General features: G+C 66.4%; 90 protein-coding genes, 1 tRNA gene and 2 riboswitches (2 of these 93 only partly in view). Of the genes, 55 read left to right on the top strand and 36 right to left on the bottom strand.

Features of this window, described 5'->3' with window-relative positions; genetic code table 11:
- Positions 1-118: the 5' end (the start) of a Sir2 family NAD-dependent protein deacetylase gene (locus tag LQV39_RS05445; protein ID WP_230020993.1), read on the bottom strand. The gene continues 713 nt to the left of window position 1, outside the view; 118 of the gene's 831 nt are visible here — the first part of the coding sequence; it begins with the start codon at positions 116-118; its stop codon lies beyond the left edge, outside the window.
- Entirely contained in the window at positions 111-746 is a 636-nt protein-coding gene (locus LQV39_RS05440; RefSeq protein WP_230020992.1) for a phosphohydrolase, read from the bottom strand. The genes LQV39_RS05445 and LQV39_RS05440 overlap by 8 nt, the downstream gene beginning before the upstream one ends.
- 83 nt (positions 747-829) lie before the next feature.
- Here LQV39_RS05440 and glpD point away from each other — a divergent pair, with 83 nt between their 5' ends.
- Positions 830-2434 carry a glycerol-3-phosphate dehydrogenase gene (gene glpD, locus LQV39_RS05435; RefSeq protein ID WP_230020991.1) on the top strand — a complete coding sequence of 535 codons (1605 nt, stop codon included), beginning with the start codon at positions 830-832 and terminating at the stop codon, positions 2432-2434.
- Here the strand turns inward: glpD and LQV39_RS05430 are convergent, their stop codons facing one another.
- Positions 2435-5092: a M1 family metallopeptidase gene (locus LQV39_RS05430; RefSeq protein WP_230020990.1), complete on the bottom strand. Its 2658-nt coding sequence runs from the start codon at positions 5090-5092 to the stop codon at positions 2435-2437.
- 91 nt (positions 5093-5183) lie between these two features.
- On the opposite strand from LQV39_RS05430, the gene LQV39_RS05425 reads away from it, so the two are divergent.
- Positions 5184-5807 (top strand): glutathione S-transferase family protein, encoded by a 624-nt coding sequence (locus LQV39_RS05425; protein WP_230020988.1) that lies wholly within the window; start codon positions 5184-5186, stop codon positions 5805-5807.
- A gap of 120 nt (positions 5808-5927) precedes the next feature.
- On the opposite strand, the gene LQV39_RS05420 is transcribed toward LQV39_RS05425, so the two are convergent.
- Together LQV39_RS05420 and LQV39_RS05415 are read right to left on the bottom strand one after the other, a co-directional pair.
- Complete coding sequence (locus LQV39_RS05420) at positions 5928-6782, bottom strand: CheR family methyltransferase (protein WP_230020987.1); 855 nt, start codon at positions 6780-6782, stop codon at positions 5928-5930.
- 10 nt (positions 6783-6792) lie between these two features.
- Positions 6793-11721, bottom strand: coding sequence for a response regulator (locus tag LQV39_RS05415; RefSeq protein WP_230020984.1), 4929 nt, complete (start codon positions 11719-11721; stop codon positions 6793-6795).
- 378 nt (positions 11722-12099) lie between these two features.
- Here LQV39_RS05415 and LQV39_RS05410 point away from each other — a divergent pair, with 378 nt between their 5' ends.
- Positions 12100-12813 (top strand): LuxR family transcriptional regulator, encoded by a 714-nt coding sequence (locus tag LQV39_RS05410; RefSeq protein ID WP_230020982.1) that lies wholly within the window; start codon positions 12100-12102, stop codon positions 12811-12813.
- Here LQV39_RS05410 and LQV39_RS05405 read toward each other — a convergent pair.
- Both LQV39_RS05405 and LQV39_RS05400 read right to left on the bottom strand, forming a co-directional pair.
- The gene (locus LQV39_RS05405) at positions 12788-13111 is read right to left on the bottom strand and encodes a helix-turn-helix transcriptional regulator (protein ID WP_290368551.1); all 324 of its coding nucleotides are present in this window, start codon (positions 13109-13111) and stop codon (positions 12788-12790) included. The genes LQV39_RS05410 and LQV39_RS05405 overlap by 26 nt on opposite strands.
- A gap of 100 nt (positions 13112-13211) precedes the next feature.
- Positions 13212-15254: a prolyl oligopeptidase family protein gene (locus tag LQV39_RS05400; RefSeq protein ID WP_230020981.1), complete on the bottom strand. Its 2043-nt coding sequence runs from the start codon at positions 15252-15254 to the stop codon at positions 13212-13214.
- 86 nt (positions 15255-15340) lie between these two features.
- Here LQV39_RS05400 and LQV39_RS05395 point away from each other — a divergent pair, with 86 nt between their 5' ends.
- From LQV39_RS05395 to motA, 5 genes are all read left to right on the top strand, one after another.
- Positions 15341-18379, top strand: coding sequence for an ATP-binding protein (locus LQV39_RS05395; protein WP_230020978.1), 3039 nt, complete (start codon positions 15341-15343; stop codon positions 18377-18379).
- A 72-nt stretch (positions 18380-18451) separates the two neighbouring features.
- Complete coding sequence (gene recC, locus LQV39_RS05390) at positions 18452-21865, top strand: exodeoxyribonuclease V subunit gamma (RefSeq protein ID WP_230020975.1); 3414 nt, start codon at positions 18452-18454, stop codon at positions 21863-21865.
- The gene (recB, locus tag LQV39_RS05385; RefSeq protein WP_230020971.1) at positions 21862-25509 is read left to right on the top strand and encodes an exodeoxyribonuclease V subunit beta; all 3648 of its coding nucleotides are present in this window, start codon (positions 21862-21864) and stop codon (positions 25507-25509) included. The genes recC and recB overlap by 4 nt, the downstream gene beginning before the upstream one ends.
- On the top strand, positions 25502-27481 hold the full coding sequence (gene recD, locus LQV39_RS05380; protein ID WP_230020970.1) for an exodeoxyribonuclease V subunit alpha: 1980 nt from the start codon (positions 25502-25504) through the stop codon (positions 27479-27481). Before recB ends, recD begins: the two co-directional genes overlap by 8 nt.
- Before the next feature lie 214 nt (positions 27482-27695).
- The gene (motA, locus tag LQV39_RS05375) at positions 27696-28556 is read left to right on the top strand and encodes a flagellar motor stator protein MotA (RefSeq protein WP_230020968.1); all 861 of its coding nucleotides are present in this window, start codon (positions 27696-27698) and stop codon (positions 28554-28556) included.
- An 84-nt stretch (positions 28557-28640) separates the two neighbouring features.
- Here motA and LQV39_RS05370 read toward each other — a convergent pair whose 3' ends face one another.
- Both LQV39_RS05370 and LQV39_RS05365 read right to left on the bottom strand, forming a co-directional pair.
- Complete coding sequence (locus LQV39_RS05370; protein WP_230020965.1) at positions 28641-29600, bottom strand: serine hydrolase; 960 nt, start codon at positions 29598-29600, stop codon at positions 28641-28643.
- Positions 29601-29930: 330 nt separating this feature from the next.
- On the bottom strand, positions 29931-30947 hold the full coding sequence (locus tag LQV39_RS05365; RefSeq protein ID WP_290368550.1) for a sulfate ABC transporter substrate-binding protein: 1017 nt from the start codon (positions 30945-30947) through the stop codon (positions 29931-29933).
- Between the two features lie 185 nt (positions 30948-31132).
- Between LQV39_RS05365 and LQV39_RS05360 the strand changes: the two genes are divergently transcribed.
- The 8 genes from LQV39_RS05360 (at position 31133) to LQV39_RS05325 (ending at position 37513) form a co-directional block, all read left to right on the top strand.
- On the top strand, positions 31133-31651 hold the full coding sequence (locus tag LQV39_RS05360; protein ID WP_230020963.1) for a GNAT family N-acetyltransferase: 519 nt from the start codon (positions 31133-31135) through the stop codon (positions 31649-31651).
- 114 nt (positions 31652-31765) lie between these two features.
- A complete protein-coding gene (locus LQV39_RS05355; RefSeq protein WP_230020961.1) occupies positions 31766-32422 on the top strand; it encodes a DUF882 domain-containing protein in 657 nt (218 codons plus the stop codon).
- A gap of 91 nt (positions 32423-32513) precedes the next feature.
- The gene (locus LQV39_RS05350; protein ID WP_307727834.1) at positions 32514-32795 is read left to right on the top strand and encodes a DUF378 domain-containing protein; all 282 of its coding nucleotides are present in this window, start codon (positions 32514-32516) and stop codon (positions 32793-32795) included.
- 1 nt (position 32796) lies between these two features.
- Entirely contained in the window at positions 32797-33279 is a 483-nt protein-coding gene (locus LQV39_RS05345; protein WP_230020958.1) for a metallophosphoesterase family protein, read from the top strand.
- A 77-nt stretch (positions 33280-33356) separates the two neighbouring features.
- On the top strand, positions 33357-33770 hold the full coding sequence (locus LQV39_RS05340) for a hypothetical protein (RefSeq protein ID WP_230020957.1): 414 nt from the start codon (positions 33357-33359) through the stop codon (positions 33768-33770).
- A gap of 139 nt (positions 33771-33909) precedes the next feature.
- A complete protein-coding gene (locus tag LQV39_RS05335; RefSeq protein ID WP_230022222.1) occupies positions 33910-34650 on the top strand; it encodes a transporter substrate-binding domain-containing protein in 741 nt (246 codons plus the stop codon).
- 7 nt (positions 34651-34657) lie between these two features.
- The gene (locus tag LQV39_RS05330) at positions 34658-35329 is read left to right on the top strand and encodes an amino acid ABC transporter permease (protein ID WP_230020956.1); all 672 of its coding nucleotides are present in this window, start codon (positions 34658-34660) and stop codon (positions 35327-35329) included.
- Between the two features lie 99 nt (positions 35330-35428).
- Positions 35429-37513: a bifunctional diguanylate cyclase/phosphodiesterase gene (locus LQV39_RS05325; RefSeq protein ID WP_230020955.1), complete on the top strand. Its 2085-nt coding sequence runs from the start codon at positions 35429-35431 to the stop codon at positions 37511-37513.
- A 1-nt stretch (position 37514) separates the two neighbouring features.
- Here the strand turns inward: LQV39_RS05325 and LQV39_RS05320 are convergent, their stop codons facing one another.
- The gene (locus LQV39_RS05320) at positions 37515-39191 is read right to left on the bottom strand and encodes an electron transfer flavoprotein-ubiquinone oxidoreductase (protein WP_230020954.1); all 1677 of its coding nucleotides are present in this window, start codon (positions 39189-39191) and stop codon (positions 37515-37517) included.
- A gap of 180 nt (positions 39192-39371) precedes the next feature.
- Here LQV39_RS05320 and LQV39_RS05315 point away from each other — a divergent pair, with 180 nt between their 5' ends.
- The 3 genes from LQV39_RS05315 to LQV39_RS05305 all read left to right on the top strand — a co-directional run bounded on the left by LQV39_RS05315 (position 39372) and on the right by LQV39_RS05305 (position 41376).
- Complete coding sequence (locus LQV39_RS05315; protein WP_230020953.1) at positions 39372-40148, top strand: SDR family oxidoreductase; 777 nt, start codon at positions 39372-39374, stop codon at positions 40146-40148.
- The gene (locus LQV39_RS05310) at positions 40145-40903 is read left to right on the top strand and encodes an alpha/beta fold hydrolase (RefSeq protein WP_230020951.1); all 759 of its coding nucleotides are present in this window, start codon (positions 40145-40147) and stop codon (positions 40901-40903) included. Before LQV39_RS05315 ends, LQV39_RS05310 begins: the two co-directional genes overlap by 4 nt.
- A 71-nt stretch (positions 40904-40974) precedes the next feature.
- Positions 40975-41376 (top strand): thioesterase family protein, encoded by a 402-nt coding sequence (locus LQV39_RS05305; protein WP_230020949.1) that lies wholly within the window; start codon positions 40975-40977, stop codon positions 41374-41376.
- A gap of 74 nt (positions 41377-41450) precedes the next feature.
- Here LQV39_RS05305 and LQV39_RS05300 read toward each other — a convergent pair whose 3' ends face one another.
- The 3 genes from LQV39_RS05300 to LQV39_RS05290 form a co-directional block, all read right to left on the bottom strand.
- On the bottom strand, positions 41451-41624 hold the full coding sequence (locus LQV39_RS05300; protein WP_230020948.1) for a hypothetical protein: 174 nt from the start codon (positions 41622-41624) through the stop codon (positions 41451-41453).
- Between the two features lie 10 nt (positions 41625-41634).
- On the bottom strand, positions 41635-42138 hold the full coding sequence (locus LQV39_RS05295; RefSeq protein ID WP_230020947.1) for a hypothetical protein: 504 nt from the start codon (positions 42136-42138) through the stop codon (positions 41635-41637).
- Between the two features lie 230 nt (positions 42139-42368).
- Positions 42369-42929 (bottom strand): PAS and helix-turn-helix domain-containing protein, encoded by a 561-nt coding sequence (locus LQV39_RS05290; protein WP_230020943.1) that lies wholly within the window; start codon positions 42927-42929, stop codon positions 42369-42371.
- A gap of 97 nt (positions 42930-43026) precedes the next feature.
- Between LQV39_RS05290 and LQV39_RS05285 the strand changes: the two genes are divergently transcribed.
- On the top strand, positions 43027-43725 hold the full coding sequence (locus LQV39_RS05285; protein ID WP_230020940.1) for a CoA transferase subunit A: 699 nt from the start codon (positions 43027-43029) through the stop codon (positions 43723-43725).
- 18 nt (positions 43726-43743) lie between these two features.
- A complete protein-coding gene (locus LQV39_RS05280; RefSeq protein ID WP_230020936.1) occupies positions 43744-44394 on the top strand; it encodes a CoA transferase subunit B in 651 nt (216 codons plus the stop codon).
- A gap of 47 nt (positions 44395-44441) precedes the next feature.
- Here the strand turns inward: LQV39_RS05280 and LQV39_RS05275 are convergent, their stop codons facing one another.
- Together LQV39_RS05275 and LQV39_RS05270 are read right to left on the bottom strand one after the other, a co-directional pair.
- Positions 44442-45716, bottom strand: a complete 1275-nt coding sequence (locus tag LQV39_RS05275; protein WP_230020934.1) for a M56 family metallopeptidase — start codon at positions 45714-45716, stop codon at positions 44442-44444.
- Complete coding sequence (locus tag LQV39_RS05270) at positions 45713-46099, bottom strand: BlaI/MecI/CopY family transcriptional regulator (RefSeq protein WP_230020928.1); 387 nt, start codon at positions 46097-46099, stop codon at positions 45713-45715. Before LQV39_RS05270 ends, LQV39_RS05275 begins: the two co-directional genes overlap by 4 nt.
- Before the next feature lie 149 nt (positions 46100-46248).
- On the opposite strand from LQV39_RS05270, the gene LQV39_RS05265 reads away from it, so the two are divergent.
- The 3 genes from LQV39_RS05265 to LQV39_RS05255 are packed head-to-tail and all read left to right on the top strand — an operon-like array spanning position 46249 to position 51303.
- A complete protein-coding gene (locus LQV39_RS05265; protein ID WP_230020927.1) occupies positions 46249-48627 on the top strand; it encodes an ABC transporter permease in 2379 nt (792 codons plus the stop codon).
- Between the two features lie 21 nt (positions 48628-48648).
- Positions 48649-49452, top strand: coding sequence for an SIMPL domain-containing protein (locus tag LQV39_RS05260; RefSeq protein WP_230020923.1), 804 nt, complete (start codon positions 48649-48651; stop codon positions 49450-49452).
- Between the two features lie 60 nt (positions 49453-49512).
- Entirely contained in the window at positions 49513-51303 is a 1791-nt protein-coding gene (locus LQV39_RS05255) for an ABC transporter ATP-binding protein/permease (RefSeq protein WP_230020918.1), read from the top strand.
- Between the two features lie 127 nt (positions 51304-51430).
- On the opposite strand, the gene LQV39_RS05250 is transcribed toward LQV39_RS05255, so the two are convergent.
- The 6 genes from LQV39_RS05250 to LQV39_RS05225 all read right to left on the bottom strand — a co-directional run bounded on the left by LQV39_RS05250 (position 51431) and on the right by LQV39_RS05225 (position 59077).
- Positions 51431-52414, bottom strand: a complete 984-nt coding sequence (locus LQV39_RS05250) for an HDOD domain-containing protein (RefSeq protein ID WP_230020916.1) — start codon at positions 52412-52414, stop codon at positions 51431-51433.
- Positions 52415-52489: 75 nt separating this feature from the next.
- Positions 52490-53791: a dicarboxylate/amino acid:cation symporter gene (locus LQV39_RS05245; RefSeq protein WP_230020912.1), complete on the bottom strand. Its 1302-nt coding sequence runs from the start codon at positions 53789-53791 to the stop codon at positions 52490-52492.
- A gap of 115 nt (positions 53792-53906) precedes the next feature.
- On the bottom strand, positions 53907-55232 hold the full coding sequence (locus LQV39_RS05240) for an amidohydrolase family protein (RefSeq protein WP_230020910.1): 1326 nt from the start codon (positions 55230-55232) through the stop codon (positions 53907-53909).
- Between the two features lie 292 nt (positions 55233-55524).
- Positions 55525-55905 carry a hypothetical protein gene (locus LQV39_RS05235; RefSeq protein ID WP_230020906.1) on the bottom strand — a complete coding sequence of 127 codons (381 nt, stop codon included), beginning with the start codon at positions 55903-55905 and terminating at the stop codon, positions 55525-55527.
- A 70-nt stretch (positions 55906-55975) separates the two neighbouring features.
- Entirely contained in the window at positions 55976-58129 is a 2154-nt protein-coding gene (locus LQV39_RS05230; RefSeq protein WP_230020904.1) for a TonB-dependent siderophore receptor, read from the bottom strand.
- 153 nt (positions 58130-58282) lie between these two features.
- On the bottom strand, positions 58283-59077 hold the full coding sequence (locus LQV39_RS05225) for a 3-hydroxybutyrate dehydrogenase (RefSeq protein ID WP_230022218.1): 795 nt from the start codon (positions 59075-59077) through the stop codon (positions 58283-58285).
- 147 nt (positions 59078-59224) lie between these two features.
- Here LQV39_RS05225 and LQV39_RS05220 point away from each other — a divergent pair, with 147 nt between their 5' ends.
- From LQV39_RS05220 to LQV39_RS05195, 6 genes are all read left to right on the top strand, one after another.
- On the top strand, positions 59225-60103 hold the full coding sequence (locus LQV39_RS05220; protein WP_230020900.1) for an alpha/beta fold hydrolase: 879 nt from the start codon (positions 59225-59227) through the stop codon (positions 60101-60103).
- 67 nt (positions 60104-60170) lie between these two features.
- Positions 60171-60521: a RidA family protein gene (locus LQV39_RS05215; RefSeq protein ID WP_230020899.1), complete on the top strand. Its 351-nt coding sequence runs from the start codon at positions 60171-60173 to the stop codon at positions 60519-60521.
- 6 nt (positions 60522-60527) lie between these two features.
- A complete protein-coding gene (locus LQV39_RS05210) occupies positions 60528-62774 on the top strand; it encodes a bifunctional (p)ppGpp synthetase/guanosine-3',5'-bis(diphosphate) 3'-pyrophosphohydrolase (RefSeq protein ID WP_230020897.1) in 2247 nt (748 codons plus the stop codon).
- Positions 62775-62787: 13 nt separating this feature from the next.
- Positions 62788-63591 carry an ABC transporter permease gene (locus tag LQV39_RS05205; protein WP_230020893.1) on the top strand — a complete coding sequence of 268 codons (804 nt, stop codon included), beginning with the start codon at positions 62788-62790 and terminating at the stop codon, positions 63589-63591.
- Positions 63592-63604: 13 nt separating this feature from the next.
- The gene (locus LQV39_RS05200; RefSeq protein WP_230020888.1) at positions 63605-64546 is read left to right on the top strand and encodes an MlaD family protein; all 942 of its coding nucleotides are present in this window, start codon (positions 63605-63607) and stop codon (positions 64544-64546) included.
- Positions 64543-65175: a hypothetical protein gene (locus LQV39_RS05195; RefSeq protein WP_230020881.1), complete on the top strand. Its 633-nt coding sequence runs from the start codon at positions 64543-64545 to the stop codon at positions 65173-65175. The genes LQV39_RS05200 and LQV39_RS05195 overlap by 4 nt, the downstream gene beginning before the upstream one ends.
- A 16-nt stretch (positions 65176-65191) precedes the next feature.
- Here the strand turns inward: LQV39_RS05195 and LQV39_RS05190 are convergent, their stop codons facing one another.
- From LQV39_RS05190 to LQV39_RS05175, 4 genes are all read right to left on the bottom strand, one after another.
- A complete protein-coding gene (locus tag LQV39_RS05190; protein ID WP_230020879.1) occupies positions 65192-65509 on the bottom strand; it encodes a hypothetical protein in 318 nt (105 codons plus the stop codon).
- Positions 65510-65573: 64 nt separating this feature from the next.
- A complete protein-coding gene (locus tag LQV39_RS05185) occupies positions 65574-66065 on the bottom strand; it encodes a hypothetical protein (protein ID WP_230020877.1) in 492 nt (163 codons plus the stop codon).
- A 178-nt stretch (positions 66066-66243) separates the two neighbouring features.
- A complete protein-coding gene (locus LQV39_RS05180) occupies positions 66244-67224 on the bottom strand; it encodes an NAD(P)/FAD-dependent oxidoreductase (RefSeq protein ID WP_230020875.1) in 981 nt (326 codons plus the stop codon).
- A gap of 94 nt (positions 67225-67318) precedes the next feature.
- A complete protein-coding gene (locus LQV39_RS05175; protein ID WP_374199404.1) occupies positions 67319-68233 on the bottom strand; it encodes a cation diffusion facilitator family transporter in 915 nt (304 codons plus the stop codon).
- Between the two features lie 111 nt (positions 68234-68344).
- Between LQV39_RS05175 and LQV39_RS05170 the strand changes: the two genes are divergently transcribed.
- The 11 genes from LQV39_RS05170 (at position 68345) to LQV39_RS05120 (ending at position 79220) form a co-directional block, all read left to right on the top strand.
- A tRNA-Val gene (locus tag LQV39_RS05170) sits at positions 68345-68421 on the top strand.
- A 227-nt stretch (positions 68422-68648) separates the two neighbouring features.
- Entirely contained in the window at positions 68649-70559 is a 1911-nt protein-coding gene (thrS, locus tag LQV39_RS05165; RefSeq protein WP_230020871.1) for a threonine--tRNA ligase, read from the top strand.
- A gap of 24 nt (positions 70560-70583) precedes the next feature.
- Entirely contained in the window at positions 70584-71135 is a 552-nt protein-coding gene (infC, locus tag LQV39_RS05160; RefSeq protein WP_290368557.1) for a translation initiation factor IF-3, read from the top strand.
- 346 nt (positions 71136-71481) lie between these two features.
- Complete coding sequence (gene rpmI, locus LQV39_RS05155; protein ID WP_005667419.1) at positions 71482-71682, top strand: 50S ribosomal protein L35; 201 nt, start codon at positions 71482-71484, stop codon at positions 71680-71682.
- Between the two features lie 20 nt (positions 71683-71702).
- Positions 71703-72062 carry a 50S ribosomal protein L20 gene (rplT, locus tag LQV39_RS05150; RefSeq protein ID WP_047826396.1) on the top strand — a complete coding sequence of 120 codons (360 nt, stop codon included), beginning with the start codon at positions 71703-71705 and terminating at the stop codon, positions 72060-72062.
- A gap of 136 nt (positions 72063-72198) precedes the next feature.
- On the top strand, positions 72199-73218 hold the full coding sequence (pheS, locus tag LQV39_RS05145; RefSeq protein WP_230020867.1) for a phenylalanine--tRNA ligase subunit alpha: 1020 nt from the start codon (positions 72199-72201) through the stop codon (positions 73216-73218).
- Between the two features lie 157 nt (positions 73219-73375).
- On the top strand, positions 73376-75802 hold the full coding sequence (pheT, locus tag LQV39_RS05140; protein ID WP_230020861.1) for a phenylalanine--tRNA ligase subunit beta: 2427 nt from the start codon (positions 73376-73378) through the stop codon (positions 75800-75802).
- Between the two features lie 144 nt (positions 75803-75946).
- Entirely contained in the window at positions 75947-76315 is a 369-nt protein-coding gene (locus tag LQV39_RS05135) for an integration host factor subunit alpha (RefSeq protein ID WP_230020858.1), read from the top strand.
- A gap of 19 nt (positions 76316-76334) precedes the next feature.
- Positions 76335-76748, top strand: a complete 414-nt coding sequence (locus LQV39_RS05130; protein ID WP_230020852.1) for a MerR family transcriptional regulator — start codon at positions 76335-76337, stop codon at positions 76746-76748.
- Positions 76749-76930: 182 nt separating this feature from the next.
- Positions 76931-77563, top strand: a complete 633-nt coding sequence (locus LQV39_RS05125) for a response regulator transcription factor (RefSeq protein ID WP_141837548.1) — start codon at positions 76931-76933, stop codon at positions 77561-77563.
- Positions 77564-77726: 163 nt separating this feature from the next.
- Positions 77727-79220, top strand: a complete 1494-nt coding sequence (locus tag LQV39_RS05120) for a CHASE3 domain-containing protein (RefSeq protein ID WP_230020849.1) — start codon at positions 77727-77729, stop codon at positions 79218-79220.
- Here LQV39_RS05120 and LQV39_RS05115 read toward each other — a convergent pair.
- Entirely contained in the window at positions 79174-79986 is an 813-nt protein-coding gene (locus LQV39_RS05115; RefSeq protein WP_230020847.1) for a Crp/Fnr family transcriptional regulator, read from the bottom strand. The genes LQV39_RS05120 and LQV39_RS05115 overlap by 47 nt on opposite strands.
- Positions 79987-80440: 454 nt before the next feature.
- On the opposite strand from LQV39_RS05115, the gene LQV39_RS05110 reads away from it, so the two are divergent.
- Positions 80441-82108 carry a peptide chain release factor 3 gene (locus tag LQV39_RS05110; protein WP_230020846.1) on the top strand — a complete coding sequence of 556 codons (1668 nt, stop codon included), beginning with the start codon at positions 80441-80443 and terminating at the stop codon, positions 82106-82108.
- 79 nt (positions 82109-82187) lie between these two features.
- Here LQV39_RS05110 and LQV39_RS05105 read toward each other — a convergent pair whose 3' ends face one another.
- On the bottom strand, positions 82188-82517 hold the full coding sequence (locus LQV39_RS05105) for a hypothetical protein (RefSeq protein WP_230020844.1): 330 nt from the start codon (positions 82515-82517) through the stop codon (positions 82188-82190).
- Positions 82518-82634: 117 nt separating this feature from the next.
- On the opposite strand from LQV39_RS05105, the gene LQV39_RS05100 reads away from it, so the two are divergent.
- Positions 82635-84338, top strand: a complete 1704-nt coding sequence (locus LQV39_RS05100; protein WP_230020843.1) for a methyl-accepting chemotaxis protein — start codon at positions 82635-82637, stop codon at positions 84336-84338.
- On the opposite strand, the gene gcvP is transcribed toward LQV39_RS05100, so the two are convergent.
- The 3 genes from gcvP to gcvT all read right to left on the bottom strand — a co-directional run bounded on the left by gcvP (position 84339) and on the right by gcvT (position 88967).
- Positions 84339-87233, bottom strand: a complete 2895-nt coding sequence (gene gcvP, locus LQV39_RS05095) for an aminomethyl-transferring glycine dehydrogenase (protein WP_230020838.1) — start codon at positions 87231-87233, stop codon at positions 84339-84341.
- Positions 87234-87399: 166 nt separating this feature from the next.
- Positions 87400-87780, bottom strand: coding sequence for a glycine cleavage system protein GcvH (gene gcvH, locus LQV39_RS05090; RefSeq protein ID WP_230020835.1), 381 nt, complete (start codon positions 87778-87780; stop codon positions 87400-87402).
- 62 nt (positions 87781-87842) lie between these two features.
- Positions 87843-88967, bottom strand: coding sequence for a glycine cleavage system aminomethyltransferase GcvT (gene gcvT, locus LQV39_RS05085; protein ID WP_230020834.1), 1125 nt, complete (start codon positions 88965-88967; stop codon positions 87843-87845).
- A gap of 61 nt (positions 88968-89028) precedes the next feature.
- Positions 89029-89124: riboswitch (glycine riboswitch) on the bottom strand.
- Positions 89125-89149: 25 nt separating this feature from the next.
- A riboswitch (glycine riboswitch) is annotated at positions 89150-89236 on the bottom strand.
- Positions 89237-89379: 143 nt separating this feature from the next.
- On the opposite strand from gcvT, the gene LQV39_RS05080 reads away from it, so the two are divergent.
- Positions 89380-89940, top strand: a complete 561-nt coding sequence (locus LQV39_RS05080) for an ATP-dependent Clp protease proteolytic subunit (protein ID WP_230020828.1) — start codon at positions 89380-89382, stop codon at positions 89938-89940.
- Between the two features lie 133 nt (positions 89941-90073).
- Here the strand turns inward: LQV39_RS05080 and LQV39_RS05075 are convergent, their stop codons facing one another.
- Positions 90074-90358 (bottom strand): hypothetical protein, encoded by a 285-nt coding sequence (locus LQV39_RS05075; RefSeq protein WP_230020826.1) that lies wholly within the window; start codon positions 90356-90358, stop codon positions 90074-90076.
- A 343-nt stretch (positions 90359-90701) separates the two neighbouring features.
- On the opposite strand from LQV39_RS05075, the gene LQV39_RS05070 reads away from it, so the two are divergent.
- Both LQV39_RS05070 and LQV39_RS05065 read left to right on the top strand, forming a co-directional pair.
- Complete coding sequence (locus LQV39_RS05070; RefSeq protein ID WP_230020822.1) at positions 90702-93224, top strand: DUF1631 family protein; 2523 nt, start codon at positions 90702-90704, stop codon at positions 93222-93224.
- 201 nt (positions 93225-93425) lie between these two features.
- Positions 93426-94151 carry a phosphatase PAP2 family protein gene (locus tag LQV39_RS05065; protein ID WP_230020821.1) on the top strand — a complete coding sequence of 242 codons (726 nt, stop codon included), beginning with the start codon at positions 93426-93428 and terminating at the stop codon, positions 94149-94151.
- A 1-nt stretch (position 94152) separates the two neighbouring features.
- Here LQV39_RS05065 and LQV39_RS05060 read toward each other — a convergent pair whose 3' ends face one another.
- The gene (locus LQV39_RS05060; RefSeq protein WP_230020812.1) at positions 94153-95226 is read right to left on the bottom strand and encodes a S41 family peptidase; all 1074 of its coding nucleotides are present in this window, start codon (positions 95224-95226) and stop codon (positions 94153-94155) included.
- Positions 95227-95526: 300 nt separating this feature from the next.
- On the opposite strand from LQV39_RS05060, the gene smc reads away from it, so the two are divergent.
- From smc to LQV39_RS05030, 6 genes are read left to right on the top strand one after another with little or no spacing between them, the layout of a single operon-like run.
- Positions 95527-99051 (top strand): chromosome segregation protein SMC, encoded by a 3525-nt coding sequence (smc, locus tag LQV39_RS05055; protein ID WP_230020809.1) that lies wholly within the window; start codon positions 95527-95529, stop codon positions 99049-99051.
- Positions 99048-100277: a cell division protein ZipA C-terminal FtsZ-binding domain-containing protein gene (locus LQV39_RS05050; RefSeq protein ID WP_230020801.1), complete on the top strand. Its 1230-nt coding sequence runs from the start codon at positions 99048-99050 to the stop codon at positions 100275-100277. The genes smc and LQV39_RS05050 overlap by 4 nt, the downstream gene beginning before the upstream one ends.
- Before the next feature lie 7 nt (positions 100278-100284).
- Positions 100285-102624, top strand: a complete 2340-nt coding sequence (ligA, locus tag LQV39_RS05045) for an NAD-dependent DNA ligase LigA (RefSeq protein WP_230020799.1) — start codon at positions 100285-100287, stop codon at positions 102622-102624.
- Between the two features lie 22 nt (positions 102625-102646).
- On the top strand, positions 102647-103534 hold the full coding sequence (galU, locus tag LQV39_RS05040) for a UTP--glucose-1-phosphate uridylyltransferase GalU (RefSeq protein WP_230020796.1): 888 nt from the start codon (positions 102647-102649) through the stop codon (positions 103532-103534).
- Between the two features lie 9 nt (positions 103535-103543).
- Positions 103544-104080, top strand: a complete 537-nt coding sequence (gene def / locus LQV39_RS05035; protein WP_230020794.1) for a peptide deformylase — start codon at positions 103544-103546, stop codon at positions 104078-104080.
- Positions 104077-104580, top strand: coding sequence for a hypothetical protein (locus LQV39_RS05030; RefSeq protein WP_374199403.1), 504 nt, complete (start codon positions 104077-104079; stop codon positions 104578-104580). Before def ends, LQV39_RS05030 begins: the two co-directional genes overlap by 4 nt.
- An 81-nt stretch (positions 104581-104661) precedes the next feature.
- On the opposite strand, the gene LQV39_RS05025 is transcribed toward LQV39_RS05030, so the two are convergent.
- Both LQV39_RS05025 and LQV39_RS05020 read right to left on the bottom strand, forming a co-directional pair.
- On the bottom strand, positions 104662-106413 hold the full coding sequence (locus LQV39_RS05025; RefSeq protein WP_230020791.1) for a DUF885 family protein: 1752 nt from the start codon (positions 106411-106413) through the stop codon (positions 104662-104664).
- Complete coding sequence (locus LQV39_RS05020; RefSeq protein ID WP_230020790.1) at positions 106410-108065, bottom strand: M28 family peptidase; 1656 nt, start codon at positions 108063-108065, stop codon at positions 106410-106412. The genes LQV39_RS05025 and LQV39_RS05020 overlap by 4 nt, the downstream gene beginning before the upstream one ends.
- Positions 108066-108243: 178 nt before the next feature.
- Between LQV39_RS05020 and LQV39_RS05015 the strand changes: the two genes are divergently transcribed.
- The 3 genes from LQV39_RS05015 to LQV39_RS05005 are packed head-to-tail and all read left to right on the top strand — an operon-like array spanning position 108244 to position 111474.
- Positions 108244-108678 carry a hypothetical protein gene (locus LQV39_RS05015; RefSeq protein WP_230020786.1) on the top strand — a complete coding sequence of 145 codons (435 nt, stop codon included), beginning with the start codon at positions 108244-108246 and terminating at the stop codon, positions 108676-108678.
- Positions 108679-110139 carry an ATPase domain-containing protein gene (locus tag LQV39_RS05010; protein WP_230020782.1) on the top strand — a complete coding sequence of 487 codons (1461 nt, stop codon included), beginning with the start codon at positions 108679-108681 and terminating at the stop codon, positions 110137-110139.
- 27 nt (positions 110140-110166) lie between these two features.
- Complete coding sequence (locus tag LQV39_RS05005; RefSeq protein WP_230020780.1) at positions 110167-111474, top strand: hybrid sensor histidine kinase/response regulator; 1308 nt, start codon at positions 110167-110169, stop codon at positions 111472-111474.
- Between the two features lie 31 nt (positions 111475-111505).
- On the opposite strand, the gene LQV39_RS05000 is transcribed toward LQV39_RS05005, so the two are convergent.
- Together LQV39_RS05000 and LQV39_RS04995 are read right to left on the bottom strand one after the other, a co-directional pair.
- The gene (locus LQV39_RS05000; RefSeq protein WP_230020778.1) at positions 111506-112693 is read right to left on the bottom strand and encodes a pyridoxal phosphate-dependent aminotransferase; all 1188 of its coding nucleotides are present in this window, start codon (positions 112691-112693) and stop codon (positions 111506-111508) included.
- A 14-nt stretch (positions 112694-112707) separates the two neighbouring features.
- Positions 112708-115343 carry the 3' portion of an EAL domain-containing protein gene (locus LQV39_RS04995; protein ID WP_230020774.1) on the bottom strand. Its footprint extends 250 nt past the window's final position, so only the last 2636 of its 2886 coding nucleotides appear in the window; its start codon lies off the right edge, out of view — the gene reads right to left on this strand; its stop codon occupies positions 112708-112710.

Raw genomic sequence — 115343 nt, 5'->3', positions numbered from 1 at the left:
AGTCGGGCAGGCCGGAATCGACGCCGATGCCGGCGCCGGCGCCGATCAGGAGCGCGTCGGCATCCCTGAGCAGGCGGGCGGCGCGCCCGATCGCAGCGTCCAGGCCAATGTCAGCCATGACCCTCTCCCGCCTCGATGCGCTGCTTCAAATGATCGAGCTCGATCAGGAAGCGCTCGGCCGCGATCACCGGCGGCCAGGGCTCCCAGGGCCGGCAGCGGTAGCGCTCGGCCAGCGGATCCTCTTCCAGCACGGCGGCGCGGATACGCAGGGTATTGCGCACTTCCTCCACCTTCCAGCCGACCACGTGCACGGCTTCGCTGGCGGCCGCCAGGCGGTCGGCCTGCTTGTGCTTTGCGTGTTCGGTGGGACTCCAGGCCGGAAGGCCGTAGCGCAGGAAGACCATCTGTTCCAGGCGCTGGGTCAATTCCTTGAACCCTTCCCCCAGGAAGGGCTTCAAAGGAGAGACGGCGTCGAAGCCGAGCAAGCCTTCCTCGGCGTCGTGCAGCAGTTCGCGCAATTCGACCACGGGCGCCAGCGGCGTTGGGGAAGCGGCGCGGCGCAGCAGCATCACGCAGATCGAATGCTGGGCCACGGACAGCGGCAGCGGCCAGGCCGAGTGCCCGCCCCAGCGGTAGGTGCGGGCCAGGCCCAGGGCCAGGTCGGCGTCGTCCCAGTCGAAAGGGGTAGGATTGAGCAGGTCAAGGCGCTTGCCGGAAGGCATGCGAACCCAGGCGCGTATCGTCATGCGGGAATTTTACATTGATATGGACGAACACCTGCCGCCCGGCAGACACTACACTTGAACGCTGCGCGGACATGGGAGGCGGGATGAGCGAGCATGCAAGAGGTAGGGCTGGCCGGCGCATCGATTGCGACGTACTGGTGGTGGGCGGCGGCATCAACGGCGCCGGCATCGCGCGCGACGCCAGCGGTCGCGGGCTGCGCGTGGTGCTCTGCGAAAAGGACGACCTGGCCCAGCACACCTCCTCGGCGTCGAGCAAGCTGATACACGGCGGCCTGCGCTACCTCGAGCAATATCACTTCGGCCTGGTGCGCAAGGCCCTGGCCGAGCGCGAAGTGCTGCTGAAGAGCGGCCCGCATATCATTCGCCCGCTGCGCTTCGTGATGCCGATTGCTCCCGGCGCCGGCATGCGGCCGGCCTGGATGATCCGCGCCGGCCTCTTCCTCTACGATCACCTGGCGCGCCGCGATTTCCTGCCCGGCTCCGAGGCGCTGTCGCTGCAGGAGCACCCGGCCGGCGCGCCGCTGCAGCCGCAGTTCAGGCGCGCCTTCGCTTATTCCGACGCATGGGTCGACGATGCCCGGCTGGTGGTGTTGGCCGCCATCGACGCCCGCGAGCGCGGCGCCACCATCCTGACGCGCACGCGCTGCACGCAACTGGAGCGCGAGGCCCAGCGCTGGACCGCCACCCTGCAGGGCGCCGGCGAGGAACTGCGGGTGCAGGCGCGCTGCGTGGTGAACGCGGCCGGTCCCTGGGCCGCCAGCTTCCTCGGCCTGGCGGCGGGCAGGACGGGGGCTCGCGCGCTGCGCCTGGTGAAGGGCAGCCACATCGTGGTGCCGCGCCTGTTCACCCACGACAGCGCCTATATCCTGCAGCAGCCGGACGGCCGCATCGTGTTCGCGATTCCCTACGAGGGGCAGTTCACCCTGGTCGGCACCACCGACGTCGACTACCAGGGCGACCTCGACCGGGTCGCGATCGGCGATGCGGAAGTCGATTACCTGTGCGATGCCGTCAACCGCGCCTTCACCCGGCGCATCGGGCCCGAGGACCTGGTGTGGAGCTATGCCGGCGTGCGTCCGCTGATCGGCGAGGAGGGTGGCAGCGCATCGAGCACTAGCCGCGACTACCGCCTGGAGACCGACCGCAACGGCGCGCCGCTATTGTCGGTCTTCGGCGGCAAGGTGACGACCTTCCGCAAGCTGGCCGAGCAGGCCGTGGACTGGATCGCGCCCGCGCTGGGACGGCGCGTGCCCGGCTGGACCGACCAGGCCTGCCTGCCCGGCGGCGACCTGTTCGGACGCCAGCCCAGCGCCCGCGCGGTGCGCGATTTCGAGGCCTGGACCCGCACCCGCCAGCAGCAGTACGCCGCGCTGCCGCCCGCGCTGGTGGCCCGCTACGCACGCGCCTACGGCAGCCGGCTGGGCGCGATGCTGGGCCATTACCGCAGCCGCGCGGACCTGGGCGAAGAGATCGTGCCGGGCCTGTTCGAGATCGAGGCCGACTGGCTGGCCAGGCACGAGTGGGCGCACACGGCGGAGGACATCCTGTGGCGCCGCACCAAGCTGGGACTCTTCGTATCGCCGGCGCGGCGGCCGGATGCCGCGCGCCGGCTGGAGGCGTGGCTGGCGGCGTGGGCGGCACGGCGCGGGACTTCCGCACCGGCCGCCTTCATGCGAGCGATTGATTGATCAGCCGCCGTTCTGCTTCAGCCACGCATCGATCTCAGGCAGCCGCGCCGCATTGGTCTTGATGCGGTCCTGGATCGCCGCGATCGCCGCATCGACGTCGCCGCGCGAGGTCGGCGCCAGGTTGGCCTGGCCGTAGCCTTGCAACTTGGCGATCGTCGCCGGATTCGAAGAACCCATGGCCAGGCGCGCGAAGTAGCGGCTGCGCGAGCTGGCGTCGACGCGCTGGTTGATCTTCTCCACATGCGCCAGCGCGAAGTCGAGCGCCATGTCCGGGTAGCGCTGGGCCACCGCCGAGATCATCGCGGCGCTGTTGGTCAGGCCCGGTTCGTCGGTCAGCGCCATGTCGAGGGCGCGCTGGGCCAGCGCCTTGTCTTCGGCGATGGCGAGCAGGGTGTACAGGCGGTCGCGCAGCAGCGGATTCGTCTCTGCGCGGGCGCGGGCGTGCAGGCCGTCCCAGGTGGCGGCGTCGGCGTGCTGGGCGACCACCGCCAGCACCGTCTTGCGCAGCGGGCCCGGCACCGCGGACGCATCCTTGTCCATCGCGGCGTAGCGGCGGCGCGCCTCGGCGATCACGGTCGGGTCACCGAGTTCGCTCAGGGTGTCGATCAGCTGTTCGCGCAGGTTGGCGATGGCCGGGGCCTCGCCGCTGCGGGCTTCCCAGCCGGTCTGCGCCATCACCGGCGCCAGGCGCCCGATCGCAAAGGCGTCCAGGCGCTGGCGGCGCGCCTTGTCGTCCCCATAGCGCCAGTGCAGGCCCTCGAACACGTGGCCGATGCGGCTCCAGACCTGCGGGTCGGCGCCCACCGGCGTGGCCTTGACCAGTTCCAGCGCGCTCGATGCCGGCTGCAGGCCGGCCAGGCCCAGCGCCGAGCTGTCCGACAGCAGGCCAAGCTGGTCGATCGGCGCCAGCGTCGCGAAAGCCTGCGCCAGCTGGGCGAATTCCTTCGGTGCGTAGAGGGTGCGGTAATAGCCGCTCTGGCCGGCGTTGACGATCACGGCGCCGCAGCCCGGCAGCACGATGCTGCCCTTGCCGCCGGCGACCAGGGTCGAGGCCTGCTTGCCGTTACCGGCGACTTGCGCGATCACCGGCACGCGCCAGGCCAGCGGCTTCTTCTCGGGCAGGTCGCGCGAGAACTCGCCCTGCACCAGCGGTACGGTGGTCGAACCGTTGCGGCAAACCGGCTCGCCGACGCGGATCAGCGGCACGCCAGGCTGCAGCGTGAAGTCGTGGGCGATCGCGGTCACCGGCTTGCGCGCCGCCTTCTCGATCTGCTTCCACAGGTCGTCGGACACGGTATTGCCGTAGGCGTGGGCCTTCATGTAGCTGCGCACGCCGCTGCGCCAGGCGTTCTCGCCCACATAGGCTTCGAGCATGTGGATGACGGCTTCGCCCTTCTGGTAGGTGATCTCGTCGAAGGCCTGGTTGGCCTGCTCGACGGTCTCGATGTGCTGCACCACCGGGTGGGTGGTGGCGACCGAGTCGCGCTGCATGGCGCCGTCGCGGCTGCCGACGGTGCCCAGGCGGGTATTCCATTCCGGGTGCAGGCGCTCGGTCATGCGGCTTTCCATCCACGAGGCGAAGCCTTCGTTCAGCCACAGGTCGTCCCACCAGCGCATCGTGACCAGGTCGCCGAACCACTGGTGCGCCATCTCGTGGGCCGCGGTGGAGAAGATCCCCTGGCGGTCGTGCTGGGTCGAGCTGGCCGGGTCGAACAGCAGCGCGTACTCGAAGGTGAAGATGGCGCCCCAGTTTTCCATCGCACCGAAGAACTGGCTGCGGCCTGGACCGGCGATGTTGTCCAGCTTGGGCAGCGGGTAGCGCACGCCGAAGTAGTCGTTGTACTCGCGCAGGATGTCCTTCGACGAGTCGAGCGCGAACTTCGCCTGGTCGATGGCGCCGCGGCGCGTCACTACGCCCAGCTCGGTGCCTTGCTCCTTCGCGGTGGCGCGCTCGAAGTCGCCTACACCGAGGAAGAGCAGGTAGGTCGACATCTTCGGCGACTTCGCGAAGCTCACCTTCTGACGGCCGTCCGGCAGCGTGGCCGTGTGCGCGGCCGGCATGTTACTGACCGCCATCTGGCCGGCAGGGACCGTGACGTCCAGCGTGAAGGTCGCCTTGTAGGCCGGCTCGTCCCAGGACGGGATCATGCGGCGCGCGTCTGAATTTTCAAATTGGGTGTACAGGGCGCGCTGCTGCTTGCCGTCCGCGCCGGGATAATCCAGCGAGAACAGGCCGACGGCCTGGGTGCCGATCACGCCGCTGTAATCCAGCGTCAGCTTGTACAGGCCGGGTGCGAGCGGCTTGTCGAAGGCGAAGCTGGCGGTCTGGGCGTCGGCGGCGATGCTGGTCTTCGCCGTCTGCGCGGCGCCGCCGGCGGCCGGCGCGATCGTCACTTCCTTGAAGCTCAGGTCGGCCGCGTTGAGCGTGACGCTATCGGTGGCCTTGGTGACGGTGAGCGTAATGACGGCTTTGGCGTCGAAGCGTCCCCTGGCGGCGTCGGGCGTCAGCGCGATGTCGTAATGGCTGGGGATCACGCCGCGCGGCAGCTGGGTGGTCGCTTCCTGGCTTGCCGCCGGCTTCGGGGCCGCGGTTGCGTATTGAACGGGAAGGGTGGCGAACGCGAGGGCGATGGCGGTGGAGAGCAGGCTGCGGTGCATGGTGTCTCGATAAAAGGGGAAGGTCAAGCTGCGAATCTACGTTCAAGATGCTACCCTGTCAATCTGTACAACCGTTACCTGGAGAAGACGCATGAAGCTGTACACCAGCCACCGCACCCCGAACCCGCGGCGCGTGCTCATGTTCATCGCCGAAAAGGGCATCACCGGCATCGAGCTGGTGCAGGTCGACCTGTTCAAGGGCGAGCACAGGAGCGAGGGCTTCACCGGCATGAACCCGATGGCGCAGATCCCGGTGCTGGAACTGGACGACGGCCGCGAGCTGGCCGAGACCCGCGCCATCTGCACCTATCTCGAGGGCCTCTACCCGCAGCACAACCTGATGGGTGAGGGCTTCGAAGAGCGCGCCTTCATCGAGATGGCGGACCGCCGCGCCGAGCTGCAGCTGTTCCTGAAAGCCGCCAACTGCATCCGCCACACGCATCCGGGCCTGGCGCCGCTGGAGCAGCCGCAGTTCGCCGACTTCGGCGCCTCGCAGGGACAGAAGATGCGCGATACCGCGCGCTGGCTGGACGGGGTGCTGGCGCGCCAGGCCTTCGTGGCGGGGGACCGGTTCACGATTGCCGATATCACGGCGTTCTGCGCGCTGGAGTTTGCGCGCGGGCTGATGAAGTTCAGGGCGGGGGAGGAGGGGTTTGGGAATTTGCAGGCCTGGCGGGATCGGGTGGCCGAGCGGCCGAGTGCGCAAGTGGTTTGATGAGGGAGCGGTAGCACGTCGTTCCCGCGAAGGCGGGAACCCAAGTTGTACGCGCTGACGTAACGCATGCAAACTTGGGTCCCCGCCTGCGCGGGGACGACGGTTTTAAGGCTAACGGTTTTACCCCACCCGCTTGTACCAGGGCCGGTCCCCCTCGATCGCCTGATACGTCCCCGCATACGCATCCGCCACCGACAGCGTGCGGTCCAGGCACAGCACCCCGAAGCGCGCCAGGCTGTCATGGAACAGCCGCAGCACGCGCTGGCGCAGCACCGGGCCGAAGTCGCCCAGCGCGTGGCAGCACAGAATCGCCTGGAACTCGTTGAAGGAGGCGTCCGTCACCAGGCTGTATTGCGACCAGGTGATGCGGCGGCGCAGGTCGGCGCGCAGGCGGGCGCATTTGCCGTCCGGGCCGTCCCCGATCTCGAAGAAGGACAGCAGGTCGCCGCGGCCGCCGCTGTCCAAGTGGCGCTGGCGCGCTTCTTCGAGCTCGGCCAGCGGCAGGCAGGCGTCGTGCATCTGTGCCACCAGTTCCTCGTTGGCGAGGGTGGCGTGGATGTCGAGCTTGCCCATCACGCCTTCCTCGGCCAGCACGATGGCCAGGGTCCACGCTTCGCCCACGCCGGCGCAGTCGGCCAGCCAGACCCGCGGCACCGGCCAGCCGCGCAGCGAAGGCGCCAGCACCCCGCGCAGGCGGGACGCGTGGCCGACGCAGTCGAACAGCGGGCTTGGTGCCACCGACAGCGCGCGCAGCAGGCTGGACGCGGCCCTGGGATCGTGCAGCGCCCGTTCCTGCAGGCCGGACAGGGTGGAAGCGCCGCCCTCGCGCATGGCCTGGTTCAGCTTCGCGCGCAGGGCCGCGCGGTCATAGGCGCGGAAGTCGTAGCCGAAGCGCTGGAAGATCGCTTCCAGCAGCAGCTCCGTTTCCAGCTCTTCGATCGCGAGTCCGGCCGCAAGGCCGGTCCACGCATTCATGGCGCGCCCTTCAATGCAACCACACCCGCATCATCGACAGCAGCTGGGCCACATCCACCGGCTTGGTGATGTAGTCCGAGGCGCCGGCGGCGATGCACTTGTCGCGGTCGCCCTTCATCGCTTTCGCGGTCAGGGTGATGATGGGCAGCGACTTGAACTTCGGGATGCGGCGGATGGCCCGCATCGTGTCGTAGCCGTCCATCTCCGGCATCATGATGTCCATCAGGACGATCTCGATGCTCGGGTCCTTCTCCAGCACCTCGATGCCGTCGCGGCCGTTCTCGGCGAAGAGCACCTGCATCTGCTGGCGCTCCAGCAGCGAGGACAGCGCGAAGATGTTGCGCAGGTCGTCGTCGACGATCAGCACCTTGCGGCCGGCCAGGCCGCCGTCGGCCGCGTGGATCTCTTCCAGGATCCGGCGCTGCAGGTCGGGCAGGCTGGCGTGCGAGCGGTGCAGGAACAGCGCGGTCTCGTCCAGCAGGCGCTCCGGCGAGCGGGCATCCTTGACCACGATGGTCTTGGCGTAGCGCTTGAGCTTCGTGACTTCCTTGCGGCCCAGTTCCGCGGCCGTGTAGATCACGATCGGCAGGTCGCGCAAGGCCGGCAGCTTGCCGATCTGGTCGAGCAGCTCGAAGCCCGAGATGTCCGGCAGGGTCAGGTCCAGCACCATGCAGTCGAAGTGCTGGCCGGACAGGGCTTCCAGCGCCGCGGCGCCGGTTTCCACCGTGACGATGCGCACGTCGGAATCGCCGATCAGGCCGACGATCGATTCGCGCTGGGCCATGTCGTCCTCGACCACCAGCAGCGAGCGCTTGCCGCCCATCAGGAACTTCTGGATGCGGGTGAATTCCTCATTCAGCATCTCGCGGCTGACCGGCTTGTTGATGTAGCTGATCGCGCCCTGGCGCAGCGCGCGCTCGCGCTCGCGCATCGCCGACAGCACGTGCACCGGGATGTGGCGGGTGCCCGGGTCGCGCTTCAGGCGCTCCAGCACCGTCAGGCCGTCGATGTCGGGCAAGTCGATGTCGAGCAGGATCGCGGCCGGCTGGAAGTCGCGCGCCAGCGACAGCGCGGAATCGCCGCGGTGGGTCACGATGCCCTTGAAGTTCTTCTCGCGGGCGAAGTCGAGCAGGGTCTTGGCGAAGCGCTCGTCATCCTCGACGATCAGCACCGAGGGGTCGCCCGGCACGATCAGGCCGCGGTCGTCCAGCATGCTGGCGTATTCGACCAGGCCGCTCGAGGGATCGGACACGGCGAGGGCCGTGCCGACCGCGGTCGCGGTGTCGGTTTCCACTTCCAGCAGCAGCGCCGGGGCCGGGGCGGCCAGCGTGACCGGCTGCTGCGGCGGGGCCAGGCGCGCCGGCTGCGGCTGGCGGGTCTGCTCGTAGTTGATGAAGCCGGCGCGGTTGTACGGCAGGTAAAGCGTGAAGGTCGAGCCGATGTTGACCGTCGATTCGACGCGGATCTCGCCGCCCAGCAGGCGCGCCAGTTCGCGCGAAATCGACAGGCCCAGGCCGGTGCCGCCGTATTTGCGCGCGGTCGAGCCGTCGGCCTGCTGGAAGGCTTCGAAGATCAGTTGCAGCTTGTCGGACGGGATGCCGACGCCGGTGTCGCTGACCGAGAAGGCCAGCACCGCATCGGCATGCAGCAGGTGCGGGTGGTCGGCGGTCCAGCCGCTGGTGACCAGGCTGATGTTCAGCGACACCTGGCCGTGGCTGGTGAACTTGAACGCGTTCGACAGCAGGTTTTTCAGGACCTGCTGCAGGCGCGTCGTATCCGTCATCAGCGCGGTCGGCAGGTTGTCCGCCAGCTCGACCCCGAAGCCGAGGTGCTTGGCTTCGGCCATGTGGCGGAAGGTGCGGTCCACGTAGTTGCGCAGGGCCGAGAAGCGGTACTCGGACACGTCCAGCGTGACGGTGCCGGACTCGATCTTCGACAGGTCGAGAATGTCGTTAATCAGGGTCAGCAGGTCGGAGCCGGAGCCGTGGATGGTCTTCGCGAATTCCACCTGCTTCATCGACAGGTTGCCCTCGGGGTTATCCGACAGCTGCTGCGCCAGGATCAGCAGCGAATTCAGGGGCGTACGCAGTTCGTGCGACATATTCGCCAGGAACTCGGACTTGTACTTCGAGGACAGGGCCAGCTGGGTCGCTTTTTCTTCCAGCGCCAGTTTCGCCTGTTCCACCTCGCGGTTCTTGCGTTCCACCTCGATGTTCTGCTCGGACAGCAGGCGCGCTTTCTCCGCCAGCTCCTGGTTGGTCTGCTGCAGTTCCTGCGCCAGCGACTGCGACTGGGTCAGCAGCGATTCGGTACGGCTGTTCGCCTCGATGGTGTTCAGCACCACGCCGATCGATTCCATCAGCTGGTCGAGGAAGGACAGGTGGGTCTCGGTAAATCGGTCCAGCGAGGCGATCTCGATGACCGCCTTGACCTGCTGTTCGAACAGGATAGGCAGCACCACGATGTTGGTCGGCGGCGCCGCGCCCAGGCCCGAGGAGACCTGGATGTAGTCGCGCGGGACGTCGGTCAGCCAGATGCGGGTCTTCTCCAGCGCGCACTGGCCCACCAGGCCTTCGCCCGGCAGGAAGGAGGTCGGCAGCTTGCGGCTGGAACGGTAGCCGTAGGAGGCGATCAGGCGCAGGCGCGCATCGTTGCCCTCCGAGTCCATCATGTAGAACACGCCGTGGTGGGCGGTAATCAAGGGCGCCAGTTCCGACAGGATCAGCTTGGTCACCGCGCCGAGGTCGCGCTGGCCCTGCAGCAGGCGGGTGAAGCGCGCCAGGTTGGTCTTCAGCCAGTCCTGCTGCGCGTTCTTCTGCGTGGTCTCCTTCAGGTTACGGATCATCTCGTTGATGTTGTCCTTCAGGTAGGACATCTCGCCGCGCGCTTCCACCTGAATCGAACGCGAAAGGTCGCCGCGGGTCACCGCCGTCGCGACTTCACCGATCGCACGCATCTGGTTGGTCAGGTTCGCCGCCAGCTGGTTCACGTTCTCGGTCAAGTCCTTCCAGGTACCCGCAACGCCGGACACGTTTGCCTGGCCGCCCAGCTTGCCCTCGGTACCCACCTCCCGCGCCACCCGGGTCACCTCGGAAGCGAAGGAGGACAGCTGGTCCACCATCACGTTGATGGTGTCCTTCAGTTCGAGAATCTCGCCCTTCACGTCCACGGTAATCTTCTTGGACAGGTCACCGCGCGCCACCGCGGTCGTCACCGCCGCGATGTTACGCACCTGGCCCGTCAGGTTGGAGGCCATGAAGTTCACGTTATCGGTCAAGTCCTTCCAGGTGCCGCCGACGCCCGGCACGTAGGCCTGGCCGCCCAGCTTGCCCTCGGTACCCACCTCACGCGCCACACGCGTCACCTCGGATGCGAAGGAGGACAACTGGTCCACCATCACGTTAATCGTGTTCTTCAGTTCGAGAATCTCGCCCTTCACGTCCACGGTAATCTTCTTGGACAGGTCGCCGTTCGCCACCGCGGTCGTCACGTCCGCGATGTTACGCACCTGGCCGGTCAGGTTACCCGCCATCGAGTTCACGCCGTCGGTCAAGTCCTTCCAGGTGCCGGCGACGCCAGGCACGTTCGCCTGGCCGCCCAGGCGGCCCTCGGTACCCACCTCTCGGGCGACTCGGGTCACCTCGGATGCGAAGGAGTTCAGCTGGTCCACCATCACGTTGATGGTGTTCTTCAGCTCCAGAATCTCGCCCTTCACGTCCACCGTAATCTTCTTGGACAAGTCGCCGTTCGCCACCGCGGTCGTCACGTCCGCGATGTTACGCACCTGGCCGGTCAGGTTACCCGCCATCGAGTTCACCGAGTCGGTCAAGTCCTTCCAGGTACCGGCGACGCCCTTCACCTGCGCCTGGCCGCCCAGCTTGCCCTCGGTACCCACCTCACGCGCCACACGCGTCACCTCGGATGCGAAGGAGGACAACTGGTCCACCATGACGTTAATCGTGTTCTTCAGTTCGAGAATCTCGCCCTTTACGTCCACGGTAATCTTCTTGGACAGGTCGCCGTTCGCCACCGCGGTCGTCACCGCCGCGATGTTACGGACCTGGCCCGTCAGGTTGGACGCCATGAAGTTCACGTTGTCCGTCAAGTCCTTCCAGGTGCCGCCGACGCCCGGCACGTAGGCCTGGCCGCCCAGCTTGCCTTCCGTACCCACCTCACGCGCCACGCGCGTCACCTCGGATGCGAAGGAACGCAGCTGGTCCACCATCACGTTGATGGTGTCCTTCAGCTGCAGGATCTCGCCGCGCACGTCCACGGTAATCTTCTTCGACAAGTCGCCGTTCGCCACCGCGGTGGTCACCTCCGCGATGTTACGCACCTGCGAGGTCAGGTTACCCGCCATCGAGTTCACCGAGTCGGTCAAGTCCTTCCAGGTACCCGCGACGCCCGGCACGTAGGCCTGGCCGCCCAGCTTGCCCTCGGTACCCACCTCGCGCGCCACGCGCGTCACCTCGGAGGAGAAGGAGGACAGCTGTTCCACCATCGTGTTGGCGGTGGTCGCCGCGCGCAGATACTGGCCCTTCAGCGGGTGCCCATCAACCTCCAGTGCCATCGTCTGCGACAGGTCGCCCTTCGCCACCGCGCCGATGACGCGCGCCATTTCGGTGGTCGGGCGCACCAGGTCGTCGATCAGGGTGTTGACCGAACTGATGATGGTTGACCAGCCGCCTACCACGCCCGGCACGTCCGCGCGCTGGGTCAGGTGGCCTTCGCGGCCCACGACGCGCGACACTTCCGTCACCGTCTCGACCATTTTCTGCTTGGTTTCGATGATGTCGTTCAGGGTGTCGGCAATCTTGCCGGACACGCCGGTCCAGTCGGAAGGCATGCGCACGGAGAAGTCGCCCTTTTTCAGCGCCATCAGCGTGGAAAGCAGCAGCTTGACATCCAGCTGTTCAGCCATGTCAGTCATGTTATTCATTGACTTGGGTTCCTCGAGGTAGAGAAGGAGTAGAGCGGGGCGGACATGTATTGTTAAATGTCAGAAACTCGTAAAGATACTCTTGTGTCTGATCAAGTCAAGCTAAGGCAAGTAAAAAATGGCAACACTGTTACGCGCCTGCCATAAACTTGCACATTTGCAATTTTCGATAGACAATCCGCGCGAGCTTAGCGAATTCTGAAAACGAGGGGCGCACGATTGACGAGGCCGCAACAGCCGTTGTTGTAGCAATCCGACAACTTCTGCACGGAGATTGCCGGCACGAAGATGATTAAAAGAATAATTTTTCGTGCTTTTCAGTTACAACTCATCTAGCATGGCGGGTATGTAACGAATATTGACAGCGCGGGGTAAGCCATGATGACCGTCGAACTTGACGAGCTGATGCATTGCGACACGGCGTCGAGCTGGGGAGAGGCGCTGTTTTCCCTGGGCCGGCACTACGGTTTCGAGAAAGTCCTGTTCGCGATGTCGGGTTCGCGCCATGCGCGCCTCGAACATGCGTTTTTCCAGACGAATTATCCAAGACCCTGGCGGGACCGCTACGAGGCCGAGCGCCTCGCCTACGTCGACCCGCTGGTCAGCCATTGCCTGGCGAGCACGCTGCCGCTGGTGTGGCAGGGCGACACCTTCCGCAGCCCGGCGCAGCGCGCCATGTATGAAGAGGGCTGCGCCTACGGCATCCGCGCCGGCGTCACCTTTCCCATCCACGGGCCGACCGGCGAGTTCGGCATGCTCAGCTTTGCTTGCGATTCACCACGCGAAGTAGCGAGCCTGCTGCCGGAACTGGCCCTGGTGCGCGACCACGCCTTCGCCTCCGGCGTGCGCTTTTGTCCGCCGGCCACGCACGAAGCCGCGCCAAGGCTTACGCCGCGCGAACTCGAGGTCCTGAACTGGGTAATGGTGGGGAAATCTTCGTGGGAGATTTCAAAGATTACCGGCTGCTCCGAGGCGACGGTGAATTTCCACATGGGCAATATTCGCCAGAAATTCAACGTCAACACCCGGCAGCAGGCGGTAGTGCGCGCGATCTCGCTGGGGCTGATTACCCCAGAAGATCACCATCGTTGAGTTTGCCGTTCACATACAGCTTCAGCAGCAGGGCGACCGGGGCCGGAATGGCCAGGCCCGTCTCGAAGCGGCTGCCGCTCGATTGCGTCACGCCGAAGCGCCCCCAGAATTTCTCCTGACTTTCCCGCTTGCTGATGCGGTACTTCTTCAGTTCGCTGACGGTTGGAGCCAGCGCTGCCTGGAATTTTGCATTGCCTGCTTCGGGCTCCCGCAGGCTTGCTTCGGTAACGAAATCATTAGCCATCGCCGCTCCTCCTTCGTAAAGGTTGTAAAGATGTGTGGAAGACAAGTATTCCATGCATCATTCATCCGGCGACCTAGCAATATTGATAGTTCCTGCAGGAACTCCCCCACAGGGAGGGGGAAGTGTTGTTCCGCTATTTGAGCTACCGCAAACCTTATGCTTTGGGGCTTGATTTTCGCGTCAATTCTTGCCACAGGAAAGTATAGGTCAGCGCCCACATGGTGGCGGTCTGCTCATTGTTCGCCGCGCCGGCATGCCCGCCCTCCGTGTTTTCCCAGTACAGCACATCGTGCGCCTGCTCCTGCATCAGCGCCGCCATCTTGCGCGCGTGGCCGGGATGGACGCGGTCGTCGCGGGTCGAGGTGGTGAACAGCACCCGCGGATAGCGCTTGTGCCGGGACACCTGGTGATAGGGCGAGTACTTGCCGATGTAGGCCCACTGCTCAGGATCGTCCGGGTCGCCGTACTCGCCCATCCAGGATGCGCCGGCCAGCAGCTGGTGATAGCGCCGCATGTCGAGCAGCGGCACCTGGCAGACCACGGCGCCGAACAGTTCCGGACGCTGGGTCAGCGCGGCGCCGACCAGCAGGCCGCCATTGCTGCCGCCCATGATGCCCAGGTGTTCCGGGCTGGTGAGCTTGCGCGCGGCGAGGTCTTCGGCCACCGCGAGGAAATCGTCGAAGGCCTGCTGGCGTCGATGTTGCAATGCGGCCTGGTGCCAGCGCGGTCCGAACTCGCCGCCGCCGCGGATATTCGCCAGCACATACACGCCGCCGCGCGCCAGCCAGGCCTCGCCGGTGACGCCGCTGTAGAAGGGCGTGAGCGAGACCTCGAAGCCGCCGTAGCCGTACAACAGGGTCGGATTGGCGCCATCCATCGGCGTGTCCTCCCGCATCACCACGAAATAGGGGATGCGCGCGCCGTCCGTGGACACCGCCTCGAACTGGGCGACCGTGCAGGGGCTGGCGTCGAAAAAGGCCGGCATGGCCTTCAGCAGCTCGCGCTCGTCGCTGCCGGCACGCGCCAGGTAGAGCGTGCTCGGGGTCAGGAAGTCGGTCACGGTCAGGAAGTATTCATCGGACGCGATCTCGTCGAGACCCGACACGCCGAGCGCACCCATGCCCGGCGCCGCGACTTCGCGCCGCTGCCAGGCGCCATCGGCATGGCGCAGCTCGACGATGCGGTTCTTGACCTTGTCCAGCACCGTCAGCAGGATGGCGCCGCGGGTCACGCCGATGCCGTCCAGCGAAGTCGTTGCGGTGGGCGTGAACAGCGGCTGGAAATCGCGCGCGCCGTTCAGGAAATCCTGGAAGCCGATCGCCAGCAATGCGCCCTGCGGCCAGGCCGCGCCGCCCACCTCCCAATCCGAGCGCAGCTGGACCAGCAGCTGGTCGCGCACCGTGAAGGCGTCGGCATCCTCGGGCTTGCCGACCTTCGTCAGTACACCGCTGTCGGCGTCGCGCACGAACAGTTCGCTGCTGTAGAAGCCGATCTGGCGCTGCACGAACTGGTGCTCGTGGCCGGGGGTGTAGTCGAACCAGGCGGAGGCGGACAGGTCGTCCTCTTGCGCTTCGTAGACCGGGCGGGCCTCCGCCAGCGGCGTGCCGCGCTTCCACGCCTTGACCACGCGCGGATAGCCCGAACTGGTCAGGGAGCCGGGACCGAAATCGGTGGCCACGAACACGGCGTCGCGATCGATCCAGCTGGCGCCGCCCTTGGCTTCCGGCAGATTGAAGCCGTCGGCGATGAAGGACATGCTTTCGAGGTCGAATTCGCGCAACACATGGGCGTCGCCGACGCCGCGCGACAGCGAGACCAGGCAGCGCCCGCCCTGCGGTTTCAGGAAGGAGGCGCCGGCCCAGACCCAGTTCTCGTTCTCGTCGCGCGCCAGCCGGTCGAGGTCGAGCACCGTCTCCCACTGTGGCGCCGGTTTGCGGTATTCGTCCATCGTGGTGCGGCGCCAGATGCCGCGCTCATGGTCGGCGTCGCGCCAGAAGTTGTAGCAGCGGCCTTCGTACAGGCTCACGTAGGGAATGCGGTCCTTCGAGTCGAGAATGGTTTTCAGGCGCGCGCGCAGGGGCGCATAGCCGGGCGCCGCGGCCAGTTCGGCTTCGGTGTCGGCATTGCGTGCGCCGACCCAGCCGAGCGCGCGTTCGGAGGCGACGTCCTCCAGCCAGAGATAGGGGTCTTGTGTCATTGGATCTGTCCTTATTGCCGGGCTCTCGCCAATTGGAGCCGATTGCGTAATACTAGCAATTATTAAAAATTCGACCACGACAGGACATGGCTGAAGCGAGCACGCGCAACATGGGGAAGACCGTCGGCGCCAGCGGCCCGGTGCGCATCGCTTTGTGGGGCGCGGGCCTGTGGCTGGCGCTGATGGTGGGCGCGGCACTGCACCTGGGCGCCACCCGCACCGTCGACGACGATGCGCGGCGCCGCTTCGACAGCATCGCCCAGGGCGCGCGCCAGCGCCTGGACGGCGCCGTGCAATCCTACGCCAGGGTCGTGCGCAACCTCGGCGCCCTGTTCGATGCGAACGGCGGCGAGGTCTCGCGCCTGCAGTTCCACCGCTATGTCGAATCGCTGGACGTACCCGCGAACTATCCGGCCATCGAATCGCTCAACTACGGCGTCCACCTCAAGGATGCGCAACGCGACGCCTTCGTGGCGGCGGTGCGCGCGGACCGCAGCCTGGACCCGCGCGGCTACCCGGACTTCGACATTCAGCCCCCGGGACGCCGTCCCGATTATCTGGTGCTGAGCTACCTGGAGCCGATGATGGCGTCCCGGCTCGGGATCGACATGATCGCCAACCGGCCGGGCGTGGCGCACGCACTGGAGGAAGCGCGCGACCGCGCGGAGCTGCTGGCCTCCGCCAGGCCGCTGAAGATCGCCGTGCCGCGCCCCGTCCTTGCCCTGACCTTGCGCTTTCCGGTCTACCGCGGAGGCGCCGTGCCGGACGGTGTCGAAGCGCGCCGCGCCGCCTATGCCGGCTCGGTCGGGATCGGCTTTTCGATTCCGACCCTGGTGCGGCAGGCGCTGGAAGGCATGGGCCATCATCCGGTGGCGCTGCAGCTCTACCTGGCGGCCGATCCCGAATCGGCGGTTGGACGCTCGCTGAACATCATGCCGGCCGATACCCTGCTGTACGACAGCGCCGCCGAGCGCCCGGCCGGCGCGGCCGGACAGGGTGAGGTATTCCAGTCCGTGCTGCCGGTCCGCTTCCAGGGCAAGCTGTGGAAGGCGCATTTCGTGGTCGGGCGGGCCGAGCTGGTCGACGGGTTCGGCGCCTGGTTCCCGCGCCTGGTCTTCTTCGCCGGCTTCGGCGCCACGCTGCTGATCTACGCGCTGTTCCTGAAGCTGTACTGGTCGCGGCGCCAGGCAGTGGAGCAGCGCGTGCTGCTCGACCTGGTGCTGGACAACGTCGACGCCTACGTCTACATGAAGGACAGCGAGCACCGCTTCAGCTACGTGAACGCCAAGACGGCGGAGGCGGCCGGCCTGCGCGCGGAGCAGATGATCGGCAAGCGCGACCGCGAAGTCATGCTGCCGGGCGCTAGCGAGGCAATCCGGGAGGTCGAGCACAGCGTGCTGGAAACGGGGCAGGGCCGCTCCGTGCAGAACGAGGTCCGGCTGGCCGACGGCAGCGTGCGCCAGCTGTGGAGCGTGAAGGTGCCGGTGCGCGCCGAAGGCGAGGTGACCGCGATGCTGTGCGTGTCCACCGACGTCACCGAGCTGCACCAGCTGAGGGCCAGGGCCGATGCCGCCAGCCAGGCCAAGACCGACTTCCTGTCCAACATGAGCCACGAGATCCGCACGCCGATGAACAGCATCATCGGCATGTCCTGGCTGGCGCTCAAGCAGGCCGCCGAGCCGCGCCAGCGCGATTACCTGCAGAAGATCCACCACTCGGCCCAGCACCTGCTCGGCATCATCAACCACATCCTCGACTTTTCCAAGATCGAGGCCGGGCGCATCGAGCTGGAGCTGCTCGACTTCACCTTGGAGGCCCTGATGCACAATCTCGCTAACCAGCTGGGCGAGGCCGCGCAAGCCAAGGGGCTGGCGCTCGAATTCGAGATCGCGCCCGAGTTGCGGCACCCGCTGCGCGGCGATCCGCTGCGGCTTGAACAGGTGCTGCTGAATTTCACCTCGAATGCGATCAAGTTTTCCGAGCACGGGACCATCCTGGTGCGAGCCGAAACGGTGCGCAGCGCGGGCGCGGACATGCTGGTGCGCTTCGAAGTGCGCGACAGCGGGATCGGCATCGCCGCGCAGGAGCTTCCGCATCTGTTCACGCCATTCCACCAGGCCGACCCCTCGACCACGCGGCGCTATGGCGGCACCGGCCTCGGACTGGTGATCAGCAAGCAGCTGGCCGAGCTGATGGGCGGCGACGTCGGGGTCGAGAGCACGCCGGGCAAAGGCAGCACCTTCTGGTTCACTGCGCGCCTGGCGGGCATCGCCGATGCGGCGGCGCCGCACGCGGCGCCGCCGGCCGGCGCCCCGGCGGTGCTCGCCGGTCCGGGCGCGCTGGCCGGCAGCAGCATCCTGCTGGTCGAAGACAACGCCTTCAACCAGCAGGTCGCGCGCGAGCTGCTGGAAGACGCCGGCGCCGGCGTGGTCGTGGCCGGCAACGGCAGCGAAGCGCTGGCACTGATGCGCGCGCCGGGCGCCGCTTTCGACTGCGTGCTGATGGACGTGCAGATGCCGGTGATGGACGGTTTCGAGGCTACCCGCCGCATCCGCGCCGACGCCGCCTTGAAGGACACCCGCGTGATCGCGATGACGGCCAACGCCGGCCTCGAAGACCAGGCGCGCTGCCAGGCCGCCGGCATGGACGAATTCGTGACCAAGCCGGTGGCGCCCGAGGCCCTGGTGGCGACCGTCGCCCGCGCGCTGGGGCGCAGCGTGCAGCATGCGCTGACCGCGGCCGTGCCGCCGGCGCCGGCGGCCGCGGCCGCGCTGCTGGACATGGCCGTGCTGTCCGAAACCTTTGGCGGCAATCCGGACAAGATGCGTAAATATGCCTTCATGTTCCTGGAGACCGCGCGCGAAGGCCTGCTGGAGATCGACCGCGCCCTCGCTTCCGGCGAGGTCGGTCGCGCCGCGGCGGTCGCGCACCGCATCAAGTCCTCGGCGCGCACGGTGGGTGCGCTGCGCTTCGGCGACGTCTGCGCCGACCTCGAATCCCAGCGCGAGCACGGCGCGATCGCGCAGGCGCGTTCGCTGGCCGCACGCCTGCGCGCGCTGCTGGCGCGGCTGGAACGCCACATTGCCGCGGAACTTGGCGCACGCCAGCAGGATCAGAAGGTATAAAACGCGGCAGTAATCTTGTTCGGCAGACCCCCTTGGTAGTATGCTGCGGGGGTCTACTTGAAGTCTCCCATCATGCGCTCCCCGATCTCTCCCGGCCTCCTCATCCTGCACGGCAACCAGATGGAATTGCTGCGCGCCGCCGTCTTCGACTGGCTGCGTGCGAACCCGCTCGGCCCGCTCGAGGAGGAAATCATCCTCGTACAGTCCAACGGCGTGGCCGAATGGCTGAAGATCGCGCTGGCCGAGGAGCTGGGCGTGTGCGCGGCCACCCGCGTGGCGCTGCCGGCGCGCTTCCAGTGGGAGGCCTACCGCGGCATGCTGGGGCCGGAGCGGGTGCCGCGCCGCTCGCCCTTCGACAAGGACGCGCTCACCTGGCGCCTGATGCGCCTGCTGCCCGAGCTGCTGGCCAAGGACAAGTTCGCGCCGCTGCGCCACTTCCTGTCCGACGGCGATCCCGAGCGCCGCCTGCAGCTGGCCGAGCGCCTGTCCGATCTGTATGACCAGTATCAGGTCTACCGCGCGGACTGGCTGACCGACTGGGCCCAGGGCGAGGACCAGCTGCGCCGTCCCGGCGGCGAACCGGTGCCCCTGGCGCCCGACCAGTGCTGGCAGGCCCAGCTCTGGCGCGAGATCCACGAGAGCCTGCCGCCCGAGCGCCGCTGGTCCGGCCGCGCCACCATCCACCAGCAGTTCATGGCCGCGGTCGAGGATGGGCGCCAGCCGGCCCAGCGCCTGCCGCGCCGCGTGGTGCTGTTCGGGATGTCGACCCTGCCTTACCAGACCATCGAGGCGATGGCAGGGCTGTCGCGCTACACCCAGGTGCTGCTGGCGGTGCCGAATCCCTGCCAGTACCACTGGGGCGACATCATCGAGGGCCGTGAGCTGCTGACGGCCGCCTACCGCCGCCACCAGTCGCGCAACGGCAGCAACCTGGCCGAAGTGCCGGTCGAGGAACTGCACGCGCACAGTCACCCGCTGCTGGCCAGCTGGGGGCGCCAGGGCCGCGACTTCGTGCGCATGCTGGACGAATTCGACGGCGGGCAGGGCGCCAAATTCGGCAATATGCGGGTCGACCTGTTCAACGAGGGCGACGAGGGCAGCTTGCTGTCGCAGGTGCAGGCGGCGGTGCGCGACCTGCTGCCGCTCAGCGAGCATCCGCATGTGCCGCCGGATCCCGAGGATCGTTCGATCGAATTCCACATCGCCCACAGCGCCCAGCGCGAGGTCGAGGTGCTGCACGACCAGCTGCTGTCCTGGTTCGCCAAGGATTCGGATTTGCGGCCGCGCGACATCGTGGTGATGGTGCCGGACATCGACACCTTCTCGGCGGCCGTGCACGCGGTGTTCGACCAGCACAAGCGCAGCGATCCGCGCTACATCCCCTTCGAGATCGGCGACGTCAAGGACCGTAGCGTGAACCCGCTGCTGGTGGCGATGGAATGGCTGCTGCGCCTGCCGCAGCAGCGCTGCCGCCAGAGCGAGGTGCGCGACCTGCTGGACGTGCCGGCGCTGGCCGCGCGCTTCGGCCTGGATGAGGATGACTTGCCGACCCTGGGGCGCTGGATCGAGGGCGCCAGCGTGCGCTGGGGCCTGGACCAGAAGCACCGCGCCGGCCTGGGCCTGGGCTCGGCGGGGGAGCAGAATTCCTGGCTGTTCGGCATCCGCCGCATGCTGCTGGGCTATGCCACCGGCGCCGGCCCCAGCTACGGCGAGATCGAGCCCTATGCCGAAGTCGGCGGGCTGGACGCGGCCCTGGCCGGCGCCCTGGCCGAACTGGTGGAAAGCCTGCTGGCCTGGCGCGAGCAGCTGGACGCGGTCCTGACGCCGGCCGAGTGGGGCCAGCGCGCGCGCGCCCTGATGGCGCGCTTCTTCCGCGCCCGCGACGACGAAGACCGCATGATGCTGAACCAGCTCGAGGAAGCGCTGCAGTGCTGGCTGGAGATCTGCGAGAACGCGCTGTTCGACGAAGCGGTGCCGCTGGGCGTGATGCGCGAGGCCTGGCTGGCGGAACTCGACCAGCCGGCGCTGAGCCACCAGTTCGTCTCTGGCGGCGTGACCTTCTGCACCCTGATGCCGATGCGCGCCGTGCCCTTCAAGGTGGTCTGCCTGCTGGGCATGAACGACGGCGACTTCCCGCGCCGCGGCCACCAGTCCGACTTCGATCTGCTGGCCTTGCCGGGCATGGGACGTCCGGGCGACCGCTCGCGCCGCGACGACGACCGCTACCTGATGCTGGAAGCGCTGCTGGCCGCGCGCGAAAAACTGTACGTCAGCTGGGTCGGCCGCAACGTGCGCGACAACACCGAGCAGCCGGCCTCGGTGCTGGTCTCGCAGCTGCGCGACTACCTCAAGAATGGCTGGGACCTCGATCTCGACGAGCGCACCACGGTGCACGCACTCCAGCCTTTCTCGCGCCGCTACTTCGAGGAAGGCGGCCTGCTGACCTATGCCGGCGAATGGCGCTCGGCGCACAAGCCGGGCGAGGAAGCGGGCGGTGACGACGCGAGCGAAGCCGATTCGCTGCCGCCCTATGAACTGGAAGAAGGCTTCCGCCTGAAGCTGGGCGAGCTGCTCTCCTTTTTGCGCCAGCCCGCGCGCTACTTCTTCCGGCGCCGCCTCGGCGTGAATTTCGGCAGCAACGAGGTAGTGGGCGAGGACGAGGAACCGTTCTCGCTGGACGCCCTCGAACGCTACTTCCTGGAAGACGCGCTGCTGGACGACAGCGGCAGCCCGGAAACGCAGAACGAGGTGCGCCAGGTGCTGGACGCGCGGGCCCAGCGCCTGGTGCGGGAGGGCAGGCTGCCGATCGGCCTGGTGGGCCGCCAGTGGCAGCAGCAGCTGGTCGAGGAACTGGTGCCGGTGCGGCGCAGCTGGCTGGCGCTGGGCGCGCGCTATCCGACCCCGGCGCCCAAGCAGGTGGTGAGCCTCGAATTGAGCGGGGTATTGCTCGACGACTGGATCGACAAGCTGCGCAGCAACGAGGGCGAAACCGTGTGGCTGCTGCAGATCTCCTCGAAAGTCCTTGACCGCAAAGGCGCGCCGCGCGGCGACAAGCTGATCGGACCCTGGCTGCGCCAGCTCGCCGCAGCCGCCATGGGCCAGCGCATCACCGGCTACCTGGTGGCGCGCGACGCCACGCTGCAACTGGATGCGATCGATCCGGGCATCGCGCACGCGGCGCTGGAAAATATCGTGGCGCTGTGGCGCGCCAACCTGGACCGTCCGCTGGCGGTGGCCTGCAAGACCGCGCTGGCCCACCTGGCCGACAAGGACAGCGCGCGCGAGGTCTACGACGGCGGCTTCGAAATCAATGGCGAAGTCGACGACCCCGTTCTTTCGCGCCTGTGGCCCGAATTCGCCGTGCTGCGCGCGGCCGGCGACTGGCCGCGCACCGCCGAGTCCCTGTACGGCCCGCTGGCCATCTGGCTGCGCGAGCGTGTCCATGTGACGAAATTCGGCAGCGAAGAAGGGGGCAAGGAAGCATGAGCCAACTCCTCCAGCCGCTCGAATTCCCGCTGCACGGCTCGCGCCTGATCGAGGCCAGCGCCGGCACCGGTAAAACCTGGACCATCGCCGCGCTGTATCTGCGCCTGGTGCTCGGTCACGGGGAGGAAAACGCCTTCGCCAGGCCGCTGCTGCCGCCCGAGATCCTGGTGATGACCTTCACCCGCGCCGCCACGCGCGAACTGTCGAACCGCGTGCGCGAGCGCCTGGTGCAGGCGGCCGCCTTCTTCCGCGGCGAAGAATACGTCGACGATCCCTACCTGGAAGCCCTGGCCGACAGCTACGACGACGAGGCCGCGCGCCTGGTCGCGGCCCACCGCCTGGTGCTGGCCGCCGAGACCATGGACGAGGCGGCGATCTTCACCATCGACGCCTGGTGCCAGCGCATGCTGCGCGAGCACGCCTTCGACAGCGGCAGCCTGTTCGACGAAGAGCTGGTCGGCGACGAGCGCGCCCTGTTCGAGGACGCCGCCAACGACTACTGGCGCCAGCACGTCTATCCGCTGGGCGGCCATGCGCTGAAATCGCTGCTCGCGGTCTGGAAAGACGTCGACGCCCTGAAAGCGGCGGCGCGCGAGCTGGTCAAGCGCGCCGAGCTGCTGGGACCGGACTGCGTGGACGAGGAGGGCAGGCCCAACGACATGGAAGCGCTGGGCGCCGTCATCGCCGGCGTCGAGCGGGCGCAGAAGGGCAAGCTGGCGCGCCTGAAGGAAGGCTGGCGCGAGCGCGCGGACGCAATGGAAAGCTGGATCGCCTCGCACCGCGCAGTGCAGCCGAAATGCTTCAGCGGCGTCAAGATGAAGCCGGATTCGCTGGTGAAGTGGTTCGAGGCCCTGCGGTCCTGGGCCGATGATCCGTCGCTGGTCATGCCGGACCTCGGCGATACGGCCTGGCGCCGCCTGACCCCGGCCGGCATCCTTGACGCCTTCGCCAAGGACTTCAGCGCCGCCGTGCCCGAATGCTTCGAGCATACCGGGGCGCTGAAGGAAGCGCTGGACGGGATCGAGCCGATGGCGCACGCGCTGCTGCGCCACGCCGCCTGCAATATCGCGCGCCGCATGATCGATTTGAAGCGCCGCAACCGCCAGTTCGGTTTCGCCGACATGCTGGCGCGCCTGAAGAACGCGCTCGAAGGCGCGAACGGCGAGGCGCTGCGCAAGCGTATCCTCGACCAGTTTCCGGTGGCGATGGTCGACGAATTCCAGGACACCTCGCCCGACCAGTACCGCATCTTCGACCTGCTGTACCGCGTGCTCGACAACGACCCCACGCACGGCCTGTTCCTGATCGGCGACCCCAAGCAGTCGATCTACGGCTTCCGCGGCGCGGACATCCACAGCTACCTGTCGGCGCGGCGCGACACCAGCGGGCGCCACTACCAGCTGGGCACCAACTACCGTTCGACCGAGCAGGTGGTGGCGGCCGTGAACCGCCTGTTCGAGTATGCCGAACAGGGTTACGCGGCGGGCGCCTTCCGCTTCAAGAAAGATGGCGAGAATCCGCTGCCCTTCGAGGCGGTGGACGCGAAAGGACGCAGGCAGGAGCTGGTCGGCGTCGACGGCCCCTTCCAGGCACTGGCGGTGGCGTCGACCCCGCGCGAAGACCTGCGCACCGACGACTACCGCGACTTCTTCGCCCACCACTGCGCCGAGCACATCGTCACGCTGCTGAACGACCCGCAGGCCGGCTTCCAGGACGACGAAGGCACCTTCAAGCGCCTGATGCCGGCCGATATCGCGGTGCTGGTGCGCGACCGCCGCGAAGCCTCGGCGATCCGGCGCGCGCTGGTGCAGCGCCGCGTCGCCAGCGTCTACCTGTCCGACCAGGACTCGGTGGTCGAGAGCCAGGAAGCGGTGGACGTGCTGCGCTGGCTGCAGGCGGTCGCGAGTCCGCTCGACGGCACCCTTGCGCGCACCGCCTTCGCCACCGCCACCTGCGCGCTGCCGCTGCCCGAGCTGGCCCGTTTGTCGAGCGACGAACTGGCCTGGGAAGAGCGGGTCGAACAGCTGAAGAACCTGCACCAGACCTGGCAGCGTCAGGGCGTGCTGGCGATGCTGCGCCGTTTCATCCACGAGCTGGGACTGCCGGCCAAGCTGCTGGGCGCCAGCGGCGGCGAGCGCCGCCTGACGAATTTGCTGCACCTGGCCGAGCTGCTGCAGGAAGCCAGCCGCGAGCTGGATGGCGAGCAGGCCCTGATCCGCTGGTTCGCCGAGCAGGTGGAAGGGCTGGGCGAGGGGGGCGACGAACGCGTGCTGCGCCTGGAAAGCGACGCCGAGCTGGTCAAGGTGGTCACGGTGCACAAGTCGAAGGGCCTGGAATACCCGCTGGTCTACCTGCCTTTCGCCGTCACCGCCCGCAAGACCGACCGCCGCAACCGCGCCTTCTTCGAGTACGTGCACGAGGATGGCGGCCGCCGCATCGACCTCGGGCTGAGCGAGGATGCCTTGAAGGCCGTCGACCGCGCGCGCATCGAGGAGGATTTGCGCCTGCTCTACGTGGCGCTGACGCGCGCCCGGCACTTCCTGTGGCTGGGCGTGGCCGCGGTGGCGGCCGGCCGCAAGGGCGAGAACCGCCTGCACGAATCGGCGCTGGGCTATCTGCTGACCGGCGGCGAGCCGGTGCAGGCCAGCGCCATGCAGGAACGCTGGGAGCTTCTCCGCGGCGGCCTCGACGCGATCGAGCTGCACACGCTGGACGCCCCGGAAGGCTGTACGCGGCTGGTCCGCACCGACGTGCGGCCCGAGCTGGTCGAGGCCCCGGCCTTTGCCGGCCAGTTCGAGCGCAACTGGGCGGTCGGCTCCTTCACCTCGCTGACCCGCCACACGGTGGCCGCGCCGACGCGGCCGCAGGAAGAGAATCTGCTGGAAGAGGAAGAGCCCGGCACGGTCGAAGTCCAGAAGGCGGACGACGCGCCCTGGCACCGCTTCCCGCGCGGCGCCACGCCCGGCAACTTCCTGCACGAGCAATTGGAGTGGATGGCGCAGGAAGGCTTCAGCCGCATCGACGAGGACGAGTTCATCAAGCGCCTGCACCAGCGCATCGTGCGCGCCGGCTGGGGCAACCGGGTCGATGACGCCATGGCCTGGCTCGACGCGCTGGTCACGCTGCCGTTGCCGCCGACCGGCTGCGCGCTGTCTGACCTCGAGGAAGTGCTGCCGGAGATGGAGTTCTGGTTCCCCAGCCACGGCCTGGACGTGGGCGCGCTGGACCGCCTGTGCCGCCGGCACCTGCTGGGCGCGACCCCGCGTCCGACCCTGCCGGAACGCCAGCTGCACGGCATGCTGAAGGGTTTTACGGACCTGGTGTTCGAATGCCAGGGCCGCTACTGGGTGCTGGACTACAAGTCGAACGCGCTGGGACATGGCGACGCCGCCTACACCGGGCCGGCGATGGCGGCGGCGATGGCCGAGCACCGCTACGACATCCAGGGCGCGATCTACCTGCTGGCCCTGCACCGCCTGCTGCGCGCGCGCCTGGGCGAGGCCTATGACCCGGCCGAACAGCTGGGCGGCGCCGTGTTCCTGTTCCTGCGCGGGATCGGCAACGAGTTCACGCGCGGCTGCTACCTGATCGAGCCGGACATGGCCCTGCTCGACGGACTCGATGGGCTGCTGGCAAATGAGTAAGAAAGACACCGATATGCTGGACCCCGACAGGATCGACATCTTCTGGTTCGAGGTGGAACGCCTCACCGAGGCCGGCGAATTGCGCCGCCTGTCCGGCGCCTTCGCCCGCTTCATGGCTTCGCTGGGACCGGCGCCGGCGCCGCTGCTGCTGGCCTCCCTGGTGCTGTCCGAGCTCGAAGGGCGCGGCCACAGCTGCCTGCTGCTGGCGGACCTGGCCAGCGACGCCGCCGGCCTGCTCGGCCTGCCGGCGGAAGAGTGGACCGAACTGGCCGCCGCCATCAAGCCGCTGCCGAAGAATGCGAAAGCCTGGATGACCCAGCTGAGCGGCTGCGAGCAGGTGTGGCGCGTCGGCGACCTCGATTACGGCCAGCCGCTGGTGCTGGATGGCGAGGGCGACGATGGCCGGCTCTACCTGCGCCGCTACTGGCGCGACGAGACGGTGATCGCGTCCAGCGTGCGCGAACGCGCCCGCGCGCAGCAGCCGGTCGATGTGCCCGTCGTCCGGGAATGGCTGGACCTGCTGTTCGCCTCCCAGCGCGCTGCCGAAAAGCCGGACTGGCAAAAGCTGGCCTGCGCCATCGCCCTGCGCGGCAGGATGGCCATCATCACCGGCGGCCCCGGCACCGGCAAGACCTACACGGTAGCGCGCCTGCTGGCGCTGCTGTTCGCGACCGCGCCGGACGCCGCCCGCCAGCGCATCGCCCTGGCCGCGCCCACTGGCAAGGCGGCCGCGCGCCTGAAGCAGTCGATCGACAAGGCCTTGAATGAACTGGCGGACAAGGTCGGCGGGCAGCTGCCGCTGCGCGAACTCACCGCCCGCATGGGCGCCGCCCGCACCCTCCACAGCCTGCTGGGCGCACGCCCGGACAGCCGCGCCTTTGCCCACCACCGCGGCAATCCACTCGACGTCGACGTGCTGATCGTCGACGAAGCCTCGATGGTCCACCTGGAGATGATGGCCTCGCTGCTGGACGCGCTGCCGCCAACGGCCACCCTGATCCTGCTGGGCGACAAGGACCAGCTGGCCTCGGTGGAAGCCGGCGCGGTGCTGGGCGACCTGTGCGCCGACGCCCAGGCCGGCAATTACGACGCCGCCACGGTGGACTACGTGCGCGAAGCCAGCGGCGAAGACATCCCGCCGGACTATGTGCACGAGGGCGGCGCGCTGGCCCAGCAGACCGTCATGCTGCGCCACAGCCGGCGCTTCGGCGGCCCGATCGGACAGCTGGCGCTGGCGGTCAACGCCGGCGACGCCGACGCTGCGGCCGCCGTGTTGCGCGAGCGCGGCGCACTCGAAGTCGAAGTCGCGCACGCGCTGCGCTGGATCGAGCACGCCCAGCAGCAGCACGCGATCGCGCTGGCGCTGGAAGGCTACCGGCCCTATCTGCGCCTGCTTGGCGAAGGGCCGCAGGGGGCTCACGAAGACTGGGTGCGCATGGTGCTGCAGCGCTTCGAAGCCTTCCGCATCCTGTGCGCGGTGCGCGAGGGCGAGTGGGGCGTCGAAGGCCTGAACACGGCGATCGAGCAGCGCCTCGACGGCGTCGGCCTGATCCGCCGCAGCGGCGACTGGTATGTCGGCCGTCCTGTCATGGTGACCCGCAACGATTACTCGACCAACGTCTTCAACGGCGACATCGGCCTGACCCTGGCCGACCCGGCCCGTCCCGGCTCCCTGCGCGTCTACTTCCTGGAGGGCGACAAGGTCCGCAGCGTCCTGGCCACCCGCCTGCGCCACGTGGAGACCGCCTACGCGATGACGGTCCACAAATCCCAGGGCTCGGAATTCGCGCACACGGTGCTAGCGCTGCCGAAAGAGGGCGGCGCGGTACTGGCGCGGGAGCTGGTGTACACGGGGATCACGCGGGCGAGCCGGGAGTTTACTTTGCTGACGCCGGTGCCATCCGTGCTGGGGGAGGCGATTCAGAAGCGGACGCATCGGGCTAGTGGGCTTCGAGGCATGATCGAACGCTAGGCCGCCTGAACACGTCGGCAGCGTGTAAACGTCGTCCCCGCGGAGGCGGGGACCCAAGTTCGGCGCGGGCCACGAGCATATTCCTTGGCCACTTACGCGAACTTGGATTCCCGCCTTCGCGGGAACGACGAGCTAGCGATTATTTGCGCCAGTCTTTGCTTTCCCGATAGCAACAATGTTAAAGTTGCCGTCTGGGAACTCTGGAGACTGCGCCATGTTGATCTTTGTCGGTTTTTTGGTCGTGATGCTGGCCGTGTTCGGCGGCTTCGTGCTGCAGGATGGGCATCTGGCCGCGCTGTTCCAGCCTTATGAACTGCTGATGATCTTCGGCGGCGCCATGGGCGCCTTCGTGATCGCCAACGACCGCAAGGCGATCTCCCTGACCTGGCACAGCATCCCGACCCTGTTCCACGGCTCGCGCTATACCCGCGAGCTCTACATGTCGCTGATGGCGCTGATGTTCGACGTGCTGACCAAGGTGCGGCGCGAAGGCCTGATGTCGCTCGAGGACGATATCGACGCGCCCTATGAAAGTCCGGTCTTCGGCAGGTATCGCCTGGTGCTGATGGACGACCACCTGCTCGACTTCATCACCGACTACCTGCGCCTGCTGGTGTCCGGCACCATGAATTCCTACCAGCTGGAAAACCTGATGGATTGCGAGATCGAGACCTACCAGGAAGACTCGGACATCCCGGTGCAGGCGATCCACAAGCTGGCCGACGGCATGCCGGCCTTCGGCATCGTCGCCGCAGTGATGGGCGTGGTCCATACCATGGGCTCGATCGGGCGTCCGCCGGCGGAGCTGGGCAGCCTGATCGCGGCGGCCCTGGTCGGCACCTTCCTCGGCATCCTGCTGTCCTATGGCCTGGTGGCGCCCTTGGCCAGCCTGCTGCACCGCCGCCACCAGGAAGTGGTCAAGGCCCTGCAGTGCGTGAAAGTGACCCTGCTGGCCAGCATGAACGGTTATGCGCCGACCATTGCGGTCGAGTTCGGGCGCAAGGTCATCTCGGCGACCGAAAGGCCGAGCTTTGCCGAGCTGGAAGGGCATGTGCGGCAGCTGAAGGCACGCTGATCCGCCGAGGCCCCGCCCTGGAATGCAAAAAGCCGCGACGGGTTGCCGTCGCGGCTTTTTTGTTTGAAGCGGATCGGCTGGCGATCAGCGATGACGGCGGTGACGCGTCACCGGCGCATGCTTGAAGCGGCTGGTGCGGCCGCTCGAGGCCTTGACGCGGCCGCCGGCGGATGCCTTGATGCGCGGACCGCCGACGGCGGCCTTGATGCGCGAGCTGACGCGTGCGCGCACCGGGCTGGTCGCGACCGGGGCGGCGTCGCCCAGCACGTGGCGGCGGATGTTCAGGGCGTCCAGGATGCGCACCGAGGAGGCGCCGGCGTTCAGCAGCACCAGGGTGGCGTTCTTGCCGGCCGCTTTGATGCGCATGATCAGGCAGCGGCCTGCTTCCTGGGTGTAGCCGGTCTTCGACAGGCCGATATCCCAGCCTTTGGCGCCGACCAGGCGGTTGGTGTTGTGGTACTCGACTTCGCGGCCCTTGATGTTGATCAGGTCCTTGGACGAGGTCGTAATGCGGGTGATCTCGGCATAGTTCGAGGCCGCGGTCGCCATCTTGACCAGGTCGGTCGCGGACGACTTGTTATGCGGGCTCAGGCCGGTCGGTTCTTCGATCACGGTCTGGGTCATGCCCAGCGCCGCGATCTTGCGCTTCACGGCGATGCGGAAAGCGTCCATGCCGCCCGGGTAGGTGCGGCCGAGGGCGGCGGCGGCGCGGTTGTCCGAGGACATCAGGGCCAGCTGCAGCACGTCGCGGCGCGGGATGGTCGCGCCGACCGGCACCCGCGAGCTGCTGTGCTTGAGCATGTCGACGTCCTGCTTTTCGATCTCGATCGGCTCGTTCATGTCCTGATGGGCATCGAGCACGACCATGGCGGTCATCAGCTTGGTCAGCGAGGCGATGGGCACGACGGCAGCCGAGTTCTTTTCGAACAGGACCTTGCCGGTGTCGTCTTCGACGACCAGTACCGACTGCGATCCGAAAGGCACGGCGAGGGCGGCCGCGCTGGAAATCGTCATCAGCACGGCAGCGAGGAATTTTTTGATCATGTGTATGTGTGGGTACGTTTAAATGGTCGGGCGCCGGACGGCGGCGGAGCATCAAATCGTTCAGTTAGACCAATAGCGGCCAGCTATATGGGAACTATTTATTGGCAGAATACCGATGCAATGACATAGATCAATGTCATCGGGGGAAAATCAAATACCAACGGAAAGATTCTACAAGAAAAAAAGGCCTCGCGTGATCGCAAGGCCTTATTTGTGAACGGATATTTGAAATTTGTCTAAAAGAAATCTCTAAAAAGCGACTCAGCTTTATTTTCCGTCGGTAAATCCTGTATATCCATACAGTCTTAATGCGTCAGGATTTACTATCCTTTATTTAGACTGGTAGATCTTGTCGAATTCGCCGCCGTCGTCGAAATGGCGTTTCTGCGCCGCGCGCCAGCCGCCGAATACATCGTCGACCGTGAACAGCTTGACCGGCTTGTAGTTGGCCGCGAACTGCTTCATGACTTTCTCGCTGCGCACACGCAGGTAGTGCCTGGCCCCGATCGCCTGGCCGGCTTCCGAGTACAGGAAGTTCAGGTAGCCGGTGGCCTGCTTGCGCGTACCCTTGCGGTCGACCACCTTGTCGATGATCGCCACCGGGGTTTCCGCCAGCACGGAAATCGACGGGTAGACCACCTCGAAGTTGTCGCCGAACTCGGCGCGCACCAGGTTGACCTCGTTCTCGAAGGTCACCAGGGCGTCGCCGATCTGGCGCTGGGTGAAGGTGGTGGTGGCGGCGCGTCCGCCGGCGTCCAGCACCGGCACGTTCTTGAAGATCTTGCCGACCAGCTCGCGCGCCTGGGCTTCGTTGCCGCCTTTCTTGAGCACCGAGCCCCAGGCCGCCAGGTAAGTGTAGCGGCCATTGCCCGCGGTTTTCGGGTTCGGGATCACGACCTTGACGCCGGACTTGGCCAGGTCGGTCCAGTCATGGATGCCTTTCGGGTTGCCCTTGCGGACCAGGAACACCATGGTCGAATAATAGGGCGAGGCATTGTTCGGGAATTTCTTGCTCCAGTCCTTGGCGACCAGGCCGCGGTCGGCCAGCATGTCGATGTCGTTGGCCTGGTTCAGGGTCACCACCGAGGCTTCCAGGCCATCGGCGACCGCGCGCGCCTGCTTGCTGGAGCCGCCGTGCGACTGCTTGATGACGACAGTCTCGCCGGTGTTCTTCTTCCAGTCGGCGATGAAGGCCGGGTTCACGTCCTTGTACAGTTCGCGCGCGACGTCGTAGGAAACGTTCAGCAGCTCGACTTCGGCGGCCTGTGCAGCGAAGGGGAGGGCGGCGCCCAGAGCCAGGGTAAGCGCCAGCAGGTGGCGGCGCAGCGGAGAGTGGGTTCGGACCATTGTTTGTTCTTCCTTGTAGAGACCTGTGGAAACCAGGGCCATCATCTACGAAGAAATATCGGAACAAAAGTACATTTTTATCATATGCTTAGAAGCTCTATGCCCGACGCATGGCTGGGCAGCACGATTGCACGCTTTGGGTTATAGTCCGGCCTGCCGAACCACCGCTTTTAGACCGACAGTACATGGGTATTGACATCCGCCAGGCAACACCGAACGACGCGCCGGAAGCATGCGCGCTGCTGCGCCGTTCGATCGAAGAAGGCTGCGCCGCCGATCACGGCGCGCGCGCGGAGATCCTCCAGGCCTGGCTGAGCAACAAGACGCTGCAGAATGTCACGGCCTGGTTTTCCTCGCCCAGCAATTTTGCCGTGGTCGCGGTCGACGGCCAGCAACTGGCCGGCATGGCGCTGCTGACCCAGGCCGGCAAGCTGGCCCTGTGCTACGTGATGCCGGGGCAACTGCACCAGGGTATAGGCCGCGCCATGGTGCAGGCCGTCGAAGCCCGCGCCCGCTGCTGGGACATCGCCAAGCTGCACATGCACAGCCCGGCGTCGAGCAGTGGCTTTTTCGAGCGGCTCGGCTATGTAAACGCCGGCAAGGATAAAGCCTGCTTCGGCCTCGAATGCGATTTCCTCTGGAAGCAGCTGAATGCCGTCGAAGCGCCTGCCAGCAAGCGTTATTGCAGCTGCAGCGGCAAATAATCCGGAATACGCATGAATTCCGCCGTGTTGCGTGAAACATTCGCTAACACGTGCTCATCTTCTTTCCTGGAATCTATTGAGATATAGTACGCGGGTTCCAATGATGAGTTTGTTATGGCTTCCCGCAGAGATTTCCTTCACCACGGCTTGCGCCTCACCGCACTCGGCCTGGTCGCAACGCCGCTGATCGACGCCGGCGCGGCTGCGCGCGGCGCTTCCAGCCAGGCGACACCCGACACCGACATTGCTCCGCCCCCCGACCTGTTCGATGCGCAGGTGGTCGACCTCGACTTCTGGGTCAAGCCGCGCACCCTGTCCGTGGTCCGTCCGGCCAGCGGCGAGCGCACCAGGGTCCTGTACTGGAAGGATGGCGAGGTCATCGACTCGGCCTACCAGGAACTGTGCCACATGCTGCGCGACGTGAACGGCAAGGCCAGCATGGCCATCGATCCCAAGCTGATCGAGACCCTGTGGGCGTCCCAGGCCTTCGTCGCGCGCTACGGCCTCGACAAGCCGCTGGAGATCCTGTCCGGCTACCGCACCCCGGACTCCAACAAGCGCCTGATCGAGCAGGGCGTGCCGGCCGCGCGCCAGTCCCTGCACATGTCCGGCAAGGCCGCCGACATCCGCATCGCCGGGCTGACCGAGGAAGTGCTGGGCGGCCTGGTGCGCAGCTTCCGGCAGGGCGGGGTCGGTTTCTATTACCGTTCCGGCCCTAAAGGCGGCTGGATTCATGCGGACACCGGCCTGAACCGTACCTGGAAAGGTTGATTCCTCAGAGGATAGGCGGCGCACCCCCGTCCGCATTTTTGCTATCTTGGCTTGCCTGTCAAACTTTCCGAAGGAGGACATGATGGCAACCATGAACGCACCCACCATGGAACGGCGGCACCTGCCCGAGCGGCGGGCGACCGTGCGCGAAGGGCATACGGCGATGTCCGCGGTCGACTACATTGCCATGGCCCTGCTGATCATCGGCGGCCTGAACTGGGCGATGGTCGGCCTGTTCGACGTCGACGTCGTCGCCAGCCTGTTCGGCGCCGGCAGCCCGGCCAGCCGCCTGGTCTATGTGCTGGTCGGCATCTCGGCGCTTTACTCGATCTGGACGGCCACCAAGATGGGCCGGCACCGGACGCCAGGCTGAGTTGGCGGCCACGGCGCCACAGCGGGCCCTGCGGATCGGACTGATCTCGGATACGCACGGCCTGCTGCGTCCGGAAGCCCTGGATTTCCTGGCGGGCAGCGACCACATCGTGCACGGCGGCGACATCGGCAATCCGGAGATTCTCGAGTGCCTGGCAGCGATCGCGCCCCTGACCGTGGTGCGCGGGAACAACGATACCGCTGCGTGGGCGAAGACCATCCCGGATACCGCCCGCATCGCGCCCGGCGGCGTGCCGGTCTACGTGATCCACGACCTCAAGGAACTGGACCTCGACCCGCTGGCGGCGGGCCTGCGCGTGGTGGTGTCCGGGCATTCGCACAAGCCCGCCTGCGTGGAGCGCGGCGGCGTGCTGTACGTGAACCCGGGCAGTGCCGGGCGGCGGCGCTTCAGCCTGCCGATCGCGGCGGGCGAACTGCTCATCGACAAGGGGCAGGTGGCGGCGCGGCTGGTAACGCTGGCATGAACGCCTTCTTGCGCCCACCGGCATCCATGGCTTAGCATGTGCGGCCTTGCCATCCCACTATCAGACACCAAGCCATCATGAGCCAAGATTCGACCAAGGACAGCGCCGAGCGCCCCCGTTTCCGTCCTGTGCCCTGGACCCCGCTGGAAACCCCGCAGGATGTCGAACTCTGGATCGATGCGCACAACCGCACCATGCAGGAAATGATCGGCCCGCAGGAGACCGGGGTCGGCGTGCGCTTCACGCTGGCGCCGGGCGGCGACGTCTACCTGCAGACCACGGGCGATGCCGTGCTGCTCGACGTCGAGCCGGACGCCGGCTGGATCGCGCCGCTGATCATGGCCGCCACCCATGCCGAGCAGCCGGCCGGCCAGGTCTGGATACTGCCCGAAGACAAGCTGGTGCAGCTGCTGCTGGGCCTGTCGACCCTGGTCGAGAGCACGCTGATCGTCACCGGCCACAATTTCAAGCATAGCCGCAGGCTATATTGATAGGCGAATAATTCCCTTTTCGCATGATCGTGTTTCGGTTATAAATCAGGCTCTGCTGCTTGAAAGGAATGCGATGCAAAAGGGTTCCCCAAACAATTTTCGCAGGACTATTTTGGCCAGCGCCGCCGCGGCCGCCGCCATGCTGGCGCTGCCGGCCCACGCCGCCGACCTGCTGGACAATGCCAGGGCGCGCGGCACGCTGCGCATCGCCCTCGAGGGAACCTACCCGCCCTTCAACTTCAAGGACCCGAAGACCGGCCAGCTGACCGGCTACGACGTCGACGTCGCCAGGCTGGTGGCGGGCAAGCTGGGCCTGAAGCCGGAATTCGTGACCACCGAGTGGGCCTCGATCCTGGCCGGCCTGGGCGCCGGCAAGTACGACGTCATCATCAGCCAGGTCAACGTCACGCCCAAGCGCGAGCAGGCCTTCGATTTCTCCACCCCCTATACCTATTCGACGCCGCAGCTGATCGTGCGCCGCAACGAGCGCATCGACTACAAGAAGCTGGAAGACCTGAAGGGCAAGAAGGTCGGGGTCGGGCAGGGCAGCGTGTTCGAGCAGCAGGCCAAGGCCATGCCGGGCATCGAGGTGAAGAGCTACCCGGCGGCCCCGGAAAACCTGCAGGACCTCGCCTTCGGCCGTATCGACGCGGCCCTGAACGACAGCCTGATGGTCGGCTACCTGCTGAAGTCCTCGCAGCTGCCGATCCGCGCCGGCGCGCGCGTGGGCGCGGTCGAGCGCACCGCGGTCGCCTTCCAGAAGGGGAATCCGAAATTCCGCGCCGCCGTCGACAAGGCGCTCGGGGAAGTCCGCGCCGACGGCAGCCTGAAGGCCGCTTCGCTGAAGTGGTTCGGCGTCGACGCCACGCGCGCGCCCTAAGCCCTAGATGGAATTCCAGGAACTGCTGGACTTGCTGCGCGAGTCCGCGCCGGTCATGCTGCGCGGCGCGGGCCTCACACTGCTGCTGGCGGTATCGGCCATGCTGGGCGGCCTGGTGCTCGGCTTGCCGGCGGCCCTGATGCGGGTCTCGCCCTGGGCGCTGCTGCGCTGGCCGGCGGCGGTCTACGTCAGCGCCTTCCGCGGCACCCCGCTGCTGGTACAGCTGTTCGTCGTCTACTACGGCCTGCCCAGCATCGGCATCGAGTTCACGCCGGTGACGGCGGGCGTGCTGACCCTGTCGCTGAACGCCGGCGCCTACCTGTCCGAAAGCCTGCGCGGCGCCATCCTGGCCATCGCCCAGGGCCAGTGGCGGGCCGCCTACAGCCTCGGCCTGGGCTGGGGCCAGACCCTGGGCCACGTGGTGCTGCCGCAGGCGCTGCGCGTGGCGGTGCCCTCGATGAGCAATACCCTGATCAGCCTGATCAAGGACACCTCGCTGGTTTCGGTGATCACCATGACTGAGCTCATGCTTGTCACCAAAGAATTGATCTCCGTCACATTCCGTCCATTGCCGCTCTACGTCGCAGCGGCGATCATCTACTGGATCCTGAGCCTGTTCTTCGAAGGCCTGCAGCGCCGGGCCGAGCGGCGCCTCAACCGGGCGCATCAGCAACACTGAAGCAGTATCGGATCGACAACGTCTTTGCGGCATGCTAGGCTTTTCTGAAAAGCAATAGAATCCGGGCAACTCAACCAAGCGAAGCGGGGTGAGATGGACATGGACGTGCAACAGCTCGACAGCGGCGTCAGCCCCGAGCGCCTGCGCCACGAGCAGGAACAGGCGCATTTCAACGAACTCTACCTGCTGGCCCCGGTCGGCTATTTCGTGGTGGCCTTCGACGGCCGCATCCTGCAGGCGAACGTGGCCGGCGCCCAGTTGATCGGCGTCCCGCGCGGGGCGGCGGGCGGACACCGCTTCCACGACTTCGTGCGGCGCAACTGGCGCGAGGAGTTCGACATCTTCTTCGAATCCGCCATCAACAGCCGCGCGCCGCGCCGCCAGCGCATCGAGATGACCTGCGCCGACCATGGCGCGCCCGGCCCGGTGCTGCTGCTGGCCAGCGCCGACGGCAGCGGCCAGGCCTGCCGCATCGTGGTCGAACCGGTCGACGGCAACCTGGCCGCGCTCGAACGCTCCGAGGAACGCTTCCGCCGCATCGTCCACTGCGCCGACGAAGGCATCTGGGAGATCGACGCGCTCGGCTTCATCACCTTCGTCAACCCGAAGATGGCGGCCCTGCTGGACTGCGAGATCGAGGGCCTGCTCGAGCAGCCGCTGGTGCGCTTCATGGACGAGGAGGGCCGCGCGCGCTTCGAGGCCCACGATGTGCGCCGCCAGCATGCGCGCGGCGAGCGCGTCGAACTCAAGTTCGTCCGCTGCGACGGCAGCGAGCTGTGGACCAGCGCCGCCACCACGCCCATCTTCGACGTCGCCGGCAACTACCTCGGCACCCTGGCCCTGGTCAGCGACATCACGCGCCAGCGCGCCTCCGCCGAGCGGATCTGGCACCAGGCGAACTTCGACGAGCTGACCGGCCTGCCGAACCGCCACATGTTCCGCGACCGCCTGGCCCAGGAGATGCGCAAGGCCGACCGCGGCGCCACCTTCGTGGCCCTGCTGTACATCGACCTCGACCACTTCAAGGAAGTCAACGACCGCCTCGGCCACGCCGTCGGCGACACCCTGCTGGCCGAGGCCGCGCGCCGCGTGAAGGCCTGCGTGCGCGCCACCGACACCCTGGCGCGCCTGGGCGGCGACGAGTTCACCGTGATCCTGTCCGGGCTGGAGCGGGTCGGCAGCGTCGACCGCATCGCCCAGTCCATCGTCGATGCACTGGCGCGGCCGTTCGACCTGGCCGGCGAACTGGCCGAGATCTCGGCCTCGGTCGGCATCGCCCTGTATCCGGCCGATGCGCGCGAGCTGCCGGACCTGCTGTCGCATGCGGACCAGGCCATGTACGCATCGAAGAACGCCGGCCGCAACCGCTACAGCTACTTCACCCAGGACCTGCAGGAAGCGGCGATGGCGCGCCAGGCGATCGCGCTCGAACTGCGCGAGGCGATCGTCCAGCAGCAGTTCGAGATCCTGTACCAGCCCATCGTCTCGCTGCGGACGGGGGCCGTGCACAAGGCCGAGGCCCTGCTGCGCTGGCGCCATCCGACCCGCGGCCTGCTGGCGCCGGCCCATTTCATCCCGTTCGCGGAATCGAGCGGCATGATCGTCGAGATCGGCGACTGGGTGTTCCGCGAAGCCGCGCGCCAGGTCCAGTGCTGGCAGCGCAGCATCGCCGCGGACTTCCAGGTGAGCGTGAACAAATCGCCGGTGCAGTTCCGGCGCGACGGCGGCCAGTACCAGGGCTGGCTCGACTACCTGCGCGAGATGGAACTGCCGTCGCAGAGCATCGTGGTGGAAATCAGCGAAGGCGCGCTGCAGGGCGGCGCCGACGCGCTACTGGGCCGGCTGGCGCAATACCGCATGCTGGGCCTGCAGGTGGCGCTGGACCACTTTGGCACCGGCTACGCCTCGCTGTCGCATTTGAAACGCTACGACATCGACTTCGTGAAGATCGACCCATCTCTGGCGCAGACGCTGGACGGGGAGGGCGGGGAGCTGGCGCTGTACGAGGCGATCGTCGCCATGGCGCACAAGCTGGGTCTGAAGGTAGTGGCGGAAGGGGTGGAAACGGCGGCGCAGCGCGCGCTGCTGGTGGATGCCGGCTGCGATTACGCGCAGGGGTATATGTTCGGGCATCCGATGACGGCGCAGGAGCTGGAAAAGCTCGCCCTGCGCCGCACCGGCTGAATTACATGTTCGGGTAATTCGGCCCGCCGCCACCTTCCGGCGTGACCCACACGATGTTCTGCGTCGGATCCTTGATGTCGCAGGTCTTGCAGTGCACGCAGTTCTGCGCATTGATCTGCAGGCGGTCCTTGCCCTCGTCCGTCTTCACGAACTCGTACACGCCCGCCGGGCAGTAGCGCTGTTCCGGGCCGGCGTACTTGGCCAGGTTGACCTCGACCGGGATCGCCGGGTTCTTCAAGGTCAGGTGCACCGGCTGGTCTTCCGCGTGGTTGGTGTTCGAGATGAACACCGAGGACAGGCGGTCGAAGGTCAGCTTGCCGTCCGGCTTCGGGTACACGATGGGCTTGAAGTCAGAGGCCGGGCGCAGGCATTCGTGGTCGGCGTGCTTGTGGTGCAGGGTCCACGGCGCCTTGCCCTTGAACAGGATCTGGTCGATGCCGACCATGATCGTGCCCAGGTAGAGGCCCTTGCTCATCCACGGCTTGAAGTTGCGCGCCACGTGCAGTTCTTCGTGCAGCCAGGACTGCTCGAAGGCGGCCGGGTAGCTCGCCAGTTCGTCGTGCTGGCGGCCTTCGCCCAGCGCCGCAAAGGCGGCGTCGGCGGCCAGCATGCCGGTCTTGATGGCGGCGTGGCTGCCCTTGATGCGGCTGGTGTTCAGGAAGCCGGCGTCGCAGCCGATCAGGGCGCCGCCCGGGAACACGGTCTTCGGCAGCGACTGCAGGCCGCCCGCGGTGATCGCGCGCGCGCCGTAGGAGATGCGCTTGCCGCCTTCGAAGAACTTGCGGATTTCCGGGTGCGTCTTGTAGCGCTGGAATTCTTCGTAGGGAGACAGGTAAGGGTTCTGGTAGGACAGGCCGACCACGAAGCCGACCGCGACCTGGTTGTTTTCCAGGTGGTACATGAAGGAGCCACCGTAGGTGTCGTTGTCGAGCGGCCAGCCGGCGGTGTGGATCACCAGGCCAGGCTTGTGCATCGCCGGGTCGATCTCCCACAGTTCCTTGATGCCGATGCCGTAGGTCTGCGGATCCTTGCCTTTGTTCAGGTCATACTTGGCCATCAGCTGCTTGCCCAGGTGGCCGCGCGAGCCTTCAGCGAACATCGTGTACTTGGCATGCAGTTCCATGCCCAGCTGGAACGCGTCAGTCGGTTCGCCATGGCGGTTCACGCCCATGTTGCCGGTGGCGACGCCCTTGACGGAGCCGTCGTCGTTGTACAGGACTTCAGCAGCCGGGAAGCCCGGGAAGATTTCCACGCCCAGGGCTTCGGCCTGCTGACCCAGCCAGCGCACCACGTTGGCCAGCGAAATCACGTAGTTGCCGTGATTGGTCAGGGCCTTCGGCACCATGAAGCTGGGCGTGGCGGTGGCCTTGGTCTCGGTCAGGAACAGCACGCGGTCTTCGGTCACCGGGGTATTCAAGGGTGCGCCGAGTTCCTTCCAGTTCGGGAAGAGTTCGTCCAGCGCGCGCGGATCCATCACCGCGCCCGACAGGATGTGGGCGCCCAGCTCGCCGCCTTTTTCGAGCACGCAGACCGAGACCTCGCGGCCCTGTTCCGAAGCCAGTTGCTTCAGGCGGATCGCCGCCGACAGGCCGGCAGGACCGCCGCCGACGATGACGACGTCGTATTCCATCGCTTCGCGCGGACCGTATTGTTCGATGAGGGAGTTGGGCTGAGTCATGTTTTAGTTGTGTTAGAAAAATTTAAGCACGAGTGTGCACTTTTTTGCTCATGATTGCAACGCAGCGCGCTATTGTAGGGCAGATATTAGATGCGGCAATCTAATCGCGGCGAAATGGGTGAAGTATGTAATCATTATGTCGTCGCAACAGAATATAGTTCGGTAAAGAGGAGCGCAAACGTGGGCATAGAAGTCAACTTCGAAGGCAAGATCGCAATGGTGACCGGGGCGTCCAGCGGACTGGGCGCGCGCTTCGCGAAGGCCCTGGCCGGGGCCGGGGCGCAGGTGGTGCTGGCCTCGCGCCGCATCGAGCGCCTGAAGGAATTGCGCGCGGAGATCGAGGCGGATGGCGGCGCCGCCCACGTGGTGGCGCTGGACGTCACCGACCTCGCCAGCATCAAGGCGGCGATCGCCCATGCCGAGACCGAGGCGGGCCCGATCGACATCCTCGTCAACAACTCGGGCGTGTCGAACACCCAGCGCCTGCTGGACGTCACCGAGGACGACTACAACTACATCATGGACACCAACCTGCGCGGCGCCTTCTTCATGGCCCAGCAGTGCGCCAAGCGCATGATCCAGCGCGCCAAGGGCGATCCGAAGAAGCAGCACCGCATCGTCAACATCGCCTCGGTGGCGGGCCTGCGCGTGCTGCCGCAGATCGGCGTCTACTGCATGAGCAAGGCCGGCGTTATCCAGATGACCAAGGCCATGGCGGTCGAATGGGGCCGCTACGGCATCAACGTGAATGCCATCTGCCCCGGCTACATCGCCACCGAGATGAACGAGGACTACTTCGACACCGAGCAGGGCAGGAAGCTGATCGAGATGCTGCCGCGCCGCCGCATCGGCAAGCCGGAGGACCTCGACGGCCTGCTCCTGCTGCTGGCGGCCGAGGAAGCCCACTTTATCAACGGCACCATCATCACCGCCGACGATGGCATGACGGCCCAATGAGCGGCGCAACTGCGGCGCTGGTCATGATCCACGGGCTGCTGGGTTCCGGCAGCTACTACGATCCGAAAGCGTTTTTGCTCGGCCTGGACCTGCGTACCCCGGACCTGCTCGGCTATGGCACGAACCGCAGCGTGGACCTGGGCATCGACCTGCACGCCCAGGCCGAGGAAGTCGCGCGCGTGCTGCGCGAGGAAGTCGGCGAGCCGGCCTGGCTGCTGGGCCACAGCACCGGCGGCGCCGTCATGATGCTGGCGGCGGACCTGGCGCCGGAGCTGGTGCGCGGCCTGATCAGCGTCGAGGGCAATTTCACCTTGAAGGATGCGTTCTGGTGCTCGCGCATTGCGCCCATGCCGGAGGCCGACTGGGCAGCCGAATATGGCGCCATGGAAGACGACCCGGCGGCCTGGCTCGAAAAGATAGGCATCGAAGCCAGCGACGAGCGCATCGCCATGACGCGCGAGATCCTGGAAAACCAGCCTTACTCGACCATCCAGGCGATGGCGCGCTCGGTCCTCGAGGTGACCGGCTCGGCCGCGTACCTGGAGGGTGTGCGGCGCGTGCTCGGAACCGGCGTGCCGCTCTACCTGCTGGGCGGCGAACAGTCGGCGGCCGGCTGGGACATCCCCGAATGGGTGCTGGCGCTGGCCTCGCAGAGCCTGGTGCAGCCGAAGGCCGGGCACATGATGATGCTGGAGGATCCGGCGGCCTTCTGCGGCATCGTCGACGGCATCGTGCGGGGGCACTCTCCCGGCTGAGAGCATACAATGCCTGTTTTTTTCAACAGAAGCAGGCAACGATGAACATCGAGAAGTCAAACCGGAAGTTAATGCACACCATGCGCCAGGCCATCCGCTGGGGCGACATGGACGTGCTCGGCCACGTCAACAACACGATCTATTTCCGCTACATGGAAACCGGCCGGATCGCCTTCCTGGAAGACCTGAACGGCAAGTTCGACGCCAAAGGGCAGGGGCCGGTGATCGTCACCGCCTACTGCACCTTCATCAAGCAGCTCAAGTATCCTGGCGAGATCGAGGTCCGCACCTATGCGGGCGGACCGGGCCGCTCGAGCTTCGAGGTCACGCACGAGATCAGCCTGGTTGATGCCGAAGGCAAGGCCGACGTCGTCTATGCGGAAGGTGGCGGCAAGGTCGTGTGGATCGACTTCCAGGCGGAGAAGTCGGTGGCGCTGCCGGAGCGGATCAGGAGTCAGTTGCCGGAGGCTTGACACTGCACGGGTGGGCACGCCTTGCCCACCCGGACACTTGCTTCAGTGCGCCAGGCAGGATGGAATACGAATTATCACGCCACACTCTTCAGGGCCTGTAACTTTTTCTGCAAACCCTGGACGAACAACAGATCCGTAACACTGTCTTCCATGTCCTCTTGTTCGGCTTCCAGCAGAGCCTTTTCGTGTCGTTTCAGGCTCAATATCAGATAGCTGATTTCTTTGTCGGTCAGGTCTAGTGTTTTCATGATCGTTTCGTTATAGGGGCACCACGAGATCGATGCCGCTCGGGTTGAAGGTGATTGTCGCCACCAGCGACAAGAACGCCGATACCGGCATCTGCCGCACCACGGATAATGTGCAATGGCCGGGAGGTTGGCCATCGTAAACCAATTGGAGACCCGCAGGGATAGGGCGCCCCTGTTCAATGCCCCACCAGTGGATTTTCTTGATTTTTTTCTTCTCGACTTCCCCAGCCAGGGCTGGGTCATACAGCGTCAGCCCTTCCGGGATCATGCGCTGAAGGAAAAGCGATATGCCCTGGCCGGGAGCAACCATCATCGTCTCCCTGAGCGTATCGGGGATCCTGCCTTCCTCGGCAAGGCCAAGGTCCAGGAAGCGCAGGTATTCTACATTCGGCTTGGATGCGGCACCGGAGCGGAATACCTCCCGCTCCAGGTCGATGTCCATGCCCCAAAGCACGGTGCCGGGGACGGGAAATATCGATTCGTCTGTCATGGTCAGCTCCACGATTGACAGCATGCCCAGGTCCAGCACGTCGAAACATGGGCAATAGAGATATCCTTAGACTTTCAACAGAGGCTATAGTTTTTTCGCAAAACGCCGGCTTGCGGCAGCAGACGGACAATGCAGAGCTGCGGTCCTGCAGGTCGAAGCGCCAATGGTATTACTATGCAGGCGGTCAGGATTGGTGTTTCGCAACGTGATCGGGAAAATCTCGCCGTTCACGACCTGTTGGGCAGTCCGGCCAGCTAGCGCGCCACACCCACCAGCTTGTGCACCAGCTCCGAAGAAGTCGACGCCGAAAACTTCTTCATCAGCTTGGCCCGGTGCATCTCCACCGTACGCGGCGACAGGTCGGTCTCGCGAGCAATCACCTTGCTGGTCTTGCCCTCGACCAGCAGGGCCGCGATCTCGCGTTCGCGCGGGGTCAGCGCGGCCGTTACCGGACGCTTCTCGCTCACGTCTTCGAAGGTCCATACGCCGGCGCCCAGCGGTTGCTGCGGGTCGAGCGCGCGGCCCGTCACGTGGCACCAGAACAGTTCGCCGCTGGCACGGCGCATGATGCGCTCGTCCGAGTAGCGGCCTTTGGCATTCATGATGGGCACGATGCGGTCGCCGGTGCGCAGGAACTCGTCCTCGGTCGGGTACAGCACCTCGAAGGACTTGCCGTCCAGGTGGGCGCAGTCGTAGCCGAACATGTCCGCCAGCGCGTGGTTGCAGGCCTGGATGATCCGGTTGACGGAGATGCACATGCCGACCGGCGCATGCTGGAAAATCATCTCGTAATCGATGGCGTATGATGCGCTCATTTATGGGCCGGTATTTCTACGGTATTGTGCTTTACAGAGCGCTATTTTATTCTCGAATTCTACTCTGCTGTACAGATCACTTACTAAAGGGACGGGTATGAATAAAGTTTATCCAGATGCGCGGTCCGCACTCGAAGGCGTCGTCCAGGACGGCCAGACCATCGCCGTCGGCGGCTTCGGCCTGTGCGGCATTCCGGAAGCGCTGATCGCCGCGCTGCGCGATTCCGGCGTCAAGAACCTGACGGCCATCTCGAACAATGCCGGCGTCGACGACTTCGGCCTCGGCCAGCTGCTGACCACGCGCCAGATCAAGAAGATGATCGCGTCCTACGTCGGCGAGAACAAGGAGTTCGCGCGCCAGTACCTGGCCGGCGAGCTCGAGCTCGAATTCACGCCGCAGGGCACCCTGGCCGAGAAGCTGCGCGCCGGCGGCGCCGGCATCCCGGCCTTCTTCACCAAGACCGGCTACGGCACCATCGTCGCCGAGGGCAAGGAGACCCGCGAATTCGACGGCGAAATGTACGTGATGGAACGCGCGCTGAACCCGGACGTCGCCCTGGTCAAGGCCTGGAAGGCCGACCGCGCCGGCAACCTGGTGTTCCGCAAGACCTCGCGCAACTTCAACCCGAACGTCGCCACCGCCGGCAAGGTCTGCATCGTCGAAGTGGAACAGCTGGTCGAGACCGGCGAGATCGATCCGGACCAGGTGCACCTGCCGAGCATCTTCGTGCACCGCATCGTTCACAACCCGACGCCGGAAAAGCGCATCGAACAGCGCACCGTGCGCGCAAGCTAAGACCAGGAGACTACGAACATGGCATGGACTCGTGATGAAATGGCCGCGCGCGCGGCAAAGGAACTGCAGGACGGTTTCTATGTGAACCTGGGTATCGGCCTGCCGACCCTGGTGGCGAACTACGTCCCAAAGGACGTCGAAGTCTTTCTGCAGTCGGAAAACGGCCTGCTGGGCATCGGTCCCTTCCCGACGGACGCGGAAGTCGACGCCGACCTGATCAACGCCGGCAAGCAGACCGTGACGGCGCTTCCGGGCGCAGCCTACTTCAGCTCGGCCGATTCCTTCGGCATGATCCGTGGCGGCAAGATCAACCTGGCGATCCTGGGCGCAATGCAGGTCTCGGAAAAGGGTGACCTGGCCAACTGGATGATCCCGGGCAAAATGGTCAAGGGCATGGGCGGTGCGATGGACCTGGTGGCCGGCGTCAAGCGCGTGGTGGTGCTGATGGAGCACGTCGCCACCGCCAAGGACGGCAGCATCTCGCACAAGCTGCTGAAAAAGTGCGACCTGCCGCTGACCGGCGTGGGCGTGGTCGACCGCATCATCACCGACCTGGGCGTGATCGACGTTACTGACACCGGCCTCAAGCTGGTGGAGCTGGCGCCGGGCGTGACCAGGGAGCAGGTGGTGGAAGCGACGACCGCGGAGCTGGATGTCAGCGGCGTCTGAACCCGGTCTGCCTCAACAAAGAAAAGCCGCCCTTGAGGCGGCTTTTCTTATTTCAGGGTCCAGACGTACTGGACAGGTTGCATGCTCTTTACCGGCACGCCGTCCTCTAGCGCGGGGCGGAAGTTGCATAAGGCAAGGGCGCCGCGTGCGGCTTCGTCCAGGCTGGCGTAACCGCTCGATTTCCTAACCGAAACGTCGAGGACGGTACCGCGTTCGTCGAGCATGAAGCCGAGCGTTACCGTACCCTGGTGTCCAGCGGTGATATCGTCTTTCGGATAATGCGGCTTGCGGCAAGTATTGAAATCGACGACGGCTGCCTGCCTTACTCCCACCGGGTGTGCGGAAGCGGTGGCACGGCTCACCGGCGCATGCGCGCTGGCCGCGCACACCACGGCCAGACCCAGCACCGGGATCGCCGCCTTCCAGTTCAGGGCCTGCACGTCCGGGCGCAGCAGGCGGCGGATGCGGCCCATGAGGTCGCCGCCGTTCGCGGCCTGCGCCAGGTGGTGGCTGGAGAACTGCAGCTTTTCCAGTTCCGACAGCGCCAGCGCCAGGCGGCGCGGCTCGCCCAGGTGGCGGGCGGCGAAGTCGTCGGCGATCTGTTCGCGCTCGGCGCGGATACGGCGCGACAGCCACCAAACCGCCGGATGATAGAACAGCAGGGTCTCGATCACGTTCTGCAGCAGGTTGACCAGGTAGTCGTGGCGGCGCACGTGGCCGAGCTCGTGCACCAGCAGGGCTTCCAGCAGATGCGGCGGCATGCCGGCGACCAGGCTGGCCGGCACCAGCACGACCGGGCGCCACCAGCCGGCCGTGATCGGGCTGGTCAGGCCGTCGACCACGCGCAGCCGTACTTCGCGGCCGAGGCCGCAGCGCTCGGCCAGGCGCGACAGGCGTTCCTGCCAGGCCGCATCCGAAGCCTGGATGCGGGCGGCGCGGCCGATCCATAGCAGGCCGACCGCCATGCGCAGGCTCAGGGCGCCGGCGCAGCCCGCCCACAAGGCGACGATCCAGCCCAGGTTGCGGCCCAGCCATGGCAACAGCCCGGCCGCATCCGGTGCGGCTGCCATGGCGGCGGCGCCGCTGCGGAACAGCTTGCCGCTCTCGGCACCCGTCCCGGACTTCAGCAGCAGCGCCAGGTCGACCGTCGGCCAGGCCAGGCAGAGCAGCAGGCCGGCGCAAGCCACCGCATAACGCGTTTCCGGGCGCGCATTGCGCAAGGCCGTCAACAGCACGGCCACAATGCAGCCGAGCAGTGCGCCCTGCCAGACGAAATGGACCAGGGTCCAGCCGACCGCGGCGATCAGGGCCGGGGCGCTCATTGCTTGTCCTCGCCCTTCAGCAGTTCTTCGATTTCCTCCCGCTCCTTTTTCGAGATGCCGCTCTTGAGTGCCGCCAGCACAAGGGCTTTGGCCGAGCCGGAAAAGGCGCGCTGCACCAGGTCCTTCAGCAGATTGGTCTGCAAAGATTCCTGGGCCTGGGCCGGCGCATATACGTGAGACCGTTCGCTCTCGTCGCGGATCAGCAAACCCTTGGCATGCATGATCTGCATCAGGCGCAGCACGGTGGCGTAGGTCACGTCGGGACGGGTCTTGAGAATCTCGTCGTGGACCTGGCGCGCGGTGCCCGAGCCCAGCGGCCACAGCACCTGCAGCAGGTCGAGTTCAGCCGGCGTCGGCTTGGAAGGGGCAGGGGATTTGGCCATGGTGGATCCTCGTGAAGCTGAATATACGCACGCGTAGACTAGCCCTTCTAGATTGTCCTGTCTACCAAAATATTTATCGAACTGCTATTGCCGGAACGAGCACAACCGGAATAGCATAGACATCATTGTCTACATTATCGAGGATGCCGATGAAGCTGCGAAACATGCGCCTGGCATGGCGCCTGCTGGCCCGCGAGCCCGTCTATTCCGCCGTCGCCGTGCTCGGCCTGGCGGTGGCGCTGGCCGCCTGCTTCCTGCTGTTCGGACTGGTCCGCTACGCCTGGACCTACAACGACGCCATCGCCGGCGCCGACGGCATATACGTGGTAAAGGAGCGCCGCAATCTGTTCCCGCGCGCGACCTGGGGGCCCAGCGCGCCGGCGCCGCTGGCGGGCAAGGCTGTCGCTACCGGGCTGGCGCGCGCGGCGACCGGCGCCCGCTCGCAACAGGTCGGGGCGCGGGTCGAGGCGCGTTTCGTGCAGCTCACGGTATCCGTGGTGGACGCGAATTACCTGTCCTTCTTCGGCCTGCGCGCCATCGCCGGCAACGCCGACGCCGCGCTGGCCCGTCCCGACGCCCTGGTGCTGAGCCGCGCCGAAGCCGAGCGTCTGTTCGGCACCGCGGATGCGCTGGGCAAGGTGGTCACGATCGCCGGCAGTCCCTTCATGGTACGCGCCATCCTGGCCGACCTGCCGGCGAATACCAGCCCGGCTTTCGGCGCGCTGCTCGGCAAGGGCGTGCACAGCTGGGATCCGCCGCCCAAGTCTACCCAGGACGCCTGGTTCCGGCGCGAAAGCCTTTACCTGCGGCCGGCGCCGGGCGTCACGGCCGCGCAACTGCAGGCGGCGCTGGAAAGCACGGTCGCCGCCGAGCGCGACGCCAGCCTGCCGGCGCGGCTCAGGGAGGGCCGGCCGACGCCCTTGACGAATATCGGCGTGACGCAGCTGTCCGGGATTTATTTCGACCAGGACCTGGCGGCGGGCGGCAGCGCGTCCAGTTCCGGCAACCCGGCGGCGATCGCCGGCCTGGCCCTGCTGGGCGTGCTGATCCTGGTGCTGGCGGCCACTAATTACGTGAACCTGGCGGCGGTGCGCACCACGGCGCGCCGGCGCGAGATCGCGGTACGCAAGACACTCGGCATTTCCGGCGCCGGCCTGGCCGGGCAGTTCGCGGCCGAGGCGTTGTTGGTGGGCGCCGGCTCGACCCTGCTCGGCTTCCTGCTGGCCTGGCTCAGCATACCCCTGTTCTCCGAACTGGTCGCGGTGCCGCTGGCGGCCGCCTTCGGGCCCGGCGCCTGGGCGCTGATGGCCGCGATCGGCATCGAGACCGGCTTGCTGTCCGGTCTGTATCCGGCCTGGCTGGCGGCGCGGGTGCCGGCCAGCGTCGCGCTCGGCGGACGCGACGGCGAAACCCTCGATGGCGTGCGCCTGCGCCGCATCCTGACGGTGGCGCAGTTCGCGGCCGCGATCGGGCTGGTTGCCGCCAGCTTGTCGGTGTGGTGGCAGGCCCACTATGCCAGCGGCGCCGATCCCGGCTTCGACCCTTCGTCCCAGCTGGTGCTGGAACTGCCGGGCCAACGCGGCGGGCAGCCGGGCGGCGCGGCGCACGCGTTCAAGGCCGAGCTGGAACGCCTGCCCATGGTCGAGGGCGCCACGGCAATGTCCGAAGCGATCGGCCGCGACGAGGTCACGATCACCCTCGCCGTCAGCATGCGCGACGGCAGCACGCTGCCGATCGAGGGCAAGAAGGTCGGCGCCAACTTCTTCCAGGTATTCGGCCTGCGTCCGCTCGAGGGCCGGCTGTTTTCGCGCGAGGGCGAGGAAGGCGTAGTGCTGAATGCGCGCGCCGCCTACGCGCTCGGCTTCGCCACGCCGGAAGCGGCGGTCGGCCAGATCGTCGACAAGAACAAGCGCGTGATCGGCATCGCCCCGGAGCTGCGCTTCACCACCTTGCGCCAGAAACCCGGACCGATCATGTACCTGCAGAGCGAGGACGGCGGTGTGCTGACCGTGCGCGTGCGCGGCCCGCTGCCGGCGGCGCGCGCCGCCATCGAAGCGCTGTGGGCGCGCCACTTCCCGGACGACGCCCCCGACATCGAAAGCGCATCCGCTGTCTTCGCAAGCAATTACGCCGACGACCTGCGCCAGGCCAGGCTGCTGGCCCTCGCCAGCCTGGTGGCGACGGCGCTGGCCTGCTTCGGCATCTACGTATTGTCGAGCTACACCATCCGCCGCCGCGCCCGCGAATTCGTGCTGCGCAAGCTGCACGGCGCGAGCCCGCGCCATATAGGCCTGCTGGTGGCGCGCGAATGGCTGGCGCTGCTGGCCGCGGGCGCGCTGCTGGCGCTGGCGCCGGCCTGGCTGTGGACCGAGCGCTATCTTGCCGGCTTTGTCGAGCGCGCGCCGATGGGCTGGTGGCCGCTGGTGCTGGCTTGCGCCGGCGTCGGCGCGGTTGCCCTGGCCGGCTGCGTGCGCCAGGCGGTGGCGGCGATGCGGGTGTCGCCGGCCCTGGCTCTGCGCGATCAATGATTTCTCACTGATGGAGTATTCATGCTGAAACTGAAGCCTTTCCTGCCTGTCCTTGTCGCAAGCCTGATGGCGGCCGCTGCCCTGGCCTTGCCGACCGGCTCGGCGCTTGCCTCGACCATTCCGGACTATCCCTTCGTGCACGTGAACGGCAGCACCTTCCGCATGGAGATGCCGGATATCGCTTCGCTCGACTTCCAGGTGGTGGCGGCCGGCGCCGACCCGGTTGCGGCGCGCGCGGAGATCGACGCCCGCATGGCCGAGGTGCGCGAACTGTTGCAGAAGCTGAGCATCGACCCCGAGGACATGCAGGTGCGCGAGGTGCGCCAGGGTGTACGCAAGGAGCGCGCCGCCGACGGCACCCCGGTGTACGAACTGAGCTGCGACGTGAAGATCAACCTGCGCAATGTGGCCAACTGGCCGGCGCTGGCCGGCGGCCTGCTGGGCAAGCCCAATCTCGACAGCTTCGCCGCGGATTTCGACCTCAGCACCATGGACAAGGTGACCGATGAGATGGTCGGCGAGGCGATCGCGGACGCGCGCCATCACGCCGAGGTGATGGCGACGGCAGCCGGGCGCCGTCTCGGGCCGGCGATGGCGATGACCCCGGACGCCCTGAAGAAACTGGGCACCAACCTGGGGCTGGAGCGCGACGAGTTCAGGCCGGAACGCAAGGCCAGCCGCCGTGTCGCCAACCAGAGCGCCGCGGAGATCGACCGCGACGTCTTCATGATGGTCCAGGTGCTCAAGCTGCGCCAGTCGGTCGACATGGTCTACCGTCTCGACAACGCCGCCCCCGCCAGGGCGCGCGCGGCAAAGAAACCCTGAGCGCGGCGCGACCCAAATCCCGCATGGCTGGTCCAAGGAATATGATCCCGGACCCAAGCCATGGCGAACCCCGCTGATATCGCGGACGATCCCGACCCAGCCGGCCCGCGGCGTCCCTTCGCCGCCGAGCTGTGGGCGGTCACGCAGCATTACCGCTGGCGCATCGGCGCCTCGGTGCTGCTGCTGATCGTCGCCAAGATCGCCACGGTGGCGGTGCCGCTGGTGCTCAAGCGCATCATCGACGCCTTTTCCCAGCCCGCGCTGCCGGCCAGCCTGCCGATCTACCTGCTGGCCGGCTATGCCTTGCTGCGCTTCGCCTCGACCCTGTTCAACGAGTGGCGCGACCTGCTGTTCGCGCGCGTCACGCTCAGCACGGTTTCCAGCTTCGCCCAGAAGACCTTCGCCCATCTGCATGCGCTGGGGCCGCGCTTCCATGCCCGGCGCCAGGTCGGCAGCCTGCTGCCGGACATCGACCGCGGCACCAACGGCATCGCCTTCCTGCTCGGGGTCGGGCTGTTCACCATCGTCCCGACCCTGGTCGAGATCGGGCTGGTGCTGGTGGTCATGCTGCGCCGCTACCACCCGGCGTTTTCCGCGATCATCGTCGCCACCTTTTTCGCCTACGCCGGCTTCACTCTGGTCTTCACGGCCAGGCGCACGATCTACCAGCGGCGCGTCAACAAGCTCGACTCGCGCGCCAAGGGCCAGCTGGCGGACAGCCTGATCAATGCGGACACGGTCAAGTACTTCGGCAACGAAGCTTTCGAGGGACAAAAATTCTCGGGCATCATGGACCACTGGCTGGTGGCCGGGGTCGGCAACCAGCGCGCCCTGTTCACCCTGCACGTGGGGCAGAGCTTCGTGATCGCCATCGGCGTGGCCGCCATCATGCTGTTTGCCGGCCAGGCCGTGATGGATCACCGCATGAGCGTGGGCGACCTGGTGCTGATCAACGCCTACGCGCTGCAGGTCTGCCTGCCGCTGAACGCGCTCGGCTTCGTCTACCGCGAGGCGCGCGACGCCCGCGTCAACGCCGAGCGCCTGTTCGCCCTGCTGCGAGAGCGCCCCGAAATGCCGGACCCGCCCGATGCGCCGGTCCTGCATCCGGGCGCCGGCGAGGTCGTGTTCGAGCACGTCAGCTTCCATTACGACCCCGAGCGGCCGGTGCTGTTCGACGTCAGCTTCCGCATCCCACCCGGCACGACCCTGGCCGTGGTCGGGCGCAGCGGCTCGGGCAAGTCGACCCTGGCCCGGCTGCTGCTGCGCCTGTACGACCCGAATGCCGGCCGCGTGATGATCGACGGCCAGGACATCCGCCACCGCAGCCCTTCCAGCGTGCGCCATGCGATCGGGGTGGTGCCCCAGGACGCCGCGCTGTTCAACGACACGATCGGCAACAACATCGCCTACGCGCGCATCAGCGCCGGCAGGGAAGAGGTGGTAGCGGCGGCGCGGGCGGCGCAGCTGGACGAGCTGATCTCGGCCCTGCCGGAGGGCTACGACAGCCCGGTGGGCGAGCGCGGCGTGATGTTTTCGGGCGGCGAGAGGCAGCGCATCGGCATTGCCCGCGCGATTCTGAAGAATCCGCCCATCCTGATCTTCGACGAGGCGACCTCGGCGCTCGACTCGGTGTCCGAGTACGCGATCACGCAGGAGCTGGAACGCCTGGCGCGCAACCGCAGCACCCTGATCATCGCGCACCGGCTGTCGACCATCGTCAACGCCGACGCCATCATCGTCATGGAAAACGGGCGCATCGTCGAGCGCGGCACCCATGCGGAGCTGCTGGAGCAGGAGGGGGCGTATGCGCAGCTGTGGCTGCTGCAGCAGAGGGTGGAAAAGGAGAATTAACGTCGTTCCCGTGCAGGCGGAAACCCATACTGAGTAACCGACGTCCGTCTATCCAAGGCACTGCAGTGCTACCGACATACCGAATTCTGTCATCCAGCATGGATTCCCGCTTTCGCCGGAATGACGGCTAACTCTCCAGCTTCGCCAGCTTGCCCAGGCAACGCCGCTGGAAATTGTCCAGCCCCTCGGTCACCAGGCTGTCGTCCTCGGCCAGCACCCCGGCGTCGATCAGCAGGCGCAGCTTGGCGATGCGGTCGCCCAGCGCCAGCGCTTCGGCCAGGTGGTCGGCGCCCGGTTCGCCGGCGTGGGCGATGGCCTGGGCGACTTCCTGCGGGAAGTTCCAGTGCGCCGCGATGGCGGCGGACAGCTGGCGGCTGCCGGCCAGCAGGCGGGCGCCGAAGGCGCTGGAACCCGGAATGCGGCCATCAAGGCAGACGCGGTCGGCCAGGCGAAAGGCCACCACCAGGCCCACGTTCTGCATCAGGCCGGCCAGGTAGGCCTCGAACACGCCGGTGCTCAGGCCCGGCGCCATCAAGCTGGCGGCGAGAGCGCAGCTGACCGACTGGTTCCAGACCTGGGGCGCGGCCTCGCGCGCGAAGCCGTCGGCCTGCATGTTGATGAGGGGACGGAAGGCGACCCGCGCCAGTAGCATGCGCAAGCCGTTCTGGCCGAGCATCATGATGGCGGCTTCGACGTTCTTGACCGGGGCGATCGGGCGGTAATAGGCGCTGTTGGCTTCGCGGATGACCTCCGCCACCAGCACCACGTCCTGCGCCACCTGGCGTGCCAGTTCCTGGATCGAGGCGTCCTCGTCGTTCAGGCTGGCCAGCAGTTTGGGAATCGCTTCGGGCACGCGCGGCACCAGGCCGGCAGCTTCGCCCGGCTGCAGGCCCAGGATCCGGACTTCGTCGAGGATGCGGGTCTCGACCTCGGCCGGGGCGGCGTAACCGCGCGCCGCCGTCAGCCAGCGGTAATAGGTGGACTCGATCTCGGCGGCGAGGTCGGCGGCCTGCTCGTCGGCAGTGGCGGCCTGGGGGCCGGCCGTACGGCCGGCCGGCGTGGCGGCTGTGTTGTCTGCACTGCCACGCAAGCGGTTGATCCAATTCTTCATAGGGTGGATTCTAACCGCAAAAAAAGACGCCGGGCGAACCCGGCGTCTGAACGAGGAGACTCAGGCCGAAAGGAATCAGGCGGTCTCGTGCATTGCTTCCTGGCGCAGCGTGCCCTCGTCAACCGATGGGTTGATCAATTCGGCGCGCATGCGGTCCTTGTCCAACTCGCCCTCCCACTTCGACACGACGATCGCGGCGACGCCGTTACCGATGATGTTGGTCAGGGCGCGGCATTCGCTCATGAATTTGTCGATGCCCAGGATCAGGACCATGCCCGCCACCGGGATGGTCGGCACCGCGGCAAGGGTCGCAGCAAGGGTAATGAAGCCCGCGCCGGTAATGCCCGAGGCGCCTTTCGAGGTCAGCATCGCCACCAGCAGCACCGTCAGTTCCTGGGTCAGGGTCAGTTCGGTGTTGGTGGCCTGCGCCACGAACAGGGCGGCCATCGTCATGTAGATATTCGTGCCGTCCAGGTTGAACGAGTAGCCGGTCGGGACCACCAGGCCAACCACCGATTTTCCGCAGCCGAGCTTTTCCAGCTTGCGCATCAGTGCGGGCAGGGCGCTTTCCGACGAGCTGGTGCCCAGAACGATCAGCAGCTCTTCCTTGATGTAGTTGAGATAGCGGAAGATCGAGAAGCCGGTCATGCGGGCAATGAGGCCCAGCACGATCACGATGAACAGGAAGCTGGTCAGGTAGAAGGAACCGACCAGCGAGGCCAGCGGGACCAGCGCCTTGACGCCGTACTTGCCGATCGTGAAGGCCATCGCGCCGAAGGCGCCGATCGGGGCCGCCTTCATGATGATGTTCACCACGCCGAAGATGGCGTGCGACAGGGCTTCGATGCCGCGGGTGATCGGACGGCCGCGCTCGCCCATCAGCGACAGCGCGAAGCCGAACAGGATCGCAACGAACAGCACCTGCAGGATTTCACCCTTGGCGAAGGCATCCACGAAGGTGCTCGGGATGATGTTCATCAGGAAATCGACGGTCGACAGCGAATGGGTCTTCGCGGTGTACTGGGCGATCGAAGCGGTGTCGATGGTGGCCGGGTTGACGTTGAAGCCGGCGCCCGGCTTGAGCAGGTTGGCGACGATCAGGCCGATCGCCAGCGCGAAGGTCGATACGATTTCGAAGTAGATCAGGGCCTTGCCGCCGACGCGGCCGACCTTCTTGATGTCCTGCATGCCGGCAATACCGGCGACCACGGTACAGAAGATCACCGGTGCGATGATCATCTTGATCAGCTTGACGAAGCCGTCTCCCAGCGGCTTCATCGCAGTGGCCAGGCCCGGATCGAAGATGCCCAGCAGGACGCCGACGATAATCGCGAACAGGACCTGGATATACAGTACTTTATAGAATGGTTTTTTCATGATCGGGCTTCATGAGTAAATGATAGTGCCGTCATCATTACTGAAAATATCTGCACCAGCTATTGTGGAAAACCGCAACGCCGGCACGCATAACCGATCCTACGCTTCCTGAATGTCAGGGGGCGCTCAGTTCCGCCTCTCGGTTCCGCCGATAGACCGCGCCGCCCTTCATGACGAAGCTCACCTTGCGCAGTGCCGCGATGTCGGCGGTCGGGTCGCCTTCGACCGCGACCACGTCGGCCAGGCTGCCCGGTTGCAGCGCGCCCAGGTCCTTCCTGCCGAGGATGCCGGCGGCAACCGTGGTGGCGGCGCGCAGGGCTTCGGTCGGCGTCATGCCCAGGCGCACCATCCACTCCAGCTCGCGCTCGTTGGTGCCGTGGGTGAACACGCCGACGTCGCTGCCGTTCCCGATGATCACGCCCAGCTTGCGCGCCAGCCGGAAGGCGCGCGCCGCTTCCTGCATGCCCGGGGTCGGTGCGCCGCCGCGCACGTGCTTCTGGAAGTATTCGCCGATCGCTTCGGGCGCCGTCAGCGTCGGCACGTAGGCGGTGCGGCGCTCGACCATCAGCCTGAAGGTCGCCTCGCTGGCGCCGTAGCCGTGCTCGATGCTGTCGACGCCTGCCAGCACGGCCAGGCGGATCGCGTCGTCGCTGCTGGCATGGGCCGCCACCTTGCGTCCCGTGACGTGGGCGGCCGCGACCATCGCCTTCATCTCTTCGAGCGTGAAGGTAGGGCGGGTGCTGCCGTCGATGCCGGTGCGGTAGTCGGCGTAGAACTTGATCCAGTCGGCGCCATGCGAGGACTGCTCGCGCACGGCTTTGGTCGCTTCAATGACGCCGGTGGCCTGCTGGGCGCCGTAGGGGATCTCCATGTCCGGACGGTAGCTGCGCTCGGCCGGGCCGTAGCTGGCGGTGGCGACGATGGCGCGGGTGGCGACCAGCAGGCGCGGGCCCGGCACCTGTCCCTCTTCGATGGCGCGCTTGATGCCGACGTCGGCGTAGTCGACGCCCTCGGTGCCGAGGTCGCGCAGGGTGGTGAAGCCGGCCTGCAGGGTGTCGGCGGCGTGGCGCACGGCCAGTGCGATGCGGTAGGCCGGCGCTTCCTTGATCACCTGGTCGTCCCAGGTGGTCTCGTTATACGGGTGCAGCAGCACGTGCGAGTGCAGGTCGATCAGGCCGGGGATCAGGGTCTTGCCGGGCAGGGCGATGCGTTCGGCGTCGCTTGGGACCGTCATCTTGTCCGCCGGGCCGACGGCCTGGATGCGGCCCTGGGCGACCAGCACGCTCCAGCCGGCGTGCGCGGCGCCGTCGCCGGTCCAGACCCTGTCCGCGGTGATCAGGACCGGGCCTGGCGGCGCAACTTGGGGAGCGGACTGGGCCTGGCCGAAAGCGGCGAGGGCGGTGAATAGGGAAAGGACGAGCTGCTTGGCGCGGATCCGCATGTGTGTCTTCCTCTTGTCTTTATTAAATGGAAAGACGACATCATAGCTAGAGTTTGCCAAGAGTAAAGCGATGGACTAAGGCATCTCAGCTCATTCGAAGGACTGGCCCCATACAACTTTCGCAATCCTTATTTTAAGCCCCCAGGCGGCGGGGCCGTTGCCAAAGCCATCCTTGCAATTCAGGTCGACATGCGTTGGCGAAACCGCTGTGATTTCGGCCTCGGTGCCTTTCGATAAGACGGTGGGTGCAGCCGATATGAGGACCGTGACGTGCGTGTTCCTTACCAGGAGGCTAGCCCTCCAGATCCCCCAGCGACTGCTCGATCCCCAACTGCACATCGCGAAGGAAGGCGCCGCCTTTATCGGACAGCGCAATCCCCGGCACGGCCAGCTCCACCAGGCATACCAGCGCCTGCCGGAACCACTCCATGTCCGTACCCATCAGCGGCAGCGCATGCGCATCGATCAGGTAGTACACGGCGCGGCTTAAAAGATTCGGATCCCGCCCGGCGCGTGCGATGCCCGGTGCAAAGTCGACCACTTCGCGATGGAAGCGGTCGGCCAGGGTTTCGAGGATGTCGTTCGAGACCAGGGGCTGGCCGGCGGCCAGCACGACCCGGGCCAGGTCCAGGCAGGCGTCATGCAATTCCTGTTCGTCGAGGCGCTGCGTCATGGTGTTGCTGCTTTCGTGCGTTGCAAAGGCCGCTAGCATGCCACGAATCGCGCGCCGGCGTCTGTAAGCCCTATTGGAACTTCTGCTCGTACTGCAAGCGCCAGCTCCGGGAGGTGGGCGTGAAGCTGGCGCGCTCGGTGACGCCCAGCGGGTCGGTGTAGCGCGAGCCGCGCAGCTGGTCGGTGGCCAGCAAGTTGCGCACCGTGAAGCGCAATTGGCGGCGCGGGTCGATTTTGTAGAGCGCGTAGGCTTCGAGATCGCGCGCCGCGCCGCCATAGCTCGACTCGGATACCGAACTGCGGGTCCAGCCGCCGCTCACGAAGTTGAAGCTGGCGCCGGCGCTGAGGGCGGCGCCGCTGTAGTCGGCGCCCAGGTTGGCGGACCAGCGCGGCTGGCTGTCGAGACGGTTGCCTGGGCCGGGCACGGCGTCGACGCTTGACCAGTTGCGGCTGACATTGGCGCGCAGCTCGACCGGCCAGGCCAGGCCGAGGGCCTTCAGCGGCAGTTTGGTCTCCAGCGCCAGGCTGCGGACCTGGGCGTGGCCCTGGTTGACGGGCGTGCGCAGCCAGCGCGCACCCTTGCTATCGCTTTCGCTCCGTGTTTCGCTGCGGATCAGGTCGCGGATGCTGCGGCTGGTGGCGCTCAGCGAGACCATGCCGCCCCCGCTGAAGTAGTGCTCGTAAGCGGCGTCGAGGCCGGTCGCGAGTTCCGGGCGCAGGTCCGGGTTGCCGATGTAATCGGGTGACACCTCGGAATTAAAGCTGGTGATGAAGCGCGAAGGCACCAGCTCGAACATGCGCGGCGCGCGGTAGGTGCGGGTGAGTGCCAGGCGCAGCTGGTCCTGCTTCGAGCCCGGAATCTTCCACAGGGTCTGGAGCAGCGGGCTGAAGACGCTGTAGCGGCTCGCCGCGGCCGCGAAGCCCTCGCCGGAGGTAGCCGTGCGCACGCCTTCCCAGCGCGCGCCCAGGTAGACCGACCAGCCGGGACGCACGTCCCATTCGTCCTGCCCGTAGACGGCAAGGCGGTCGACGGTAGCCGTGAAGGGCGTGTCGAGGTCGACCGCCTCGGCGCCGTCGAGCGCGCCCTGGGTGTGGAATTCGCGCTGCCGTTGACGCTCGTGGCCGCCATTCCAGCCGAAGGCGAAGGCATGGCCCTCGAGCAGCGGCACCTTATATTTGCCAGTGCTGTTGAGGTCCCAGTCGCGCAGTTTGCTGGCGTCGCCCCGGTCGAGCACTAGGGCGCCGTCGCGGATGCCTTGCCGCGCCAGGCTGCGATTCATGCGCGAGGCGTCCAGCACCAGCCTGGCGTCGAGTTTGCCCTGGCCAAGCCGCTTCTCCAGGCCGAGTTCACTGTGCAGGGCGGCGCTCCTGACCTCCCACGCCGCCGGCAACAGCGGGTAGGGATAGGCCGGGCCGGCCAGCGCGGCAGTGCGGTTGTCCTCGGTGCCGCGGCTGTAGCCGCCGTTATAGAAGCTCTGCCAGCTCAGGGAATCGCCGCCGCCGAGGGTCCAGTTGAGGCGCGCGTTCAGGTTCCCCGACGTGAAGTGCTGGTCGTAGCCGGTGTCCGCGATGCGCAATGCGCCCAGCATCCCGCCAGGCGCGATGTCCGCCACCGTCTCGCGCTCCCGGTAGCCGCGCGCCCAGTCGTTCAGCAGGGCTGTCAGGGTATAGCCGAAGCTTGGGCCCTTGCTCGATTTTGCCGCCGTCACGCTGTCCAGGCGGTAGCCGGCGCCGCCGCCATGGCTCAGTTTCAGCTCCGCCGCATCCTTGGCGATGGCCTTGCGCAGCACGATGTTGACGGTGCCGGCGATGGCTGCGGTGCTGTATTCGGCGGTTGCGGCGCGGATGATTTCGATTTTCTCGATGGCCTCGGGCGACAGCGCTTCGAGGTCGAAGCCGGGCGGCATGCGCTCGCCGTTCACCAGCACCTGCGTGTAGCCGTTGCCCAGGCCGCGCATGCGCACGCCGCCGTTGCCCACGGTGACGCCGGGCAGGCGCTTAAGCGCATCCAGCACCGTGGCGTCGCCGTACTTGACCAGCTCGTCGTGGCCGACCACCGTGCGGCTGGCGCTGTCCTCCCGGCGCTGCGTGTCGAGGCTGGCCTTGACCTCGACCGTGGCGGGCGGCCTGGCCGGCACCGGCGTTGGTGGTTCGGCCTGGATCTGCTGGGCCGACACCAGAGGGGCAAACAGGGCCGCGATGGCGGCAGCGAGCGGTTTCTGCATGGGTAGCATCCGTTCTCAATATAGACAAGTATGTCTATATTGAGTCGTATCGAATCGCCAGGTCAACAGGAAATCGCGTCCTAGACCGATTATTCTAGGTTTGAATGAAAAAACGGCGGCACATGGGGCGCCGCCGTTCCAGGAAAGGGAGGCTTACTGCGCGGCCCAGCCGCCATCCATGTTCCAGGCCACGCCGCGCACCTGGTCGGCGGCCGGCGAGCAGAAGAACACGGCCAGCGCGCCCAGTTCTTCCGGGGTGACGAATTCGCCGGACGGCTGCTTTTCGCTCAGCAGGGCCTTCTTGGCCTGCTCGTTGCTCATGCCGTCGCGCGCGGCGCGGTCGTCGACCTGCTTCTGCACCAGCGGGGTCAATACCCAGCCCGGGCAGATCGCGTTGCAGGTGACGCCGGTGTGGGCGTTTTCCAGCGCGGTCACCTTGGTGAAGCCGACCAGGCCGTGCTTGGCCGCGACATAGGCCGACTTGCCGGCGGAGCCGACCAGGCCGTGCACCGAGGCCAGGTTGATGATGCGGCCCCAGTTTTTCTGCTTCATGCCGGGCAGGGCCAGGCGGCTGGTGTGGAAGGCCGAGGTCAGGTTGATGGCAATGATGGCGTCCCACTTCTCGGCCGGGAATTCATCGACGTTGGCGACGTGCTGGATGCCGGCATTGTTGACGAGGATGTCGACGCCGCCGAACTTCTCGGCCGCGAAGGCCATCATGGCCTCGATCTGGTCCGGCTTGGACATGTCCGCATTGTGGTAAGCGGTGCGCACGCCGAATTCCTGGCCGATATCGGTGTACAGCTTCTCGATCTGCTGGGCGTCGCCGAAGCCGTTGAACACGATATTCGCGCCCTGTTCGGCCAGCGCGCGGGCGATGCCGAGGCCGATGCCCGAGGTCGAGCCGGTTACGAGGGCGGTCTTGCCGCGAAGTATGCCTGACTGCATAGTGGAATTCATTGCTTCCTCATCTCTGAACAAAGTGGATTGGAGTGCTGTGTCGGTCTAAGGCGGCCGGACTTGGTAGAATTCTAATCGCTCCGCCGGTTAAAATGTTGGCGGCCGTTCAAGATGCGATGACGAAGAGGAGGTGGCATGGTCGAACCGAGGCTGAAGAGCGTGCAGTGCAGTTCGCCGGCCGGCCTGCATCGCATGGCCTACAAGGAGTGGGGCGATCCGGCCAATCCGGACGTGCTGGTGTGCGTCCACGGCGTGACCCGCGTGGCCGATGATTTCGATGCGCTGGCGCGCGCGATGAGCGACCGCTATCGCGTGGTCTGCCCCGACGTGGTCGGGCGCGGCCGTTCCGGGCGCCTGCGCGATCCGCACCTGTACGTGGTGCCGCAATACGTGGCCGACATGGTGACCCTGATCGCGCGCGCCACCGCAAACAGGGACGACGGCACCGTGCACTGGGTCGGCACCTCGATGGGCGGCCTGATCGGCATGATCCTGGCCTCGCTCGAGGGCAGTCCGATCCGGCGCCTGGTGCTGAACGATATCGGGCCGGTGCTGGACGGCGCCACGATGGCCCGCATCGGCGAATACATCGGCCAGGACGTGCGCTTCGCCAGCTTCGAGGAAGGCGCGCGCTTCGTGAAGGAAGTATCAAGCTCCTTCGGCCCGCACAGCGACGAGGAATGGCACAAGCTGGCCAGCGACGTGCTGGTGCAGGAGCCCGGCGGCGCATGGGTGCGCCACTACGACCTCGGCCTGGCCAAGCCTTTCGCCGCGATCACGCCCGAGCGCGCCGGGCAGGACCAGGCCGCGCTGTGGGGCGCCTTCGATGCGATCCGCTGCCCGACCCTGCTGATCCGCGGCGAACTGTCCGACCTGCTGTCGCGCGCGACGGCCGAAGAGATGACGCGGCGGGGACCGAAGCCGCAACTGGCCGAGATCCCCGGCGTCGGCCATGCGCCGACCCTGATACATGCGCACCAGATCGCGATCGTCAGGGATTTTTTATTAACTTAAACGTCGCCCCGCGCGAATTTTTAACCGTCGCCCCCGCGCAGGCGGGGGCCCAAGGAAGCGAAGAAACATGGAAATCAAACGTCTGCACGTAGGCAAGCGCCTGTCCGAAACCGCCATCCACAACGGCACCGTCTACCTGGCCGGCCAGATCGCCGAGGACACCACCCAGGACATCGCCGGCCAGACCCGCGAAGTGCTGGGCCACGTCGACCGCCTGCTGGCGGAAGTCGGCAGCGACAAGACCCGCATCCTCAGCTGCCAGATCTACATCTCGAGCATGGAGCACTTCCCGGGCATGAACGAAGTCTGGGACAGCTGGGTCGCCCAGGGCCACACGCCGCCGCGCGCCACCGTCGAAGCAAAGCTGGCGAACCCCGCCTGCCTGGTGGAGATCGTGATCGTGGCGGCACTGCCTTAAGGCCGTATGGTATCGATTGCCGCACTCGGCGACGCCACCACCCAGCTGGTCTCGGGCCTCGGGCCAGACGACCTGGCGCGGGTGCAGGCGGCGCTGGATTTTGCCGCCGAAGCCTATGGCGAGCGCCACGCATCGTCGGGCCAGAGCGCCTTCGAGTTCTCGCTCGGGGTCGCGGTCACGCTCGCGCTGCTGCGCTCCGATGCCGAGACCCGCATCGCCGGCCTGCTGTTCGAGCTGTGCCTGGTCGAGCCGGTCATCGCCGAGACGCTCGAAGACCGCTTCGGCAAGGAAGTGGCCGACATGGTGCACGGCGTGCACCAGCTGATCCGCCTGCGTGACTTGACCGCAAGCCAGGCGCCGGTCGGACGCGGCAAGAACGCCGCCCAGCAGGCGATGGCTCAGGTCGAAACCCTGCGCAAGATGCTGCTGGCGATGGCCAGCGACATGCGCGTGGTGCTGGTGCGCCTGGCGTCCTGCGTCACCACGCTGCGTTATTTTGCGGAGATCAAGCGCTTCGACGAGATGACACGCAATTACGGCAGCGAGGTGCTGGACCTGTACGCGCCGCTGGCCAACCGTCTCGGCATCTTCCAGCTCAAGTGGGAACTGGAAGACCTGTCCTTCCGGATGATGGAGCCCGAGACCTACAAGCGCATCGCCAGGATGCTCGAAGAGAAGCGCATGCTGCGCGAGAGCTTCGTGCAATCCTCGATCGAGCGCCTGCAGCGGGAACTGGCGGCCGCTTCTATCCGCGCCGAGGTCAGCGGCCGTCCGAAGCACATCTACAGCATCTGGAAGAAGATGCGCGGCAAGGAGCTCGATTTCACGGAGCTGTACGACGTGCGCGCCTTCCGCGTGATCGTCGCCGATGCCAAGACCTGCTATACGGTGCTGGGCCTGGTCCACAACATCTGGACCCCGATTCCCAAGGAATTCGACGACTATATTTCGCGGCCGAAGCCGAACGGCTACCAGTCGCTGCACACGGTCGTCACCGCCGACGACGGCCGCCCGCTCGAAGTGCAGATCCGCACCCAGGAGATGCATAACTTCGCCGAGTACGGCGTGGCCGCGCACTGGCGCTACAAGGAAGAGGGCGGCTCCAACTTCAAGAGCCAGCAGTACGACGAGAAGATCGCCTGGCTGCGCCAGTTGCTGGCCTGGAAGAGCGAAGTGGCCGATGCCGTCACCGGCGCCGGCGACGAGGAACTGCAGCGCGAGTGGGTCGAGAAGCTGAAGTCGACCACGCTCGACGACCGCATCTTCGTGCTGACCCCGCAGGCGCGCGTGCTCGAACTGCCGCAGGGCGCGACCCCGATCGACTTCGCCTACCACCTGCACAGCGAGGTCGGGCACCGCTGCCGCGGCGCCAGGATCGACGGCGTGATGGTGCCGTTGAACACGGCGCTGAAGAACGGCCAGACCTGCGAGATCATTACCGCCAAGGGTGCGCCCGGCAGCGCCGGGCCCTCGCGCGACTGGCTCAGCCCCGGCTACACGGTGTCGAGCCGGACCCGCACCAAGATCCGCGCCTGGTTCCACGCGCAGGAACTGGCCGAGACCCTGGCGCACGGGCGCGCGCTGGTCGAAAAATCGCTGCAGCGCGAAGGCAAGACCGCGGTCAACCTGGAGGCCCTGGCGCACAAGCTCGGCTTCGCGAAAGTGGACGACCTGTTCATCGCGGTCGGCAAGGAGAAGTTCAGCCTGCGCCACGTCGAGGCCGCGCTGCACGACCCGAGCGAGGCCGCGCAGCCGGAAGACGCGGCGGTGGTCAACAAGAGCCGCGCGTCCAGCGTGGAGCAGGGCGCCAAGTCGGGCGTGCTGGTGGTCGGCAGCGAAGGCATGCTGACCATGCTGGCCAAGTGCTGCAAGCCGGCGCCGCCCGACCCCATCGTCGGCTTCGTCACGCGCGGCAAGGGGGTGTCCATCCACCGCGCCAGCTGCAAGAACTTCGGCGAGATGGCGTCGAAGGCGCCGGAGCGCGTGATCGAGACCGACTGGGGCCGCGCCGACAAGGAAACGGTCTACCCAATTGATATTTTCATCCTGGCCTCCGACCGCCAGGGCCTGCTGCGCGACATCTCCGAGGTCCTGGCGCGCGAGAAGATCAATGTGATCGGCGTGAACACGCAAAGCGCCAAGGGCCATGCGCGCATGGTGTTTACGGCGGAGATCGGGGCGACCGGGCAGCTGCAGAAGGCCTTGTCCGCGATTGCCGAGGTGTCGGGCGTGCAGGAAGCACGGCGAACATGATACGGACGGGGGCATGATCACCTCGCTCATCTACCTGAAACCGCGCGACTGGGGCGTCCGCATCGTCCGCTATCTGCACAGCTGGTGGGCCATGCTGCACCTGGGCGCCGTGGCGCTGGTGATGGCGATGTCGCCGTCCACCTGGCACCGCGGCAACCGGCTGGCGACCTCCCGCTACATCCATGCCGGCACCTGGGCGGTGCTGCCCTGGTTCACGCTGCTGACGGCGCTGGTCAGCCTCGTCATCATCCGCATCGTGCTGGTGACGGCGCAGAGCTACGGCCTGTCGCGCTATGCGCTGGAGATGATGGTGCGGGTGCTGGTGCTGGAGCTGATCCCGCTGTCGGCGGCGATGTTCGCGGCCCTGCGCGCCAGCATGGCCTTCGACGCGAATGCGATGGGCCTCGCGGCGAAGGGGGTGGCGCCCGGCGATGCTGCCGAGGCCACGCTGCGCCGCGTGCGCCGCGACCTGGTGCCGCAGGTGATCGCGAACGCCTTCTCGGTGCTGAGCCTGGCCATGGTCAGCACCGTGATCGTGCTGGTGCTGGCCTACCTGAATGTGTACGGACTGTCGCCCTGGGGCCTGAGCGACTACACCCGCACCGTGGGCCGCGTGTTCGATCCGACCGTGACCCTGGGCTTCGTCTTCAAGACCGTGCTGTTCGGGCTGGCCGTGGCCGTGATCCCGAGCGCCGCGATCCTGGACATGCTGCGCCACCGGCGCCGCCACCGCTCGAACGTGCAGCCGGGCGCGCTGCGCCTGCTGTTCGTGCTGCTGCTGATCGAGGCCAGTTCGCTGGCCGTCAAATATATCTAAAGAAGGACTGCGCATGGCGGATACCGTCCCGGACAACTTACCCAACGAGCCGAAGCACGTCGAAGCGAAGGCGGTGATCCTGCTGATCGTGATCGGCGCGCTGATCGCCGGCTTCTTCCTGTACGTGATGTATGCGCGCGGCGTGTTCGAACCCACCCAGCAACTGGTGCTGGTGACCGACAATTCCGAAGGCGTCATCCCCGGCATGGACATGACCTTCGCCGGCTTCCCGATCGGGCGCGTGCGCCAGGTCGACCTGGGCAAGGACGCCAAGGTCAACATCCTGGTCGATATCCCGACCGCGGACGCCAAGTGGCTGCGCACCACCAGCGTCTTCACGCTCGAGAGCAGCGTGGTCGGCCAGACCCATTTGCGCGCCTACAGCGGCATCCTGACCGACCCGCCGCTGCCGGACAAGGCCCAAAGGCCGGTGCTGCGCGGCGACGCCGCCGCCGAGATCCCGCGCCTGCTCGCCACCGCGCGCACGCTGCTGGAAAACCTGCAGAACATGACGCAGGAGGGCTCGGCGATCGCCAACACCCTCGGCAACGTCGAGACCCTGAGCGGCCGTCTGACCGGCAAATACGGGGTGCTGGGCACGGCCCTCGGCGGCGACGAGGAAGCGAAGAAGCTGCTGCAGACCCTGCAGCGCGTCGACACGCTGCTCGCCAAGACCGACCAGCGCGTGTTCGGCAAGAACGGCGTGATGGACGACACCCAGGCCGCGGTCCGCCAGCTGAACGGCGTGCTGGCCGACGCCCGCGTGACTTTGCAAAAGGTCGACGCGGTGCTGGTCGAAGCCCAGGCGGTCGGCGCCAACGCCAAGGTCGCGACCCAGGACCTGGGCCGGCTGCGCGGCGAGGTCGACGCCAGCCTGCGCAAGGTGAACCGGCTGGTCGACGAGATCAACCGCAAATGGCCGTTCAAGCGCGACGAGGAGATCAAGCTGCCATGAAGAAGACCGCCCTGACGATGCTTCTGGCGCTGGCCCTGGCAGGCTGCGCCAGCAAGCCCCAGCCGCCCGACTGGCAGCCGAACGCGAAGAGCGCCCTCGACGGCTTCACGGACGCCTGGCTGCACGGCGACACCGCGGCCGCCGACGCCGAATTCGCGCGCGCCCGCCGCGAGACCGCCAGCACCGGGCGCTTCGACAATGTGGCGCAAGTGGAGCTGGTGCGCTGCGCCGCGCGCGCCGCCGCCCTGGTTTACGACTGCCCCGGCTACACGGCGCTGGCGCCGGACGCCACCCCGGCGCAACAGGCTTACGCGGCTTATCTGGCGGGCCAGTGGCAGGGATTGAATGCGGGCCTGCTGCCCGAGCAGCACCGCGCGGTGGTGACTAGCGGCAGCCTGGCCGGCGTGCAGGACCCGCTGGCGCGGCTAGTGGCGGCAGGGGCCCTGATGAAAGCGGGGAAAATTACGCCGGCCGACATCGCGAACGCCGTCGACACGGCCTCGAACCAGGGCTGGCGAAGGCCGCTGCTGGCCTGGCTGGGCGTGCAGGAGCAGCGCGCGCAGGCGGCCGGCGATGCCGCGGCGGTGCAGCAGATCCGGCGCCGGATCGCGCTGGCGTCGGAGAGTTAGGCGCTGGCCGGCTTGCTCAGGCGGCAGGCCGTTTGATGCGAATCCGGCGCGGTTCCGGGGCGATGACCCTGGCGGCCACCTCGTCCGGCACCTGCTCGTCCTTGAGCAGGGCCAGCGCCAGATCCCTGCCGAGCTTCTTTTCGATCTTCAGGGCGGCCTCGACGATGGCGTCGTGTATATGGTTCTTGCGCCGGCAGCCGGCGAAGGGCGCCTGGATCGATCGGCCCGGCGCGGTGGCCATGGGCGGTGCGCGCTTGTTGCTGCTCAGCAGTACGCGTGCAATCGTTTCTTTCGGCACACCCTCCTGGGCCAGGTAGCGGACGGCCTCGTCCATACCCAGCATTTCCTGGTAGACCAAGGCGACTTCGATGTGTTACGAAATGAGCTCCAAAGTACGCTTACTTGACCCTCGCCACCCGCGCGCTGTTGGCGTGACCCTCGACCTGCAGGAAATAGGAGCCGAGCAGGCCGCGCGTGATTTCCACGGCCGGGTTCTGCATGATGGGCAGCACGGCGTCGGTGTCGTCGGTCACCTTCCAGGCCTGACCGTTGGCCAGTGTGAAGATCGTGCCCGGCACCCAGCCGTCGAAGCGGCCGACCACGCTGCTGCGGATCGAGGCCGGCTCCACGTCTTTCTGCTTGTTGACGACCGGGCGCAGGCCGAAGCGTTGCTCGGGCGCCGCGGCGGGCGCGGCTGCCATGGCCGGCGCAGCGGGAGCAGGAGCCACCACAGGCGCCGAAGCGGGCGCGGCGGCTACCGGAATCGCGTCATAGCAGGCGAGCCGGCTGGCGGTGTCTGGCAGGGCGCGGCATTTGAGGAGGGCGGCGTCGTCGGCGGAGGCGGCGCCGGCGGGCAGGGCGGCGCAGGCGAACAGCAGGAAATTCTTCATGGGCTCGTCCAAGTGATCATGCCGGAATGGCAAGTCATTATAGTAGCCGAGCTGCATGATTTCGCACTAGAGCACGCCGAACGCGAACAGCAGCACCACGGTCACCAGGATCGACACCAGGATCGATCCGAGGCAGCCCAGCTTGTTGGAGAAGAACAGGAACATGGGGATGCCTTTCTCAGGTGGCGGTCCAGCCGGCCTGCGCCGGCCGTGGCGGCGCCTGGCGCAGCGCCGGCGGCAACTGGTTGTGGATGCGCACCGCCGCCCGCGCCGCGCCGCCCGTCGCCACCGCGATCTGGTTCAGGCCGACGACCACGTCGCCGATCGCGTACAGGCCGGGCACCGAGGTGGCGTAGTGGGCGTCGACCACCAGCTCGTCGCACTGCGCGGTCCGCGCGCCCAGCTTCGCGGCCAGGTTCGAGCGCGCCTTCTCGCCGAGCATCGGGTAGAACACGTCGGCCGAGTATTCCTCGCCATCCTCGGTGTGCATCACCGGCTTCATCGATGTATCCAGGGTCACCGACAGCAGCGGCGATTCGACCAGGCGCACGCCGGCGGCGTCGAGGCGGCGGCGGTCGTCGTCGTCGAGCATCGACGGCGAGCCGCGTTCGAACAGGGTGACGTCTTCGCTGAAGGTGCGCATGAAGAGGGCGTGGCCGACCGGATTCGTTTCCGCGGTGGCGACGGCGATGCGCTTGTCCATCACGTCGAAGCCGTCGCAGACGGGGCAGAGGCGGAGCGCGCCGAAGGCGATCGCTTCGCGCCAGTTCTCGATCGGCAGGCCGGCGTCGGCCACGCCGGTGGCCAGGATCACGGTGTGGGCGCGCAGCTGCGTGCACTCTCCCTCCGGCGCGTCTTCGGCGGCGTAGTCGGCGACGAACAGGCCGTCCTCGATGCGCAGGTCGAGGATCTCGCCCGGCATCACGGCGCCGCCATAGCGCTCCAGCTGGACCGTCAGGTTGCCGAGCAGGACGTTGCCGGGCACGCCCTCCGGAAAGCCGGGGTAGTTGTGCGAGACGGGGATCAGGCGCAGGCGGCTGTTGCCCTTGTCGACCAGGGCGACGCTGCGGGTGAAGCGGCGCAGGTAGATGGCGGCGGTCAGCCCGCCGGGGCCGCCGCCGACGATCAGAGTGTCGTAGACTTGTTCTTGATTAGGCATGTGCCGATTATCGGCATGCCCATCCACTACGTCCTATCGGCGCGCGCCTCGACACTGGGTCGGAAGCCGCTGACACGCTGCTCAGTACAGCCTGTCAGTGATCGCCATGGACTTCCGGCTGCAGGGTCACGTGATCGATCGAGTGCTTGTCGAGCAGCATCTGCTTCACGGCCCGCAGCACCTCCGGCCAGGCAGTCAGGTCGGCGATTTCCAGGTGCCCGATCAGCGCAGGCTCGCCCGGCGACATGTCCCACACATGCAGGTCGTGCACCGACAGCACGCCCGGCACGGCGGCCAGGTCGGCGCCGACGCCCAGGTAATCGATCTGGTCCGGCACGCCCTCCATCAGGAAGTGGTAGGACTCGCGCAGCACGCCGATGGTCGATTTCAGGATCAGCATCGACACGAAGATCGACAGGATGGGATCGATCCGCACCCAGCCCGTGAAGTGGATGATGGCGCCGGCGGCGATCGCGGCTACCGAGCCGAGCAGGTCGCCCAGCACGTTGACCAGGGCGGCGCGCGTGTTGATGCTCTGCTCGCCGCGCGTCAGCACCCAGGCCACCAGGATATTGATGCAGGCCCCGATGGCGGCGACCACGAACACGGTGCCGCCTTGCACGGACTCGGGCTTGAGCAGGCGCTGCGCCGCCTCGTAGACGATCCAGCACACCAGCAGCAGCATCGCCAGGCTGTTGACGAAAGCGGCCAGCGCCTCGGCGCGCACGAAGCCGAAGGAGTGGCGGCTCGAAGGCGGGCGGCGCGCGATCAGCTGGGCCATCAGCGCCAGGCCGAGGGCGGCGGCGTCGGTCACCATGTGGCCGGCGTCCGAGATCAGGGCCAGCGAATTCGACATGAAGCCGGTCACCACCTCGATCAGCGCGAACAGCAGGGTCAGCCCCAGCGCGAATCCCATCGCGGCCTGGCTGCGGCCCTCGATGACGTGGCCGTGGCGGGCATCGCCGTCGAGGTGGGCGTGCAGGTGGGCGGAGGAGGCGTGATCGGACATGGGCATAGTTGAATGATGAAGAGCCGGCAGTATAGTAGGGTGGGCACGCCGTGCCCACCAAAACGTGCCTCCTTGCGCATCTGCAGCATAGCCCCTATAATGGCGGCATACGGGCGGTTAGTTCAGCTGGTTAGAATACTTGGTCGACATCCAAGGGGTCGCAGATTCGAATTCTGCACCGCCCACCAGAATACTTCAGATATAAGAGCGAGAAAGGCACCGACGGTTATGACACCGCGAACTACAACGATGTTGTGGGGGAATCGCTAGACGCGGTATGGTGTGCTTTTGTCTGTAAAAAGCTCGACGACACTACTTAAAAACGCGCCTGGTGCGCGTTTTTTTTCGTCCCAATACTTTACGTTTCAATTTTACTAATCTTAACGGGCGCAACCGGCGCCGATTGGAGATCAAGATGCTGAATGTGCGACTTCCGGACGGCTCCAGCCGTCAATTCGAAGGCCCGGTCACCGTGGCCCAGGTGGCCTCGAGTATCGCCCCGAGCCTGGCCAAGGCCGCGCTGGCCGGCAAGGTCGACGGCAAGGTGGTCGACACCTCCTTCCTGATCGAGAACGATGCCGATCTCGCCATCGTCACCGACAAGGACCCGGAAGGCCTGGACGTGATCCGCCACTCGACCGCGCACCTGTTAGCGTATGCCGTCAAGGAACTGTTCCCGGAAGCCCAGGTCACCATCGGCCCGGTCATCGAGAACGGCTTCTACTACGACTTCTCTTACAAGCGCCCGTTCACCCCGGACGACCTGGCTGCGATCGAAAAGAAAATGGCGGAACTGGCCAAGAAGGACGAGCCGGTCAGCCGCAAGGTGCTGCCGCGCGACGAGGCCGTCGCCTATTTCAAATCGATCGGCGAAGACTACAAGGCCGAGATCATCGCCTCGATCCCGGCGAACGAGGACGTCTCGCTGTACTCGGAAGGCAAGTTCACCGACCTGTGCCGCGGCCCGCACGTGCCCTCGACCGGCAAGCTGAAGGTCTTCAAGCTGATGAAGCTGGCAGGCGCCTACTGGCGCGGCGACTCGAAGAACGAGATGCTGCAGCGCGTGTATGGCACCGCCTGGGCCAGGAAGGAAGACCAAGAGCAGTACCTGCACATGCTGGAAGAAGCGGAAAAGCGCGACCACCGCAAGCTCGGCAAGGCGCTCGACCTGTTCCACTTCCAGGAAGAAGCGCCGGGCCTGATCTTCTGGCACCCGAAAGGCTGGACCGTGTGGCAGCAGGTCGAGCAGTACATGCGCAAGACCTACCAGACCACCGGCTACAACGAAGTCAAGGCGCCGCAGATCCTGGACGTGACCCTGTGGCAGAAGACCGGTCACTGGGACAACTACCGCGACAACATGTTCACCACCGAGTCGGAGAACCGTTCCTACGCGCTGAAGCCGATGAACTGCCCGGGCCACGTGCAGATCTATAACGCCGGCCTGCGTTCCTACCGCGACCTGCCGCTGCGCTACGGCGAGTTCGGCCAGTGCCACCGCAACGAGTCCTCGGGCGCGCTGCACGGCCTGATGCGCGTCCGCGGCTTTACCCAGGACGACGGCCACGTGTTCTGCACCGAAGAGCAGATCGCGCCGGAAGTGATCGCCTTCCATGCGCAGGCGATGAAGGTGTACGAGGACTTCGGCTTCGCGAACATCGACGTCAAGATCGCGCTGCGTCCGGAAAACCGCATCGGCACCGACGAAGTCTGGGACCAGGCCGAGGAAGCCCTGCGTTCGGCCCTGCGCGGCTGCGGCGTGGAGTGGACCGAGCTGCCGGGCGAGGGCGCCTTCTACGGCCCGAAGATCGAGTACCACCTGAAGGACAGCCTCGGCCGTCCGTGGCAGGTCGGCACCATGCAGGTCGACTTCTCGATGCCGGGCCGCCTGGGCGCCGAATACGTGGCCGAAGACAATACCCGCAAGGTGCCGGTCATGCTGCACCGCGCGATCGTCGGCTCGATGGAGCGTTTCATCGGTATCCTGATCGAGAACTATGCGGGTGCGCTGCCGCTGTGGCTTGCGCCGGTCCAGGTTGCAATTCTGAATATTTCCGACGCGCAAGCTTCCTATGTGAAAGAAGTCGAGGCGCGCCTGAAAGCGGCAGGCCTGCGTGTTCACGCTGATTTGCGGAACGAGAAGATTACCTATAAAATCCGGGAGCACTCCGTCCAAAAACTGCCGTACATCTTAGTTGTCGGTGATAAAGAGCGGGATGCCAACACTGTGGCCGTTCGCGCACGTGGCAATGTCGACCTGGGCGTCATGTCCGTCGATGCGCTGCTGGAACGCCTCCAAGGCGAGGTAGCAACCAAGGCGAAGTAAACTTTTGCGCCTTGAGACGGCCCGATCAAATCAACTTTAAAAGGAAACACCATAGCTACTGACAAGTCGTCACATCGCATCAATGGCGAAATCACCCATCCTGAAATGCGTCTGAGCGGGGTGGAAAACGAGCCGCTGGGCATTGTGAGCCTGGCCGAAGCGTTTCGTCTGGCTGAAGAAGCGAACGTCGATCTGGTGGAAATCGCCCCGAATGCGACTCCGCCGGTCTGCCGCCTGATGGACTACGGCAAGTTCAAGTACTCGGAACAGAAGCGCGCGCACGAAGCGAAGCTGAAGCAGAAGATCATCCAGGTCAAGGAAGTCAAGTTCCGTCCGGGTACGGACGAGGGCGACTACACCATCAAGCTGCGCAATCTGGTGAAGTTCCTCGAGGAAGGCGACAAGACCAAGATCACGCTGCGCTTCCGCGGCCGCGAGATGGCCCACCAGGACATCGGCGCCCGTATGCTCGAGCGCCTGCGCACCGACCTGGAGCCGTATGGCCAGGTCGAGCAGTTTCCGAAGATGGAAGGCCGCCAGATGATCATGGTGGTCGCGCCGAAGAAGAAGAAATAATTCTTCCTTCGCTGTGAGCCATGCCGGGCCGGACCCGGGCCCCAGGTGCGCCTGCGGCCCGGGCCTGGCCTATTTCTTTTGCGGATAGACCGCCGGCGATCCGCGTTCGGAAGCGTGGGCGCGTGGTGCCCACCCTACGAATCCGCGTAGGGTGGGCATCCCATGCCCACGAATCCGCAAACCTGTGGTAACATCTGCGGTTCTCGTATTTCAAAATGCGGGAATGCAAGACTGTAGTGGACTCGCTTCTGCTGCAGAAACAAGTGAAAGCAGGCATCCAAGAGCAGCGTTGCTGCCACCTGCAATCCTGTTACATATGAGGCTGCCTCTAAGAGGGCAGATGACTATGCCAAAAATGAAAACCAAAAGCTCCGCGAAGAAGCGTTTTCGCGTGCGTCCGGGTGGTACCGTCAAATCGGGTATGGCGTTCAAGCGTCACATCCTGACCAAGAAGACCACCAAGAACAAGCGCCAGCTGCGTGGCACCCGTAACATCAATGCGTCGGACGTGACCAGCGTTTACCGCATGATGCCGTCGGCCGTCTAATCTCACACTAAGGAGCGAATATGCCTCGAGTAAAACGTGGGGTTACTGCACGTGCCCGTCACAAGAAGGTTCTTGAACTTGCCAAAGGCTACCGTGGCCGCCGCAGTAAAGTATTCCGTATTGCCAAGCAAGCAGTCATGCGCGCTGGCCAGTACGCATACCGCGACCGCCGCAACAAGAAGCGCGTCTTCCGCGCACTGTGGATCACCCGTATCAACGCGGCTTCGCGTTCGCACGGCATGACCTACAGCGCATTCATGAACGGCCTGAAGAAAGCCGCGATTGAACTGGACCGTAAAGTCCTGGCCGACATGGCTGTGAACGACAAGCCGGCATTTGCCGCTATCGTGAACACCGTCAAGACCAAGCTGGCTGCTTAATTTCAGCTCAGCACACAGTTGTACAGCGCCGCGGTGAAAGCCGCCGGCGCAAAAAGGACGGGGCAAAGGTTGAAGGACCGATGCCCCGTTTTTGATTCTGGCGTTCCCCGCCATTCAAAACAGGAAAAGAACAAGCATGAACTCGTCGCTGGAAGAACTCGTCGTCTCGGCTCAAGCAGATTTCGCAGCCGCACAAGACGCTGCCGCGCTGGAAAACGCAAAAGCGAAATACCTGGGCAAGACCGGCCAGGTGACCGAACTGATGAAGGGCCTCGGCAAGCTCGACCCGGACCAGCGCAAGGCGCAGGGCGCCCTGATCAACGCCGCGAAAGAAAAAATCGAACAGGCCCTGACGGCCCGCCGCGAAGATCTTGCGAACGCCCAGCTGATGGCGCGCCTGAATGCGGAAAGCATCGACGTCACGCTGCCGGGCCGCGGCCGCTCGACGGGTGGCATCCACCCGGTCATGCGCAGCTGGGAACGGGTCGAACAGATCTTCCGCTCGATCGGCTTCGACGTGGCCGACGGTCCGGAAATCGAGACCGACTGGACCAACTTCACCGCACTGAACAGCCCGGAAAACCACCCGGCGCGTTCGATGCAGGACACCTTCTACATCGAGGGTGAGGACAGCACCGGCAAGCCGCTGCTGCTGCGCACCCACACCAGCCCGATGCAGGTGCGGTATGCCCGCACCCACACGCCGCCGATCAAGGTGATCGCGCCGGGCCGCACCTACCGCGTCGACAGCGACGCCACCCACTCGCCGATGTTCCACCAGGTCGAAGGCCTGTGGATCGGCGAGAACATCAGCTTCGCCGACCTGAAGGGCGTGTACCTGAACTTCGTGAAGGCCTTCTTCGAGACCGACGACTTGCAGGTGCGCTTCCGTCCGTCCTACTTCCCCTTCACCGAACCGTCGGCCGAGATCGACATCGCCTTCGGTTCCGGTCCGCTGAAGGGCCGCTGGCTGGAAGTCTCGGGCGCCGGCCAGGTGCACCCGATCGTGGTGCGCAACTTCGGCCTCGACCCTGAAAAATACATCGGCTTCGCGTTCGGCTCCGGCCTCGAGCGCCTGACCATGCTGCGTTACGGGATCAACGACCTGCGCCTCTTTTATGAGGGTGACCTCCGTTTCCTGAAGCAGTTCAACTAAAAATGGCCTCATAAACCTACTGCGCGGGCACATTTTCGCGCTGCGATGCTCGCCGTACTTTCGTACGACTGCGCTTCTCCCGCGAAACTGAGCCCTGCTCGCTACGGTTTCTGAGGCCATTTGAAACGCACACTTAAGACCTATAAAAGGCACAAACATGCAATTCTCCGAAAACTGGCTCCGTTCCATGGTCGATCCGAAGATGAATTCGGACGAACTGGCCCACCTGCTCACCATGTCCGGCCTCGAAGTCGAAGAGGTGGAAGCGGTCGCGCCGCCGTTCTCGAACGTCGTGGTCGCCGAAATCAAGGAAGTCGCCAAGCACCCGAACGCGGACCGCCTGAACGTCTGCCAGGTCGACGTCGGCACAGGCACGCTGTTGAACATCGTCTGCGGCGCGCCCAACGTACGCGCGGGCATGAAGGCGATCTGCGCAAGGGCCGGCGCCGTGCTGCCGCCTGGCGCCGACGGCAAGCCTTTCGAAATCAAGGTCGGCAAGCTGCGTGGCGTCGAGTCGCAGGGCATGATGTGCTCGGCCAAGGAACTGAAAATCTCGGAAGAGGGCAGCGGCCTGATGGAACTGCCGGAAGACGCGCCGGTCGGTCAGAACATCCGCGACTACCTGGGCCTGAACGACCAGAAGTTCACCATCAAGCTGACCCCGAACAAGGCGGACTGCCTGTCGGTGCTGGGCGTGGCGCGCGAAGTGGCGGCCCTGACCGGATCAAAGCTGAGCCAGCCGGCCGCGCGCATCGTGCCGGTGACCACAGCCGAAGTCCTGCCTGTCAAAGTCTCGGCGCCCGACCTGTGCGGCCGTTTCAGCGGCCGCGTGATCCGCGGCCTGAACGCGCGCGCCGCCACCCCCGAGTGGATGAAGCGCCGCCTGGAACGCAGCGGCCAGCGCTCGGTGTCGGCCCTGGTCGACATCTCCAACTACGTGATGCTGGAATCCGGCCAGCCTTCGCACGTGTTCGACCTGGCCAGGATCCATGGCGGCATCGACGTGCGCTGGGGCCGCAAGGGCGAGACGCTCAAGCTCCTGAACGGCAACACGATCGAAGTCGACGAATGGGTCGGTGTGATCGCCGACGAGAAGCAGCTTGAGTCGCTGGCCGGCATCATGGGCGGCGATTCGACCGCCGTCACGCTGGACACCACCGACATCTACCTGGAAGCCGCATTCTGGTGGCCGAGCGCCATCCAGGGCCGCGCGCGCCGCTTCAATTTCTCGACCGATGCGTCGCACCGCTACGAGCGCGGCGTCGACTATGCCGGCACCGTCGAGCGCATCGAGCGCATCACCGCGCTGATCGTCGAGATCTGCGGCACGCCGTCGACCAAGGTCGGTCCGGTCGACGACCAGATCGTGAACATCCCGCAGCGCCAGCCTGTCACGCTGCGCACCGAGCGCGCGCAAAAGGTGATCGGCGTGGCGATCGACGACGACACCGTCGCCGACATCTTCACCCGCCTCGGCCTGCCGTTCGAGCGCGAGACTGGCCGCTTCACGGTCACCGCGCCGTCCTACCGTTTCGATATCGAGATCGAGGAAGACCTGATCGAGGAAGTCGCGCGCGTCTACGGCTTCGAGAACATCCCGGCCTTGCCGCCGGTGGCGCCGTCCGCCATGCTGATCGAGCCGGAAAACACGCGCTCGCTGTTCGCGGTCCGGCACCAGCTGGCCGACCTCGGCTATCAGGAAGTGGTCAACATGAGCTTCGTGGAAAGCCAGTGGGAAGCTGACTTTGCCGGCAATACCGACCCGATCAGGCTGCAGAATCCGATCGCCAGCCAGATGAGCGTGATGCGCTCGAACCTGATCGGCAGCCTGATCGCCAACGTGCGCTACAACGTCAACCGCAAGGCCGGCCGCGTGCGCGTGTTCGAAGTGGGCGCCGTGTTCCACCGCAATCCGGCCGCCCAGGACGGTCCGCTGTCCATCGCCGGCTTCGACCAGCCGAAGCGCGTGGCCGCCATGGCCTACGGCCCGTCTGCGGACGAGCAGTGGGGCCAGGCGACCCGCGCGGTCGACTACTTCGACGTCAAGGGCGACCTGGAAGCGCTGTTCGCGCCGCGTACGCTCCGTTTCAGCAAGCTCGAGCATCCGGCGCTGCATCCGGGCCGCTCGGCTGCTGTCGAGCTCGACGGCAAGGTGATCGGCTTCATCGGCGAGCTGCATCCGCGCTGGCTGCAGAAGTACGACCTGCCGCAGGCGCCGGTGCTGTTCGAGGTCGATGCGGCCGCGCTGTGCGAACGCGTGGTGCCTTCGTATGCCGAAATCTCGAAGTTCCCGGGCGCCACCCGCGACCTCGCACTGGTGGTGAAACAGGACGTTCCGGCGCAGGCGCTGCTCGACGCCTTCAAGGCCGAACTGGCTTTGAGCCCGAACGGGAAGCTCGTGCAAGCCGTTGTTTTATTTGATGAATATCGCGGCAAGGGTTTGGAACAAGATGAAAAAAGTCTTGCTTTCCGCTTTGGCTTGCAAGATACTCAATCGACGCTGCAGGACGATGCGGTCGAGGCCATCATGGCCGCGCTCGCACAGGCAGCGCAACAACAACACGGCGCCAGAATGCGCGCTTGAAGGGACCTGAAGGGCCGCTGTAATCCGGCGGCCTTCTCGGTGTTCCGACTTCCAAAACAGATGAAGTAGGGGCTTCAAATTAACAACAACGATCTAGATTCCAACGTACTCCAGGAAGCGCTGGCCGCTGACCTGCATCGCGCGATGCAGGTGGCCAAGGTACGGAAGGAAGCGGAACAGGAGTTGCCGACCCTGACCAAGGCGGAGCTCGCCGAGCTGCTGTTCGAGCAGGTGGGCCTGAACAAGCGCGAAGCCAAGGACATGGTCGAGACCTTCTTCGACGAGATCCGCAACGCGCTCGAACGCGGCGAGGCAGTCAAGCTGTCCGGCTTCGGCAACTTCCAGTTGCGCGACAAGCCGCAGCGGCCCGGCCGCAATCCGAAAACCGGGGAAGAAATTCCCATTACGGCGCGCCGCGTCGTGACCTTCCACGCCAGCCAGAAGCTCAAGAGCATGGTCGAGGAGGCCAATCCGGCCAGCGCCGACAATGGTTCGCTGGCACGCGCAGCCTGAGCAGTGAGCCAACCGAGCCATGAATGACCGACCCAACAAGATGGAACTGACCGTACTGCCCCCGATTCCGGCGAAGCGTTATTTCACGATCGGGGAAGTCAGTGAATTGTGCGGGGTCAAGCCGCATGTGCTGCGCTACTGGGAGCAGGAATTTACCCAGCTAAAGCCGGTCAAACGTCGTGGAAACCGCCGTTATTACCAGCACCACGAAGTGCTTCTGATCCGGCGGATCCGCGAGCTCCTGTACGAGCAGGGCTTCACGATCAGCGGCGCCCGCAACCGCCTCGACGGCCGGAGCGGGGCGGCGGAAGAGGTCGAGGCAGTACCCCCGGCGCCAATCGCGCCGCCGGAGCCGACCATCGCGCCGGCGTTGCTGCGTGAGGAACTGCACGCCATTCTCGCCATCCTGAAGCACGGACCGCCGGCCGCCTGATCCGGCGCCTCCGCAGTCATCATTCGCGTATCGGGCTCAAGTATTCGTGCTCCTGTTGTTCTGCACCTAGGAGGTGCTAGAATGTCACTTGCGAATGTTGCTGACTTAAACGCATGCGAGTTCCGGGCGTGAGGTGTCAGCCTCGGCTCTTTCCTGCCTCAGGAAAAATCTAAGGGAAGACAATGATACGCGTTGCCATTTGTGACGATCACCAGATAGTTCGAGCAGGTTTCAAACAGATTTTTTCGTCGTCGGGCGATTTCGAAGTCGTCGCCGAAGGCGCTACCGGGCGTGAAGCCCTCGATATCGCACGTCGCGAGATTTGCGACGTGCTGCTGTTGGATATCGCCATGCCGGATCAAAGCGGCATCGATATCCTGCGCACCATCCGCCAGGGCCAGCCGAACCTGCCGGTGCTGATCCTGTCGGGTTACCCGGCCCAGCAGTACGCGCTCAACCTGTTCAAGATGGGCGCCAACGGCTACCTGAACAAGGAATGCGACGCCGACGAGCTCAAGACCGCCGTGCGTACCGTCTACCAGGGCCGCCGCTACGTCAGCTCCCAGGTCGGCGAACTGCTGGCCCAGAGCTTCGACCGCGACCCCAACACGGCCCTGCATACGGAGCTGTCGGACCGCGAGTTCCAGGTCTTCCTGCGCCTGGCCAAGGGCGCGACCGTGTCCGATATCGGCAATGCCTTGTCGCTGTCGATCAAGACGGTCTCGACCTACCGCACGCGCATCATGGAAAAGATGGGCCTGCAGTCGAACAGCGATCTGACTTATTACGCAATGAAAAACAACCTGCTCGATTGAGCAGGACAGTCTGCTCATCTGAGCGGACTTCAAGACCGGGACGACGTGGATACCGCGTCGTCCTGCCACCACATCCCCCGCACGCCAGCCCCAACCTGAAGCAAGGCAATTGCTCTCAGTCTATAATCGCGCACATCGTCGCTGCGTGAGAGGACCTTCCAGCATGTATTTCAGTGCCGACCCCGCCTTCCGGCCGGTCCGCAGCCTGCCGTGGTATCAAACCCTGCTGTGCGCGGTATGCGTGCTCATCCTGGTGCTGAACGGCGTCAGCCTGGTGGGCAACCTCGACGGGCTGAAGGCGGCCAATGCAAGGCAGGCCCAGGCGGACCGCGTGTCGACCCGCCTGCAGTACGTGAACCTGCTGGTCACCGATGCCGACAGCGGCTTGCGCGGCTATTTCCTGTCCGGCTCCGAGACCTATCTCGGCCCGCTGCGCACCGCACAGCGCGAACTGGACGGTCAGTTCGACACCTTGAAAAGCCTGCTCGCCGATAACCCCTCGCAACTGAAGAACCTGGCCCAGCTGCAGACCCTGGTCAGGCGCCGCATCGGCCTGATGGGCGAGGCGCTGGAGGTGTACCGCCATGGCGGGCTGCAGGACATCGTCGCCATCGCCCGCACGCAGGAAGACCAGGTCCACATGGACGAGATCCGCCTGCAGGTGGTGGTGATGACGGGCGAGCAGAACGATGCGCTGGCGGCAGGCGGCGCCGCCTTCTACGACCAGTACCGCCGCACCGCCCTGATCGGTATCGGCATCGACGCCGCTGCCATCGTCGTGCTGCTGCTGTTCTACAACCTGATTTGGCGCGGCTTCAGCCTGCGCCTCTCCGCCGAGCGTGCCCTGCAGCAGAGCAACGACCAACTGGAAACCGTGGTGGCTGAGCGTACCGAGCAATTGTCCGTGCTGTCGCGTCACCTGATCAGCGTTTCCGAAGAGGAAAAGGCCCGTCTGGCGCGCGAACTGCACGACGAGATGGGCGCCAACCTGACGGCGATCGGCATGTACTTGTCTTCCGTCGGCGAGCAATTGAAGGACAGCCATCCGGAACAGGCGGCCGCGCTCGGCTGCGCGCGCGCGACCCTGCTCGAGGCCGTGCAGCTGAAACGCCGCATCATCGAGGATTTACGGCCCAGCCTGCTGGACAACATGGGCCTGGCGGCGGCGCTGCAAAGCTATTGCGAAGATTTTGCGCGCGCCACGCGCCTGGATTGCGAAGCCCTGGTCGAGCTCGAGGCCGACAGCGCCGGCACGATGCAGGCGATTGCGCTGTTCCGCATCGCCCAGGAATCGCTGAACAATGTCGCCAAATACGCGCAGGCGCGCCACGTGGTCGTGCACCTGGCGCGGGAAGGGGCGGGGCTGGCGCTGGAAGTCAGCGACGATGGCGTCGGCATTCCGCCCGATGCGATGCGGCGCCCGAAGTCGCACGGCCTGCTGGGCATGCGCGAACGCGCGCTGCTGCTGGGCGGGACTTTAAAGGTGGAACGAGGGGTGAATGGTGTCGGCACCTGCGTGCAAGCCTGGGTGCCTATGGGAGTGCCGGCCGCCGGGCCGGTCGGCGCCGTTTCCGGCGCCCCGGCCCTGCCGGTCCTGGAGATGTCGCCGCTTATGCGCGTGCAACATCCAGCAGCAGACGGTCGTACTCGCTTTTAGCGACCTTGTAGCACTCGCCGGCGTAGTCTTCCAGGCCCTGGCGGTTCAGCACGGTGATGTTGCCGCGGCGGTACTGGATCAGGCCTTCGTCCTGCAGCTTGCCGGCGGCGGCAGTGATGCTTTCGCGGCGCACGCCCAGCATGATGGAGATCAGTTCCTGGGTCACTTTCAGCTCGTTGCTGGCCGAACGGTCCAGGCGGTCGAGCAGCCAGCGGCACAGTTTCTGCTCGATCGAGCTGTGGCGGCCGCCGACGGCGTTCTGGGCCATCTGGGCGAACAGGGCATTGGTGTAGCGCATCAGCAGCTGGGGCAGGGCGCCGCCCTTGTTGAAGGCATCGCGCAGGAACTGGGTCTTCAGACGGTAGCCGTAGCCGGCGCTCTGGACCACGGCGCTGCAGGTGGCGCGTTCGCCCATGAACAGCGACACGCCGACCGCGCCTTCATGGCCAACCACCGCGATTTCGGTGGTGGCGCCGTCTTCCATCACGTACAGCAGGGAGACGATGGCGGTGGTGGGGAAGTACACGTATTCGAGTTTGCTGCCGAATTCGAACAGTTCCTTGCCGAAGGGCAGGGGAACCAGTTCCAGGTGTTCAAACAGGTTTTCCAAGTCTTGGCGCGGCAGGGCCGCGAGCAACTCATTCTGTTGGGTGCCGCTGTAGCTGACGACCGGACGGGACGCCACTTTGAATTCCTCGGCCGATGCGGGAATCTGGTTGACCGACTGGGGCTTCTGAGCGGCAACACCAAGTTGAGCGTTATTCATATTGTCCTCGTTATCTCTGACTTACTTCACGAACCTTCGTGGGGGCGAATGCTTGGATGGGTTTCCTCATCGCGATGTGTGTACTTTATTGCCATAGTCTCTTGCCGAACATAAGACTAGTCGTCGCCCCCATGTAGGTTCTATGCATGATGTTTTGTCAGTCCAGTCCTACTAGAGAGAAACATTCAAAAGAGGCCACTTTTGGTATCCGAGAATACGCAAGACGGCATTAAAACGATTTCGCGCTCAGCTTTATATGACGTGTTGACAACGAAGTTTGTATTGTTAAGTTCGTCAGGAACATAGCGCGCTACTCTGGCGTTTTCCGCCGTTAACGAAAAATTCACAAGCCATGCTCGGGGAAGCCCGACTTGTCCTACACCGATTGCAAGACAAACGGGGCGAGACTCGGTAAAATCGCGCGTTTATGCACACGCGCCGCAAGGGCGAGACCATGTCCAACGAAACCGCAGCAAGCAACACCGAAAACGGCGACGACGTCCTCGCCGCCCCGCAGGCCAAAACCGCCGCGCAGATCGCGCGCGAAGTCGGCCGCCGCCGCACCTTCGGCATCATTTCCCACCCCGACGCCGGTAAAACCACGCTCACCGAAAAGCTGCTGCTGTTCTCGGGCGCGATCCAGCTGGCCGGCACCGTCAAGGGCCGCAAGAGCGGACGCCACGCCACCTCCGACTGGATGGACATCGAGAAGCAGCGCGGCATCTCGGTCGCGTCCTCGGTGATGCAGTTCGAGTTCCGCGACCACGTGATCAACCTGCTGGACACCCCGGGCCACCAGGACTTCTCGGAAGACACCTACCGCGTGCTGACGGCGGTCGACTCGGCCCTGATGGTGATCGACGCCGCCAAGGGCGTGGAGGAGCAGACCATCAAGCTGCTGGACGTCTGCCGCATGCGCGCCACGCCCATCGTCACCTTCATGAACAAGATGGACCGCGAAACCCGCGACCCGCTGGAGCTGCTGGACGAAGTGGAATCGGTGCTGAAGATCGAGTGCGCGCCGGTGACCTGGCCTATCGGCATGGGCAAGAACTTCCGCGGCGTGTATCACCTGATCAAGGATGAGATCATGCTGTTCAAGGCCGGCGAGGAAAAGGCCGACGGCGACTACGAGATCATCAAGGGCATCGACAACCCGCGCCTGGCCGAGATGTTCCCGATGGAGATCGAGCAGCTCAAGATGGAAGTGGAGCTGGTGCACGGCGCTTCGCACGTGTTCGACCTGGAGCGCTTCCTGTCCGGCGTGCAGACCCCGGTCTTCTTCGGCTCCGCGATCAACAACTTCGGCGTGCGCGAGATCCTGTCGGCGCTGATCGACTGGGCCCCGGCCCCGCGCGAGCGCGACGCCACCGTGCGCGCCGTGAAGCCCGAGGAGCAGCCGTTCTCCGGCTTCGTCTTCAAGATCCAGGCCAACATGGACCCGGCCCACCGCGACCGCATCGCCTTCCTGCGCGTGTGCTCGGGGCGTTTCGACAAGGGCATGAAGGTCAGGCACCTGCGCCTGGGCCGCGAAGTGAAACTGTCGTCCGTGGTGACCTTCATGGCATCGTCGCGTGAACAGGTCGAGGAAGCCTATGCCGGCGACATCATCGGCCTGCCGAACCACGGCAACATGCAGATCGGCGACAGCTTCTCGGAAGGCGAGCTGCTGACCTTCACCGGCATTCCTTACTTCGCGCCGGACCTGTTCCGCACGGTGCGGATCCGTAATCCGCTGAAGACCAAGCAGCTGCACAAGGGCTTGCAGCAGCTGGGCGAAGAGGGCGCGGTGCAGGTCTTCAAGCCGGTGCTCGGCTCCGACCTGATCCTGGGCGCCGTCGGCGTGCTGCAGTTCGAGGTGGTGGCGAGCCGCCTGCTGAACGAGTACGGCGTCGACGCCATGTTCGAAGGCTCCAGCATCAGCAGCGCGCGCTGGGTCTCGAGCGACGACAAGAAGGCCCTGTCCGACTTCGAATCCCAGCTGGCGCCGCAGGTGGCTTATGACGCCGCCGGCAACCTGGCCTTCCTGGCCACCTCCGGCGTCAACCTGCGCCTGACCCAGGAACGCTGGCCGAAGCTGCAGTTCCATGCGACGCGCGAGCACGCGGCGAAGCTGGATTAATTGGCAGTAGATCGACGTGGGCACGGGGTGCCCACCCTACGTTGACTGTAGGGTGGGCACCCCGTGCCCACGTACTCGTTTACGGCGCCGGCTTCCGCAACCAAGCCTCCACCACGCTCCCCACCCAGCACAGCGCAAACACCCAACCCGACAGCGTCACCGCCAGCGGCGTGGGCCGCGCCTCCAGTTTGGCCGCCAGCGCCGCCGGATCGAGCGGCAGGGTCCCGGACAGCAGCTGCCCGGTCAGGGCATTCGCCTCGTCCAGCGCGAAGTTCAGGTAGACATAGCCCGCCACGAGCGCCGGCAGCGCAAACAGCAGGGCGAGGCGGCGCCGGCCCAGGTACCACTGGCCGACGCCAGGAAACACCAGGGCGGACAACAGGGCGGCGGCCCCTTTGGAACGGTTCATGCGCATCCTTTCCGAATATTGAGCAGGCACAAGAGCTATTGTGCCGGACAGCGTAGATTTCCCCAATGCACGTCTTTCTGCGTGTACACGACATCGTTGTTGACAGGGGAGAGGACAATGACGCTCGAGTTCAACCTGCTGACCCGCCTGAGAATCGGGCCCAAGCTTCTATTGGCGCCCGGCGCAGTGCTGGTGCTGCTGGTCCTGCTGTCCAGCGGCGCCTACCTGGCGATGGTACGCCAGAACGATTCGCTGGACGCCATCGTGCAGCAGCGCGCCACCCATATGCGCGCCGCCGCCGACCTGGTGGCGTCCGCCCAGCGGGCGAATGCCCAAGCCTACCAGATCCTGACCTGGATCAGCGGCAGCTTCCCGCGCACCCGGGTCGACCCGCTGGTGCGCGACGTCCAGCTGCAGCAGGCCGCCATCGAGCGCGGCTTCGCCAACCTCGCGAAAATGGCCCAGGAAACGCCGCAGCGGCACCGCGAGGCCGAACTGCGCCTCATCGAGCAGGCCGCCTCCGCCTGGCGCCTGTACGTGGCGGCAGTGCGCGACGTGATCGAGATCGCCCGCGAAGACCAGTCGATCAGCGCGAATGCCATGGCCAAGGCGGAGCGCGCCTTCAGCGTGGTGGCCGAGCGCCTGACCGACCTGTCGCGGCGCGAGCAGGAGCTGTCGGAAGAGGCGTCCGACAAGGCCTCCGAGGACTTCAGGACCATCGCGGTCCTGATGCCGATCGTGATCTTCCTGTCGATCGCGGCCTCGCTGGCCATCACGATGGCGGTGCGGCGCTCGCTGCTGGGCGAGATCGGCGCCATCGAAGCCGCCGCCAGCAGCCTGGCCAGCGGCGACCTGACGGTGCGCACCCGCCTCGACGGCGACGACGAGATCGCCACCACCTCGCGCGCGCTGGACGACAGCATCCGCAACCTGAACCTGTCGCTGCGCACCATCCTCGAGTCGGCGCGATCGATCGGCCTGGCCTCGCGCGAGATCGCCCTCGGTCGCGCCGGGCTGCCCGCGCGCGCCGGCGTGCGCGCCTCGCTGGAGCAGACCACGACCTCGATGCAGGACCTGGCGGCGACGATGATGGAGACCGCGTATTCGGCGCGCCAGGCCAACCGCCTGACCGAAGCTGCGTCCACCGCGGCCCAGCAGGGCGGCAGCGTGGTGCACCGCCTGGTGGCGACCCTGGAAAGCGTGCGCCGCTCGGCCACGCGCCTGGACCAGCTTGGCGAAGACATCGAGGTCGCCTGCGCGCGCGCCGGCGGCGTGGCCCTGAGCGCGGCCGTCGATGCCGCCCAGGGCGGCCCGCAGGCCGCGAACTTCGCCCAGGCGGCCTGCGAGGTGCGGGCGCTGGCGGGACGCGCGGTGGCGGACGCGCGCGAAGCTAGAACCCTGGCGCGCGAGGCGATGGCGGCCATCGAGGGCGGCACCGGCATCGCACTGGACGCCGGCTCCAGCATGGCGATTCTTACCAGCTCGGTGCAGGCGGTCGGCGACATCGTCAACCGCATCGGCTCGACCAGCGCCGAACGGGCCGAGAACCTGGCCGGCGTGAACCAGGCCATCGTGCGCATGGACGAACTGACCCAGCAGGGTACGCGGATGGTGGAAGACGCGGCGATGGCCGCGCGCAGCCTGCAGGAGCAGGCGCTCAGCCTGTCGCAGGCGGTGGCTTCGTTCCGGCTCGATGAGGCGGTGCAGACGTCGCCCGAAGCCGAGCAAGAAAACGGGGCTGCGGGGGCGTTGGATAAACGCCCCGGCAGCCCCGGACATCCCTATTTAAGGCTGGCTAGCAGCCGTCGCGGGAAAGACTGATCACTCGTAGTCTTCAATCGGCGCACAACCGCAGAACAGGTTACGGTCGCCGTAGACGTTGTCCGCGCGGCCGACCGGCGGCCAGTACTTGCGCTTGCGCAGCGACGGCACCGGGAAGGCGGCCACCTCACGAGTGTAGCTGTGCTGCCAGTCGTCGGCAGTGACCACTTCGGCGGTGTGCGGCGCGCCCTTCAGCGGGTTGTCCATGCGGTCGTACTCGCCGCGCTCGACCTTCACGATCTCGGCGTGGATGGTGATCATCGCCTCGATGAAGCGGTCCAGTTCGACTTTCGACTCCGACTCGGTCGGCTCGATCATCAGCGTGCCCGGCACCGGGAAGCTCATGGTCGGGGCGTGGAAGCCGAAGTCCATCAGGCGCTTGGCCACGTCTTCGTTGCTGATGCCGGTCTTGTCCTGCAGCGGGCGCAGGTCGATGATGCACTCGTGCGCGACCAGGCCGTCGTGGCCGGTGTACAGCACCGGGTAGTGCGGGGCCAGGCGGCGCGCAATGTAGTTGGCGTTCAGGATCGCCGTCTCGGTCGCCGCGGTCAGGCCTTCGGCGCCCATCATCGCGATGTACATCCAGGAGATCGGCAGGATCGAGGCCGAGCCGTAAGGCGCGGCGCTGACGGCGCCGATGCCTTGCTCGTTGCGCTGGTAGCCGGTCGAGGCCTGGTTCGGCAGGAAGGGCACCAGGTGCGCGCCGACAGCCACCGGACCGACGCCCGGGCCGCCGCCGCCGTGCGGGATGCAGAAGGTCTTGTGCAGGTTCAGGTGGCTGACGTCGCCGCCGAAAATCCCCGGGCCGGCCACGCCGACCAGCGCGTTCATGTTGGCGCCGTCGACGTACACCTGGCCGCCGTGCGCGTGCACGATCTCGCACAGTTCCTTGATGCCTTCTTCGAACACGCCATGGGTCGACGGGTAGGTGACCATCACGCAGGCCAGGTTGGCGCTGTGCTGCTCGGCCTTCTTCTTCAGGTCTTCCAGGTCGACGTTGCCGTTCTCGTCGCAGGCGGTGACGACCACCTGCATGCCGACCATGCTGGCCGAGGCCGGGTTGGTGCCGTGCGCCGAGGACGGGATCAGGCAGATGTTGCGATGGCCTTCGCCGCGCGACTGGTGGTACTTCTGGATGATCAGCAGGCCGGCGTACTCGCCCTGCGAACCGGCGTTCGGCTGCAGCGACACGCCGGCGTAACCGGTCACGGCGCACAGCATGGCTTCCAGCTGGGCGATCATCTCGCGGTAGCCGACGGTCTGGTCATCCGGTGCGAACGGGTGGATGTTCGAGAACTCGGGCCAGGTGACCGGGATCATCTCCGAGGTCGCGTTCAGCTTCATGGTGCACGAACCCAGCGGGATCATGGTGCGGTCCAGCGCCAGGTCCTTGTCGGCCAGCGAGCGCAGGTAGCGCAGCATCTCGTGCTCGGCGTGGTAGCGGTGGAAGGTCGGGTGGGTCAGGTAGGCGCTGGTGCGGCTCAGCGATGCCGGGAAGGCGTCGGCCACGTCGCTGTCCAGCGAGTCGAAATCGACGTCGACCGATTTGCCGGCGGCTTCGCCGAAGATCTGCGCCAGCAGCGCGATCTCGTCGCGGCCGGTGGTCTCGTCCAGCGACAGGCCGACGTGGCGCGCATCGATGCGGCGCAGGTTGACGCCCTTGTCGTTGGCGATGCGGTGCAGCTCATCGGCGTTGTCCGCGATGACGGTCAGGGTGTCGAAATAAGTCTCGTTGACCAGCTGGTAGCCGAGGCCCTGCAGCGAGGCGGCCAGGATGCCGGTGTAGCGGTGCACGCGGCGGGCGATCTGCTCCAGGCCCTTCGGGCCGTGGTAGATGGCGTACATCGAGGCCATCACGGCCAGCAGCACCTGTGCGGTGCAGATGTTCGAGGTCGCTTTTTCGCGGCGGATGTGCTGTTCGCGGGTCTGCAGCGCCAGGCGGAACGCCTTGTTGCCCTGGGCGTCGACGGTGACGCCGGCCAGGCGGCCAGCCATGCTGCGCTTGTAGTCGTCGCGGGTGGCCAGGTAGCCGGCGTGCGGGCCGCCGAAACCGAGCGGCACGCCGAAGCGCTGGCTGTTGCCGACCACGACGTCGGCGCCCCATTCGCCCGGCGGGGTCAGCACGGTCAGGGCCAGCAGGTCCGCGGCCACCACGACCATCGCGCCCATCGCATGCAGCTTCTCGCAGGCGTTGCGGTAGTCGCGCACGTCGCCGTTGACGCCCGGGTACTGCAGCAGCACGCCGAAGCAGCTTTCATCCAGGTTGTCGATGTCGGCGGCGGCGATGCTGCGCACTTCGACGCCGATCGGCTTGGCGCGGGTCTCGATCACTTCACGGGTCTGCGGCAGCACGTCGTCGGCCACGTAGAAGACCTTCGAGGCCGACTTGCCGACGCGCTGGATCAGCGTCATGGCTTCGGCGGCGGCGGTGCCTTCGTCCAGCATCGAGGCATTCGCGATGCCCATGCCGGTCAGGTCGGTGATCACCTGCTGGAAGTTCAGAATCGCTTCCAGGCGGCCCTGCGAGATCTCCGGCTGGTAAGGCGTGTAGGCGGTGTACCAGGCCGGGTTTTCGAAGATGTTGCGCAGGATGACAGGCGGGGTGAAGGTGCCGTAGTAGCCCTGGCCGATCATCGACTTCATGACCTTGTTCTGCGAGGCGATGCCCTTCAGCTTAGCCAGCGCGGCCTGCTCGGGCAGCGGATCGAAGAACTGGCCCAGGTCCAGCTTGTCCTTGCGGCGGATGTTGGCGGGAACGACGGCATCGATCAGGGCGGCGCGGCTCTGGTAGCCGAGGACGGACAGCATGGCTGCCTGTTCGGCGTCGGACGGACCGATGTGGCGCGGGATGAAGCCATCGCGTGCTTCGAGTTGGGTCAGGCTGGTGCGGGTCATGGCAGAAGTCGAAAAAGAGGAATCGAGGCGGGAGGAATCAACGTCGTCCCCGCGGAGGCGGGGACCCAAGTTTGCGTGAACATCGCAAACGCTAGCGTCCAGCAACGAACTTGGGTTCCCGCCTTCGCGGGAACGACGGGTGGCCGGGGAATGACGGGGTGGCTAATCAGCCTTCAGTGGTCTTGCCGTAAGCCGCAGCATCCAGCAGGCCGTTGATCGCGGCCGGATCGCTCGGTTGCAGCTTGAACAGCCAGGCGCCGTAGGCGTCGGCGTTGATCGAGTCCGGGGCGTCGGCGGTGGCCTGGTTGACGGCGGTGACGGTGCCCGAGACCGGGGCGTAGATGTCGCTGGCGGCCTTGACCGACTCGACCACGGCGGCGTCGTCGCCGGCGGTGAAGGCCTTGCCGACCTGCGGCAGTTCCACGAACACGATGTCGCCCAGCGCGTCCTGTGCGTATTCGGTGATGCCGACGGTCAGGGTGCCGTCAGTCTCTTGACGGACCCACTCGTGGGACTCGGTGTATTTCAGGTCGGCTGGGATGTTCATGCAGAGCTCCTAATGAGAAGTTGAGGCGGTAAGTATACGTTGTTCTTGTGACGGGCTGCGAATCAGGATGCCAGCACTTTGCCGTTGCGCACGAAGGGCAGCTTGACCACGGAGGCGGCCAGTTTCTTGTCGCGGATTTCGACGTGCACGGTGTCGCCCACCTGCACCTCGACCGGCACGCGCGCCAGCGCGATCGCCTGCTGCATGCTCGGGCTGAAGGTGCCGCTGGTGATCTCGCCGGCGTTGCCCGATGCGGCGACAACCTTCTGGTGGGCGCGCAGGATGCCGCCTTTCTCGCGCAGGATCAGGCCGACGAAGTTCTGCTGCTGGCCTTTGCTCTGCAGGGCCGATTTGCCGATGAAATCGCGCTCCGCGACCAGGTCGACGGTCCAGGCCAGGCCGGCGTCGAGCGGCGAGACGGTATCGTCCATGTCCTGGCCGTACAGGTTCATGCCGGCTTCCAGGCGCAGGGTGTCGCGCGCGCCCAGGCCGGCAGGCTTGACGCCGGCGGCCGCCAGCGCGGTCCACAGGGCTTCGGCCTGGCCGGCCGGGACGCCGATCTCGAAGCCGTCTTCGCCGGTGTAGCCGGTGCGGGCCACCATGACTTCGCCAAACGGGGTGTCGTTCACGATGGTGACGTTGAAGGGCTTCATCTCGCTCGATGCCGCCTGGGTTTGCGGCAGCACTTCCCAGACCTTGGCGCGGGCGTTCGGGCCCTGCACGGCGATCAGGGCGATGCCGTCGTCCGACAGGTCGGCGCGGCGCGGGGTGATGCTCAGGCCGCTATTGGTGGCCTCGTTCTGCTGGCGGATCCAGGCGATGTCCTTCTCGGCGGTGCCGGCGTTGACGACCAGGCGGAACCAGTCTTCGCGGAAGAAGTAGACGATCAGGTCGTCGATCACGCCGCCTTCAGGGTTCAGCATGCAGGAGTACAGGGCTTTGCCGGCCGCCTGCAGCTTGTCGACGTTGTTGGCCAGCAGGCCGCGCAGGAAGGGGCGGGCGTTGGCGCCGTGCAGGTCGACCACGCACATGTGGGAGACGTCGAACATGCCTGCATCGGTGCGCACGGCATTATGTTCTTCGATCTGCGAACCGTAGTTGACGGGCATGTCCCAGCCGCCAAAGTCGACCATCTTGGCGCCGGATGCGCGGTGTACGGAATTGAGCGGGGTCGCTTTGAGCGTCATGGCGTGAGATCCTCGGGCAGTTGAATAGGGTTACGGCACACGGTTTTTGCCCGCATGCCGATCGCACCCCTCTGTCCTCGATACCTGAGAGATAGCGGCTTGAATCCGCCTGCCCCTTCGGTGGGCTCGTCAAGAGCCGCTCTCCAGAGTTGGCCGCCACGCTTGCGTCGTGCATAGCGTGCGCCCCCCGACCGGTCCGGTTGCCTGAGAGTTTTCGGGTGATGCCCCTTCGGCGGCAGCCTTGCGCTGCGCTCTCCCGGTCAAGACTGCGAAGGATATGCGACTAGTGCAGGGAAGTCAATTCGAAAGCCCCTTGGCATAGGCCGCGCACTATTGCAGTGCGTCTACATAGAGAAAAAACCGTGTTTTGTTACACTTGCCCTATGACCTTGCGACAGAAGAGAGCCCGACTATGAGCGAAGATCAAGCAAAACAGCAAAAAGAGGCGTACTTCACGCTGTCCGGCGACGTGAACAGCGACATGGTGCATCGCGTGTTCGAGGCCGTCTCGATGATGACCGAGGACGGACTGGAAACGGCCCACATCCTGGTGCAGTCGAACGGCGGCTATGTGAGCGACGGCCTGTGCCTGTACAACTTCCTGGCCAACTCACCGGTCGAGTTCGTGATGTACAACGGCGGCGCGGTGGCGTCGATCGCGGTGATCCTGTTCCTGTCGGGCACCCGCCGCTATGCCAGCGAGACGGCCCGCTTCATGATCCACAAGTCGCACGCGACGGCCTCGCCGGGCTCGCGTCCGGACGCCCTCAACATCATCGTCGAAGGCCTGCGCGCCGACGATGCCCGCACCGAATCGATCCTGCGCAAGCACATCGAACTCACGCCGGAGCAGTGGGGCATCCACCAGTACGGCGACCTGCACCTGAACGGACGCGATGCCAAGACCGCCGGCCTGGTCAACGACGTCAGGGACTTCGCGCCGCCGAAGGGCGCGCCCCTGCGCAATATCTGATCCCGGCCGCTGCGGCGGCCTGCAAAACACAGGGCCTGGAACAGCTTCCCGTTCCAGGCCCTGTTGCCGTCCTTGAAGGCCGAAGGCGGCGCCGCGGCCTGTGCTGCGGCGCCGCCTTCGGCCTCAGGAAAATTCAGCGGTTGCCGCCGCGGCTGCCGCCCGAGCGCGAACCCGAGCCCGATGCCGACTGCTTGTTGCCGTCGTTCTTGTGGCTTTGACGGCCTGCTTCGGCATGCTGCTCCGGGGTGCCGCCGCGGGTACCGCCGGAACCGCCCGAACGCGAGCCGGAACCCGAGCCCGACTGCTGCGAACCCTGCTGCGAACCCTGTTTGTTGGCGTCATTCTTGTGGCTCTGACGACCTGCTTCCGCGTGCTGCTCGCGCGAGCCGCCCTGCTTGCCCGACCTGTTGTTAGCCATGATCATTCCTTTCTAAAATGGGAAAGTCCTGCTTACCGAAGCGTTTCCGGTAGTGCAATAATGCAAGCCCGTCAGTAGATGTGGTATCAGAACACGGCGCGGGGCCTTGTAGGAGCGAGACCTACGTTTAGAGAATAAATTTTCCGCAAAGACTGCCGTGGTGCGATGTTCGTTCTTCGGTTCGTCGTTGAAATCCAGATAAGGCCGTAGTTTTACTGATGAGATAACTCTTCCGTAGAATATTTACTTTATATTCGTCTGGAAGTGCTTGCAGATACTGGTTGCCTTGTGGCAATTATGTGCCACAATAAGCATAAGCAAGCCATCGCATTCACCGTCCACCATGTCATCGAGCCGAGTCCAGAGTCCGGCAGCGCGTCAGGCCGCCTTGCAAAAGCAGGCGACTCTGGACGCGCTCGCCGATATCGCGGCCGCCCAGCTCAAGGAGCAGCTGACGCCGATGATCGCCCGCTTCGGCGCGGCCCTGGCGGATGTCAGCCAGCCCGGACTCGACACGCGCGAAGTCTACCGGCGCGTCCGCTCCAGCAAGCTGCTGCGGGATAACAGCTACGCCTTCTTTCACCTGGCCAGCACCGGCCTCGACCTGGCCGTGCGCCAGGACATCGAGCGCCTGCAGCCGCAAGGCGCCGCGCCCCGGGCCGCGCCGGCCTCGCTCAGCCTGGTGCCGCTCGAGGTCATGGACGACAAGGTCGCCTTCGGCGCCATCACGCGGCCCTTCGACATCGCCCATTCCGAGCAGCTGGCGACCCTCTCGGTGCGGCTCGGCCTCCTGCTTGGCAAGGGCGTGCTGCGCGCCGACGCCAATCCCTTCCGCCCCGAAGTCTTCCTGAAAGCCCTGGAAGAAGCCTGGCGCGAGTTCGAGCCCGAGGAAGAATCGCATCCGCTGATCCTGGAGCTGCTGCGCCCCGAGCTGGTGTTCGATTTCGGCGCGCTGTACGAAGCCCTGGTCGAAGGCCTGACCGGCAAGGACGGCCAGGGCGCGGTCGAGGCTTACCGGATCCAGAAAACCGACGACGCCGCCGCGGCGCGCGCCGCCCGCGCCAGCGGCAAGGCGGCGCTGGCCGAGCAGCTGCGCAAGCTGTTCGGCGACGAGGATGGCGCTGCCGTGCCGGACCTGCCGCTGATTCCCGAGCTGCCGGCGATGCCGTCCGGCGCAGGGGGCTGGCGCCCCAGTGCGGCGGCGGGCTTTGCTGCGGCGCCGGTGGAGCAGGGCGAGGCACGGCAGGCGCCGGTGGAACACCCTGCGGCGGTGCAGGCCGCACAGCCGGCAGGCGGATTCCTTGCCGCGGCCGGTGGCGCCACGTTCGGCGCCACGGCCGGCGCAGCGCCGGGTGCTGCGCCAGGCGGCGCACCGTCGGCCGGCGGCATCGCTGCAGGTGCGTCATTCATGATGGCGCCGGGTGTCATGGCCGCAGCGCAGGCCTCGGGCGCCGTTCACGCAGGCGGCTTCGCTGCCGGCGGCCTGCCGGCCATCCCCGGTCTGCCGCACGATGCGCCGGTGCTGGTGCCGGGCCAGGTCGCCCCGCTGCTGGAACTGCTGGCCCGCATCGAACCCGGCCTGCAGGCTGCGCAGTCCGCGCTTGACCCTTCTTCAGGCGCCATCCCGGCGGCGGCCGGCGCGCTCCCGCAAAACGTCTTCTACCTGCCGCGCTTTGCCCAGAGCCTGCCCAAGGGCAGCCTGTCGCGCGGCGACGAGAGCACCCTGGGCCTGCTGTCGCGTGTGTTCGAAACCGTGCTGCTCGACGACAGCATCCCGCCGCAGACCCGCGAGCTGCTGCGCGTGCTGCAGGTACCGGTGCTGAAGGCGGCCCTGCTCGACAAGAACTTCTTCTTCGAGGAAGCGCATCCGGCGCGGCGCATGGTCGACCTGCTGTCGCGCATGGGCTGGGAGCAGCGCAAGGACCAGGACGATCCGCTGTTCCAGGTCATGCAGCGCAGCGTCGAACGCGTCGGCGAGGACCGCCCTGGCGCCTTTGCGGAAGCGGTGGCCGAGCTGGAAGCGGGCATCGCCGCCGAGGAGAACGCCCAGCAGGAAGCGATCGCCGCCCCGGTGGCCAGCGCCCTGAAACAGGAAAAGATGCAGGTCGCGACCCGCGCCGCGCGCGACGCCGTGCAGCTGCGCGTGCAGGCCGGCGATGTCGGGCAGGTGGTCAGCGGCTTCCTCGAGCAGCGCTGGACCACGGTCATGACCTTCGCCTACAGCATCGACGCGGACAAGCCGGGCGCGGTGGTCAACGCCACCCGCGCGATGGACGAGCTGATCTGGAGCGTCAAGCCGAAACAGACCCAGGAACAACGCAAGGCCCTGATCGGCAAGCTGCCGCGCCTGCTGGCCACGCTGAACAAATGGCTGGACGCGATCCGCTGGCAGGACGCCGAGCGCCTGCAATTCTTCGCCCGCCTGGCCGAATGCCACGCCTCGATCGTGCGCGCGCCGATCGAACTGTCGCCGGAGCGCCAGCTGGAACTCGCCGTCGAAGCCGCCCAGCAGGACGCGCTGCGCCGGGTCGAACTGGAGCAGGCCGCGGCCGGACAGGAAGCGGCGCGCCAGCAGATGATTTCGCCGGTGGATGGCCTGGAGCGCGGCATGTGGTTCGAGTTCAAGACCACGGAAGGGGCGCGCAAGGTCAAGCTCGCCTGGGTCAGCCCGCTGCGCACGCTCTTCATCTTCTCGGGCGCGGGCCGGCGCGAGGCCTTCTCGTTGTCCGCGGAAAAGTTCGCCGAGCTGCTGCATGCGGGGGCCGCGCGCGTGCTGGCCATCGATGGGGTGGTGGGGCAGGTGCTGTCGGAGGCGATGCAGGCTGGGGCGGTGAATGACGCTTCGATGAAGGTGGCCGCGGCCTAGCCGTCATTCCCGCGAAGGCGGGAATCCAAGCTTGCTGGCGCTGACAAGACGCATGCGGAACTTGGGTCCCCGCCTGCGCGGGGACGACGTAGAGGAGCGCGGGGACGACGTAGAGGAGCGCGGGGACGACGGGCAGGGAGCGCGGGCTCGACTCGGATTGCGGTATAGTCTAGCCGCCATCACCCCACAAACAATCCCGACATGATCTGGTGGTACCACCTATCCGCCCTCGGCGGCCTGAACGTCACCGCGCTGCTTGCCGTCGCCATCGCCGCCTGGCTGGTCGGGGCGCGCTGCTGGCGGCTGGCGCTGGCCTGGTGCCTGCTGTTCGGCGCCGCGCTCTCCATCGCCGTGGCCAGCCAGATGGCCTTCCTCGGCTGGGGCATCGGCGTGCGCTCCCTGGAATTCACCGGCTTCTCCGGCCACGCCACGCGCGCCGCCGCCGTGTTCCCAGTCGCCCTGTTCCTGCTGCTGGAAAGGCGCGGCCTGCGGCGCGCGGACAGGCGCAGGGAAACCCGGCCGGGCGGCCAGGACCGGCGCGGCGGCAGCTGGCTGCGTGCCGCTGTGCTGGCCGGGGCGGTGCTGGCGGTGGCCGTGGCCATCGCCCGCGTCAAGGTCGGCGCCCATTCGGCCAGCGAGGCGGCGGCCGGCTGCCTGCTGGGCCTGGCATGCGCGGGACTGTTCATCGCGCGCACCCGCGCCGCGCGCGACCGCTCGCCGCAACCGCTTTTATTGGGCCTGCTGGCGGCGACCTTGCTGCTGCCGCGCGCCGACCCCGTCAATTCCCACCAGTGGCTGACCGCGGCCGCCCTCAAGCTGTCCGGCAGCGACCGGGTCTGGCTGCGCAACGGCTGGCAGCCGGCCCGCGGGCCGTATGTGCCGCCGTGCGCGCCGGAGAGGCGCCGTTTCGAGGTGCTTTGCACCTGACTCAGCGGAGCGCGGTCAAGCGCGTCTGGCGCTGCAGCAGTTCCTGCGCGACCTTCAGCGCATCGGCGGGCGCCGCCTCGACGTCGGGAAGCACGCCCGTACCCTCCCAGTCGGTGTGGGTGATCGGATTGATGATGCGCGCATCCGGCACCAGGGCGTAAAAATGATCGCCAAGGCGGTAGGGGCGGCCCGGGTGGGCGCCGCCCCAGGTCCGCGTGCCGATGATGGTGGCGCGCTTCAGCGCCTGCATCGTGTAGGCAAAATTTTCTCCGGCCGACATGGTGTCGCGGTCCACCAGGATGAAGACCGGCTTCTTGCCGCCATAGCGTTTCCCTTCAAGCCTGTCCTCGGTCCAGAGTTCGGTCGTCGATCCGGTATTGCGCGACCAGATATCGTTCACGTGGGTGCGCTGGTCGACAAAATAGCTGAGCATCAGGTTCACGCCGCCGGGGTGGCCGCCCCTGTTGCCGCGCAGGTCGATGATGAGCGCGTCCGTATCTGCCAGCTTGTTCATTGCGCTGGCGACCCTGTCGGCCGACATGACCGGCGGTGCAAAGCCCGTCAGCTGCAGAAAGCCTACCCCGGGGCTCAAGTGTTCGACCTTGGCGATGCCAAAGTTCTCCCTGCTGAGGACGATAGCGCCAAACACGCGCATGAAGAGAGGAGCATCCGGGGGCGGTGTGCGGCCCCGCAGGTCGGGTTCCCCGCTGGGATCGGGCGGCAAGGGCGATGAGCTGAAACCTACGCCCATGTGCAGGTCGTGCGAGACGCCCGTGATGTCGGCCTCGAGCTGCTCAGCAAACTTTTCCGCATCGCCGATTGCGTCGTAGGCGCCACGCTTCTGGCGCTCCCGCAGCAGCGCTTCGATCTCCCTGGCCTTCTCGGGCGACATGTAGTGCTGGTTCAGCTTTGCCGCCAGCGCGTCTATCGTCTGCGTGCGCATGGCGGCGTCGATCGTGAGCGTGGGCTGCGGCCGGTTCGCAAGCCAGAAGCGTGCGAGTTCCGGCGCGTAGAGAAGCGCGACGAGCAGCCCCAGCACCACCGCTGCCGGTATGGCAAACCATTTCTTCTTCATAGTGCGTCCTCATGTTGGATGAGCTGGCAATGGCTCGTCAGCAGCACTGCCTGCGTGGGCTCAGCAATATTGCGAAATTAGCATAGCAGTAAAAAATGCCATGACATAGCACTTTCCTTTGCTTTACTGGTGTGTGCCGGTCAGGCAGGCGCTCAAGGGGCGCCGGACAACGCCATAGAGAAGAAACTGATCAGGACCCGGCAGGCGCCCAGAGTGGAAAGCAACGCCGAATCTTGGCCGTAAAGCAAGGAACAGATGGTATGATGCGGTTTTTCACGACACCCATCCTTCTTCGAGAACGTGCGTCTATCCTCCATCAAATTGTCGGGATTTAAGTCTTTCGTCGATCCCACCAATTTCCAGGTGCCGGGGCAACTGGTCGGCGTGGTCGGCCCGAACGGATGCGGCAAGTCGAACATCATCGATGCCGTACGCTGGGTGCTGGGCGAATCGAAAGCCTCCGAGCTGCGCGGCGAGTCGATGCAGGACGTGATTTTCAACGGCTCCACCCACCGCAAGCCGGCCGGGCGCGCCTCGGTCGAACTGGTATTCGACAACAGCGCCGGCAAGGCGGCCGGGCAGTGGGGGCAGTACGCCGAGATCGCCGTCAAGCGCACGCTGACGCGCGACGGCACTTCGACCTATTACATCAACGGCCAGCCGGTGCGCCGGCGCGACATCCAGGACATCTTCCTCGGCACCGGCCTCGGCCCGCGCGCCTACGCCATCATCGGCCAGGGCATGATCTCCCGCATCATCGAGTCGCGCCCCGAGGAGCTCCGCGTGTTCCTGGAAGAGGCGGCCGGCGTCTCGAAGTACAAGGAGCGGCGCCGCGAGACCGAGAACCGGCTGTCCGACACGCGCGAAAACCTGACCAGGGTCGACGACATCCTGCGCGAGCTGAACGCCAACCTCGAAAAGCTGGAAGCGCAAGCCGCGGTGGCGAACCGCTTCCACCAGCTGCAGGCCGACCAGGAAGAAAAGCAGAAGCTGCTCTGGCTGCTGCGGAAGAACGAAGCGAAGTCCGAGCAGGCGCGCTGGTTCCTCGAGATGGAGCAGGCCCAGACCGGCCTCGAAGAACAGAACGCGAAGATGCGCCACCTGGAACTGGAACTCGAGCGCATGCGCCAGGCGCATTATGCGACCGGGGATCGCCTGCACGCGGCCCAGGGTGAGCTCTATCAGACCAATTCCGAGATCGGCAGCCTGGAAGCGCGGATCAAGTTCGTGGTCGAGTCGCGCACGCGCCTGCAGAACCAGATCGGCACCCTGACCGCCCAGCGCGAGCAGTGGCTGAACCAGGCGCGCGATACCCAGGAGCAGATCGAAGAAGCCGAATACCGCCTCGAAGAGCTGGCTGCGCGCGTCGAAGGCGCGCAGATCGCCGTCGAGGCGCAGAACGAACGCCTGCCGGAACTCGACGCCGCCTGGCGCGCGTCCCAGGAAAAGTCGGCCGAATCGCGCGCCCGCATCATGCAGATCCAGCAGCGCATCGAGCTCTCGTCGGCGCACCAGCGCAATGCCTCGAACATCCTGGCCACCCTGGCGACGCGGCGCGAGCGCCTGCAGCAGGAGCGCGGCAACCTGAACCTGCCGGACACCGGCCACCTCGACAACCTGCGCATGCAGCAGGAAGAAAAGCAGCTGCAGCTGGAAGAGCAGACCCTGATGCTGGAGGAAGCCGCCAGCCGCCAGGAGTCCAGCGAGCAGGAAAGGCGCGAAGCCCACGCCCAGGTCCAGCAGGAGACCGCGGCGAATGCGAAGCTGGAAGCGCGCCTGTCAGCCCTGCGCCAGCTGCAGGACCGGGTCCAGACCCAGGGCAAGGTCCAGCCCTGGCTGCAGAAGCACGAACTCGACAAGCTGCCGCGCCTGTGGCAGAAGCTCGACATCGAAACCGGCTGGGAGACGGCGCTGGAATCGGTGCTGCGCGAGCGCACCGGCGCCCTCGAGATCTCGAACCTGGACTGGGCGCGCGGCTTCTTCGGCGATGCGCCGCCGGCCCGCATGGCGGTGTACACGCCGTCGACGAATGCGCCCGCGCGGCCGGCAGCCCATGGCCTGAAGCCTTTCGCCAGCCTGCTCAAACTGAACGACCCCGGCCTGCGCGGCCTGCTGGACGACTGGCTGCACGAAGTCTATGCCGCCGATGATCCAGGCGCGGCGCTGGCCCAGCGCGAGCGCCTGCCGGAGGGCGGCTGCTTCGTCACGCCGCACGGCCACATCGTCAGCCGCAACAGCGTGCGTTTCTATGCCGCCGACGCCGAGCAGGACGGCGTGCTGGCGCGCCAGCACGAGATCGACAACATCGTCAAGCAGCTGCGGGCCCAGGTCCTGCTGCTGGACGAGGCGCGCACCCGCGCGATCCGCGCCGACGCCGCGGTGAGCGAGCTGCAGCGCCGCCTGCAGGAAGGCCGCCAGAAGGTCGCGACCCTGCAGCGCGAAACCCACGCCCTGCAGATCGAGGTCGTGAAGCAGGCCGAAGTCGAAGCCCGCTTCAACCAGCGCAGCGGCCAGATCTCCGCCGACCTCGACGAGATCGCGGCCCAGGAAGCCGAGCAGCGCCAGATCAAGGCCGAGGCCGAAGCCCGGTTCGAAGAGCTGGACATGGAGCTGGCTGAGCTGCAGGGCGCCCATGAAGACCGCCAGACCGAATTCCTGGACCAGGAACGGGTTCTGAACGAAGCGCGCGACAAGCTGCGCGAGCTGGAGCGCTCGGCCCAGGAAGCGGTGTTCGCTGAAAAGACCCAGCGCAGCCGCATCGAGGAACTGCGCCGCACCATCGCCACCGCGAACCAGCAGGCGGAGCAGGTCCTGGAAAGCATAGGCGCCGGCAAGATGGAGCTGGAAGCCATCGAATCCGGCACCGCGGCCGAAGGCCTGCAGGAGCTGCTGGCGCGCCGCACCGCGCAGGAACAGGCGCTGTCCGATGCGCGCCATGAGCTCGACCAGCTGACGCAGCAGCTGCGCGCCGCCGAGGAAGCGCGCATGGGCGCGGAGCGCAGCCTGCAGCCGCAGCGTGAGCGCATCACCGAGATGCAGCTGAAGGAGCAGGCCGCGCGCCTGAACCAGGAACAGTTTGCCGAAGCCCTGAGCGCCACCGGCGCCGACGAGGCGGAACTCGCGCAGAAGCTGCAGCCGGACATGAAGCCGCAATACCTGCAGGGCGAGGTCACGCGCCTGACCAATGCGATCACGGCGCTGGGCGCGGTGAACCTGGCCGCGGTCGAAGAGCTGGCCCAGGCCACGGAGCGCAAGCGCTTCCTCGATTCGCAGAACGCCGACCTGCAGGAGGCCATCGCCACGCTGGAAGGCGCGATTTCCCGCATCGACCGCGAATCGCGCGACCTGCTCCAAGACACTTTTGATCGCGTCAACGCCAATTTCTCGGAGCTGTTCCCGATCCTGTTCGGCGGCGGCACGGCCAAGCTGGTGATGACCGGCGAAGAGATCCTCGACGCCGGCGTGCAGGTCATGGCCCAGCCGCCGGGCAAGAAGAACGCCACGATCCACCTGCTGTCCGGCGGCGAAAAGGCCCTGACCGCGACGGCACTGGTGTTCTCGATGTTCCGTTTGAATCCCGCGCCGTTCTGCCTCCTCGACGAGGTGGATGCGCCCCTGGACGACGCCAATACCGAGCGCTTCTGCCGCATGGTCAAACGCATGTCGGACCATACCCAATTCCTCTTCATCTCGCACAACAAGATCGCGATGGAGATGGCCAATCAACTGATCGGTGTGACGATGCAGGAGCAGGGCGTATCGCGCATCGTGGCGGTGGACATGGAGTCCGCCGCGAATTTCGCTACTGAGGCACAAGCAGCATGAACGACTTACAAATGAGCCTGATCGCGGCCGGCGGCGTCTTCGTCGTCGGCATCATTAGTTATAACAAGTGGCAGGAGTACAAGGCCCGCAAGAGCGTCGAACGGGCCTTTGCTTCTGACCATGACGACGTGCTGATGAAGAGCGGCGCCGTCCGGCCGGACTCCGCGGGCGCGCCGGTGGATGCCGATTCGCCCGACCGCCATGAGCCGGTGCTGGACGCGAATGTCGACGCGCCGTTTGCGGAACTGGCCGGCAGCGATGCGTTGGCCGAGCCGGTGATGCGCGAGCCTGCGCCGGCCGGCGTGGCCGCAAGTGGGGCCGCCGCCGGTGCCGGCATCGGCGGCGCCGCGGCTGGCGCGGCGATGGCCGCCAGCCTCGATCCGCTGGCCTCGCTGCCGGGCGCCAAGGCGGACACTCCGCCGGCCCAGCTGGCCGAGAACCTGGTCGATCCGCTCATCGATTGCCTGATCCCCTTGAACATCGAAGGCGCCGCGCGCGGCGACAAGATCCTGCCCGCGCTGCTGAAGCTGCGCCGCGTCGGAAACAAGCCGGTGCACTTCGTCGGCCTGGCCGTGAACGGCGACTGGGAGCCCATCGTGCATGGCGGCGTCTACACCAAGCTGCAGGCCGGCGTGCAACTGGCCACCCGCACCACGGCCCTGAACGAGCTCGAATACTCGGAAATGGTGACGCGCCTGCGCGCGGTGGCCGACGAGATTGGCGCGGAGCCGGAAGTGCCGGACATGATCGAGGTGATGAGCGAGGCGAAGAACCTGCACCGCTTCGTCGCCGGTCATGACGCCCAGCTGGGCGTGAACCTGGCTTCGAAAGGCGCGCCGTGGGCGATGTCGACCCTGATCGGCGCACTCGAAAACCAGGGCTTCGACGTGCGCCCTGATGGCCGCTTCGCGATGCCGGACGGCGAGGGCGGCGTGCTGTTCACCCTGTCGACCAACGTCAACCTGGGCGCCGACACCACCTCGCGCCTGACCCTGCTGCTGGATGTGCCCTGCGTGACCCCGGCGCGCGACGGCTTCGGCAAGATGGTCACCTGCGCCAAGTCGCTGGAGCTGCGCCTGGACGCCGCCATCGTCGACGACTTCGACCAGCCGCTGCTTGATGAGGCCCTGGGCGAGATCGCCGGCCAGGTCGGCGAGTTCTACCAGGAGATGGACGCCGCCGACATCCCGGCCGGCTCGACCCGCGCGCTGCGCCTGTTCAGCTGAGGTGCGGATGGACCACCTGGAACGGATGGCGTGGCTGGTCAAGGAACTGAACCACCACATCTATAACTACCACGTGCTCGACGCGCCGACCATTCCGGACGCCGAGTACGACAAGCTGTTCCGCGAACTGCAGGAACTGGAAGCGGCGCACCCGGAAGCGGTATCGAACGACACGCCGACCTCGCGCGTGGGCGGCGCGCCCATCCCCGAGTTCAGGCAGGTGACGCATGCGATGCCGATGCTCTCGCTGAACAACGGCTTTTCCGAAGAGGACATCGACAACTTCGACCGCCGTGTGCGCGAAGGCCTGGACCTGGCCAATGGCGCCCAGGTCGAGTACGCAGCCGAGCTGAAGTTCGACGGCCTGGCGATGAGCCTGCGCTACGAGAACGGCGTGTTCGTGCAGGCCGCCACCCGCGGCGACGGCTATACCGGCGAGGACGTCACGGCGAACATCCGCACCGTGAAGGTGATCCCGCTGCGCCTGCACGGTGGTGACATCCCGGCGGTGCTGGAAGTGCGCGGCGAAGTCCTGATGTTCAAGCAGGACTTCGAGCGCCTGAACCAGCGCCAGCGCGACGCCGGCCACAAGGAATTCGCCAACCCGCGCAACGCCGCCGCCGGCAGCCTGCGCCAGCTCGACGCCCGCATCACGGCCCAGCGCAAACTCCGCTTCTTCGCCTACGGCATCGGCGTGCTGGAAGGCGCGGCCATGCCGGAATCGCACTCCAAGGTGCTGGACTGGTTCGAGTGCCTCGGCCTGCCGGTGTCGAAGGAGCGCGCGGTGGTCAAGGGCTGCGAAGGCATCCTCGATTACTTCCGCTCCATCGGCGAGAAGCGCAAGTCGCTGCCTTACGAGATCGACGGCGTGGTCTACAAGGTCGACCGCCTGGAAGACCAGCGCGCCCTCGGCTTCGTCTCGCGCGCGCCGCGGTTCGCGCTGGCGCACAAGTTTCCGGCCGAGGAAGCGCTGACCACGGTACAGGCGATCGACGTGCAGGTGGGCCGCACCGGCGCCATCACGCCGGTCGCGCGCCTGAATCCGGTGTCGGTGGGCGGCGTGACCGTTACCAACGCCACCCTGCACAACGAAGACGAAGTGCGCCGCAAGGACGTGCGCGTGGGCGACACGGTGGTCGTGCGCCGCGCCGGCGACGTCATCCCGGAAGTGCTGTCCGTGGTGCTGGAGCGCCGCCCGCAGCCCGAGCCGGCCATGTATGAATTGCCGAAGACCTGCCCGGTGTGCGGCTCGCACGTGGTGCGCGAAGAAGGCGAGGCGGTGGCGCGCTGCTCCGGCGGTCTGACCTGCGCGGCCCAGCGCAAGGAAGCGATCCGCCACTTTGCCGGCCGCCGCATGATGGACATCGAAGGCCTGGGCGACCGCTACATCGACAGCCTGGTCGAGGCCAACCTGATCCACGGCGTGGCCGACCTGTACCGGCTGACGCTCGAAGATTTATTGCAGATGAAGCGCCTGGCCGACGAGCGCGACGGCACCACGCCGGAGACCGTCAAGGCAGGCAAGGTGGCGACCAAGTGGGCCGACAACCTGCTGGCCGCGATTGCCGCCAGCCGCAATCCGCCGCTCGAGCGCCTGCTGTTCGCGCTCGGCATCCGCCATGTCGGCGAGTCGACCGGCAAGACCCTGGCCGACTGGCTGGGCAGCCTGGCGCTGGTGCGCCGCGCCCCGGCCGCGCTGCTGCGCGTGCTGCCCGATATCGGCGGCACCGTGGCCGAAGCGATCGCCGAATTCTTTGCCGAGCCGAAGAACCAGGTGGCGCTGGATGCGCTGCTGGCCGCGGGCGTGGCGCCGCAGGGCGAGCATGCGCCCAAAGCCCAGCTGCGCGAGCGCCTGGACGAGGTCAAGCTGCTGGCCGCGCTCGACATTCCGAAGCTGACCGAGCCGCGCGCGAAGCAGCTGCTGGCGGACGGCCGCACGCTGGACGAGCTGGCGCACCTGAAGATCTTCAGCGTGTTCGGCCTGCCGTCCACGGTTGCCGAGTCGCTGGAAGCGTGGATGGCGGCGGACGGCAAGCGCGAGACCGTGCAGAAGATCGCCGACCTGCGCCGCGAACTGCTGGCCCAGCTGCCCGACGAAGCGCCAGCCGCTGAAGAAGGCCCGCTGGCCGGCAAGACTTTCGTGCTGACCGGGACCCTGCCGACCATGTCGCGCGACCAGGCCGGCGCCCTGATCGAGGCGGCCGGCGGCAAGGTCTCGGGCTCGGTGTCGAAGAAGACCTCCTACGTGGTGGCCGGCGCGGAAGCCGGCAGCAAGCTGGAAAAGGCGGAGAGCCTGGGCGTGACCGTGCTCGACGAAGCCGGTCTGCTGGCGCTGCTCCCGAAATAAAGAATCGATTGAGAGAACGAGAATGAGTGCAATCAAGAAGGCAGTATTCCCCGTCGCCGGCCTGGGCAGCCGCTTCCTGCCGGCCACCAAAGCCCAGCCGAAGGAGATGCTGCCCATCGTCGACAAGCCGCTGATCCAGTACGCAGTGGAGGAGGCGGTCGCCGCCGGCGTCACGGAGCTGATTTTCATCACCGGCCGCAACAAGCGCGCGATCGAGGACCACTTCGACAAGGCCTACGAGCTCGAATCCGAACTCGAGGCCCACGGCAAGCAGCAGCTGCTCGATCTGGTGCGCGGCGTGATCCCGAAGAACGTCAACTGCATCTACATCCGCCAGTCCGAGCCGCTGGGCCTGGGCCACGCGGTGCTGTGCGCGCGCCCGGTGGTGGGCAACGAACCCTTCGCGGTGCTGCTGGCCGACGACTTCATGGACAGCGCGCCCGGCCACAAGCCGGTGCTGGCCCAGATGACCGATTTGTACGGCTACGAAAAGTGCAGCGTGCTGGCGGTGCAGGACGTGCCGCGCGCGCATACCCGCCAGTACGGCATCGTCAGCGCCAGCGCCTACCGTCCGGATCTCGAGCTGGTCTCCGGCATCGTCGAGAAGCCGCAGCCCGACGACGCGCCCTCGACCCTGGCGGTGGTCGGCCGCTACGTGCTGTCCGGCTCGATTTTTGACCATCTGGCAAAAATCGGCACCGGCGCCGGCGGCGAGATCCAGCTGACCGACGGCATCGCCTCGCTGATGTCGCACGAGCGCGTGCTGGCCTACCGCTACGCTGGCCAGCGTTATGATTGCGGTTCCAAGCTCGGTTACCTGAAGGCGACCACGGCGATGGGCCTGAAGCATCCGGAAACCGCCGAGGGCTTTGCCGAATTCCTGGCCGAGCTGCGTGCGCAAGAAGGCTGAGGAGCCGACATGACGATCCGCGAAATCCTGAAGATGGGCGACCCGCGCCTGCTGCGCGTGGCCGAGCCGGTAAAAGAGTTCGACACGCCCGAGCTGCATGCCCTGATCGCCGACATGTTCGAGACCATGCACGCGGTCGACGGCGCCGGCCTGGCCGCGCCGCAGATCGGCGTCAACCTGCAGCTGGTGATCTTCGGCTTCGGGCAGAACCAGCGCTACCCGGACGCCCCGAGCGTGCCGGAGACGGTGCTGATCAATCCGGTCCTGAAACCGCTCTCCGATGAGATGGAAGAGGGCTTCGAAGGCTGCCTGTCGGTGCCGGGCCTGCGCGGCAGCGTCCCACGCTACACGAAGCTGCATTACGAAGGCGTTGACCAGTACGGCAAGCGCATCAGCCGCGACGTCGATGGCTTCCATGCGCGCGTGGTGCAGCACGAGGTCGACCACCTGCTGGGCATCCTCTATCCGATGCGCATCAAGGACTTTTCCCGCTTCGGCTACACCGAAGTCATGTTTCCCGATCTCGATCCGAAGGCAGACGATTGAACAAGCATTTCATCAAGCCGGCATTGGCCTGCGGCCTGGCGCTGGCCTTCGCTTTTGCGCAAGCGGCGCATGCCGGCGACCTGTTCACGAAGATCGACCCCGCGCCAAAGAGCGAGTTCTGGATCGACAGCGGCTTCGCCACGTACCACTTCGACCGCGACAAGGACTTGAACGGCGCCAACTGGGGCCTCGGCGCCGAGTACCGCTTTTCCGGCACGATGGCGGCCACCGCCGGCCGCTTTTACAACAGCGACCGTGACTACTCGAACTACGCCGGCGTGATCTGGCAGCCGTATGCGATCGGCCCGGTGCGCGTGGGCGCGGCCATCGCCGCCTTCAACGGTTACCCGCACATGCGCGACGGCGGCTGGTTCCCGGCCGCGATCCCCACGCTGACTTACGAGTACCAGCGCGTCGGCGTCAACGTCGGCATCATTCCGAGCTACAAGGACCGGCTGTATGGCGGTATCTCGGTGCAGTTGAAGATCAAGCTGCTGTAAGGTAGGGTGGGCTCCCCGAGCCCACGCAAGAGCAAGCCTCATGCAAGCGTCGGCGTGGGCACGGTGTGACCACCCTACGGCCTAGCGATACGGCGACTTCCCACCTTCCGCAATGAAGGTATCGATCCGCGCCTCCAGCACCGGCAGCGGCACCGACCCAAGCTGCAGCACGGTGTCGTGGAAGGCGCGGATGTCGAACTTCGGCCCGAGCGCCGCCTCCGCCTTTTTACGCGCCCCCATGATCGCCATCTCGCCCAGATAGTAGGACAGTGCCTGGCCTGGCCAGGAGATGTAGCGGTCGACTTCGGTCTCGATCTCGTGGTCGGACAGGGCCGTGTTGTCGTGCATGTAGGCCTGTGCCTGTTCGCGGGTCCAGCCCTGGGCGTGGATGCCGGTATCGACCACCAGCCGCGCCGCGCGCCAGGCCTGGTAGCTCAGCATGCCGAAGACTTCGTAGGGCGTCTCGTAGATACCCATCTCGGTGCCCAGGCGTTCAGAGTACAGCGCCCAGCCCTCGCCGTAGGCCGAAATGTAGGCCCTGCGGAAGGGCGGTACGCCTTTCTGTTCCAGCGCCACCGGCATCTGGAAGGCGTGGCCGGGCGCCGATTCGTGCAGGGTCAGTGCCGGGAGGCTGTACAGGGCGCGCGCCGGCAGGTTGTAGGTGTTGACGAGGTAGATGCCAGGACCGCCGCGCGCCGAGGTGTAGTAGGGCGCCTGGTCCGGCGGCACCGGGACGATCGCGAAGCGGCGGCGCGGCAGGTAGCCAAAATACTGGTCGGCCTTGCCGTCGAACTTCTTGGCGATCCAGGCCGCGGCCTTCAGGAGCTCGTCCGGCGTCTTCGCATAGAACTGCGGGTCGCTGCGCAGGAAAGCCAGGAAGGCGGGCAGCTCGCCCTTGAAGCCGGCCTGGCTCATTGCCTGCTGCATCTCGGCGCGGATCTTCGCCATCTCGGACAGGCCGATGCGGTGGATCTCGTCGGCCGTCATCGAGGTGGTCGTGTACTCGACGATCTTCGACTGGTAATAGGCCTTGCCCTCGGGGAGGCTCTCGGCCGCCAGCGCCACGCGCGCCTTCGGGAAGTACTCGCTGCGCACATAGGCCAGCACCTCGGCGTGGGCCGGCTGCACGCTGTCGCGGATGACGGCCGCGGCTTCCTCGCGCAGGCGGGCCTGCTCGGCGGCCGGGATATTCGCCGGCATGCTCTTGAAGGGCGCATAGAAGATGGTGTCCTGCGGAGACTTTGCTTCCGCCACGGTCGCCAGCGGGACGTCGCGCCCGGCCAGCGTCACGCGCGGCGGCGTGAAGCCGCGCGCCAGGCCGGCGCGCATGTTGGCCAACTGCTCGCGGTAGTAGCGCGGCATGTCGCGCAGCAGCAGGAGGTAGTCCCGGTATTCCTGCGCCGACTTGAAGGATCGCCTTGCGGCATAGGTGATGTCGGTCCAGAAGGCGCTGTCGGCATTCACCGGCTGCTCGTATTCGCGGAAGCGCTGGGCTTCATACAGGGCCTGGATCTGGGCGCGGTAGACCGCGTAGTTGATGCGTTCTTCCTTCGACAGTGCGGCCGGGTCGATGGCGGACAGGCGCTTCAGCACGTCCTCCCAGTAGCGGCGGCGCGCTTCCTGGGTGGCGGCGTCGACGCGCGGCAGTTCCGGGCGCCGGCCCTTGGGCTGGTCCTCGTCGTCGGCCAGGCGCTGGGCTATGCGCCACTTCCATTCCTGCTGGTAGAGAGCCTGGAAGCGGGTGTCGGCGGGCGTGGCGGCCGGGGTGGCGACCGAAGCCATGGGCGCCAGTGCGGCAAGGGCAAGGACCAGAGTTGCAGTGCGGAGTCTCATCGTTTCACCTTTCCCCAGGCTTCGCCCGTTTTCCAAACCGGCATCGCCGCCGCATTCGCCACCGCATAGCCCAGGTTCAGCGTGAACTGCGCCTGCTGCACCATGCCCGTCAAATCCCAGCCTGGATCGTACTGGTCGCTCACCTGGTGGTAGTCCCTGGTGAAGGCGCGCATGCGGCTGCTCGAAGAAGCCGCGTCGTGCGCGAAGGCGAAGCTGCCGTCGCCGGAGAACACCGCCGAGCCGACGTTGAAGGCCGGGACGCCCGCCTTCGCGAACATGAAGTGGTCGGCGCGGAAGTAGGCGCCGCCGAGATCCGGCACCGTTGGGGCGATCGACAGACCCATCTCCTGCGCCACGGCGCGCGAGGTATCGAGCAGCGTGCTGCGCTCGGCGCCGGGCACGCCGATGTCGCGCGTGGGACCGACGAAGTTCATGCTGTCGAGGTTCAGGTCGGCCGCGGTTTTCGACAGCGGCCACAGGGGCGCGCGGGTGTAGGCGAGGGCGCCCAGCAGGCCCTGTTCCTCGGCGCAGGGCCAGAGGAAGATCTGGGTGCGGCGTGCCGGATGCGCCACCGCGGCCTGGGCCATCGCCAGCAGGGCGGCGGTGCCGGAGCCGTTGTCGATGGCGCCGTTCCAGATGTGGTCCGGCTTCCCGTTCTGCACGTCGATGCCGAGGTGGTCCCAGTGCGCCGAATAGATCACCGCTTCCTCGCGCAGCTTCGGGTCGGTGCCGGGCACGATGCCGGCCACGTTGTACTCGGCCACCTGGCGCACCGCGCTCTTGACCTGCGCGTGGACGGTCGCCTTCAGTTCGACGGGGCGGAAGCCCTTGACTTCGGCGCGGGCGCGCAAGGCGTCGAGGTCCTGGCCGGCCGCGCTGAACAGGGTGCGCGCCATGTCTTCGCTGATCCAGCCCTGCAGCGCGTTGCCGGGGCCGGCCAGGTGGAACTGCTCGTGGGTGAAGCTGGTGACCGGGACGCTCCACGGATAGGATGCGGACGGCGTGGTGTGGATCAGCAGGATGCCGGCCGCGCCCTGGCGCTGGGCTTCTTCGAACTTGTAGGTCCAGCGGCCGTACCAGCTCAGCGATTTGCCGCCGAAGCGCGCCGGCTCGGCGGCGGTCGGCTGCGGGTCGTTGACCATCGCCACCAGCAGCTTGCCTTTCAGGTCGGCGCCGGCGAAATCGTTCCAGGCTTCATCCGGCGCATCGATGCCGTAGCCGACGAAGACGATGGGGGCGTCCAGCCGCGTCTCCGCCTGGCCGTTGGCGTTGCCGTAGACGGCGCCCTGATCGAAGGTCGCGGCGATGGTCTTGCCGCCGGCCTCGAAGCGGAGCACGCTGCCGGCCTGGGTCTTCTGGCCCACCAGCTCGACCTTCTGGCGGTAGCCCTTGCCGGCGGCCGGCTTCAGGCCGACGGCGGCGGCCTGGGTCTCCAGGTAGCGCACGGTGAGTTCGCCGCCGCGTTGCCCGGTGCCGCGGCCTTCCAGCAGGTCGTCGGCGAGGAAGGCCAGGTGGGCGCGCAGCGGCGCTTCCTGGACGGCCGGGCCGGAAGCACGAGCAGGGGCAGCGGCGCGGGCAGTGGAAAAAGCGGGCAGGGCGGCGAACAGTGCGCAGCGCAACAAGCTGGGAAGGTGGAATCGGCGGTCGGGCATGGAAGGCGGCTTGTCCTTGTTATCTGGAACAAGGATGGTAGCAGCCGCCAGTGCCGCACAGTAAGCAAATTATTGTCACGATATTACGAGTGCCCTTCCGGCTATGCAGCTATAATGTGCCCCACATGCCTTGGCCGCCTCGGCGGTGCCGCACCAAGATAAATCCCAGTTGACCTGCATGGAAAGAGACGACAAAGAGCGGCAACAATCCAGCGATGACGGTAAGGCCTTGCCGGGTGGCGGACAGTCCCAGGCAGGCTCTACCGTGGACCGGCTGCGCCCGTGGCGCCGCATCAGTGGCCAGTTGGTGACCCTGATCGGCGAGAACGGGTTTTGTGCGTTGTTCGGCCGCGCCCTGCGCACGCTGGCAGCCCGCTACGAATGGCTGCGCGTGGATCCCACGCAAAAGTCGATCGGCGGACTGCTGGGTTCGCTCGAGCGCGACCTGGCCGGCGCCGAGCCTACCGTGGCCGACATCGCGAACGGAGAGTTGCTGAACACATTCACCAGACAGCTGTCGTCGCTGATCGGCGAGGCGCTCACGGCCAGGCTCCTCGAGCAGGCCAGGGCCTCGGAGCAGCAGGGACCGGAAGATGTACAGGAGCACAAGTAAATGACCGACAAAGTACGCCTGGGATTGCTGGAGACCGGAGTTCCGGGCCTGGACGTCCTCCTCGGCGGCGGCCTGACCGAATATTCCTTCACCCTGATTGCCGGCGCCCCCGGCAGCGGCAAGACCACGCTGGCGCACCAGATCATGTTCGCGCTTGCCGGTCCCGAACGGCGCGCCCTGTTCTTCACGGTGCTCGGCGAGCCGCCGCTGAAGATGCTGCGCTACCAGCAGCAGTTTTCCTTCTTCGACATGGACAAGGTCGGTCCGTTCATCCGCTATGTCAATTTGGCGGATGACTTGCGCGCCGGCCACTTCCTCGGTGTGCTCGAGCGCATCATGCGTGAGGTCGAGGATTTCGGCCCCGGCCTGGTGTTCGTCGATTCCTTCCGTTCCGTGATGCAGAGCGCGCGCGCCGGCAACGAAGGCCTGTCCGACCTGCAGCAGTTCATCCAGGAACTCGGCTCGCGCATGGCGACCTGGCAGGCGACCACCTTCCTGATCGGCGAGTATTCGCAGGCCGACGTCGAGGCGAATCCGATCATCACGGTGGCCGACGGCATGCTCACCCTGTACCAGGCGGCGGACGACAACTCGGCCCTGCGCAAGCTGCGCGTCAACAAGATGCGCGGCCAGGCCCACATGACGGGCGCCCACACCATGCGCATCGGGGACGACGGCATCCGCGTCTATCCGCGCCTGCTGCCGCCGCTGGCCACCGATCGCTTGCCCGGCACGCCGGTGGACCGCAATCCCTGCCGTATCCCGACCGGTGTGCCGGGCGTGGACGAGCTGATGCACGGCGGCCTGCCGCAGGGCCATACCATGCTGGTCTCGGGGCCGACCGGCGCCGGCAAGACCATCATGGCCACCCGCTTCCTGCAGGCCGGCGCCGCGCTCGGCGAGAAAGGCGTCGCCCTGTTCTTCGAGAAGGGTACGGCGCGCCTGCGTAACGCCGAGCTGGCGAAAATCGTCCAGCAAGGCCACGTGTCGGTGGTCGAAAGCCGCTCGCTGTCGCTCAGCGTCGAAGAGCTGATGGACGAGATGTGCAGCGCGATTGACCGCACCGGCGCCACCCGGGTGGTGATCGATTCGCTGTCCGAGATCGGGCTCTACCTGGCGCCGGAAGTCCGCGCCGACCTGCGCGTGGCCGTGTTCCGCACCCTGTCCGAACTGGCCAAGCGCGGCGTTTCCGCGCTGGTCACGGTGGGCACCGAAGACGACTACACCCGCGCCAGCTTCAGCCCGGACGAGCTGTGCTTCCTTACCGACGCCGTGCTGTCGATGCGCTATGCCGAATTCGACGGCGCGATCCGCAAGTTCATGACGGTAGTGAAGGTGCGCGGCTGCGATCACAGCTGCGACCTGCGCGAGTACACGATCACGGCGGAGGGGATCGAGGTCTACCCCAAAGGATCGCAACTGAACGGCGTGCTGGTCGGCCGGCCAACGCTGGGGCGCTGACGCAGCATGGGCCTGGACGAGGACGTAATGGAACCGCTAGACGACGACAGCACGGCCTCGCAACAGCGCGCCACCAGGCATGAATTGCCGCGCGCCTCCCTGCCTGAGGAATTCTTGCTGCGCCGCATCCATTCCCTCGAAGACGAGGTCGGCATGCTGCGCGAAGCCAACGAGCACCTGGTGCTGGCGGCGGTCCAGGCCCAGCACCTGCAGGAAGACGCCGAGGCGGCCAACCGGCGCCAGAACGAATTCCTCGCCATGCTGGCGCACGAGCTGCGCAATCCGCTGTCGCCGATCAGCATGGCGGCCTCGCTGCTGGACCGCATGCCCGACGCCACGCCCCAGCTGCACAAGCTCTCGCGCGTGATCGGGCGCCAGGTCGAGCACATGGCCAAGCTGCTCGACGACCTGCTCGACGCCGCCCGCATCAGCAGCGGCAAGATCACCCTGTCGACCCAGCCGCTGGTGCTGGCCGACGTGCTGCAGCAGGCGGTCGAGACCATGCAGTCCTGCATCCAGGAGCGCCGCCAGACCCTGCAGCTCGAACTGCCGCCGGAATCGGTGGTGGTCGAGGGCGACCAGGTCCGCCTGACCCAGGTGTTCACCAACCTGCTGGCCAACGCCTCCAAGTACACCGGCGACGGCGGCATGCTCCACCTTGCGGCCCGCGCCGACGGCGACCAGGTTTCGGTGGCGATCAGGGACAACGGCAACGGCATCGCGCCCGAGATCATCCCGTATATCTTCGACCTGTTCACCCAGGGGCCGCGCTCGCTGGCGCGCTCCGAAGGCGGGCTGGGCGTGGGCCTGAACGTGGTGCGCAACCTGGTCGGCATGCATGCCGGTTCGGTGACGGCGGAGAGCGCCGGCGCCGGCCAAGGCAGCTGCTTCACGGTGCGCCTGCCGCGCTCCGGGCAGCAAAGCGTCGGCCGCGGCCCGGCCGAGGTGGCCGTCACCGGCGGCCGCAAGCGGATCCTGGTGGTGGAGGACAATCCCGACACCTGCGCCACGCTGGCGGCCTGCCTGCGCGAAGAGGGGCACGAGGTGGTCACCGCGCTGGACGGCCGCAGCGGCCTGGCGGCGGCGCTGGAACGGCCTTATGACGTGATCGTGTGCGACATCGGCTTGCCTGGCCTCGATGGACTGGGGCTGATGCGGGCGGTGCGCGCGGCGGTGGGTGGCAGGCGGCCGCTGGCCATCGCCCTGACCGGCTACGGCCAGCCGGAAGACCAGGCGCGCGGCATGGAAGCCGGCTTCGATCACTACCTGGTCAAGCCGGTCGGGCTGGAAACGCTGCTGTCCTTAATCGGCGCGGAAGCAAACACTAATCGCTAACGACTTGTAGGGTGGGCACGGGGTGCCCACCCTAGCCCAGCAGGCGCGCCAGGCGCTGCACGGCTTCCTCGATGCGTTCGTATTCGGTGGCGTAGGAAAAGCGCACATGGCGTTGCGGGGCCGCGAAGCCGAAGTCGTCGCCCGGCACGATCGCCACATGCGCTTCTTCCAGCACCGCCTTGCCGAAAGCCGTGCTGTCGCCCGCGTGGCGATGTGGCAGGCCGGTGATATCCGCGTACACGTAGAAGGCGCCGTCCGGCATCACCGGCACGGCAAAGCCGAGCTCGCGCAGGGCCGGTACCAGGAAGTCGCGGCGGCGCTGGAATTCCAGGCGGCGCGACTCGAAGATCTCCAGGGCGTCGTCGCGGAAGCAGGCCAGGGCCGCATGCTGGGCGATGGTCGGCGCGCAGATGAAGAGATTCTGCGCCAGTTTCTCGAACACCGGCACCAGGTTCTCCGGCACCACCAGCCAGCCCAGGCGCCAGCCGGTCATGCTGAAGTATTTCGAGAAGCTGTTCACGGTGATGACGTTGTCGTCCAGCGCCAGGCTGCTTACTGGTTTGCCGTCGTAGGACAGGCCCTGGTAGATCTCGTCGACGATGGCGAAGCCGCCGCGGGCGCGCACGGCGCCCAGCAGTTCGCGCGCCTGCGGCACCGTCATCGAGGTGCCGGTCGGGTTCGAGGGCGAGGCCACCAGCACGCCGCGGCTCCTGTCGTTCCAGTGCTCGGCCAGGTGGGCGGCCGTGAGCTGGTAGCGTTCCGCCGCGCTCGAATAGAGCAGCACCGGCTTGCCGCCGAAGGCGCTGACGAAATGCCGGTTGCAGGGATAGCACGGGTCCGGCATCAGTACTTCGTCGCCCTCGGCAACCAGGGCGGCGCAGGCCAGCAGCAGGGCGGCCGAGGCGCCGGCGGTGACCACGATGCGGCGCGGATCGATGTCCAGGCCGTAGAAGCGCGAATAATGCCCGGAGATCGCCTCGCGCAAGGCCGGCAGGCCAAGCGATTCGGTGTACTGGGTGGCGCCGCCGCGGATCGCGTCCATGGCGGCCTGGGCGACCATCTCGGGCGCGGTGAAGTCCGGTTCGCCCACGCTCATGCTGATGACGTCGATGCCGGCGCGGCGCATGGCGGCAGCCTGCTTGACCATTTCCATGACGCGGAAGGGTTCGATGGCGTCGACGCGGGACGCCACCTGGAGGAGATTCTGATGTTCTGGCATCCCCGGATTCTATCTCAGGCCGCGACCGGCTGCTCGCGCTGGAGGAATGCCGCGCACTCCGCAGCCGGCAGCGGCTTGCTGATGTAATAACCCTGGATCTCGTCGCAATCGTACCGTTCCAGTTCGCGCAGCTGGGCGATGTTCTCGACGCCCTCGGCCACCACCTTCAGGTTCAGGCTGTGCGCCAGGCTGATCACGGCCTTGGTGATGGCGGCGTCGTCCGCGTCGTCCGGCAGGTCGCGGACAAAAGTGCGGTCGATCTTCAGCGCGTCCAGCGGGAAGCGCTTCAAATAGGCCAGGCTCGAATAGCCGGTGCCGAAATCGTCCACCGACAGGCGCATGCCGAGCGCCTTGATGCGTTTCAGGATCGCCACCGCGGCTTCCGGGTTCGTCATCAGCATCGATTCGGTCAGCTCGAATTCGAGCAGGCCTGGCGCGACCCCGGCGCCCACGACGATGCGTTCGATGACGGCGGCCAGGTCGGCTTGCTGGAGCTGGCGCGCGGACAGGTTGATCGCCACCGGCGGCACCGGCAGGCCGGCCGTTTCCCAGGCGCGCAGCTGGCGGCAGACCTCGCCGATCACCCATTCGCCGGCCGGCAGGATCAGGCCCGTATCCTCGAGGATGGAGATGAATTCGAGCGGCGGCACCAGGCCGCGCTGCGGATGCTTCCAGCGCAGCAGGGCCTCGAAGCCGCTGATGCCGCCGCCGGCCAGGTCCAGCTTGGGCTGGTAGTGCAGCAGGAACTCGCCGCGTTCCAGCGCCAGGCGCAGCTGGGATTCGAGCTGGATCCGCTGGGCCGCGTTCTCGTGCAGCGCCGCCGAATAGAACTGCCAGGTATTGCGGCCATTGTTCTTGGCGCCGTACATCGCGGTGTCGGCGCTCTTGAGCAGCTGCTCGGCGCTGGCGCCGTCTTCCGGATAGCTGGCGATGCCGATGCTGGCCGAGACGAACAGCTGCTGGCCCTGCAGGTGGAAGGGCTGGGCCAGTGCTTCGATGATGCGGCCGGCCAGCAGGGCGGCGTCCGGCGCCTCCTTGGCGGCGCCGGCCAGGTAGGGCAGCACCACCGCGAATTCGTCGCCGCCGAGGCGCGCCACCACGTTGTCGCCGCGCGCGCAGGCTTCCAGCCGCGCCGCGGCCTGCACCAGCAGCTGGTCGCCCACGCCGTGGCCCAGCATGTCGTTGACGTTCTTGAAGCGGTCCAGGTCGATGAACATGACGGCCGCGCGGTGCCCATGGCGGCTGGCCGCGGCGATTGCGTCTTCCAGGCAGCTGCCCAGCTGGCGGCGGTTCGGCAAATTGGTCAGCGAGTCGTACTCGGCCAGGTAGGTCAGGCGCTGGCGCGCTTCCTGGCGCTCGATCGCGGTGCCGAGGATGTTGGCGATCCCGCGCAGGAACACAGCATCGTCGTCGTCGAAGCGGCGCCCGGTATCGGTATAGGCGCCCAGCACGCCGTAGCGGCCGACCCCGGCGTCGAGGCCGCCGCGCAGGCCGTGCATCGCGGCCAGCGGGCCGAACCAGGGACGCAGGCCGGCCGCCGGCGCCCCGCCCAGCGGATCGCCGGGACAGCCCAGCTGCAGGCCGGCGGCCTGGCTCAGGCGGCCGGCGCCGGCGCGCACCGTCAGCTGGCGGCCGAAGCTGGTATCGGACTGCGCAGTCTCGAACAGCGCCGCGCAGGGCGTGCCGAGGCCGTGCGCGGCGGCCTGCACCGCCTCCTCGAACAGCTCGTCCAGGTCGTTGGCGGCCAGCGCCTTGCGGCCAAGATCGGCGATCAGGGTCTGGCGCTTGGCGTTTTCGACGATCGCGCGCTCGAATTCCTTGCGTTCGGTGATGTCGATGTCGATGCACAGGTAGCGCTCGATGCTGCCGCCGGCGTCGAAGATGGGGACGATGGTGCGGTACCACTGCAGGCCGCCGGTTCTTGCCTTGATCACGACCTCGCCGTTCCAGACGTCCGGCGACGGGCTCCAGGGAGCGCTATTGCCGGCCGGGCGGCCGAACTCGAGCAGCTCGCGGCCGAGCGCTTCCGTGCGGCTGTAGCCGCTGGCGCGCTCGAACAGTTCGTTGACGCCGATGATGCGCCCGAGCGTGTCGACCTCGCTCACGATCGCGGCCTGGTCGACCGCGTGCTTGTGCTGCATGAGCGAGTTGGTGAGCGAATCGATGCGCTGGCCGAACTGCACGCGCAGGCTGGCGGCGCTGCGGTTGACGGCGCGGATCGCTTCCTGGATCTCGGTCGGGGCGTCGGCATGCAGGTCGGCCTCGGCGGTGACGCGGCCGGCGGCGACGTCCTTCTCGAAGGAGCTCAGGGCGCCGAGCTTGGCCAGCCAGCGCTTCAGCAGGGTGTGCATCAGGACCATGCCGAGCGCGAAGGCGACCAGCGCGAAGCTGGCGGTCTCGAGCACCAGCGCCCACAGCTGGGTGGCGATCTTGTCGGCGTCGAATTCGACCCGGATCACGCCGTAGTCGCGCCCGCCCACGCTGGCCACGCGATTGACTTCGTACAGCTTGGACGCGATCAGCCGGCTCAGCCAGGCCGGGGCCGGCCTGCGTTCGAACCTGGGCGCTTCCACCCGCAGGGCGCCGCCGCCGATGTCGATGAAGGCCGCGCTCTTGAACGGCGACTGGAACAGCATCTTGCCGAGGGTGC

The sequence above is a fragment of the Massilia sp. Bi118 genome (genome assembly GCF_918697865.1).
Classification (GTDB): domain Bacteria; phylum Pseudomonadota; class Gammaproteobacteria; order Burkholderiales; family Burkholderiaceae_D; genus Telluria.
This window is presented reverse-complemented; position numbering and strand designations above follow the sequence as displayed.

Coding starts and splice junctions, on each gene's coding strand:
- LQV39_RS05230 (WP_230020904.1), bottom strand. CDS start 58,129: ATGCAGAAACCGCTCGCTGCCGCCATCGCGGCCCTGTTTGCCCCTCTG.
- gcvP (WP_230020838.1), bottom strand. CDS start 87,233: ATGACCCGCACCAGCCTGACCCAACTCGAAGCACGCGATGGCTTCATC.
- LQV39_RS05000 (WP_230020778.1), bottom strand. CDS start 112,693: ATGCCAGAACATCAGAATCTCCTCCAGGTGGCGTCCCGCGTCGACGCC.
- LQV39_RS05020 (WP_230020790.1), bottom strand. CDS start 108,065: ATGCCCGACCGCCGATTCCACCTTCCCAGCTTGTTGCGCTGCGCACTG.
- def (WP_230020794.1), top strand. CDS start 103,544: ATGACGATCCGCGAAATCCTGAAGATGGGCGACCCGCGCCTGCTGCGC.
- LQV39_RS05190 (WP_230020879.1), bottom strand. CDS start 65,509: ATGGACGAGGCCGTCCGCTACCTGGCCCAGGAGGGTGTGCCGAAAGAA.
- LQV39_RS05215 (WP_230020899.1), top strand. CDS start 60,171: ATGGAAATCAAACGTCTGCACGTAGGCAAGCGCCTGTCCGAAACCGCC.
- LQV39_RS05015 (WP_230020786.1), top strand. CDS start 108,244: ATGGAAAGAGACGACAAAGAGCGGCAACAATCCAGCGATGACGGTAAG.
- LQV39_RS05005 (WP_230020780.1), top strand. CDS start 110,167: ATGGAACCGCTAGACGACGACAGCACGGCCTCGCAACAGCGCGCCACC.
- LQV39_RS05270 (WP_230020928.1), bottom strand. CDS start 46,099: ATGGCCAAATCCCCTGCCCCTTCCAAGCCGACGCCGGCTGAACTCGAC.
- LQV39_RS05060 (WP_230020812.1), bottom strand. CDS start 95,226: ATGAAGAAGAAATGGTTTGCCATACCGGCAGCGGTGGTGCTGGGGCTG.
- LQV39_RS05075 (WP_230020826.1), bottom strand. CDS start 90,358: ATGGCTAACAACAGGTCGGGCAAGCAGGGCGGCTCGCGCGAGCAGCAC.
- LQV39_RS05320 (WP_230020954.1), bottom strand. CDS start 39,191: ATGACTCAGCCCAACTCCCTCATCGAACAATACGGTCCGCGCGAAGCG.
- LQV39_RS05425 (WP_230020988.1), top strand. CDS start 5,184: ATGAAGCTGTACACCAGCCACCGCACCCCGAACCCGCGGCGCGTGCTC.
- LQV39_RS05125 (WP_141837548.1), top strand. CDS start 76,931: ATGATACGCGTTGCCATTTGTGACGATCACCAGATAGTTCGAGCAGGT.
- LQV39_RS05110 (WP_230020846.1), top strand. CDS start 80,441: ATGTCCAACGAAACCGCAGCAAGCAACACCGAAAACGGCGACGACGTC.
- LQV39_RS05130 (WP_230020852.1), top strand. CDS start 76,335: ATGAATGACCGACCCAACAAGATGGAACTGACCGTACTGCCCCCGATT.
- thrS (WP_230020871.1), top strand. CDS start 68,649: ATGCTGAATGTGCGACTTCCGGACGGCTCCAGCCGTCAATTCGAAGGC.
- LQV39_RS05195 (WP_230020881.1), top strand. CDS start 64,543: ATGAAGAAGACCGCCCTGACGATGCTTCTGGCGCTGGCCCTGGCAGGC.
- LQV39_RS05300 (WP_230020948.1), bottom strand. CDS start 41,624: ATGAAAACACTAGACCTGACCGACAAAGAAATCAGCTATCTGATATTG.
- LQV39_RS05275 (WP_230020934.1), bottom strand. CDS start 45,716: ATGAGCGCCCCGGCCCTGATCGCCGCGGTCGGCTGGACCCTGGTCCAT.
- LQV39_RS05350 (WP_307727834.1), top strand. CDS start 32,514: ATGAACGCACCCACCATGGAACGGCGGCACCTGCCCGAGCGGCGGGCG.
- rpmI (WP_005667419.1), top strand. CDS start 71,482: ATGCCAAAAATGAAAACCAAAAGCTCCGCGAAGAAGCGTTTTCGCGTG.
- gcvT (WP_230020834.1), bottom strand. CDS start 88,967: ATGACGCTCAAAGCGACCCCGCTCAATTCCGTACACCGCGCATCCGGC.
- LQV39_RS05370 (WP_230020965.1), bottom strand. CDS start 29,600: ATGATCAAAAAATTCCTCGCTGCCGTGCTGATGACGATTTCCAGCGCG.
- LQV39_RS05220 (WP_230020900.1), top strand. CDS start 59,225: ATGGTCGAACCGAGGCTGAAGAGCGTGCAGTGCAGTTCGCCGGCCGGC.
- LQV39_RS05265 (WP_230020927.1), top strand. CDS start 46,249: ATGAAGCTGCGAAACATGCGCCTGGCATGGCGCCTGCTGGCCCGCGAG.
- LQV39_RS05395 (WP_230020978.1), top strand. CDS start 15,341: ATGGCTGAAGCGAGCACGCGCAACATGGGGAAGACCGTCGGCGCCAGC.
- LQV39_RS05210 (WP_230020897.1), top strand. CDS start 60,528: ATGGTATCGATTGCCGCACTCGGCGACGCCACCACCCAGCTGGTCTCG.
- recB (WP_230020971.1), top strand. CDS start 21,862: ATGAGCCAACTCCTCCAGCCGCTCGAATTCCCGCTGCACGGCTCGCGC.
- LQV39_RS05360 (WP_230020963.1), top strand. CDS start 31,133: ATGGGTATTGACATCCGCCAGGCAACACCGAACGACGCGCCGGAAGCA.
- recD (WP_230020970.1), top strand. CDS start 25,502: ATGAGTAAGAAAGACACCGATATGCTGGACCCCGACAGGATCGACATC.
- LQV39_RS05185 (WP_230020877.1), bottom strand. CDS start 66,065: ATGAAGAATTTCCTGCTGTTCGCCTGCGCCGCCCTGCCCGCCGGCGCC.
- LQV39_RS05255 (WP_230020918.1), top strand. CDS start 49,513: ATGGCGAACCCCGCTGATATCGCGGACGATCCCGACCCAGCCGGCCCG.
- LQV39_RS05420 (WP_230020987.1), bottom strand. CDS start 6,782: ATGAATGCGTGGACCGGCCTTGCGGCCGGACTCGCGATCGAAGAGCTG.
- LQV39_RS05310 (WP_230020951.1), top strand. CDS start 40,145: ATGAGCGGCGCAACTGCGGCGCTGGTCATGATCCACGGGCTGCTGGGT.
- LQV39_RS05250 (WP_230020916.1), bottom strand. CDS start 52,414: ATGAAGAATTGGATCAACCGCTTGCGTGGCAGTGCAGACAACACAGCC.
- LQV39_RS05205 (WP_230020893.1), top strand. CDS start 62,788: ATGATCACCTCGCTCATCTACCTGAAACCGCGCGACTGGGGCGTCCGC.
- pheS (WP_230020867.1), top strand. CDS start 72,199: ATGAACTCGTCGCTGGAAGAACTCGTCGTCTCGGCTCAAGCAGATTTC.
- LQV39_RS05025 (WP_230020791.1), bottom strand. CDS start 106,413: ATGAGACTCCGCACTGCAACTCTGGTCCTTGCCCTTGCCGCACTGGCG.
- LQV39_RS05280 (WP_230020936.1), top strand. CDS start 43,744: ATGGCATGGACTCGTGATGAAATGGCCGCGCGCGCGGCAAAGGAACTG.
- LQV39_RS05200 (WP_230020888.1), top strand. CDS start 63,605: ATGGCGGATACCGTCCCGGACAACTTACCCAACGAGCCGAAGCACGTC.
- LQV39_RS05235 (WP_230020906.1), bottom strand. CDS start 55,905: ATGACGCAGCGCCTCGACGAACAGGAATTGCATGACGCCTGCCTGGAC.
- LQV39_RS05355 (WP_230020961.1), top strand. CDS start 31,766: ATGGCTTCCCGCAGAGATTTCCTTCACCACGGCTTGCGCCTCACCGCA.
- LQV39_RS05070 (WP_230020822.1), top strand. CDS start 90,702: ATGTCATCGAGCCGAGTCCAGAGTCCGGCAGCGCGTCAGGCCGCCTTG.
- LQV39_RS05135 (WP_230020858.1), top strand. CDS start 75,947: ATGCAGGTGGCCAAGGTACGGAAGGAAGCGGAACAGGAGTTGCCGACC.
- LQV39_RS05410 (WP_230020982.1), top strand. CDS start 12,100: ATGATGACCGTCGAACTTGACGAGCTGATGCATTGCGACACGGCGTCG.
- motA (WP_230020968.1), top strand. CDS start 27,696: ATGTTGATCTTTGTCGGTTTTTTGGTCGTGATGCTGGCCGTGTTCGGC.
- LQV39_RS05050 (WP_230020801.1), top strand. CDS start 99,048: ATGAACGACTTACAAATGAGCCTGATCGCGGCCGGCGGCGTCTTCGTC.
- LQV39_RS05400 (WP_230020981.1), bottom strand. CDS start 15,254: ATGACACAAGACCCCTATCTCTGGCTGGAGGACGTCGCCTCCGAACGC.
- LQV39_RS05290 (WP_230020943.1), bottom strand. CDS start 42,929: ATGAGCGCATCATACGCCATCGATTACGAGATGATTTTCCAGCATGCG.
- LQV39_RS05335 (WP_230022222.1), top strand. CDS start 33,910: ATGCTGGCGCTGCCGGCCCACGCCGCCGACCTGCTGGACAATGCCAGG.
- LQV39_RS05100 (WP_230020843.1), top strand. CDS start 82,635: ATGACGCTCGAGTTCAACCTGCTGACCCGCCTGAGAATCGGGCCCAAG.
- LQV39_RS05365 (WP_290368550.1), bottom strand. CDS start 30,947: ATGGTCCGAACCCACTCTCCGCTGCGCCGCCACCTGCTGGCGCTTACC.
- LQV39_RS05175 (WP_374199404.1), bottom strand. CDS start 68,233: ATGTCCGATCACGCCTCCTCCGCCCACCTGCACGCCCACCTCGACGGC.
- galU (WP_230020796.1), top strand. CDS start 102,647: ATGAGTGCAATCAAGAAGGCAGTATTCCCCGTCGCCGGCCTGGGCAGC.
- rplT (WP_047826396.1), top strand. CDS start 71,703: ATGCCTCGAGTAAAACGTGGGGTTACTGCACGTGCCCGTCACAAGAAG.
- pheT (WP_230020861.1), top strand. CDS start 73,376: ATGCAATTCTCCGAAAACTGGCTCCGTTCCATGGTCGATCCGAAGATG.
- recC (WP_230020975.1), top strand. CDS start 18,452: ATGCGCTCCCCGATCTCTCCCGGCCTCCTCATCCTGCACGGCAACCAG.
- LQV39_RS05240 (WP_230020910.1), bottom strand. CDS start 55,232: ATGCGGATCCGCGCCAAGCAGCTCGTCCTTTCCCTATTCACCGCCCTC.
- LQV39_RS05285 (WP_230020940.1), top strand. CDS start 43,027: ATGAATAAAGTTTATCCAGATGCGCGGTCCGCACTCGAAGGCGTCGTC.
- LQV39_RS05245 (WP_230020912.1), bottom strand. CDS start 53,791: ATGAAAAAACCATTCTATAAAGTACTGTATATCCAGGTCCTGTTCGCG.
- LQV39_RS05405 (WP_290368551.1), bottom strand. CDS start 13,111: ATGGAATACTTGTCTTCCACACATCTTTACAACCTTTACGAAGGAGGA.
- gcvH (WP_230020835.1), bottom strand. CDS start 87,780: ATGAACATCCCAGCCGACCTGAAATACACCGAGTCCCACGAGTGGGTC.
- LQV39_RS05440 (WP_230020992.1), bottom strand. CDS start 746: ATGACGATACGCGCCTGGGTTCGCATGCCTTCCGGCAAGCGCCTTGAC.
- glpD (WP_230020991.1), top strand. CDS start 830: ATGAGCGAGCATGCAAGAGGTAGGGCTGGCCGGCGCATCGATTGCGAC.
- LQV39_RS05325 (WP_230020955.1), top strand. CDS start 35,429: ATGGACGTGCAACAGCTCGACAGCGGCGTCAGCCCCGAGCGCCTGCGC.
- LQV39_RS05340 (WP_230020957.1), top strand. CDS start 33,357: ATGAGCCAAGATTCGACCAAGGACAGCGCCGAGCGCCCCCGTTTCCGT.
- LQV39_RS05260 (WP_230020923.1), top strand. CDS start 48,649: ATGCTGAAACTGAAGCCTTTCCTGCCTGTCCTTGTCGCAAGCCTGATG.
- LQV39_RS05180 (WP_230020875.1), bottom strand. CDS start 67,224: ATGCCTAATCAAGAACAAGTCTACGACACTCTGATCGTCGGCGGCGGC.
- LQV39_RS05415 (WP_230020984.1), bottom strand. CDS start 11,721: ATGAATAACATGACTGACATGGCTGAACAGCTGGATGTCAAGCTGCTG.
- LQV39_RS05330 (WP_230020956.1), top strand. CDS start 34,658: ATGGAATTCCAGGAACTGCTGGACTTGCTGCGCGAGTCCGCGCCGGTC.
- LQV39_RS05080 (WP_230020828.1), top strand. CDS start 89,380: ATGAGCGAAGATCAAGCAAAACAGCAAAAAGAGGCGTACTTCACGCTG.
- LQV39_RS05295 (WP_230020947.1), bottom strand. CDS start 42,138: ATGCTGTCAATCGTGGAGCTGACCATGACAGACGAATCGATATTTCCC.
- LQV39_RS05105 (WP_230020844.1), bottom strand. CDS start 82,517: ATGAACCGTTCCAAAGGGGCCGCCGCCCTGTTGTCCGCCCTGGTGTTT.
- LQV39_RS05305 (WP_230020949.1), top strand. CDS start 40,975: ATGCACACCATGCGCCAGGCCATCCGCTGGGGCGACATGGACGTGCTC.
- LQV39_RS05225 (WP_230022218.1), bottom strand. CDS start 59,077: ATGCAGTCAGGCATACTTCGCGGCAAGACCGCCCTCGTAACCGGCTCG.
- LQV39_RS05010 (WP_230020782.1), top strand. CDS start 108,679: ATGACCGACAAAGTACGCCTGGGATTGCTGGAGACCGGAGTTCCGGGC.
- LQV39_RS05115 (WP_230020847.1), bottom strand. CDS start 79,986: ATGAATAACGCTCAACTTGGTGTTGCCGCTCAGAAGCCCCAGTCGGTC.
- LQV39_RS05065 (WP_230020821.1), top strand. CDS start 93,426: ATGATCTGGTGGTACCACCTATCCGCCCTCGGCGGCCTGAACGTCACC.
- LQV39_RS05120 (WP_230020849.1), top strand. CDS start 77,727: ATGTATTTCAGTGCCGACCCCGCCTTCCGGCCGGTCCGCAGCCTGCCG.
- LQV39_RS05430 (WP_230020990.1), bottom strand. CDS start 5,092: ATGCACCGCAGCCTGCTCTCCACCGCCATCGCCCTCGCGTTCGCCACC.
- ligA (WP_230020799.1), top strand. CDS start 100,285: ATGGACCACCTGGAACGGATGGCGTGGCTGGTCAAGGAACTGAACCAC.